Annotated in this window: 95 protein-coding genes and 3 tRNA genes (2 of these 98 cut by a window edge); 54 read left to right on the top strand and 44 right to left on the bottom strand. The window is 51.3% G+C overall.

Annotated elements, in window-relative coordinates; translation table 11 throughout:
• The 8 genes from ACMGDE_RS17290 to ACMGDE_RS17255 all read left to right on the top strand — a co-directional run.
• Positions 1–118, top strand: partial view of a tetratricopeptide repeat protein gene (locus ACMGDE_RS17290; RefSeq protein ID WP_436834076.1) — the end only. The gene continues 2918 nt to the left of window position 1, outside the view; the window shows 118 of its 3036 coding nt (coding positions 2919–3036); its start codon lies beyond the left edge, outside the window; the stop codon is at positions 116–118.
• Between the two features lie 15 nt (positions 119–133).
• Positions 134–2677, top strand: coding sequence for a tetratricopeptide repeat protein (locus ACMGDE_RS17285; RefSeq protein ID WP_436834075.1), 2544 nt, complete (start codon positions 134–136; stop codon positions 2675–2677).
• A 38-nt stretch (positions 2678–2715) separates the two neighbouring features.
• Positions 2716–4431: a hypothetical protein gene (locus ACMGDE_RS17280; RefSeq protein ID WP_436834074.1), complete on the top strand. Its 1716-nt coding sequence runs from the start codon at positions 2716–2718 to the stop codon at positions 4429–4431.
• Positions 4432–4495: 64 nt separating this feature from the next.
• Positions 4496–5524: an HU domain-containing protein gene (locus tag ACMGDE_RS17275; protein WP_436834073.1), complete on the top strand. Its 1029-nt coding sequence runs from the start codon at positions 4496–4498 to the stop codon at positions 5522–5524.
• A gap of 55 nt (positions 5525–5579) precedes the next feature.
• Positions 5580–6278, top strand: a complete 699-nt coding sequence (locus ACMGDE_RS17270; protein ID WP_436834072.1) for a MotA/TolQ/ExbB proton channel family protein — start codon at positions 5580–5582, stop codon at positions 6276–6278.
• Between the two features lie 14 nt (positions 6279–6292).
• Positions 6293–6700, top strand: coding sequence for an ExbD/TolR family protein (locus ACMGDE_RS17265; RefSeq protein WP_436834071.1), 408 nt, complete (start codon positions 6293–6295; stop codon positions 6698–6700).
• Between the two features lie 31 nt (positions 6701–6731).
• Entirely contained in the window at positions 6732–7553 is an 822-nt protein-coding gene (locus ACMGDE_RS17260; protein ID WP_436834070.1) for an energy transducer TonB, read from the top strand.
• Positions 7554–7578: 25 nt separating this feature from the next.
• The gene (locus ACMGDE_RS17255; RefSeq protein ID WP_436834069.1) at positions 7579–8889 is read left to right on the top strand and encodes a bifunctional folylpolyglutamate synthase/dihydrofolate synthase; all 1311 of its coding nucleotides are present in this window, start codon (positions 7579–7581) and stop codon (positions 8887–8889) included.
• A gap of 9 nt (positions 8890–8898) precedes the next feature.
• Here ACMGDE_RS17255 and ACMGDE_RS17250 read toward each other — a convergent pair whose 3' ends face one another.
• The 4 genes from ACMGDE_RS17250 to ACMGDE_RS17235 are packed head-to-tail and all read right to left on the bottom strand — an operon-like array spanning position 8899 to position 12770.
• Positions 8899–9915, bottom strand: coding sequence for an asparaginase (locus ACMGDE_RS17250; protein ID WP_436834068.1), 1017 nt, complete (start codon positions 9913–9915; stop codon positions 8899–8901).
• 32 nt (positions 9916–9947) lie between these two features.
• Entirely contained in the window at positions 9948–10715 is a 768-nt protein-coding gene (locus ACMGDE_RS17245) for a TatD family hydrolase (protein ID WP_436834067.1), read from the bottom strand.
• 57 nt (positions 10716–10772) lie between these two features.
• Positions 10773–11741 (bottom strand): FKBP-type peptidyl-prolyl cis-trans isomerase, encoded by a 969-nt coding sequence (locus tag ACMGDE_RS17240; protein ID WP_436834066.1) that lies wholly within the window; start codon positions 11739–11741, stop codon positions 10773–10775.
• An 18-nt stretch (positions 11742–11759) separates the two neighbouring features.
• On the bottom strand, positions 11760–12770 hold the full coding sequence (locus tag ACMGDE_RS17235) for a DHH family phosphoesterase (RefSeq protein ID WP_436834065.1): 1011 nt from the start codon (positions 12768–12770) through the stop codon (positions 11760–11762).
• Between the two features lie 178 nt (positions 12771–12948).
• On the opposite strand from ACMGDE_RS17235, the gene ACMGDE_RS17230 reads away from it, so the two are divergent.
• The 13 genes from ACMGDE_RS17230 (at position 12949) to ACMGDE_RS17170 (ending at position 32549) form a co-directional block, all read left to right on the top strand.
• The gene (locus ACMGDE_RS17230; protein WP_436834064.1) at positions 12949–14661 is read left to right on the top strand and encodes an IlvD/Edd family dehydratase; all 1713 of its coding nucleotides are present in this window, start codon (positions 12949–12951) and stop codon (positions 14659–14661) included.
• 18 nt (positions 14662–14679) lie between these two features.
• Positions 14680–15447: an SDR family NAD(P)-dependent oxidoreductase gene (locus ACMGDE_RS17225; RefSeq protein ID WP_436834063.1), complete on the top strand. Its 768-nt coding sequence runs from the start codon at positions 14680–14682 to the stop codon at positions 15445–15447.
• A 104-nt stretch (positions 15448–15551) separates the two neighbouring features.
• Positions 15552–16256: a FadR/GntR family transcriptional regulator gene (locus tag ACMGDE_RS17220; protein WP_436834062.1), complete on the top strand. Its 705-nt coding sequence runs from the start codon at positions 15552–15554 to the stop codon at positions 16254–16256.
• A gap of 181 nt (positions 16257–16437) precedes the next feature.
• A complete protein-coding gene (locus ACMGDE_RS17215) occupies positions 16438–19446 on the top strand; it encodes a sulfatase-like hydrolase/transferase (RefSeq protein WP_436834061.1) in 3009 nt (1002 codons plus the stop codon).
• 15 nt (positions 19447–19461) lie between these two features.
• Positions 19462–20622: a sialidase family protein gene (locus ACMGDE_RS17210; RefSeq protein WP_436834060.1), complete on the top strand. Its 1161-nt coding sequence runs from the start codon at positions 19462–19464 to the stop codon at positions 20620–20622.
• 97 nt (positions 20623–20719) lie between these two features.
• Positions 20720–23896, top strand: a complete 3177-nt coding sequence (locus ACMGDE_RS17205) for a SusC/RagA family TonB-linked outer membrane protein (RefSeq protein ID WP_436834059.1) — start codon at positions 20720–20722, stop codon at positions 23894–23896.
• Between the two features lie 11 nt (positions 23897–23907).
• Positions 23908–25362, top strand: coding sequence for a RagB/SusD family nutrient uptake outer membrane protein (locus ACMGDE_RS17200; RefSeq protein ID WP_436834058.1), 1455 nt, complete (start codon positions 23908–23910; stop codon positions 25360–25362).
• Between the two features lie 11 nt (positions 25363–25373).
• Entirely contained in the window at positions 25374–26828 is a 1455-nt protein-coding gene (locus ACMGDE_RS17195; RefSeq protein WP_436834057.1) for a sulfatase, read from the top strand.
• 5 nt (positions 26829–26833) lie between these two features.
• Positions 26834–28252 (top strand): sialate O-acetylesterase, encoded by a 1419-nt coding sequence (locus ACMGDE_RS17190; RefSeq protein ID WP_436834056.1) that lies wholly within the window; start codon positions 26834–26836, stop codon positions 28250–28252.
• Positions 28253–28308: 56 nt separating this feature from the next.
• A complete protein-coding gene (locus ACMGDE_RS17185) occupies positions 28309–29244 on the top strand; it encodes a dihydrodipicolinate synthase family protein (RefSeq protein WP_436834055.1) in 936 nt (311 codons plus the stop codon).
• Positions 29245–29264: 20 nt separating this feature from the next.
• Positions 29265–30368, top strand: a complete 1104-nt coding sequence (locus tag ACMGDE_RS17180; protein ID WP_436834054.1) for a galactose oxidase — start codon at positions 29265–29267, stop codon at positions 30366–30368.
• 4 nt (positions 30369–30372) lie between these two features.
• On the top strand, positions 30373–31611 hold the full coding sequence (locus tag ACMGDE_RS17175; RefSeq protein WP_436834053.1) for an MFS transporter: 1239 nt from the start codon (positions 30373–30375) through the stop codon (positions 31609–31611).
• The gene (locus tag ACMGDE_RS17170; protein WP_436834052.1) at positions 31605–32549 is read left to right on the top strand and encodes a dihydrodipicolinate synthase family protein; all 945 of its coding nucleotides are present in this window, start codon (positions 31605–31607) and stop codon (positions 32547–32549) included. Before ACMGDE_RS17175 ends, ACMGDE_RS17170 begins: the two co-directional genes overlap by 7 nt.
• A gap of 16 nt (positions 32550–32565) precedes the next feature.
• On the opposite strand, the gene panD is transcribed toward ACMGDE_RS17170, so the two are convergent.
• Positions 32566–32934 carry an aspartate 1-decarboxylase gene (gene panD / locus ACMGDE_RS17165; RefSeq protein WP_436834051.1) on the bottom strand — a complete coding sequence of 123 codons (369 nt, stop codon included), beginning with the start codon at positions 32932–32934 and terminating at the stop codon, positions 32566–32568.
• Positions 32935–32964: 30 nt separating this feature from the next.
• Complete coding sequence (locus ACMGDE_RS17160) at positions 32965–34014, bottom strand: DUF6695 family protein (RefSeq protein ID WP_436834050.1); 1050 nt, start codon at positions 34012–34014, stop codon at positions 32965–32967.
• Positions 34015–34330: 316 nt separating this feature from the next.
• Between ACMGDE_RS17160 and ACMGDE_RS17155 the strand changes: the two genes are divergently transcribed.
• Both ACMGDE_RS17155 and ACMGDE_RS17150 read left to right on the top strand, forming a co-directional pair.
• Positions 34331–37246: a ThuA domain-containing protein gene (locus tag ACMGDE_RS17155; protein ID WP_436834111.1), complete on the top strand. Its 2916-nt coding sequence runs from the start codon at positions 34331–34333 to the stop codon at positions 37244–37246.
• A 28-nt stretch (positions 37247–37274) separates the two neighbouring features.
• Positions 37275–38429, top strand: coding sequence for an acyltransferase family protein (locus tag ACMGDE_RS17150; RefSeq protein ID WP_436834049.1), 1155 nt, complete (start codon positions 37275–37277; stop codon positions 38427–38429).
• On the opposite strand, the gene ACMGDE_RS17145 is transcribed toward ACMGDE_RS17150, so the two are convergent.
• Positions 38414–40636, bottom strand: coding sequence for a hypothetical protein (locus ACMGDE_RS17145; protein WP_436834048.1), 2223 nt, complete (start codon positions 40634–40636; stop codon positions 38414–38416). The genes ACMGDE_RS17150 and ACMGDE_RS17145 overlap by 16 nt on opposite strands.
• Positions 40637–40756: 120 nt before the next feature.
• On the opposite strand from ACMGDE_RS17145, the gene ACMGDE_RS17140 reads away from it, so the two are divergent.
• Together ACMGDE_RS17140 and priA are read left to right on the top strand one after the other, a co-directional pair.
• Positions 40757–41146 carry a DUF423 domain-containing protein gene (locus tag ACMGDE_RS17140; protein WP_436834047.1) on the top strand — a complete coding sequence of 130 codons (390 nt, stop codon included), beginning with the start codon at positions 40757–40759 and terminating at the stop codon, positions 41144–41146.
• 24 nt (positions 41147–41170) lie between these two features.
• Positions 41171–43654 (top strand): replication restart helicase PriA, encoded by a 2484-nt coding sequence (gene priA, locus ACMGDE_RS17135; protein WP_436834046.1) that lies wholly within the window; start codon positions 41171–41173, stop codon positions 43652–43654.
• On the opposite strand, the gene ACMGDE_RS17130 is transcribed toward priA, so the two are convergent.
• Positions 43648–44385 (bottom strand): hypothetical protein, encoded by a 738-nt coding sequence (locus ACMGDE_RS17130; protein ID WP_436834045.1) that lies wholly within the window; start codon positions 44383–44385, stop codon positions 43648–43650. The genes priA and ACMGDE_RS17130 overlap by 7 nt on opposite strands.
• Positions 44386–44487: 102 nt before the next feature.
• Here ACMGDE_RS17130 and ACMGDE_RS17125 point away from each other — a divergent pair, with 102 nt between their 5' ends.
• Positions 44488–45144 carry a protein-L-isoaspartate(D-aspartate) O-methyltransferase gene (locus ACMGDE_RS17125; RefSeq protein WP_436834044.1) on the top strand — a complete coding sequence of 219 codons (657 nt, stop codon included), beginning with the start codon at positions 44488–44490 and terminating at the stop codon, positions 45142–45144.
• Positions 45145–45166: 22 nt separating this feature from the next.
• Entirely contained in the window at positions 45167–46969 is a 1803-nt protein-coding gene (locus ACMGDE_RS17120) for a MutS-related protein (RefSeq protein WP_436834043.1), read from the top strand.
• 1 nt (position 46970) lies between these two features.
• Here the strand turns inward: ACMGDE_RS17120 and smpB are convergent, their stop codons facing one another.
• From smpB to ACMGDE_RS17100, 4 genes are all read right to left on the bottom strand, one after another.
• A complete protein-coding gene (gene smpB, locus ACMGDE_RS17115; protein WP_436834042.1) occupies positions 46971–47426 on the bottom strand; it encodes an SsrA-binding protein SmpB in 456 nt (151 codons plus the stop codon).
• 18 nt (positions 47427–47444) lie between these two features.
• Positions 47445–48158, bottom strand: coding sequence for a metal-dependent transcriptional regulator (locus ACMGDE_RS17110; RefSeq protein ID WP_436834041.1), 714 nt, complete (start codon positions 48156–48158; stop codon positions 47445–47447).
• 86 nt (positions 48159–48244) lie between these two features.
• On the bottom strand, positions 48245–49123 hold the full coding sequence (gene sucD / locus ACMGDE_RS17105) for a succinate--CoA ligase subunit alpha (protein ID WP_436834040.1): 879 nt from the start codon (positions 49121–49123) through the stop codon (positions 48245–48247).
• 142 nt (positions 49124–49265) lie between these two features.
• Positions 49266–49817, bottom strand: a complete 552-nt coding sequence (locus ACMGDE_RS17100; protein ID WP_436834039.1) for an RNA methyltransferase — start codon at positions 49815–49817, stop codon at positions 49266–49268.
• A gap of 114 nt (positions 49818–49931) precedes the next feature.
• Here ACMGDE_RS17100 and rpsT point away from each other — a divergent pair, with 114 nt between their 5' ends.
• Entirely contained in the window at positions 49932–50186 is a 255-nt protein-coding gene (rpsT, locus tag ACMGDE_RS17095) for a 30S ribosomal protein S20 (protein ID WP_436834038.1), read from the top strand.
• A gap of 107 nt (positions 50187–50293) precedes the next feature.
• Here rpsT and ACMGDE_RS17090 read toward each other — a convergent pair whose 3' ends face one another.
• The 10 genes from ACMGDE_RS17090 to ACMGDE_RS17045 form a co-directional block, all read right to left on the bottom strand.
• Positions 50294–51136 (bottom strand): 3-keto-disaccharide hydrolase, encoded by an 843-nt coding sequence (locus tag ACMGDE_RS17090; RefSeq protein WP_436834037.1) that lies wholly within the window; start codon positions 51134–51136, stop codon positions 50294–50296.
• A 46-nt stretch (positions 51137–51182) separates the two neighbouring features.
• A complete protein-coding gene (locus tag ACMGDE_RS17085; RefSeq protein ID WP_436834036.1) occupies positions 51183–51995 on the bottom strand; it encodes a helix-turn-helix transcriptional regulator in 813 nt (270 codons plus the stop codon).
• Between the two features lie 100 nt (positions 51996–52095).
• Positions 52096–54510 (bottom strand): gliding motility-associated ABC transporter substrate-binding protein GldG, encoded by a 2415-nt coding sequence (gene gldG, locus ACMGDE_RS17080; RefSeq protein WP_436834035.1) that lies wholly within the window; start codon positions 54508–54510, stop codon positions 52096–52098.
• 107 nt (positions 54511–54617) lie between these two features.
• A complete protein-coding gene (locus tag ACMGDE_RS17075) occupies positions 54618–55502 on the bottom strand; it encodes an Rpn family recombination-promoting nuclease/putative transposase (RefSeq protein ID WP_436834034.1) in 885 nt (294 codons plus the stop codon).
• A 287-nt stretch (positions 55503–55789) separates the two neighbouring features.
• Positions 55790–56365, bottom strand: coding sequence for a hypothetical protein (locus ACMGDE_RS17070; RefSeq protein ID WP_436834033.1), 576 nt, complete (start codon positions 56363–56365; stop codon positions 55790–55792).
• Positions 56366–56459: 94 nt separating this feature from the next.
• Positions 56460–57173: an ATP-binding cassette domain-containing protein gene (locus tag ACMGDE_RS17065; RefSeq protein ID WP_436834032.1), complete on the bottom strand. Its 714-nt coding sequence runs from the start codon at positions 57171–57173 to the stop codon at positions 56460–56462.
• A gap of 7 nt (positions 57174–57180) precedes the next feature.
• Positions 57181–58125: a glycerophosphodiester phosphodiesterase family protein gene (locus ACMGDE_RS17060; RefSeq protein ID WP_436834031.1), complete on the bottom strand. Its 945-nt coding sequence runs from the start codon at positions 58123–58125 to the stop codon at positions 57181–57183.
• A 59-nt stretch (positions 58126–58184) separates the two neighbouring features.
• A complete protein-coding gene (locus ACMGDE_RS17055) occupies positions 58185–58697 on the bottom strand; it encodes a shikimate kinase (protein ID WP_436834030.1) in 513 nt (170 codons plus the stop codon).
• Between the two features lie 27 nt (positions 58698–58724).
• Complete coding sequence (locus ACMGDE_RS17050; protein WP_436834029.1) at positions 58725–59906, bottom strand: BT_3928 family protein; 1182 nt, start codon at positions 59904–59906, stop codon at positions 58725–58727.
• A 6-nt stretch (positions 59907–59912) separates the two neighbouring features.
• Positions 59913–60461 (bottom strand): DUF1599 domain-containing protein, encoded by a 549-nt coding sequence (locus tag ACMGDE_RS17045; RefSeq protein ID WP_436834028.1) that lies wholly within the window; start codon positions 60459–60461, stop codon positions 59913–59915.
• Positions 60462–60592: 131 nt separating this feature from the next.
• Between ACMGDE_RS17045 and ACMGDE_RS17040 the strand changes: the two genes are divergently transcribed.
• The 4 genes from ACMGDE_RS17040 to cysM all read left to right on the top strand — a co-directional run bounded on the left by ACMGDE_RS17040 (position 60593) and on the right by cysM (position 63519).
• Positions 60593–61387, top strand: coding sequence for a HipA family kinase (locus ACMGDE_RS17040; protein ID WP_436834027.1), 795 nt, complete (start codon positions 60593–60595; stop codon positions 61385–61387).
• On the top strand, positions 61365–61748 hold the full coding sequence (locus ACMGDE_RS17035) for a DUF3037 domain-containing protein (protein ID WP_436834026.1): 384 nt from the start codon (positions 61365–61367) through the stop codon (positions 61746–61748). Before ACMGDE_RS17040 ends, ACMGDE_RS17035 begins: the two co-directional genes overlap by 23 nt.
• An 82-nt stretch (positions 61749–61830) precedes the next feature.
• On the top strand, positions 61831–62643 hold the full coding sequence (locus tag ACMGDE_RS17030) for a serine O-acetyltransferase (protein ID WP_436834025.1): 813 nt from the start codon (positions 61831–61833) through the stop codon (positions 62641–62643).
• 3 nt (positions 62644–62646) lie between these two features.
• Positions 62647–63519 (top strand): cysteine synthase CysM, encoded by an 873-nt coding sequence (gene cysM, locus ACMGDE_RS17025; protein WP_436834024.1) that lies wholly within the window; start codon positions 62647–62649, stop codon positions 63517–63519.
• Here the strand turns inward: cysM and ACMGDE_RS17020 are convergent, their stop codons facing one another.
• From ACMGDE_RS17020 to ACMGDE_RS16980, 9 genes are all read right to left on the bottom strand, one after another.
• Positions 63520–65757: a Tex family protein gene (locus ACMGDE_RS17020; protein WP_436834023.1), complete on the bottom strand. Its 2238-nt coding sequence runs from the start codon at positions 65755–65757 to the stop codon at positions 63520–63522. It abuts the gene before it with no gap.
• A gap of 28 nt (positions 65758–65785) precedes the next feature.
• A complete protein-coding gene (locus ACMGDE_RS17015; protein WP_436834022.1) occupies positions 65786–66247 on the bottom strand; it encodes a Sec-independent protein translocase subunit TatA/TatB in 462 nt (153 codons plus the stop codon).
• 103 nt (positions 66248–66350) lie between these two features.
• Complete coding sequence (locus tag ACMGDE_RS17010) at positions 66351–66905, bottom strand: RNA polymerase sigma factor (protein WP_436834021.1); 555 nt, start codon at positions 66903–66905, stop codon at positions 66351–66353.
• 197 nt (positions 66906–67102) lie between these two features.
• Entirely contained in the window at positions 67103–69853 is a 2751-nt protein-coding gene (locus ACMGDE_RS17005) for a M14 family metallopeptidase (RefSeq protein ID WP_436834020.1), read from the bottom strand.
• Between the two features lie 28 nt (positions 69854–69881).
• Positions 69882–72635 carry a M14 family metallopeptidase gene (locus ACMGDE_RS17000; RefSeq protein ID WP_436834019.1) on the bottom strand — a complete coding sequence of 918 codons (2754 nt, stop codon included), beginning with the start codon at positions 72633–72635 and terminating at the stop codon, positions 69882–69884.
• A gap of 38 nt (positions 72636–72673) precedes the next feature.
• Positions 72674–73303: a hypothetical protein gene (locus ACMGDE_RS16995; RefSeq protein ID WP_436834018.1), complete on the bottom strand. Its 630-nt coding sequence runs from the start codon at positions 73301–73303 to the stop codon at positions 72674–72676.
• Between the two features lie 20 nt (positions 73304–73323).
• Complete coding sequence (locus ACMGDE_RS16990; RefSeq protein WP_436834017.1) at positions 73324–74943, bottom strand: SusD/RagB family nutrient-binding outer membrane lipoprotein; 1620 nt, start codon at positions 74941–74943, stop codon at positions 73324–73326.
• A gap of 31 nt (positions 74944–74974) precedes the next feature.
• A complete protein-coding gene (locus ACMGDE_RS16985; RefSeq protein WP_436834016.1) occupies positions 74975–78472 on the bottom strand; it encodes a SusC/RagA family TonB-linked outer membrane protein in 3498 nt (1165 codons plus the stop codon).
• 148 nt (positions 78473–78620) lie between these two features.
• Positions 78621–79589 (bottom strand): FecR family protein, encoded by a 969-nt coding sequence (locus ACMGDE_RS16980; protein WP_436834015.1) that lies wholly within the window; start codon positions 79587–79589, stop codon positions 78621–78623.
• A gap of 141 nt (positions 79590–79730) precedes the next feature.
• Between ACMGDE_RS16980 and ACMGDE_RS16975 the strand changes: the two genes are divergently transcribed.
• Positions 79731–81125 (top strand): MATE family efflux transporter, encoded by a 1395-nt coding sequence (locus ACMGDE_RS16975; protein WP_436834014.1) that lies wholly within the window; start codon positions 79731–79733, stop codon positions 81123–81125.
• On the opposite strand, the gene ACMGDE_RS16970 is transcribed toward ACMGDE_RS16975, so the two are convergent.
• From ACMGDE_RS16970 to ACMGDE_RS16960, 3 genes are all read right to left on the bottom strand, one after another.
• Positions 81089–82465, bottom strand: coding sequence for a dihydrolipoamide acetyltransferase family protein (locus tag ACMGDE_RS16970; protein ID WP_436834013.1), 1377 nt, complete (start codon positions 82463–82465; stop codon positions 81089–81091). The two genes, ACMGDE_RS16975 and ACMGDE_RS16970, sit on opposite strands and share 37 nt — an antisense overlap.
• 138 nt (positions 82466–82603) lie before the next feature.
• Positions 82604–83878 (bottom strand): competence/damage-inducible protein A, encoded by a 1275-nt coding sequence (locus ACMGDE_RS16965; RefSeq protein WP_436834012.1) that lies wholly within the window; start codon positions 83876–83878, stop codon positions 82604–82606.
• Positions 83856–86531, bottom strand: coding sequence for a putative LPS assembly protein LptD (locus ACMGDE_RS16960; protein ID WP_436834011.1), 2676 nt, complete (start codon positions 86529–86531; stop codon positions 83856–83858). The genes ACMGDE_RS16965 and ACMGDE_RS16960 overlap by 23 nt, the downstream gene beginning before the upstream one ends.
• Before the next feature lie 128 nt (positions 86532–86659).
• Between ACMGDE_RS16960 and ACMGDE_RS16955 the strand changes: the two genes are divergently transcribed.
• The 4 genes from ACMGDE_RS16955 to tig all read left to right on the top strand — a co-directional run bounded on the left by ACMGDE_RS16955 (position 86660) and on the right by tig (position 90130).
• The gene (locus tag ACMGDE_RS16955; RefSeq protein WP_436834010.1) at positions 86660–87508 is read left to right on the top strand and encodes an N-acetylmuramoyl-L-alanine amidase family protein; all 849 of its coding nucleotides are present in this window, start codon (positions 86660–86662) and stop codon (positions 87506–87508) included.
• Positions 87509–87592: 84 nt separating this feature from the next.
• Complete coding sequence (locus ACMGDE_RS16950) at positions 87593–88552, top strand: MlaD family protein (RefSeq protein ID WP_436834009.1); 960 nt, start codon at positions 87593–87595, stop codon at positions 88550–88552.
• An 81-nt stretch (positions 88553–88633) separates the two neighbouring features.
• Positions 88634–88715: transfer RNA gene (locus tag ACMGDE_RS16945), tRNA-Leu, on the top strand.
• Positions 88716–88780: 65 nt separating this feature from the next.
• The gene (gene tig / locus ACMGDE_RS16940) at positions 88781–90130 is read left to right on the top strand and encodes a trigger factor (RefSeq protein WP_436834008.1); all 1350 of its coding nucleotides are present in this window, start codon (positions 88781–88783) and stop codon (positions 90128–90130) included.
• Between the two features lie 70 nt (positions 90131–90200).
• Here tig and ACMGDE_RS16935 read toward each other — a convergent pair whose 3' ends face one another.
• A complete protein-coding gene (locus ACMGDE_RS16935) occupies positions 90201–90980 on the bottom strand; it encodes a copper resistance protein NlpE N-terminal domain-containing protein (protein ID WP_436834007.1) in 780 nt (259 codons plus the stop codon).
• A gap of 48 nt (positions 90981–91028) precedes the next feature.
• Positions 91029–93596: a cation-translocating P-type ATPase gene (locus ACMGDE_RS16930; RefSeq protein WP_436834006.1), complete on the bottom strand. Its 2568-nt coding sequence runs from the start codon at positions 93594–93596 to the stop codon at positions 91029–91031.
• Positions 93597–93653: 57 nt separating this feature from the next.
• Between ACMGDE_RS16930 and nfi the strand changes: the two genes are divergently transcribed.
• The 4 genes from nfi to ACMGDE_RS16910 all read left to right on the top strand — a co-directional run bounded on the left by nfi (position 93654) and on the right by ACMGDE_RS16910 (position 96812).
• On the top strand, positions 93654–94385 hold the full coding sequence (gene nfi, locus ACMGDE_RS16925; protein ID WP_436834005.1) for a deoxyribonuclease V: 732 nt from the start codon (positions 93654–93656) through the stop codon (positions 94383–94385).
• A 325-nt stretch (positions 94386–94710) separates the two neighbouring features.
• A complete protein-coding gene (locus ACMGDE_RS16920; RefSeq protein WP_436834004.1) occupies positions 94711–95580 on the top strand; it encodes an aldose 1-epimerase family protein in 870 nt (289 codons plus the stop codon).
• 11 nt (positions 95581–95591) lie between these two features.
• Positions 95592–96134 carry an NUDIX domain-containing protein gene (locus tag ACMGDE_RS16915; RefSeq protein WP_436834003.1) on the top strand — a complete coding sequence of 181 codons (543 nt, stop codon included), beginning with the start codon at positions 95592–95594 and terminating at the stop codon, positions 96132–96134.
• Between the two features lie 96 nt (positions 96135–96230).
• Positions 96231–96812 carry an LOG family protein gene (locus tag ACMGDE_RS16910; protein ID WP_436834002.1) on the top strand — a complete coding sequence of 194 codons (582 nt, stop codon included), beginning with the start codon at positions 96231–96233 and terminating at the stop codon, positions 96810–96812.
• Between the two features lie 15 nt (positions 96813–96827).
• Here ACMGDE_RS16910 and ACMGDE_RS16905 read toward each other — a convergent pair whose 3' ends face one another.
• Positions 96828–98090, bottom strand: a complete 1263-nt coding sequence (locus tag ACMGDE_RS16905; protein ID WP_436834110.1) for an MFS transporter — start codon at positions 98088–98090, stop codon at positions 96828–96830.
• A gap of 295 nt (positions 98091–98385) precedes the next feature.
• Here ACMGDE_RS16905 and ACMGDE_RS16900 point away from each other — a divergent pair, with 295 nt between their 5' ends.
• Both ACMGDE_RS16900 and ACMGDE_RS16895 read left to right on the top strand, forming a co-directional pair.
• Positions 98386–100392, top strand: coding sequence for a M13 family metallopeptidase (locus ACMGDE_RS16900; RefSeq protein WP_436834001.1), 2007 nt, complete (start codon positions 98386–98388; stop codon positions 100390–100392).
• Positions 100393–100491: 99 nt separating this feature from the next.
• Positions 100492–100866 carry a DMT family protein gene (locus ACMGDE_RS16895; RefSeq protein ID WP_436834000.1) on the top strand — a complete coding sequence of 125 codons (375 nt, stop codon included), beginning with the start codon at positions 100492–100494 and terminating at the stop codon, positions 100864–100866.
• A gap of 11 nt (positions 100867–100877) precedes the next feature.
• Here the strand turns inward: ACMGDE_RS16895 and ACMGDE_RS16890 are convergent, their stop codons facing one another.
• Positions 100878–101402, bottom strand: a complete 525-nt coding sequence (locus ACMGDE_RS16890; RefSeq protein WP_436833999.1) for a DNA-3-methyladenine glycosylase I — start codon at positions 101400–101402, stop codon at positions 100878–100880.
• A gap of 177 nt (positions 101403–101579) precedes the next feature.
• On the opposite strand from ACMGDE_RS16890, the gene ACMGDE_RS16885 reads away from it, so the two are divergent.
• The 7 genes from ACMGDE_RS16885 (at position 101580) to ACMGDE_RS16855 (ending at position 107097) form a co-directional block, all read left to right on the top strand.
• Positions 101580–101879 carry an ArsR/SmtB family transcription factor gene (locus tag ACMGDE_RS16885; protein WP_436833998.1) on the top strand — a complete coding sequence of 100 codons (300 nt, stop codon included), beginning with the start codon at positions 101580–101582 and terminating at the stop codon, positions 101877–101879.
• Positions 101880–101897: 18 nt separating this feature from the next.
• Entirely contained in the window at positions 101898–102998 is a 1101-nt protein-coding gene (locus tag ACMGDE_RS16880; protein WP_436833997.1) for an NADH:flavin oxidoreductase, read from the top strand.
• A gap of 85 nt (positions 102999–103083) precedes the next feature.
• Entirely contained in the window at positions 103084–103920 is an 837-nt protein-coding gene (gene thiD / locus ACMGDE_RS16875) for a bifunctional hydroxymethylpyrimidine kinase/phosphomethylpyrimidine kinase (RefSeq protein ID WP_436833996.1), read from the top strand.
• A 127-nt stretch (positions 103921–104047) separates the two neighbouring features.
• Positions 104048–104560, top strand: a complete 513-nt coding sequence (locus ACMGDE_RS16870) for a DinB family protein (RefSeq protein WP_436833995.1) — start codon at positions 104048–104050, stop codon at positions 104558–104560.
• Positions 104557–104997, top strand: a complete 441-nt coding sequence (locus tag ACMGDE_RS16865) for a DUF1579 family protein (RefSeq protein WP_436833994.1) — start codon at positions 104557–104559, stop codon at positions 104995–104997. The genes ACMGDE_RS16870 and ACMGDE_RS16865 overlap by 4 nt, the downstream gene beginning before the upstream one ends.
• Before the next feature lie 100 nt (positions 104998–105097).
• Entirely contained in the window at positions 105098–105511 is a 414-nt protein-coding gene (locus ACMGDE_RS16860) for a DUF6157 family protein (RefSeq protein WP_436833993.1), read from the top strand.
• A 23-nt stretch (positions 105512–105534) separates the two neighbouring features.
• Positions 105535–107097 (top strand): M61 family metallopeptidase, encoded by a 1563-nt coding sequence (locus ACMGDE_RS16855; RefSeq protein ID WP_436833992.1) that lies wholly within the window; start codon positions 105535–105537, stop codon positions 107095–107097.
• Between the two features lie 50 nt (positions 107098–107147).
• Here the strand turns inward: ACMGDE_RS16855 and ACMGDE_RS16850 are convergent, their stop codons facing one another.
• A complete protein-coding gene (locus ACMGDE_RS16850) occupies positions 107148–107981 on the bottom strand; it encodes a dienelactone hydrolase family protein (protein WP_436833991.1) in 834 nt (277 codons plus the stop codon).
• A 145-nt stretch (positions 107982–108126) separates the two neighbouring features.
• Between ACMGDE_RS16850 and ACMGDE_RS16845 the strand changes: the two genes are divergently transcribed.
• Positions 108127–109764 (top strand): alpha/beta hydrolase-fold protein, encoded by a 1638-nt coding sequence (locus ACMGDE_RS16845; protein WP_436833990.1) that lies wholly within the window; start codon positions 108127–108129, stop codon positions 109762–109764.
• A gap of 18 nt (positions 109765–109782) precedes the next feature.
• Here the strand turns inward: ACMGDE_RS16845 and gloA2 are convergent, their stop codons facing one another.
• On the bottom strand, positions 109783–110202 hold the full coding sequence (gene gloA2 / locus ACMGDE_RS16840; protein WP_436833989.1) for an SMU1112c/YaeR family gloxylase I-like metalloprotein: 420 nt from the start codon (positions 110200–110202) through the stop codon (positions 109783–109785).
• 97 nt (positions 110203–110299) lie between these two features.
• Here gloA2 and ACMGDE_RS16835 point away from each other — a divergent pair, with 97 nt between their 5' ends.
• Entirely contained in the window at positions 110300–110908 is a 609-nt protein-coding gene (locus ACMGDE_RS16835) for a Pr6Pr family membrane protein (protein ID WP_436833988.1), read from the top strand.
• Positions 110909–110924: 16 nt separating this feature from the next.
• Here ACMGDE_RS16835 and xth read toward each other — a convergent pair whose 3' ends face one another.
• Both xth and ACMGDE_RS16825 read right to left on the bottom strand, forming a co-directional pair.
• A complete protein-coding gene (gene xth / locus ACMGDE_RS16830) occupies positions 110925–111698 on the bottom strand; it encodes an exodeoxyribonuclease III (protein ID WP_436833987.1) in 774 nt (257 codons plus the stop codon).
• A 95-nt stretch (positions 111699–111793) separates the two neighbouring features.
• Positions 111794–112723, bottom strand: a complete 930-nt coding sequence (locus ACMGDE_RS16825) for an alpha/beta fold hydrolase (protein WP_436833986.1) — start codon at positions 112721–112723, stop codon at positions 111794–111796.
• A gap of 181 nt (positions 112724–112904) precedes the next feature.
• Here ACMGDE_RS16825 and ACMGDE_RS16820 point away from each other — a divergent pair.
• Positions 112905–112980 (top strand) — tRNA-Lys (locus ACMGDE_RS16820).
• Positions 112932–113249 (top strand): HigA family addiction module antitoxin, encoded by a 318-nt coding sequence (locus tag ACMGDE_RS16815; RefSeq protein WP_436834109.1) that lies wholly within the window; start codon positions 112932–112934, stop codon positions 113247–113249. Before ACMGDE_RS16820 ends, ACMGDE_RS16815 begins: the two co-directional genes overlap by 49 nt.
• Positions 113250–113591: 342 nt before the next feature.
• Here the strand turns inward: ACMGDE_RS16815 and ACMGDE_RS16810 are convergent.
• A tRNA-Ser gene (locus tag ACMGDE_RS16810) sits at positions 113592–113681 on the bottom strand.
• 78 nt (positions 113682–113759) lie between these two features.
• Positions 113760–115343, bottom strand: partial view of an HD family phosphohydrolase gene (locus tag ACMGDE_RS16805; RefSeq protein WP_436833985.1) — the 3' portion only. Its footprint extends 558 nt past the window's final position; only the last 1584 of its 2142 coding nucleotides appear in the window; its start codon lies beyond the right edge, outside the window; its stop codon occupies positions 113760–113762.

The following is a 115343-nucleotide window of genomic DNA, read 5'->3' as shown; positions in this document are numbered from 1 at the left end:
TGATGATTTTCAGGCAAAGAGCACGCTGGAGAGCATCATCGAAAACTATGAGGGGGATGAGGATGACATCATCATCTCCGCGAAGGAGCGTCTGCAAAAGCTCAATAATAAGGAATAGGAATTTAAACGAACGATGATAACGCAAGAATCGATCGGCTATAAATACCTGCTTACCGGGATTTTTTCGGTCTTACTCGCTGTAGGTTATGCGCAGGAAGAAGAAAAACAGCTGGAACCGAAGCAGCAGGAAGAACAACGGCCAAGTGAAGGGGACAGAGAACCCGTCACGTTCGATTCGATCGATGTCGTACGCGACTACCGGCCTATATTGGCGGATGCCGTAAAGATTCGCCGAAGCCCGGATATGGGTATCGACCGGCAAGCGCTTGAGACCGAGCTGCGCCGGATTGCCGCTACCACTTATTTTGCAAAGAACGAATTCAGAAAACCTTATTACGGTAAATTGCAAGAACGGCACCAGGACGCAACACGTAGTAATATAGATAACTACCGCATCGGCCACTTGGCCTACCAGAATGGCGAATACGAAAGAGCGAAAGCCATCTTAGAGCGACTGGAGACTTCGGATGCCTTTTACCAGAGCTCGATGATTGCTTTGGGTAATATTTTCCTGGAAACCGGCGATAAACAACGCGCGCGGAATGCGTTTGTCAAAGCATCCGAACTGGATTTTGACCAAGCGTTGAAAATGGATGGGCTGTTTAATTATGCCAAAATCTTATATGAATTGGACTCCGCCCAGGTTGCCCTGGAAGTCGCCCGGGAATATGTTGCCCAATATGCGAATACCGCTCCGGATGCTGAAAAAACGGAGACTCCCGAACTCCTGTTGGCTGAGATCCTATCGGGTACGAGCAATTTTCAGGCAGCCGTAAATATGCTGGAATCGTTCAGCAATAGGGACAGGGAAACCGACATGATCTACCAAAAGGTGACATATTACCGCGGATTGGAGTTTTACAACGAGCGGGCATTTGAAAACAGCATCTCCCTGTTCATGCGGTCAGAGAAATATCCGATTGATCCTGAGATCGCTGCGTTGGCCACCTATTGGAAGGCTGAAGCCATGTACGAGGTGCGCAAGTACGGAGAGGCCGTGCAGAATTTCTCTCGTTTTCTGCGTCTCCCCGCTGCCCGCAACACCGATGTGTACAGTTATGCCAACTATGCACTGGCGTATGCGGCATTCCGCAATAACAGTTTCAATACAGCGGCCAGCTATTTTGAACTTTTTTTGTCTACCGATGGAAGTTCGATGGAAGAAAATGTACGAAATGATATCATCGCCCGTCTCGGCGATTCGTATTTATCCATGCGCAATTATGGCCAGGCCAACCAGTATTATGACCAGCTGATCAACAGTAAGGCTCCCAATCAGGAGGACTATGCACTGTTCCAGCGTGGGATCATCCAGGGATTGCAGGGCGATAATGAGATGAAACTCGCCACCCTGCACTCGGTTATCGAACAGTTCCCCAACTCAAACTATGCAGATGACGTGGCCTTCGAAGTGCCCTATACGTATTTCACCATGGGTGATTACGATACGGCCATTGAGGGACTACAACAGATGATCGAGAAATATCCGCGCAGCAGCTATGTCCCCAGGGCACTGATGACGATCGGTCTCGTTCAATACAATGCGGACAATACGGAGGCGGCCATGGCCACCTTCCGGAAGGTGGTGGAGGAGCACGCCACCACGGATGAAGCCGGCCAGGCGCTGCGCTCGATCGAAAACATTTATCTGGACAGCGGCGACGCATCGGGATATGTCAACTACGCCACCGGCACCAATATCAGTAATCTTTCGACAGCGGAGCAGGATAACCTGGCCTTCCAGGCGGCGCATACACTGTTTGCTAGGGGCGAGTATCAAGGCGCGGTGGAGGCCATCAACGCTTATTTTGACAAATTTCCGAAGCCTATACAGGAGAAGCATGCGCGGTACATACGGGGGGTAAGCTTGTACAAAACAGGCCATCCGAAAGAGGCCTTGCATGACCTGAACATCATTCTGAACGATTGGACCAGCCAGTACACGGAAAACACCTTGCTGACGGTAGCCGAACTGTATCTGGGGCTCAAAGAATACAATGAAGCGATCGTGCACCTGAAGAAGCTGGAGCTCACTTCCGAAGCCAACTATGGCTATGCGGTAACTAATCTCATGAGGTGCTATTCTGAGGTCGGCGACCAGGAAATGGTGGTGATGTACGCCAGACTCATCAAGGAAAGTGACCGTTTGTCAGAGGAGGACATCGCCAGGGCGAACCTGTATACGGCGCATGCGCTGCTGAAACAGAAAGACACGAAGACTGCCATGAAAGAGCTGAACCTGGCTGCATTGAAGAGCCAGACTGCGGTGGGTGCCGAGGCACGGTATCTGGTTGGCCAGTTGCAATATGAAGGGAAGGAATATGATAAGGCGATCGAATCGGCGTTCGATGTGATCAATAACATGGCTTCGCATGACTACTGGGTGGCCAAGAGCTTTATCTTGCTCGCCGACGCTTATGCTGGAAAAGGTGATGATTTTCAGGCAAAGAGCACGCTGGAGAGCATCATCGAAAACTATGAAGCGGATGAGGATGGCATCATCATTTCCGCGAAGGAGCGGTTGCAAAAGCTGAATGCTACAAAAGTTGAACAATAAGTAACAGGAATAAATAACTTATGATCTTTCAAACATCAATGCGCTACAGGTATTTGTTTACAGGGGTTTTTTCGGGCATGCTCATGATGGGCTATGCACAGGAAGAACAGAAGGACGAGAAGCCTGCTACTATTGATTCCATCGAGGTGGTACGTGATTACCGTCCCGTATTGGCTGATGCGGTAAAGATACGGCGTAGCCCAGATATGAGCAACAAGCGCCAGTACCAGCCCAAATTGACATATAGCATCCTGGACAAGAAGCTGGATATCAATACCGGGACCAAACAGCTGACCATTCAAGAGATGCCGTTTACCCGTGCGGAAACGCTGACGAACAACTATGTGAAAATCGGGGCCGGTAATCTGGGAACCGTGCTCGGGGAGGTATACTTGAGTTCGGATTATTGGGTGGATACACGACTGGGTGGATATGTGAAGCATTTGAACCAACAGGGGACGATTGAGCAGCAGCGATTTTCGTCACAGCAAATCGGGGTGTTTGGCCGCACCATCTTGGGACCGGTCACGCTGGATGGTGAGGTGGGGTATAGCCGGTATGGAACCCGATTCTATGGCTTGGTGAGTGACACGACCGGAGCCAGCCTGAATGCAGACCCTGCCAAGCAAACATTTAACGATATTTATTTTACGGGCGAACTGACCAGCAACCATGATGAGCAAGCCACCGATGCCTTTAGCTATTCATTAAAGGCCGACGCGTATGCCTACAGCAACGCTTATGAAACGAAGGAAAATTCGTTCGCCTTATCCGGTTACCTGAATAAGCAGATCAACGTGTTCAATGTCGGGGCTAACATTTCAGGCGACTTTACGTCGGTGAATGATGCTTCTTATGAACTTGCTAACCATATTGCCCGGGTCAATCCGTACATACGGTTTCAAGGACCGAACTATAACATTACGCTGGGAGCCAACTTTGTCGCCGAATTCGGCGACTCATCGCGGACAAACATCTTTCCTTCGGCCGAAATCGATTTTGCATTGGTTCCGCAATTCTTCCATATTTTCGGGGGGATCACCGGTGATGTGAATAAAACATCCGTACGGGAGCTGACCAGGGAGAATCCCTGGTTGGGCACATTGGGCGGGGAGAGCCCCATCCGCAATTCCGTCGATCGCATGCATGTGTTTGGAGGAATTAAAGGTAATGCGGGAGCTACTTTTGGCTATAAGGTGAAAGCCTTTTACAGGCGTATTGAAAGCATGCCGTTCTATGCGATCGCTCCGGGTACGCCCTATGCGTTTAACCTGATCTATGAGGATGGTGAAAACGCGAGTACCGTCGTCGGATTGGAAGGTGAGCTGAATGTGCGCGTTTCGGAAGTGGTGACGATCGGAGGGAAGGTAAATTTTAACGAATTTGACCTGCAACGTGAAGAAGAAGCCTGGTATACGCCGAAGATGAGGTTGTCTGCCAATGCGCGTTTTAACATCAGTGATAAGCTGTATATCGATGGGGAACTCCTGTTTCAGGGGCAAACCTATGGATTGGTTCGCGACGAGAATGTGGACCTTGGAACGTATGCGATCACGGAAATGGGCGATACGGGCGCACGCAAGACCACCATTCCATCATTCGCCGACCTGAGTGCCGGCGCGGAATATCGTGCGACTGACCGTATCGGGATTTATGTGCGATTGAATAATATGCTGGGCACCAATTACGAACGTTACCTGTTTTATCCGAGATTGGGCCTAAACGTCATTGGTGGCGTTAATTTTTCATTCTAACGGTTTTCATTCTAACGTTTAAGGTATTAATTTTATTTTTGTACCCGATTGGGAAGGCAGATTGATGAATTTAGGGTTGTGCATAGCGAATTTGTTGAGGAGATACCCAGCTGTAGCGGTACCGGGCATCGGCGTGTTCGCCAAAAGACATATCCCGGCCTCATACCACCAGGATACCTCGGCTTTTTTACCGCCGGCGACGCACATTGAATTAACGGACGGGCAACAAGAGGCCTTTTCCCTCATCACGTATCTGCAAGTCCAGCGTCAGGTAGATGAGGACACGGCTAAGCAACTGCTGGAACGTGCGGTGGATGAAGTCATGGAGACGATCAGCCGCCGTGGACAAGCGTTGTTGGATGGGTTAGGTTACCTGCTGGCGGACGGAGCATCGTTTGTGCTGAAGCCGTTCGAGACGGGTGGCTTCGGATGGAAGCCTGTAAAGGAACAAGCAGCACCGGAAAGGGAGACACCGGGCGAAGAGGTGACAGCGACGCCCGAACGGGCAACGGAGCAAGTGGAGCCGGCTGCTGTCCTATCGGATGAAGTATATGTAACGAAAAGCCGCAAGGCGTGGTGGATCGCAGCTGCGGCATTGTTGGTGCTGATAAGCGCTGTTGGTGTTGCCTGGTATTACAAAGCAGGAAAGTCTGCGCAAACAGGCGTAGCCCAAGAACAGCAAGGCGGAGTGGCGGATCCAAAAAACCGTGATAGCGGCGACGGACCAACCGGACAGGGGCTTCCGACAGCGACCGATTCTATCGCCGTCGATTCGGCTGTCGTCGATTCGCTGGCGGGCGGCCGGGTGTTGGCAGACAGTGCGACCGTTGCACCGGCCGCGAAGCCGAAGCCCTCCGTTACCTACGAAATTATTGTGGGCTCATTTAACACGATGGCTGAAGCGAAGCAGTATGTGAAAACAATGAACGCCAAAGGATATGATCTTGAGGCCCTCGAGAGCCGGATGCCGGGCAACCGGAAAAAGGTAAGCTGGGCATCATTCACAACGGAGGAAGAGGCCTATCGGGAATTGAAACGGGTGCAGAAGAATTTCGAACCGACTGCCTGGATCGCCAAAATAGAGCACAACTAAATCGATCGAAGAAAATACGGATTAAAAACAATTAGAAAAATCATACCATTCATTTATGTCACTATTACAAGATACTATTTTTCCGCTTGATACGCTCGGAGGCGCTGCGCAGCAAACCGTAGCACTTGCAGATGAACGAATAAGCTTAATCGGGCTGTTATTTAAGGCCGGGTGGATCATGATTCCGCTGGCGCTGTTGCTGTTTGCCACATTGGTGATCTTTGTTGAGCGCTATCTGACCATCAAAAAGGCCTCTAAATACGATCCGAGCCTGATGTCACACGTCAAGCAAAGTGTGCTTTCGGGGCGGCTGGACTCTGCGTTATCGATTTGCCGGGCCAGTAACAGCGGATTGGGACGGATGCTGGAAAAGGGATTGCTACGGATCGGCAGGCCCATCAAGGATATCGAAGGGGCCATCGAAAACGTGGGCAAACTGGAAGTGGCCCGGCTGGAGAAGAACCTCAACTTATTGAGCATCATTTCGGCCATTGCGCCCATGTTGGGTTTCGTCGGTACGATCTTCGGGGTAATCATCATCTTCCGGGATGTGGAAGCTGCGGGTGGCATCGATATTGCGAGTGTATCGGGCGGGTTGTATGTGAAGATGATCGCATCGGCAGCCGGGTTGACCATCGGAATCTTGGCATTTGCGGGCTATCATGTGTTGAATACGATGCTCGAGCGCTTGATTCTTCGCATCGAAACCAATGCAATAGAGTTTGTTGACCTGCTGGATGAGCCCGGCTCGTAATTAGTTATCGTGCCATGAATTTAAGAGCAAAACGAGGTAAATCGGAAATCCGGGTCTTTACGGATTCGTTGAATGACATCATGTTTTTCCTGATGTTGTTTTTTCTGCTGGCGTCCGCCGTTTCCAATCCCCAGGTAGTGAAATTGCTGCTGCCGCGGTCGAGCGCCGGAGAGCAGTCGGTGGCTAAAAAGACATTGACCGTGTCGGTCACCGAGGATTTGAAGTACTACCTCGATAAACAGGAAGTGCCTTATGATAACCTGCTGAGCGCGATACAAGCGCAAGTGCAGCCGGGTGAGGAACTGACCATCATGCTTTATGCAGACAGTACGGTGCCCATTCAGAACGTGATTTCGGTCATGGATGTGGCCAATAAATTAAAAATACGACTCGTATTGGCTACGGAACCAATACGAGAATAAACGGTATATTTCGTATATTTGTGTTGATACCATGAGTTATTATCACATACAGGAAGACAATAATTATCCCAAGGCGCTGTGGATCTCGAGCGCTGTGATGGGGGCATTGGTGCTGATCAGTTTCCTGATCATGATTGGATCGGCGTTTCCGGAAATCGGGACGGGCGGAATTATTGTCAATTATGGTACGGACCCAACCGGGATGGGCGACGACTACATGACGGTGGATGAGGCATCGAAGGATGAAAACGCCAATAACGTTCCTCCGGACCGGATCGACCCGGAACAAGAGACGCAGCCCACCCCGTCTGAACAGGTCACCGAGCGCAGCGTGGTTACCCAGGACCTAGAGGATGCACCCGCCGTGGTGGCCAAGGAGAATAAGAAAGCCAATGCCGAAGAAGCGACCGTGGAAAAGAAGGATAGCAAACCGGCCATCAACCCAAATGCCTTATATTCGGGTAAGCGTAATAATGCACCGGGCAGGGGTGATGGTACGGGAACCGAAGGCGGCAATCAAGGCAGTGAACAAGGAGATCCGCTTGCATCCAACTACGGCGAAGGGGGCTCCGGCTTCGGTAACGAGGGACTTACCGTCGCCAATAGGCGATGGGTGGTGCCGCCCCGGATCGACGATAACGGTCAACAGGCGGGCGTAGTAGCCGTGGAAGTGCATGTTGCGCCGAATGGCACGGTGACGTATGCCCGAGCCGGCGTAAAAGGAACGACCTTGCCGGACCGGGTGTTGTGGGAAAAATGCGAGCAAGCGCTGCGCGGCGCCCGGCTCAACGAGCTGGAGCGGGCACCCACCGTGCAGAAGGCGGTGGTGCACGTGCGATTTAAACTCAAATAGATACTTATTTCTTGTTATCAGGCGCATGAACTATCCGGATGCGGTCGAATACCTGTACGCGCGTTTGCCTATGTTTACGCGCGATGGCGCATCGGCGTTCAAGAAAGACCTCGTCAACACCTTGCGCCTTTGCGGCGCATTAGGTAACCCCCAAGAGCGCTTTAAAGCCGTCCATATCGCGGGCACCAATGGCAAGGGGTCTACCTCCCACATGCTGGCCGCTATTTTACAGGCCGCGGGCTACAAAACGGGCCTGTATACGTCACCTCATTTGTTGGATTTCCGGGAACGGATCCGGGTAAACGGCGTCATGATATCCCAGCGCTCGGTTACCGATTTTGTCAAGCAGCATCAGTCCCTGATCGAGGCGATCCAGCCTTCTTTTTTTGAGGTGACCGTGGCGATGGCATTTGATTACTTCGTGAAGGAAGAAGTGGATATTGCCGTTGTCGAAACGGGGTTGGGTGGCCGGATCGATTCAACCAACGTGATCACGCCGTTGCTTTCGATCATCACCAACATCGGCCTTGACCATACCCAAATGCTGGGCGATACCTTGCCGGAGATTGCCGCCGAAAAGGCAGGCATCATCAAATCCGGTGTGCCTGTGATCATAGGCGAATGGCAGGCCGAGGTCGCGGGTGTTTTTGAGCGTGCGGCTCGGGAACGGGGGAGCATACTCACGTATGCTCCGCATCGCTGGCAGGTGACGGCGGCCACGCGGTCGGCAGATCTGCTCCAGCTGAGAGCTGCCCGACAGCAGGCGCCCGAAGAACAGGCTTACGCGCTGGACCTAAAAGGAAGTTATCAAGCCAAAAACCTTCCTACGGTGCTGAGTGCCGTGGATGAACTGCGGGAGATGGGTTTCGTCATCGGCGATAAACACGTCAAAAGCGCCCTGAAGCAGGTGCAACGGCTTACGGGACTCATGGGGCGCTGGCAGACGCTATCAACTGATCCGTTGATCATTTGCGACACGGGGCATAATGTAGACGGTTGGCGGGAGGTACTGGCCAATATCGAGGCAACGGATCATCGGGTGCTCCATATGGTGATCGGCGTGATGCGCGATAAGGATCTGACCACTATGCTTCCGATGCTGCCGAATACGGCCCGATATTACTTTTGTGCGGTGGATATGCCGCGGGCGTTGCCGGCAGTTGAGCTGCGCGCGGCGGCGGCGCGTTCCGGATTAGACGGAGAAGCCTTTGGTCATGTGGCGGGGGCTATTCAGGCGGCCCAACAGCAGGCATTGAACGAAGATCTTATCTTCATCGGCGGAAGTACGTTTGTCGTGGCTGATGCACTGGCCAGCATGGGTTTTACAACGGCTTAAGCAAGGCCGCTAAGCCGTCAACTCCCCCCGTATGTTCCGCTCGGCCCAATAAGCCACATCACGTTGGCTCTCGAATTCTCCCTGTAGGTACATGAGTTTGGTGACAGCCGCTTCGAAGGTCATGTCGTATCCACTCAGTACGCCCATTTCTTTGAGGTATGTGCTGGTTTCATAGCGTCCTAACTCTACACTGCCCACCTTACATTGGGAGATATCGAGGATATTTTTGCCGCTTCGGATCGCTGAGCGCAAGAGGTCGAGAAACCATTGATCGGTCGTGGTATTGCCCGAGCCGAAGGTCTCCATGATCACCGACCGTGCATCGGATTCCAAGATCGTTTTGACCACCTGCGGACTGATACCCGGATATAACTTGAGTACGGATATGGCGTTATCTAGTCGCGTATGCAGCGTAAACTCCTTATCGCTATTGTCCAGCAGCGCCTCCCGGTTGTATTTGAGGTACACGCCGGCTTCTACCAGTACCGGATAGTTAGGGGACCGGAATGCTTCAAACTTGGCCGAGTTATATTTGAACGAACGATTGCCCCGGAAGAGTTTGTTATCAAAGAAGATACAGACCTCGTGGATGAGTGACTTTCCCTTTTTTTTAGCCGAGGCCAGCTCCAGGGCCGTAATGAGATTCTCGCGGGCATCGGTGCGTATTTCTCCGATGGGCAGCTGCGATCCGGAAAGGATCACCGGCTTCTGTAATCCTTCGAGCATGAAGCTCAATGCCGATGCCGAGAATGCCATGGTATCCGAACCATGAAGGATCACGAACCCATCATACGCATCGTAGTTTTCATTGATGATGTTGGCCATTTCAACCCATATGGCGGGTTGCATGTTAGATGAGTCGATGATGGGCGTAAACGAGTGCACGCTCAGGTTGTAGTTCAGACGGCCCAGTTCAGGAATATTTTTGGCAATCAGGTCGAAATCAAACGGCATAAATGTGCCATTTTGATCATCTTTGACCATTCCAATGGTGCCGCCTGTATAAATGACAAAAATATTGTTCATCCCCTTGGTATTATGCGTTCATTGGTGCAGGTCTATATTCCAAAAATACGTTTGGCATTTTCCGTGGTGGTCGCGGCCACAGTGGCTACGGCTACGCCCCGCAAATCTGCGATTTTTTGCGCAATAAGCAAGAGGTAACTGCTTTCATTCTTCTTACCCCGATGCGGCACTGGCGCTAAGTACGGCGCATCGGTTTCCAAGACCATGTGATCGAGGTCGAGTGTTGCCACCACGGCATCCAGTCCGGCGTTTTTGTAGGTGACCACACCGCCTATACCCAAGTGGAGTCCCAATGAGATTGCACGCTTGGCCTGTTCGGTACTTCCGGTGAAGCAATGCAGCACCCCCGTCAACCGGCCATCCTGCACCTCCTCCAGCAACAGGAAGAGCTCATCAAAGGCATCCCGACAATGGATCGAAACAGGTAGACCGAGTTCCTTGGCCCATCGGGTTTGTATACGGAAGGCTTCTTGCTGCAACGCCAAAGTCGTTTTGTCCCAGTGGAGGTCAATGCCGATTTCGCCGATGCCGTGGATACCGTTTTCCGGTATCGTCTTTTCGATGACGGCCAGCTCCTCCAGGTAGTTTGCTTTTACATCACAAGGATGTAGCCCCATCATCGCGTAGCAATTGTCCGGATACTGCGCGGCCGTACCCAGTACCTTAGCGATGGATGCGCTGTCTACATTGGGCAGGAGCAGCTGCTGCACACCGTTGGCAAAGCAGCGCTCTAGTTGGGCGTTTAGCTCGGGGGTACCGTATAGGTAATAAATGTGGGTATGCGTATCGACCAGTCTCATGGACCAAATATACATAAAACAAGAACGCCCTCCGCAAGGGGAAGGCGTTCTCGAAGATTACTGCGCGGTAGTGTCCTGCGCAGTAGTATCCTGCGCGACCGGCTTCAGGATGTCGACAAGCTCGACTTCGAACACCAACGGTGCGAAGGGCGGTATGACACCGCGTGGGTCGCCACGCTCGCCATAGCCCAATGCAGAAGGAATGATGAACTTGGCCTTGCTGCCTTTGGGCAACAGCAACAGTCCTTCGTCCCAACCCGGGATGACCTGCCGTACGCCAATCGCGAATTTAGCCGGTTCGTAAGGCCGCATTGCGTTGTATATCTTGTTCTTTTCAGCTACTTCCTTCACAGATGTATCGAACACCTTGCCGGTGCTGATCATTGTACCGGTATAATTGACCGCTACCGTATCGCCTGCCACCGGTTTTTCGCCCTTGCCTTCTTCCGTGATGATGTATTGCAATCCAGAGGCCGTTTTCATAGGCTCCAAGTTGTTCTTTTTGACATAGCTGCTGATCTTGCCTTCTTCAGCAGTTTTCAGCTTTTCAATTTCGGCGTCGAAATAGGTGTTTACTTCCGCATATAATGCGCTATCTGTCAATTCGCCTTTCTTGAAATGCTTATTTACCTTGATGTTGAACGTTACATAATGATCGGCAAAGTCCGGCTTGGGTTGCATGGTCTTTGCTGCCATCGTATCGAGGTTGAGTTTGAAGATGGCGCTATCGCCTTCACCAAGCATCTTGAACATCGAGTTGTAATCGCCGGGATACAATCCTGGGAGTGAATCAGCCGCGATGTTGACGATCTGAGGCAACCCGATATCGTAGGTGCTCGAAAGCAGCGAGTCCCGATCGGTCGTTACGATCAGGTTTACGGAAAGCATGTCGCCGGTTTGTGCTTTCGGCTGTCCGTTATCGTCTACGATCCTGTATTGCAAGCCCCCTTCACCCGTCTTGAACTGCTGGCAGGCACTCGCCAACACAGCTGCTGCAAGACCTAAACTAAAAATTGATTTCTTCATTTTTTCTTGTCTAATTAATTATGTTGTTAAAAGTGTTTTATACTCCGGTAATATCGATTTGAATGTAGCGATCACCTTGTCCAGCGGATCGTGGGAATTCCCACCCGCAGCGTTACGGTGTCCGCCTCCGTTGAAATATTTTTTGCAGACTTCATTGCAGGGAAACTCACCGATAGACCGCAGCGACAGTTTGACCTGCTCAGTACGATCTACAATTAACGCGGCAAGCTTCATGCCACTAATGGCTAATGCGTAATTAACCAATCCCTCGGTATCACCTGTGGTGATCTGAAAACGGTTGAGATCCTGACGGGAAATGCTGAACAGTGCCGTTCGGTACTCGTGCAGCACTTCGAGCCGGTTCAGTAAGCAAAATCCGAGGAATTTCAATCGATTTTCGCTATAACTATTGTAAACCGCTTCATGTATTAACCAGTTTTTGGCGCCCAACGTGATCAGGTCAGCTATAATGAGATGCACCGATGGGGTGGTGGTCTGGAACCGGAAGGAACCGGTGTCGGTCATGATACCCGTATACAGGCAGGTAGCGATATCAGACGTAATGGCCGCGTGATCACTCATCACATTGACGATAAAGTCATAGACCAGCTGTGCGGATGCCGCTGCCTGACTATCCCAATGCCGATAGTCGTCAAAACCTTCGGGTTCCAGATGGTGGTCAATCATGACTTTAATACCGGTCGCCTGCTTGACAGCCTCCTCCATGGCATGGATGCGTGGAAGTCCATTGAAATCAAGGCAGAAAATCAACTCAGCTCCGCCGATCAGCGCGTCATTGGCCGCTTTGTCTTCGGTATATATCCGGATGTCCGAACGCCCCGGCATCCAGTCCAGAAAAGCCGGGAAATCTGACGGCACAATCACGTGTACGCAGTGACCTTTGGTCTTCAACCAATGATATATGGCCAATGAAGATCCCAACGCATCTCCATCGGGTTTGTGGTGGGTGGTGACAACGATATGCTTTGGTTTGGCCAGTTCCCCCTTAAGCGCTTCCGGTGTAAACATTCAACTGTTAAAAGTGTGCAAACCTACTAATAAAAAAATCGATTAAGGAATTTTTGGGAAGTGAAATCGAAAAAAATCAACTGTGTGTTGGAGTTTCTCAATAAAACAAATTTTTATAGCTTTGGACACGTATCCGGCTAAAGGCGGTACGACTGATGATAAACTTAGTACATTCCAAATGTCAACACCATTAAGAAGTCAGGAATGGTTTGGTAGAACCGGCAAAGACGGTTTTATCTACCGAGCGTGGATGAAGAACCAAGGGATACCCGACGACGAATTCAGGGGAAAACCCATCATAGGCATCTGCAACACGTGGTCTGAACTGACCCCTTGCAACGGGCACTTCAGGGAATTGGCCGAATCCGTCAAACGCGGCGTGCTGGAAGCCGGGGGTTATCCGGTGGAATTTCCGGTCATGTCATTGGGTGAGACGTTGGTGAAACCTACAGCCATGCTATTCCGCAACTTGGTCAGTATGGATGTAGAAGAATCCATCAGGGCCAATCCCATTGACGGGGTGGTATTGCTATGCGGCTGCGATAAAACCACCCCTTCGTTGGTGATGGGTGCCTGCAGTGTAGACCTGCCCACATTGGTGGTCTCGGGCGGACCCATGCTTACGGGTAAATACAATGGCCGGGACATCGGCACGAGCGATGTATGGCGGTTTTCTGACGATGTACGCTCCGGTATCATGACCGAAGAAGAGCTGAATCTGGCGGAAGCAGGCATGTGCAGGAGCAAGGGGCATTGCGCCGTTATGGGCACCGCATCTTCAATGGCCTGCATGGTCGAGTCATTAGGGCTCTCCCTGCCGGGCAACGCGGCCATACCCGCAGCGGATGCGAACCGGAAAGTGCTTGCCCAGCTATCCGGCAGGCGCATCGTGCAGATGGTGCGTGATGACCTCCGATTGTCGGCCATACTGACACGCCAGGCCTTTGAAAATTCGATCAGGGTCAATGCTGCGATAGGTGGCTCGACGAATTTCGTCATCCACCTGCTGGCAATCGCCGGCAGGATCGGCGTGCCGCTGTTGATCGACGATTTTGACAGGTTCTCACGCGACATACCCCTTGTAGCCAACTTGCAGCCGTCTGGACAATATTTCATGGAAGACCTGTACTACGCGGGCGGTCTGCCGGTAGTGATGAATACCATCAGCAAACACCTGCATCTCGACTGCCTGACGGTGAACGGCAAGACCCTAGGTGAGAACATTGCCAATAGGCGGAGTTTCAATAACGCCGTGATCTCGGATATCGAGCAGCCGTTTAATCACGTATCGGGGGTGGTGATTTTGCGGGGCAACCTTTGCGAAGGAGGATCCGTGCTGAAGCCTTCGGCCGCGAGCGCACAATTGATGCAACATACCGGCAAGGCAGTGGTGTTTGAAGATATTGAAGATTATAAAAGGAAAATCGACGATCCCGACCTGGATGTGGACGAAAACAGCGTATTGGTTTTGAAAAATGTGGGTCCAAAAGGCTATCCGGGCATGCCTGAAGTGGGCAATATTGGATTGCCGAAGAAGTTGCTTGCAAAGGGCATCACCGATATGGTGCGGATCTCCGATGGGCGGATGAGTGGAACGGGATTCGGTACAGTCGTACTCCATGTCTCGCCGGAAACTGCCGAACAAGGAACAATTGCATTGGTGGCGAATGGTGATCTTATCCGGTTGGATGTCCCTAATCGTCAACTCGATCTGCTGGTGGATGATGCGGAATTGGAACGGCGGCGCGTGTCATTGACTTATCCTACGCAACCGTTTACCAGGGGGTACGCCAAACTATATGTAGACCATGTGGAGCAAGCCCATCTCGGGGCGGATTTTGACTTTTTGAAGGGCAGTTCCGGAAGCGAAGTTTCGCGCGATTCGCATTGATATTAAGCAGGATAAATAATGGTTTCAGCAACATACAGCGGTAAGACCGCCATCGTGACGGGAGCAGGACAGGGGATCGGCTTTGAAATATGCCGGCAATTGGCATCGGGAGGGGCGACCGTATTATTAAACGACATTGACAAGTCGCTGGCAGAAAATGCCCAGCGCCGCATCGAAGCCATCGGCCGTTGCATCGCCTGTCCCGGTGATTCGGGCGATCTGGCGTTCATTAAGCAATTGGTCAATTCGGCAGTAACCGAGACCGGAACCTTGGATATTGTCGTCGCCAATGCAGGGATCACGTTATTCGGCGATTTTCTGGATTATTCACCCGAGTCGTTTAACCGCGTGATGCAGGTCAACCTCGGGGGAACTTTTTTTTTAGCGCAGGAAGCCGCAAAACGAATGATCCAACAAGGAACCGGTGGATCACTGTTATTTATGTCGTCCGTGACCGGCCGCCAAGCCCACAAAAACCTGGCGGCCTACGGCATGTCAAAAGCGGCATTGGAGTTGCTGGCCAAACACCTGGTGCTGGAATTGGCACCCTATGGGATCAATGTCAATACTGTCGCGCCAGGAGCTACGCTGACCGAGCGAACAGCGGAAGACGATTCCTACGCCGCCACTTGGGCTGAAATTACGCCGATGGGCAGGGCCGGCACGCCAGCGGATGTCGCAGCAGCGGTATCATTTTTGGTCAGCGATCAGGCCAGACACATTACCGGTCAGACACTTGTCATCGATGGGGGGTGGAGTTCGGTGAGCCCATCACCGTATGAATAGCGGCATTTCAACGTTTTAATAAATGCGATACAGGTCCTGAATTTTATTTTGTCCTACATAATCACAAAAAAATAGTGCATTTTTGTTTGCACACATTTCCAAAGATGCCGAGTAAAAGTTTAAGCAAAGATATAGCGAAGATTGCATCGACCACCATGGCCGACGTGGTAGAAATACGGTTACGCGAGTATTTGAAAAAAAAGGCATTCAAACCGGGTGATGCATTGCCCAAGGAGCTCGAACTGGCCGAAGCTCTGGATGTAAGCCGCAACGTGGTCCGCGAAGCGCTTAGCAGGCTGCGGATGCTCGGCATGATCGAAACCAAGAAAAAGCGGGGCATGGTGCTCGCAGAACCCGATATCCTCGGGGGATTTGAACGCGTAATGGACCCGCTGATATTGGATCAGAAGACCTTAAAAGACCTGTTCGAGTTACGGTTAGTGCTCGAAATGGGGTTAGCAGATGTACTATACGCCCGAATGACCGAACAGGACCTGAAAGAGCTTGAGCAGATTGTCAATAAAGAGGTGAATAAAGTGCAGAAACCTTTCAAGGTCAAATACGAAATTGCTTTCCACGGCAAACTTTACCAGATGACCGGAAATGATACCTTCAGGCGATTTCAGAATATGTTGCTGCCCGTATTTGAATATGTAGTCAGTGAGGAAGCCAAAATCAACGGCGAAGCCAAAGTGGGCAAAGTGACGCACCGGGATCTGCTTGAATTATTAAAGACCGGTGGCCCCGAAGATTTCCGGCAGGGGATGAAAGAACATCTCGGTCCGCATTTTGAGCGCGTTGGCAAATAAAACGCGCTAAACCAAACACCCCCATTTTATCGGTTTAAGGTTATAGTCCCAACGGGTTATTGCACTCGTTAGCAAAGAATTTTTTTTTGAAAATAATTTGGAAATATAAAAGCAAAGCACGTATGTTTGTTGTTATGTTCTACATAATAATGTAGAACCAATTCATAAACTCTATAACACGATGCGGTTAGCGCTGTTGATTTTATGCCTATTCCATGGCGCGTGCTTTTCAGCCTGCGCTGTTGCACAAAATACCCAGTCCCCGCGAAGACCGAATATCATCGTCTTTCTTGTCGATGACTTAGGATACAGCGATGTCAGCTGTTACGGCAGTGATTATTACGAAACACCACACATTGACCGATTAGCGAAATCGGGCATGCGGTTTACACATGCTTATGCGAGCAGTACGCTCTGCTCGCCAACCCGAGCCAGTTTGCTTACCGGCAAAAATCCCGCCCGTTTGCATATTACCCATGCTATTCCGATCCAGGGTTATAAACGCATCGACGAAGGCAAGGGTACACCGCTGAAAGATGCGGACTATGTAATGAATCTTCCGTTGGAAGAAGAGACGATCGCAGAGGCCTTAAAGGCAGATGGCTATACTACGGCGAGTATCGGCAAGTGGCATGTCTGCGATGATCCGGCCTACTACCCCGAATACCAGGGCTTTGACGTCAGCATCGGGGGCAATCACCACGGGCATACGGGCGAACATTTCTATCCATACCACGCCCGGTGGCGGATGGCAGAAGGGCAGCCTTGGGTAGAATGGAACACACTTCCCGATGGTAAGCCTGGGGAATACCTGACCGATCGGTTGACCGCAGAAGCAGTGGATTTTATAGAAAGCAACCGTGATAAGCCCTTTTTTCTGTATTTGTCTCACTACGCCGTGCATACACCTATTCAGGCAAAGAAGGACATTCAGGCACGTTATGAAAGGAAGACTCCGGATTCGCTGAAAGGACACGTGAAGCCCGCTTATGCCGCCATGATTGAAAGCGTGGATGCCAGCATGGGGACCGTCATGGGAAAATTGGCGGCGTCCGGGCTGGCCGAAAACACCATCATTATCTTTACCTCTGATAACGGCGGATTCGGCAGGCAGACATCGAACTATCCATTCAGGGGCAATAAGGGTAATTTCTACGAAGGTGGGATCCGCGTGCCGTTGATCATCCGCTGGCCGGGGGTCACGGACAAGGCATCGGTTTCGGAAGTGCCGGTGATTACGACCGACCTCTACCCGAGTATATTGGAGATGGCAGGATTGCCCCTGCTGCCTGATCAACATAAGGATGGCATCAGTATCCTCCCTGTACTTAAACAAAAGGGGACGCTGGCACGGGACGCGCTTTATTGGCATTTTCCGAACTACGTCGGAACCGGCCATCCCAACCCGTCTGCCCCGCTCAGTGCGATCCGGTATGGCGACTGGAAGCTGATTGAATCGCTCGAAGACGGCATGCTGGAATTGTACGACCTGAAGTCAGACATCACCGAATCGCGCAATTTGGCATCGGTCAACAAAGACACGGCAGCGGCGCTCTTGAGCATGCTGGAAACCTGGCGCAAGGAAACCGGCGTGCAAATGCCGCCGATCAATCCAGCATATGTACTACCTCCTGCGGCACAAAGCCAATGGCAGGTACCTGTATTAATTAATAAGAACAACAATCCGGTATTGCAGATTAAGGTAGCAGTGCCGGAAGAGGTTGAGGACGCTTGGCTGGAGGAAATCCAACTTACGACAGAAGGAACTACCCAATTGAGCGATATATCGGCAGTACGGGTCTATTATTATGGAACCGATTCAGTCGCTGGAAACATGAACGAGATCCAGAAACCGCTTTTCGGTGAGTCTAAGCTCAGTGAGCAGGCAGTACAAATGACCGGTCGCCAACTGTTGCAGCCGGGGGATAATTACCTGTGGGTATCGTATGAGCTGTCGCCGTCGACGAACCTGGACCATTTGGTTGCGGCCCGCTGCGTATCGCTGCGCGTGGGTGGAAAAACGATTGAGGTAAGTCCGCCTGCACAACCGATCCGGCAGCGGGTGGGGGTGGCCGTGCGGAAGCATATGCAAGATGGTGTGCATACGGCGCGGATTCCTGGTTTGGCGAGAACCAATGATGGGACGTTGTTGGCAATCTTTGATGCCCGATATGAAAGTGCCCGGGATTTGCAGGGGCATATGGATATCGGATTGCATCGAAGTAGCGACAATGGCCAATCTTGGGAACCCCTTCAGATCGTTCTCGACATGGACGAATGGGACGGCCTGCCTCAAAAATTCAACGGCGTGTCCGATGCGTGTGTTTTAGTAGATAAAAACACGAATACGATCTATATCGCCGGCCTCTGGATGCATGGCGTGATCAACGAAGCAGGCAAGTGGATAGAAGGGCTGACCGAGAAGAGTGACGATTGGAATCACCAGTGGCGCAACAAAGGTTCACAGCCGGGCTTCGGCGAGCGGCAGACCGCACAGTTCCTGATCGTAAAGAGTACCGATGGCGGAAAAAGCTGGAGCAAGCCGACTAACCTGACGCGGATGTGCAAGAAAGCGGAATGGTGGCTGTGGGCGCCCGCCCCGGGCAATGGCATTACGATGGCTGATGGTACGCTGGTATTTCCTACCCAAGGGCGGAATAAAAACGGCGAATCCTTTTCAAACATTACCTACAGTACGGATGGGGGGATCACCTGGAAAACAAGTAATCCGGCATATTCGGGCACAACGGAGTGTGCTGTTGCTCAACTGACGGACAACAGCTTGATGTTGAACATGCGGTTCAGTGCAAACAAGGGAAAATCGGGTGACGACAACGGACGGGCCGTTGCGATAACCAACGATCTTGGAAACTCGTGGACGATGCATTCATCATCGTTTCATGCACTGCCGGAGCCTGTATGCATGGCGAGCTTGTACAACCATGGAGCAATTTTATTATTTTCCAATCCGAACTCGAAACAATTCCGTGAGGACATGACCATTAAAATCAGTCACGACCGTGGGAAGACCTGGCCAGCGCAACATTGGATTTTGTTGGACGAAGGCCGAAGTAGGGGATACTCATGCCTGACAGCCGTGGATGAAGGACATGTAGGCATCCTGTATGAGAGCAGCCAAGCGGATTTGGTGTTCCAGCGGGTTGACATCGATCAGATTTCCAATAATTGAATAATTGAATAACTCATGTTGAAAATAACGACGTATAAGATCGGATGGATGGTAGTAGCGGTTTTGATAATGTGCATCCTGCATGTGCCTGTTGCGAGTGCCCAAATTAGGCAAAGTGCACAAGCTGTACAAAATGAGGTGGTTGTATTTGAACCCACGGCCGGAGCGTATTCATCTACCCGTATTCCAGCGTTGGTGCTTACCAAAAAGGGAACGCTTCTGGCGTTTGCGGCGGGTCGAATTGAAAGCGCGAGTGACTGGGCGGATATGGATTTATTGCTGCGGAGGAGTGAGGATGGGGGTAGTACCTGGAGCCCTATACAGGTCGTTGCCGAACGAGCTGGAAATAAACCAACAGACAATCCAACCCCGATAGTGGGAGATGACGGAACCATCCACTTGCTTTATCAGCGCGACTATGCCTATGCATACTATACCCAGTCAACGGATGATGGTCTTACCTGGGCACCACCGTTGAACATTACGCCAACCTTTGAGGCTTTTAAAACAGATTACGATTGGAAAGTCTTAGCTCCAGGTCCCGGTCATAGCATCCAGCTTAAAAGTGGACGACTCTTGGTGCCTGTCTGGCTTGCCAACTCCGATAAATTAGCGCCGCATCGGAGCCATCGGCCTTCGCGTATTGCGACCATTTATAGTGATGATAGCGGGAAGACCTGGCAGCGGGGGGCAATGGTGCCTGAAGTTGAAGGCTTCAAAAACCCCAGTGAGACGATGGCTGTTCAGTTGCCGGACGGGACGGTAATGTTGAGCATCCGAAACGAATCGGAAAAGAGGCGTAAGGGCGTCAGCTTCAGTAAAGACGGAATTTCGGGATGGACTACTCCAGCATACGATGAAGCGTTATTTGAGCCGATTTGCATGTCGAGTATTTTGGGGGTTGATTATCAAGGAACGGATTATTTGATCTTTTTGAACCCGGATAGTGAACACCTGCCGAAACACCCCCGTCAAAACCTAACATTAAAGGCCAGTGAGGACAGTGGCAAGGCATGGGGAACTGAACGGGTGATTTATGACGGTATTTCTGGTTACTCCGATATGGCCGTGGGGCCGGATGGCACCATATATTGCTTATTTGAAAAAAAGGAATCTCCGGACGATGATTGGTCGCTTGTCTTAAGGCGGACGACTATGGATGCGCTAAAAGAGTGATTTCTGCATAAATATTTGGAACTGTCGCGTTGCAAGTTTTATATTTGTTGATATGTTCTACATAATAACCAATTTCCTATATTTAATTAACTGAGTTATGAGGTCTATTTTTTTATTTTTTATTTTTCTGTGCGGCATCGTGTTTTCGAGTCACGTCTCCGCACAGGACAGGAGGGTCGCAGGCACCGTCAGCGGAGCTGACGGAAAGCCGCTGGAAGGGGTGACGGTTTCGCTGAAAGATTCGGAGGTGAAGACCACTACCGATGAAAACGGTGCGTTTCAGGTCCGTGTTCCATCCTCGGGAGGAGTTCTTGTTTTTTCAACCGTCGGGTTTGAAGTAACGGAAGCGGCTATACCGTCGTCAAACGAGGTCAACATTACGCTAGCTGAGGCAAACGAGAGTTTGGAAGAAGTCGTCGTGGTGGGATACGGAACGCAGTCGCGCCGAACCATTACATCGGCCATTACCAAGATCGGCGGAGAGGCACTGCGGGACATACCCATCAGTACGGTGGGTGAGGGACTAAAAGGTAAAATCGCCGGTGCGCGGGTGTATCAGGCAAACAGCACACCGGGGGCGGATGCCATTTTCCGAATACGGGGTGGGTCGTCTATCAATAAATCCAATGATCCGTTGGTACTGGTAGATGGTGTGGAGCGGGCTTTTTCCGGCATCAACCCCAACGACGTGGAATCGATTGAAGTACTGAAAGATGCTGCTTCTACCGCCATTTACGGCTCGCGCGCATCCAACGGGGTAGTGTTGATCACGACAAAGAAAGGTTCGGCTTCGCAGGCGCCCCGGATCACCTTCGATGTAAGCCTTGCGCATCAGGAGCCGGAAACCCTGATCGATTTCATGAATGCGCGGGACTATATCAATACAGTGAGGCCAGCTGTTGCGTTGAGTCCCAATCCGCAATACAATAATTCCTCCGGCTATTCCGCCAGTTCCGCGAACGATGAAAATTCCATTTATTCGACGCGTTACCTGAACGAAGGCGAATCCGTACCGGCTGGTTATGGTTCGATGCCGGATCCGCTGGACCCGAGCAGAACGCTGATCTATCAAGATAACGATTATCAATCACTGATGTACCGCGATGTGCTCTGGCAGAATTATTACTTGGGCATCGATGGGGGCAATGAATATCTTCGGTATGCCGCGAGTGGTGGTTATACGGACGACGCGGGTGTAGCCTTAGGTACCGGTTATTCCCGGTATAGCGCGCGCGCCAGAACGGATGTAAAAATTTCGGAGAGACTAAACGTGAACACGGCCATCGACTTTTCCTCAACGGGATCAAGCCAGTTCGAAAACCAGATGAACGTGATCGCCCGGGGGCTGGCTACTCCGGCTACCCAGAAAATATACTACGCAGATGGGAGGCCAACACCAGGCTATAATGCGTCTTCTCCTAATCCCGTTTGGTGGGATTATACAAGAGACCAAGCAAATAAGGACAGGCGGCTTTCATTGATAGGCGGGTTGGACTACCGTATCTTGGACCAGTTGAAAGCGAATGTCCAGGTTTCGAATTATAATCATGTGACGCAATTTGATTATTTCGAAAAAGCGCATGAATTCAGCGGGCTTAGGACCACCGAATCTGAGTTTGGTGAATTGGGAAGAACCAAAATAGATGCATACCTCTCATACGATGAGACCTTTGGCACCCAGCATGCGCTATCCGGGATGGCCGGATATTCCTATCAGGTAACTGACAATAAGACCTTTTCAGCCAGTGCGACAGGGGCCAGCTCGGATAAGGTGCCGACGCTCACAGCAGGACCTAATAAAACCGGAGCGGACAGCAACTTCGAGGAGCAGGTATTGATTGGCTACTTCGGTCGCCTTTCTTATGACTACCTCAAAAAATACCTCCTGATGGCTACTTTCCGGTACGACGGTTCTTCGTTGTTTGCAGAAGAAAATCGCTGGGGCTTTTTCCCCGGTGTTTCTGCGGGATGGGTGGTTTCGGATGAGCATTTCTTGGAGAATAGCAATGTCGTCGATTATTTGAAATTGAGAGCGAGCTATGGACAGACCGGTAATAATTCGATCGGCTTATATGATGCATTAGGCAGGTATGCCACTGACGCGCGATACAACGGAAATGCGGGTATCGTGCCTGGGAACGTGGGCAGTGCAACTTCCTCTATGCCGAATAGGGACCTTACCTGGGAAACCTCAACGCAACTCGATGCCGGTTTCGATCTGAATATTGTCAATAACCGGATTTCAATCAGTGCGGACTATTTTAACAAAATCACGGAAGATCTGCTATTCAGCATGGAGTTGCCGAATACTGCTGGATTCAACAATGTGCAGACCAACATCGGCAAAGTCCGGTTCCATGGATATGATCTTGAACTCACCTCCAGGAATATCGAAACGAGCGCATTTTCTTGGGAATCCAAACTGACGTGGAGTTTTGTCAAAAACAAGGTATTGGAACTGCCTGATAATGGCCGCGACCGGAATCGTATCGGTGGGATCACTTTAGCCGATGGAACGGCTTTCGGCGGTACCGCTGAAGGGGAGCCGCTGTATCGGTATACGGGTTACCGGGTAGATCACATCCTGCAAAATGCAGAAGAGGCTGCCAATGCGCGGTACGACGAGAGTGCAAAAGGATGGGATCCAACGGATGGTCAAAGCATCCGGGGACGTAAGCTGCCGGGCGATTACGAATGGATGGATCGAAACGGTGATGGACGAATTAACAGCATGGACCAATTCGAACTCGGTGTGACCGTACCACACACCACAGGCGGGTTGAATAACTCCTTTTCGTATAAAAACTTCAGCCTGAATGTGTTTGTAGACTGGGCATTAGGTCATTCCATCAATCATAATGCGTACATGCGGTACTTCATGAATACCTTTGCCAATAACTATACCTTAGTGGATGAAGTGATGAAGGGTTGGAAGCAGGAGGGTGACGATACGAAGTATGCCCGGTTTACGGCCAATGATCCCGATGCTGGAAACTCGAATTTTTCCAGGACATCCGATGTCTTTAATTATAAAGGCGATTACCTTTGCATCAGGGAAGTGACGCTCCAATACCGTATGCCCGAAAAAGTTTTCAGCAAGCTCGGAGTGAAGGATTTAACACTGACATTATCTGGGAACAACCTGCATTATTTCTCTGCCGTGCAGGGAAAGGGGATTTCACCGGAAGTGGGGGCTTCGACCACCTACAATGCATCGTACTACAATTATCCTCCGATCAGAAGATTCTCATTTGGAGCTAAAATCACATTATAAGATTCTGAATTATGAAAACCAAGTTATATTTCTTTATCGGCGTGTTTGCTTGTTCATTGGTGTCTCATGGGTGTCATGATAAGTTGAACGTCGATCTGGAGAGTGCCATTACGGCAAACTCCATGTGGGCGGATGAAAGCGATGCTACTGCAGCGATGTATGGTGTCTACAACGAGATGCGTTTCGCGTTTTCGGATGCCTATATCTTCTGGGGAGAGTATCGCTCCGGCTTATGGGGTCGGGGTCTGGCTACTAATGCAACTTACAGCGACCCGTTTACCAACCAGTTGAACAGTACGCATGCCCATTCCAATTGGCAAAACCTGTATACGACGATCAACGATTGCAATCTTATCCTGAAATATACGCCGAACATCTCGTTTGTCAATGAAGCTGATAAAAATAAGGTATTAGCGAATGCACTGTTTGTCCGTGCTTTCTGCTATTATTGGATCGGCCGCATTTGGGGCGACGCCCCGGTATTACTGAACGGTTTTGAGTCCGGGCAACAGGAAGATCTGTACCCTTCGCGTGACCCGGCTGATCTGGTATTTGAGCAGGTGCGAGCCGACCTGGAGGCCGCAAACTCCCTGATGCCCGAGGAGGTGACCGATCGCGATCTGGCATCCAAGGCGGCAATCAATTTGTTGCAGGCCGATTATTATCTGTGGATGGCTAAGGTAAGGGGAGGGGGCGATGCTGCTTTAAATTCAGCGAAGCAGGCGGTCGACGCGGTACTGGACAATCCAAATTATGCGTTGATGTCAGACTTTTCGAGTGTGTTTAGCAGCGAACTCAATCAGGAAATCGTATTTGCTTGGAGCTATGTGATGGATGAGTATACCGGCGGATATCCGGCAGATCACTTGGTGCCGCTCCAGTACATATCGACCGAATACGTGGAAAATCCGATCAAGGTAGGCAGCCACCAACAGTGGATTTTTCTGACGGATGATTACAAGGCGTTTTTGTCGGAAAACGAAGATGATCAGCGGACAAACGTCAGTTTTGAAACCTTTTTCGATGCGCCAAAGGATGCCACCTTTCAATGGATCAACAAATATGCGGGCAGCTGGCAGAACCAAACACGCGTTTTCGACGCAGACATTGTCGTCTACCGGTATGCGGATGCATTGCTGATGAGTGCTGAGATTGAAAATGCACTGGGTAATTCGCCCTTGGCTTTGGAGCGGTTGAATATCGTCGCTGAGCGGGCTTATGGCACCGCAAATTTCTATTCTACAGGCCGCTCATCAGAGCAGATCGATCACGATATTTTGAACGAACGCAAGAAAGAGTTTGTATCGGAAGGGAAGATCTGGTGGGATTTGATCCGGTTCGGTGTCGTGTTTGATGAGGTGTCGAGTTTGGCGGGTCGCGAAAGCGAGCAAAATATCTTGCTTTGGCCAGTACATAACAACTCGATCAATACGAATCCCAACATTATTCAAACACCCGGGTATTGATGGGCACGGATATGAGCCTATTTAAAATCAAATATGGCTGGTTACTGGCGGTATTCACGGTCATGGTGAGCCACTCACGAGCCGCCGTGGGTGCGCCCCCTCGGCGACCCAATGTACTGTTCATTGTGGTGGATGATCTCCGGCCTCAGCTCGGCTGCTATGGCGACTCCGTAGCAATCACCCCGAACATCGATCGATTGGCGGATCGGGCAGTGGTGTTTGATCGCGCGTATTGCCAGCAGGCGGTTTGTGCCCCATCCAGGGCCTCTATGTTGACAGGCAGGCGGCCTGACGCCACCAAGGTATGGGATTTACAAACGCATTTCCGGAAGGCGCTTCCAAATGTGGTGACACTGCCGCAGCATTTCAAAGCGAATGGATATGATGCGCGTGCCATTGGAAAAATCTACCACGATCCGGCGGATGCACAAGATCCGGTTTCTTGGTCGGTTTCTCCAGTGTTGTCCGTGACCGATGACGCCGGTGGCAAATATGTACTCCGCGAAAACCTGATGTCAAAGGGCTCGTGGAAAGCCGCGGCCACTGAGTGTGCCGATGTGCCGGATAGTGCATATGTAGACGGCAGGGTTTGCAACGCAGCAATAACGGCGATTCGGGAACTGAAAGACACCAGTTTTTTCCTTGCGGTTGGGTTCAGACGGCCACATTTGCCATTTTCGGCACCCAAGAAATATTGGGATTTGTATAAATCTGCGGATATCCCCATGCCTTCACAGCCTATCCCCCCAAAGGATGTACCTGGGATTGCATTGCACAATGGTGTAGAACTGCGCGGATATACCGACATGCCGGACATGGGACCGTTATCAAGTGAGCAAATCCGACAATTGCGCCACGGTTATTATGCCAGCATCAGCTTTATCGATGCGCAGATAGGCCGGGTGCTGGATGAACTGGAACGGCAGGGGGTGCTCGATGAAACCATCATCGTACTGTTGAGCGACCATGGTTTTCATTTGGGCGAACTGGGTCTTTGGTGTAAAACCACCAACTTTGAATTGGATACACGAGTGCCGCTGATTATCGCAGCGCCCAGCCGGTCTGTCAAAGGGATGCATACGGATGCTGTTGTGGAGCTGGTTGATCTTTATCCAACCCTCGCCGATTTAGCTGGCTTACCGGATCCGGAAGCGGTGGATGGTGTCAGTTTAAAGCCCTTGTTGACACATCCCAATAGGCCATGGAAAAGCCAGGCATTCAGTCAATTCCCTCGCCCCTGGATGTACAAAGGTGCTCCTGAAGTCATGGGATATAGCGTACGCACGGTAGATTTTCGGTATACCGAATGGCGGCAGTTGAGCGATGCGTCGGTGGTCGGCACCGAACTATACCGTTATGACGGTACGGGAGCGGAGACCGAAAACCTTGCTAATCAAACCCAATATACGAAGAAACGGCAAGAGATGCATGCGTTGCTAAATAGGGACAGTGACACGATGAAATGAACAACATGAAAACATTTAGTAGCAGTACAACCAGTTATAGGAGGCTGATAGCGTTGTTGTTGGCAGGTATGCTTTTCGGTTCGGTCTATGCCGATATCAAGCTGCCTGCGGTATTTAGCGATGGCATGGTGCTGCAGCAACAGACGACTGTGCCGCTTTGGGGCACCTCCGGCGGTGAATCCGTTAACGTCACCACCTCCTGGAATGGAAAGCAGTACCATGCCAAGGTAAACGGTGACAGCACTTGGCGGTTGTTGGTGGAAACGCCCAAAGCGGGAGGACCCTATGAGATTCACCTAAATGACGGAACCGAATCTGTATTAACGGATGTGCTGATCGGCGAGGTGTGGCTGGCTTCGGGTCAATCCAATATGGGAATGCGAGTGGGAAACCCGCCTAAAGATACCATCTTGCACGCCGCTAAACTCATGGCAGAAGCAGGTAACCCGCTTATCCGTCTGTTTAGATTACCGGTAAAGCAGGCGGTACATCCATTGGATGACTGTGATGCTACGTGGGCGCAGCCCGACTCGGCCTCGGTGTCGGCCTTTAGCGCGGTGGCTTATCAGTTTGCCTTAAAATTGCAAGAGGAACTTGATGTGCCCGTCGGTATCCTCCAATCCGCTTATGGCGGCACACAGGTCCAAGCGTGGATGGATTCGACCACGCTAAACTCCTTTCCGGAACTCGCAGGTCAACCAGTGCCCGAAAAGGTCACTAAAAACACTCCAACAGTGCTGTTTAATGCCATGATCAATCCGATTTTGGGTTATGGGATAAAAGGCGCGATATGGTATCAGGGTGAGGGAAACCGCGGCACAGCCGATCGGTACGCGGATTGGTTTGCCGGTATGGTACGCGGCTGGCGGCAACGGTGGGAACAAGGCGAGTTCCCATTCTATTACATGCAGATTGCGCCGTTTAAATACGATGGCAGCCTTCAGTCCGCCTACCTGCGTGAAGCGCAATCGGACGCAGCGGATGAAATCCCGAATGCGGGGATGGTGGTCACCATGGATGTCGGTTTGGAAAGCACCATACATCCGCCGGATAAAACGACTGTTGCCAATCGGTTATCCAACCTCGTGTTGGCAGAAACGTATAAAAAGAAGCACGGAGAAGTATTCAGTCCCGAGCTGAAACGTACAACGGTTGATGGAGAGACCATGCGGCTTTATTTTGATCATGTGGCTGAGGGCTTGACGGCGTCCGGCCAGGTATTGCTGCATTTTGAGATGGCTGGCGCGGACCGGGTATTTTACCCGGCTGAAGCACAGATTGTAGCGAAGGACGAAATCGTGGTGACTTGCGAGCGGATTGCCAAACCGGTAAGCGTGCGCTATGCATTTAAAGATTGGGTGGTCGGCGATTTATACAATTCAGTAGGGCTGCCGGCGTCATCGTTTAAGACCGATGACTGGTAAGATCAGACTGGTGTTAACTAATAGTGGAGAGAAACGTTTCGTAAATTTATAATAACATGGTAAAAATTAATGGGCTTATAGCAGCCACGTTTTCAACTTTTCATGCCGATGGCTCACTCAACCTCGAAGGCATTCCGCCCTTGGTTGATAAGCTCGTAGCGGATGGCCTAAAAGGAATCTTTATCTGCGGCACCAACGGCGAGGGACCGAATCTGACGATTGAGGAACGGATGACGGTGGCCGAAGAATATGTGCGGGTGGCAAAGGGGCGGCTGCTGGTCTTGGTGCACGTAGGACATGCTGCGATCGCCGAATCGCGCAAATTAGCAGCCCATGCCGAGAAAATAGGCGCGGACGCGATTTCAGCGGTGGCTGGATTTTATTTTAAGCCCACCTCGGTAGCCAATCTGGTGGCTTGTATGGCCGACATCGCATCGGCAGCACCCCATACACCGTTCTATTACTACCACATCCCGACCCTTACGGGTGTTGGGATGGATATGGTGGAGTTCTTGCAGTTGGGTGAAGCGCAGATTCCTAATCTGGCGGGCATCAAATACACGGCGTCGACGCTTCATGAATACCAAGCTTGTCTGGATTACTCAAATGGAAAATTTGATATCTTGTTCGGCTATGATGAGCTGTTGCTCAGTGCGCTGGCCGTAGGTGCTAAAGGGGCGATAGGCAGTACATACACCTTCGCAGCACCAATGTATCTGCAGGTGATCAAGGCCTTCAATACGGGTGATATGTCGGCAGCCCAATCCTTGCAGCTCCGGCTGGTCAAGATGATCAGGGCAATGGTGAAGTATCCACCTATACCTTCTCAGCGCGCCATCATGAAGATGCTGGGATATGATCTGGGGACATGCCGTCTACCGCTCACGCCGCTTACGGGGCATGAAGCAGCGGCACTACAGCAGGAATTGGATGACCTTTCTTTTTTTGAAGCGCTAGAAAGTGCTCAGGCTTCCATCACCTATGATTCATGATGACCAGTAATTATAAGTATATGTTGATTTTCTCAATGGCGGTTGCTCAGGCCTGCCACGATTCGGAACGGACGGATCTCGCCTGGCGACAATTGCCGCAGGTGCCGGATGAAGTCGGGTTTGCTGGGGCATTTGCAGGTATAAGCCAAGGACAGCTGCTGGTGGCGGGCGGCGCTAATTTCCCAAAAGGTACCCGTCCATGGACAGGGGGCACGAAATACTGGAACGATGGCATCTATGTATTGCGAAAGGATGCGGACCATTGGGAGGAGGTCGGCAAGCTGCCGCGGCCGATGGGTTATGGGGTGTCGATCACCTGGAAAGACCGGGTGCTGATCTTTGGCGGTGCAGACCAGGAACGGCATTACGAGGATGCCTATATGCTGCATTATGCCGATGGCCAAGTCAACATCGATACGCTGCCATCCCTGCCGGAACCGAATGCAAATGCCTGTGGTGCCCTGATTGGCGACGTGGTTTATATCGCTGGCGGACTTGCTTCGCCCACTGCCAAAGCGGCGAAGAGTACGTTTTGGAGGCTGGATATGGGCGTGCCGCCGGACGAAAGGCACTGGCAGGCATTGGAAACTTGGCCAGGGGAGCCCCGGATGCTTAGCGTAGCCGGTGCAATGGACGGCGCGTTTTACCTATTCAGCGGCGTGTCGTTAGCGCCGGACGAAAGCGGCACGTCTGCCGAACGGAAGTACCTGACCGACGGATTCCGATATATGCCCAACAAAGGATGGGAAAAAATCAGCGATTTGCCACATCCGGTGGCTGCTGCGCCAAGTCCTGCTTATGTGCACACAACAGGTCAGCAACTGCTGGTGTTTGGAGGAGATGACGGGAGCAAGGCCGGACAAAATGAGGCGCTGAAAGACAAACACCCAGGATTTAATACTGCAGTTTTGGTGTATGACAACCGGCGCAATGCGTGGCGAATCAGCGGCGCAATGCCAACGGATCAGCAGCCTGATCCGGAAAACAATCCCAACGCCAGTACATGGGCTCCGGTGACCACGCCGCTTGTCGAGTGGGATGGTGAAGTGATCTTGCCAATGGGCGAGGTAAGACCCGGTGTGCGCACCAATAGGGTGTTGGTCGGGAAACTGCTAAATGACTGAAAAAATGAAAAAGGGACTGACAGCACGCACCTGGTATCCATGGGTGATCGTAGGAGTACTATGGATCGTAGCGTTTTTGAACTACCTGGATAGGATACTGATCACGTCTATGCGTGATCCCATTGTGTCCGAATTTACGTTGGATGATGCCCAGTTTGGTTTGCTGACGTCCGTATTTTTGTGGTCTTACGGGATACTCAGTCCTTTCGGTGGCTTCCTCGCGGATAAGTATAGCCGTAAGAACGTCATCATATTTAGTGTCACGGTGTGGTCGCTGGCCACCGTCTGGACCGGGCTGGTTTCATCTTTTGAAGAGATGATCGCCGCCCGGATCGTGATGGGTGTCAGTGAAGCGTTTTACATACCGGCTGGATTGGCGTTGATCACCGATTATCATCGGGGGAAGACCCGCTCCTTGGCTACCGGATTGCATTTCAGTGGATTGTACGCCGGACTGGCCCTTGGAGGCGTCGGGGGCTATATCGCGGAAATTTGGGGATGGCGCTATGGCTTCCAGGTATTCGGGGCGTTTGGTTGCATTTATGCTATTTTTCTCTTGTTTCTTCTGCGGGACAAGGGTAGGGATGCGGACGCATCGGTAGCTGAAAATGATATTCAGGTGAAAGAACCGGTTCAGCTGGTTGCGGCGATTAAATCGTTGCTGACCGAGCGATCTTATCTCATACTGCTGTTTTATTTTGTGGTGTTGGGAATTGCTAACTGGTTGATATATGCTTGGCTGCCTACTTTTTTGAAGGATCAGTTTGCACTTGGACTGGGAGAAGCGGGCATATCGGCCACCCTTTATCCGCAGATCGGTTCATTCATTGGCGTATTGCTGGGGGGGCTCTGGGCAGACCGGTGGTTTCGGACAAATCCCCGGGCACGCATTTTGGTCATTCTGATCGGGTTTACGGTGGGGGCACCCTTTTTGATGCTGATGTCATGGACACCGGTTTTTCTAATAGCGATCGTTGCCATGTTTATCTTCGGAATGGCACGTGGATTCAACGACGCCAATCTCATGCCGGTGGTCAGGCAGGTGGCGGATAGCCGCTATGCTGCCACAGCTTATGGGGTGTTGAATTTCCTGAGTACCATTGCAGGCGGATTGATGGTCTATGTAGGCGGTGCATTAAAAGATGCCCAGATAAACCTGTCCATTATATACCTCATCGCGGCCGGTTTGCTGTTGTTGGCCACGTGGTCGTTGTTTTTCATCAAGATCAAGAAAGAATGGTGACGACCCTGACTGCCGAAAAATGCCGTGGAAATTGGGGTACGCTGCTATTGCCTATCAATACGGATGATTCGATTGATTTCTACCGGCTATCCGAAGAGATTGACCGGTTGATCGCTGCTAAGGTGGATGGTATCTATTCCAATGGAACGGCAGGAGAGTTTCACACGCAGACAGAAGACGAATTTGACTGCGTCAACCAGCTGTTGGCCGAAAAATGCAGCGCCAAAGGCATGCTATTCCAGGTGGGGGCATCACATTCGGTACCCATAACCGCAGTTGACCGTATCCGGCGCAGCAAGAAGCTAAATCCTGCGGCTTATCAGGTCATTTTGCCCGATTGGGTGGCCGTCAATTTAGAAGAAGCGCTGATTTTCTTGAATCGAATTGCTGCCGTGGCCGATCCGATTCCGCTGGTGCTCTACAACCCACGCCACGCCAAGAAAGTGCTGTCACCCGAAGATCTTTTAACGCTATCCGAAAAAATCCCCTCCCTGATCAGCATCAAATTGCTGGACGGAGATGAGGCATGGTATGAACGCATGAAACCCGTGGCGGGTAAGGTGGCCGTCTTTGTGCCCGGCCATCATTTGGCAACGGGGGTGCATAGGGGAGTAGCCAGCGGCGCGTATTCCAATGTGGCTTGCATCAACCCATGGGCGGCACAACATTGGTGGCACATGATGCAAACGGCCATCGGCGAAGCGCTTCAAGTGGAGCAATGCATCCACGCTTTTTTTTCGAGCTACATCGTTCCTTTCGCCCAAAAAGGGTATAGCAATCCTGCTTTGGACAAATTATTGGCCACCGTAGGCGGTTGGGCCGATATTGGCACCCGTCTGCGGTGGCCATACCGATCGATACCGATGACGGAAGTCGCCGATGTCAAACGGGGAGCTACCAAAATATTACCTAGCTGGTTTTTTGAGGTGCGTGACTAAGACGATATCGCGCGGGTTAATACGTATATCGCTCCACGGAGGCAATCTGATTGTCGTCTTTGGTAAATACCAGTACGGGTTGATAGGTTTCTGCTTCTTCTTCACTTACATTGCAGAAGCTCAGTATGTGGACTGTATCACCCACTTTGGCGTGTAGTGCGGCACCACCATTCATGCAGACTTCGCCACTTCCGCGCCTGCCCGGGAGGACGTAGGTCATGATCCGGCTTCCGCTTACCGCATTGTTGATGTATACTTGCTCGTATTTTTTTATCTGGGCGGCATCCAGCAGGTCGGCATCTACCGTGATGGAGCCGTTATATTCAACATTAGCTTCGGTTACTTTTACAGTGTGAATCTTCGATTTTAAAATAGTTAACTCCATGGTTTTATTCGTGTGTTTTTTAGTCGTTATTTACGCGATACGGATATTCCAGTCTTGGTCGTCAATAGTGTCCAGCCTGATTTGCTTTTCGTGTTGTACGATCTGATGACATTGATAATGGCAATGGTAGGTAAATCGGTATGGTTTATCCAAATTTATCTGTTGATTAGCCATACAGCTTGCGCGATAGTCTTCATTTCCGTCAACGGCATATTTTACAACCAATAGCAAACCCCGTTCCAAATCCCGATCAAGGAAATACCAGGCTCCCTCACCAATGCCTCCCAGCCATTGCGCGGATTTTGGTATACTCGATGGTCTTTCGGGTTCGGCCATGTTGCCGGGTTCCCGGTCACATGGCAATGCTTTGGCTTTGGTAGTGGATAAGTTGTGCAGCAATAGGTCTACTTGAAAATGCAAGGATTGCCAGCGATTCATCTTGAAGGAGGCCAATGAGCCTTCATGGTAACGGTAGATGATCTTATTTGGTGAGGCATTGACCACATTGCTCATCGGGCTTGCCTTGAGACTCTCTGGGAGGCCGACCCGCCGCCGGGCGGGGTGACGAGCTGTTAGGCCAGCTAACAATACTTGGGCGACAAAACGCGAGCAACTGTTATTGTCTTTGGCTATCGCCCCATATTTGACCGGACCGCTTTCTACAATACGCCGTGCAAATCGGGTGGATTTTGCATAGGAAATGCCTTTTGCAAGTGAAAAAAACAGCCTACCGCCTCCATGTGTGGCATACTCCATTTGATGAAGTTCGGCTGTGATCGCTTGGAGATTCTGTATGGTTCCGGTGTTGTCAAACTGTGCCTGTGTATTCAGCGCAAGTCTCGGGTCAGATTCGGATGACCGGGCCCGTCCATATCCCCGCGGTGTCACGTAACGCCCGAAATCATAATAGGATAGCGTACCGCTTTGGCGATTGATCAATATAATAGCGGCATGACCCACTCTAAAATTTAGGTTTTTGACGACGCCAAGCTGCTTAAGTAACGCCATCCAACGCTCATCGCCGCGCGCAGTTTTATCTGGCCAAGCGATGACAAGCGCTAAGTCCTGGTGTTTTTCCACATTTCCTCCATTCACAGATGTTGATCCTCGGCGGTGAAATAACCGCCTAAATCTGTAAAGAGTTGGGAATTTAGGTCAATGAATGCTGTTAAGGCCAATGTACCAGAAAACTTACCGAATGAAGTTTAAAATTTATCGCGGAAATGTGGCAGAAATTATCATTTTTGTAACCCAGATATTGCTGACGTGATAAAACCGTAATATGAAAGAGTTTCTTAAAACAGTTAACGGCAGATTGCCTTTTATTTTAATCGTTATCTTTGCCATCGTTGGCATTAGCTCCTGCAACAAGCGCAGCGGCAAACCAAGAATTTTGGTGTTTAGTAAAACCGCCGCGTTTTACCACGAATCTATCCCGACAGGGAATGAAGCATTGATCAAACTGGCGAATGAAAATGGTTTTGATATTGATACCACTACCAACGCCGAATGGTTCACTGAAGATAGCTTGGCCAAGTACTCCGCAGTGGTATTTCTCAGTACCACGGGTGATGTGCTCAACCACTATCAGGAGGCTGCATTTGAACGGTATATCCAAGCCGGGGGTGGCTTTGTAGGCATCCATGCGGCGTCCGACACCGAATACGACTGGGGCTGGTTCGGTCGCCTGGTTGGGGGTTATTTTCTAAGCCATCCCCATCAGCAAGAGGCCACCTTCCACGTGGTAGACTCGCTTCATCCGGTTACGAAAGGACTGCCTACAACCTTCAAATACCACGATGAATGGTATAATTTCAAGAAACTCAACCCCGATAACAATGTGTTGATAACGATCGACGAGAGCAGTTATGAAGGCGGTAAAAATGGCGACGATCACCCCATGATCTGGTATCATGAGTACGATGGGGGGCGTTCGTTTTATACTGCCTTGGGCCATTCTTCGGAATCTTTCAGTGATTCCCTTCATCTGAACCTGATACTTGGAGGTATCAGATACGCCATTGGCGAAAACCATAAGCTCAACTATAGCAAAGCGAAAACGCAGCTTCCACCGGAGCGGCAACGTTTTGTAAAGACGCAATTGCAGCAAGGAGAACTCTTCGAACCAACGGAGATGGCCATACTGCCCAATTTGGATATTTTGGTAGCGCAGCGTCGCGGCGAACTCATGCTTTATAAGCAGGATACCGACTCGTTGATGCAGGTAGGACTATTGGATGTTTATCATCGGACCGACGTGCCAAATGTAAATGCCGAGGAAGGGTTCATGGGATTGGCCCTAGACCCCGATTATGAGAAAAACAAGTTCATCTATGCCTTCTATAGTCCATCGGACACCTCAGTAAACCGTTTGTCTCGCTTCGTTTACGATAATAACAAGCTCGATCTTTCGTCCGAGAAAGTAGTCTTACAGTTTTATTCCCAACGGGATATTTGCTGCCATACCGGAGGATCGATCGCCTTTGGCGGGGATGGATTACTATATCTCTCTACCGGTGATAACTCCACGCCATTTGATCAACCTGACCCGTCGTATAAGAATCATGGGTTTGCACCGTTGGATAGCCGTCCCGGGTTCGAGCAGTATGATGTACGCCGTTCCTCAGGCAATACAAACGACCTGCGCGGAAAGATCCTCCGCATAAAACTACGTCCTGATGGCAGCTATGAGGTGCCCGAGGGCAATCTTTTCGCCAAAGGTACGGAAAAGACCAAGCCCGAAATTTATGCGATGGGCCTTCGGAATCCATATCGTATCTCGGTTGACCAAAAAACAGGTTACCTTTATTGGGGAGAGGTGGGACCCGATGCCAATAATGACAGTTTGGATACCCGCGGTCCACGGGGTTACGATGAGGTAAACCAAGCCCGGCAGGCTGGATTCTTCGGCTGGCCCTTATTCATTGGCAATAGCTATCCATACCGCGCATATGATTACAAGACAGGGCAGTCCGGCGAGCCGTTTGACCCGAAGCGTCCGCTGAATAACTCGCCGAACAACACCGGTTTACAGGTACTGCCTCCGGTGCAACCGGCATTTATCTGGTATCCGTATGCGGCTTCCCCGGACTTTCCGCAGCTCGGTACCGGCGGCCGCAACGCCATGGCCGGTCCCGTTTATTATACGGACATGTTTCCCAAAGAGACCCGGTACCCCGACTACTATAATGGCAAGCTGATCATCTATGATTGGATACGTGGCTGGATCAAGGCGGTCACCATGCTGCCAAACGGCGATTATGACAAAATGGAGCCGTTTATGGAAGGCGAATCATTTGCCAACCCCATTGACATGGAAGTAGGTAAGGATGGTAAGTTATATATATTGGAGTATGGCAAGGGCTGGTTTGCCAAGAATGCCGATGCAGGCATTGTGCGAATCGATTATATTGCAGGCAACCTCCCTCCGCAAGTAGGAGAAATTGCCGTCGATAAACACAACGGCAAGGTTCCTTTTACCGTCAATGCCACGGTAGAAGCAACCGATCATGAAAATGATAAGCTGTCGTATACTTGGAAAATAGGAGCGATTACCCAGAAAACCGAGGGTCCCTCGCTATCTTATACGTTTGATCAATCGGGTGAACACGAGATCAGTGTTGTCGTGAGCGATGCATCAAACAACAGTGCGGAGTCAAACCCGGTAGCGGTGTATGCGGGCAATGAAGAGCCGGTGGTGGATATCGTACTGTCCAATACCAGTGGTTTTTATACACCTGGCGAACGCATCGAATACGAGGTGAAGGTAACCGACGATGGCCGTGAAATTGATCCCGCCAATTTGGTGGTATCGGTTGATTATGTAAAAGGCACCGACCTAGCGGGGACTTCCCTCGGTCACCAGCAGGTATCCGAACTTGTTCTGGGTCGCAGTCTCATGATGGCATCCGATTGTCAGTCTTGCCATAAAATTGCCGAAAAGAGTGTCGGTCCGTCCTTTATGCAGGTCGCCCAAAAATACAAAGGGCAGGATGATGCTGCGACTTATCTCGCAGATAAGGTACTCAACGGTGGGGGCGGGGTATGGGGCGAAGTGGCCATGGCGGCACATCCGGATATGAAGGAGGCTGAGGCCAGGCAAATGGTGCAGTGGGTTATGTCTTTGGCAGATGACCAATCGGCCAAACGAAAATCGCTTCCGGTCAAAGGAAGCATCGTATCCAAGCCGGCCGCAGCCGAAGAGACCGTGCTGCGTTTCAGCGCGCAGTATACGAATGCTCCCGGTATGGGAATACGCCCATTGACAGGATCTAAAACGGTGGACTTGAAGCTGAAACCAGCGGCCAACTAGCGTTTGGTAAACGCTATCGCGAACGAACGTGAAAAGGTATTGGAACCGGCTGTTTGACACGGATCACCAGCATTTGGCAGGCTTGGATCACCTCCGGGCATTGGCCATCATTTTGGTATTCTTGTGTCATTACCGGGCCTATGACCGACCGGATTGGGTGAATGAGATCGGGCTGTTTGGCTGGAGCGGAGTTGACTTGTTTTTCGTACTGAGTGGGTACCTGATCAGTGACCAGCTGATGCGCCAACTGATTAGCAAGCACACCATCGGTTTCACCGAATTTTATACGCATCGGGCGTTACGTATTTTCCCTGCATACTTTTTTGTGGTGGCGCTATATTTTGCCTTTCCGTTCATTCGGGAACGGGAAGGCATTGCCCCGTTGTGGCAGTTTTTGACATTTACGCAGAATTTTGATCTCGATTTTGGCAATGAAGGAACGTTTTCCCATGCGTGGTCACTGGCCATAGAGGAGCAATTTTACCTCTTGCTGCCCGTTTCACTTTGGTTGATCGCGCGTACAGCCGCTTGGAGACAAGGGGTGTGGGTCTTTGCCGGTATACTGGTCTTTGGTTTGCTCATCAGGGGGATCAATTGGCTGTATTTCATGCAGCCCTTTTATGAAAACGGTATTACCGCCGATCGTTTTGTGACCTATAACAAATGGATTTATTATCCGACATATAATCGCTTGGATGGATTGGTAGTGGGGGTCGCGATTGCGGCAATCATGAATTATCGCCCGCGGTGGCGTGCATGGCATGCGTCCCGGGGTAATCAGTTGTTAGTCATCGGATTGCTACTGCTGGCAGGCGCTTATTTTTTGATGAGGGGCGACCGGCTGGATCTTTGGCCAACGTTAGTTGGGTACCCCTTACTATCTGTAGCCTATGGCTTCATGGTGTTCGGGGCGCTATCTCCTTCCTGTATCTTATACCGGGTCAGGTGGAGAGTGAGTACGATGATTGCGGCATTGTCATACGGCATATATCTTTGCCATAAGTTTCTGAATCATATCATGCAAGCACCATTGGATGACTGGGGATTGGTCAGTGATGGCAGCTTACGCGTACTAATTTGTGCCGCGGTTTCGGTAATCGGCGCGTTGTTGTTGAATTTCGTGGTGGAATACCCGTTTTTGAGATGGCGGTCGCGCTTGAAAAAACGTCAATCATACCGATAACAATGCAGTCTTCCATCGTTTTTGCTGCATAGCAAGTAGGTGGGATTATTGCCGCGCAGGGGACCCATGTAGAAAAGTGGACCGCAATCGGATGGAAGGTCGACGGGCGGGTTAGCGCTGTTTAGATCTTGGACCGTGTCTTGCTGACGGATGCGCTCTGCGGCTGTGTTGTGGGTTTTGCTTCGTAACGATCTTCCTCGGCCATCATAAGAAAGGATGCGGTTTTTAACCGGTACGGTTATGTGTATCTCTTCTTTCTCATCCGATGTGATGGCACCTTCGGTGGCTTTTAGCGGTAGCTGCAATGAAAAGCCGGGCAGGGGATCACCCTCGTTGTCGATGCGATAAAGTCTATCGGCAGTAGTGAATACCAACGTGCGATCGGCCAGTTGCTGAACGCTGCCCAGAATGGGTCCGGGCAATTGAGCATTCCATAGTTTTCGGCCATCAACGGATACTGCGTGCAGGATATGGCTGCGATCCTGTACCAAGATATAGTTTGCCGTATCGTTGTATTGGCACACCACAGGCTTAGTGATCAGCTGGCCGTTTAGTGTAAAGGTCCATTCGGATATTGGGGTAGCTGTTTCTTGGACAGTGGTTTCTTGAGTAGCTGTTTCCTGCGGAGCGCTGACCGGTGTGCGATTATCGGGATATGCGGCATAGACATTCGTGAAAAAACCTTCCGAATTGCCCGAGAGCTGCACCGACCAACCGTAAAACCGCTGGTAGCCGAAATTCGTGGTATCCATATAAGCCGTTTCAAACGGCGGTTTCAGTCCCCTTGCAATCGTGTTTCCTGCGTTTTCATTGTGGACAAAGAGCGATACATTGGCTTTGTTCGCCTGCAGCGCATTAAAATTGATATAACCTATCGTGGATGCCAATGTTTTCCCAGTGCTGTATGCCGCCTCAAACTGCCGTAATGTGCTGGCGTGATTGGCACAAATCATATAGGCATCTATCAATAAGAAATAGGGGCGGGTAAAAGGTTTCAACGGATCTCCAAAGCTGTAATACAGCAAATTGGAGTGGTTGAGCCGATGCATGTTTTCAGGATAGCGCGTACTGATCCGCTGAATAACACTCGAAAATGAACGCGAATCCTTCACCTTGATCACCGCGACGTTCTCCCTGTTGGCCAGTTCAACCACCGCAAACTCGTCGTCCCATTCAGGCAGCAGATCTGCTGCTATGGATACCGTTGACGATTGGCGGATAAGCCGGTGCTGTTCATTGATCTGGCCGATTTCCTGCCGATCGGTAAATAATTCGACGAGGTTGTTGTGTAGCGACTTATAGTCGGTGATACCGAACCATAGGTAGCTGGCTGTACTGACGGGGAATACGGTAGCCAAGGTTTGTTCAACCGGTCGCTGCTGACGATATAGCGAAAGGTAGGCAGCGGAGTCGGTAGCTAACGTACTGCCGCCGCTGAATATGAAAGCATCATTTTTGAAATTCATGCGGAGGGTCGAATACCCCGTAAATCCTTGGAGCAACTGCGCGAAGTCGCCCGGCTCGCGGCGCATCAAATCCTCGGCTAAGTCAAAGAGTTGATCATGCCGTATGTACCAGGTCAGCGGAGCCTCGTCATCGGCTACCGAGCGGAAGTGTGCAGTGGCATCGGAGGGGAGTTTCGGTGTGTTGTCATCGATCGCACGGCTGATTAATTGCCTGCTAAAGCTTGCCAATAGTACACCTTGTTGTTCCATCACATACAAGGGTGGTGCCTGGTCTGTTGGTTGCAGGCTGAATATGTGCCTGGATGAGTCTGCCCATTGCACGGTGACATTACTGTCAATGTCCTGAATGGCCTCGAACAGTTCATCAACCGCCAGTCGCTCGTTGGTCGCTAATGCAATGAGGTAATCCAATCGGTTTTCCCCCGCGTGGAAAGAGAAGAAGACCTCTTGTCCGGCGATGTACGGCGCAAGCTGCTCCTGCCGTAGAATCGTGTCTTGAACGTAATTAAGCTGTTGTATACCCTCATGGCCAAGGACAGCGTGGAACAAATCGAACTGCGCAAATAAGTCATCCACCAGGGTGTCATTGGTAAAGGACAGCAGGAATGCTGCATCCCCTGGAACATGCGTTAGGGCCTTTCGCTTAGATGAGTTGCCCTCTTTAAGATCCGAAAAATAAAAAAAAGAGGCAACCACCACTGCAATGAATAATACTGACGTGATGATAATCGTGCTCCGCATCCCTTACAAACCTAACATAAAAAGTGCCACTTTCCAAGCCTTGCATATGACTTTGATATTGACTATGTTTGGAAAATATTACGTTCAAACGTTGACCTTATATAAATCATTGATACACTGATGAACAAACGGATTATACTCGCTGCTTCTTTCTTTGGGCTCGCTGCAGTGGTATTGGGTGCTTTTGGCGCGCACGGTTTGGAAGGTAAAATCAGCGACGACCAATTGAAAACCTGGGAAACTGCGGTAGACTATCAATTTTACCACACGGTAGCGCTATTGTTTCTGGCTACATTCTCCAGGGCTAAAAACACCTATATCAAATTTTCCTTCGTTACGTTTACCTTAGGCATACTGTTATTTTCGGGTTCATTGTATCTGTTGAGCATCCGCACGCTCACGGGTTTTGGAGATCCAGCGGTGTTAGGACCCGTTACGCCGATAGGAGGGATATGTTTCATACTGGGTTGGCTGGGACTGTTTGTGGCCACCATAAAAAATAAGGGATAGCACGATTCCCTGCTTACTGTGACCATGCTTGAATTTACTGAAGGCACCGCCGATATGCGGACCACACGTTTCGTGGAGGTGGTCTTGCCCTTGGCCATTTCTAAAACGTATACCTATCGGGTTCCGGCCGATTGGGATGCGATGGTCGACATAGGTAAACGGGTGATCGTCCAATTCGGGAAGAATAAGGTGTACTCTGCCGTTATCTACCGGGTGACCGACCAGGCTCCTGAACGATATGAAGCGAAATACATCCTCGATATATTAGATGACGTACCGATTGTTGGCGATACCCAGCTCAGGCTATGGGATTGGATTGCATCGTATTATCTATGCACATTGGGCGAAGTGATGCAGGCGGCACTGCCGGCGGCCCTGAAACTCGCAAGCGAAACGAGGATCATCGCTGCCGATCACGAGGGTGTGGACCGTTCGTCGTTAAGTGACAAGGAATTTCTTATTTTGGATGCACTGGATATTGCACCTGAACTGAAGGTAAGCGATATTGTAAAGTTATTGGGCCAGAAAACCGTATTTCCCATCTTAAAAAAACTGTTTGACAAAGGGCTGATTTTGATTTCGGAAGCGCTTGCCCCGAAGTACAAACCCAAAATGAAGACGTTTGTCCGGTTACAGACTGATTATGCCGACGATCAAGGGAGAAAGCTGCTGTTGGATTCCCTTAGCAAGGCACCTAAGCAACAGGATGCCGTGCTGGCCTATCTCCAGTTGATGCGCCGACAGTCTAAGGTGACCAAAGCTGAACTCATGGAGGCAAGCGGCTGCAGCGCAGCGGTGATCGCGGCGTTGGCGGAGAAGGAGGTGTTTGTGCTGGATGAGCGCGCTGTGAGCCGGCTGGATGGGGAAGATGTTGAAATCACGGGCGACTTCACTTTCAACGATGCGCAGCAGCAGGCTTTCGGCGAAGTCAAGCGTCTGTTTGAGAAAAAGGAGGTAGTGTTGCTGCACGGTGTCACTGCATCAGGCAAAACTCAACTGTATATCCGGCTGATGGAAGAAGCGGTGGCAAAAGGTACCCCAGTGTTATATCTGCTGCCTGAAATCGCGTTGACCACCCAGATTACGGAGCGCCTGAGGGTCCATTTCGGCAATAAGCTGGGGGTTTACCACTCGCGTTTCAACGATAATGAGCGGGCGGAAGTCTGGCACAAGGTGCTCAACAATGAGTATCAAGTGGTGGTAGGCGCACGATCGGCCGTTTTCTTGCCATTTCAATCGATGGGACTCATCATCGTCGACGAAGAGCACGAGACTTCTTATAAGCAATTTGATCCGGCACCGCGTTATCATGCGCGGGATACAGCTATTTATCTGGGGCATATCCACGGTGCTAACGTATTATTGGGATCTGCAACACCTTCTATAGAGAGTTATTATAATGCCCGCGCGGGCAAATACGGCTTGGTAGCGCTCAAGCAGCGTTTCGGCGATGCGAAGCTGCCCGAGATTGTCACCATAAGCATCAGCGAAGAAAGCCGTAAGGGGAACATGTTTTCCTATTTCAGCGATACCTTGCTTAAGGAGATGGAACAGGCATTGGTCCAACAGCGGCAGGTCATTCTATTTCAGAATAGGAGGGGGCATACGCCGCTCCTGCAATGCAAGACCTGCGGATACATTGCCAAATGCATCCATTGCGATGTCAGCCTTACGTATCATAAAAGCAGCGGCAAATTGCATTGCCATTATTGCGGATTTTCGGAAGATCCGATACAGGTATGTCCCGCTTGTGGCGCCACCCATATTGAAAACAAGGGCTTTGGCACGGAGCGGATCGAAGAAGAATTGGGGACCCTGCTGCCCAGCGCTCGGATCGGCCGCCTCGACCTGGATTCGACGCGCGGAAAACATGGCTTTGAAAGTGTGCTGACGGCTTTTGATGAACATCGGTATGACGTACTGGTGGGCACCCAGATGGTAGCCAAGGGACTGGATTTCGGTAAGGTGAGCGTCATCGGTATCATCCATGCAGACGGGTTGATCAATTATCCGGATTTCAGGGCGTATGAGCGGGCTTTTTCGTTACTCGCCCAGGTGAGTGGCCGAGCCGGACGACGCAATGATGGCGGCAAGGTGGTGGTGCAATCTTATACACCCAGCCATCGTGTCATTCAACAAGTGAAAGATAATGATTATGAAGGAATGTTTATGGCGGAAATTGCAGAACGGAAACAGTATGCGTACCCGCCATTTTATCGGCTGTTTAAAATCGATGTCAAACACAAGGAACAGCAAGCGGTACATGACGCAGCGCATCGTCTAGCGGCTACGTTGCAGGAAGGACTGGGACAGCGGGTATATGGACCGGAAGTCCCCTTGGTCGGCCGCGTGCGAAACCATTACATTTATAGCATCCTCCTCAAAATCGAACGCATCGGTGTTAGTGTGGTCAAGGTAAAGGAACTCATAAAAGCGGTGCTGCTGCGCTTCGAAGCGGATAAGCGCAATAAAGGGGTACGCGTGCAAGTTGACGTCGATCCTTATTGATTGATCAAACCAAAACTATATTGGAGCGTGAGCGCGGCTACGGGTGAGAAAAAATACTCCCAACGGTATCGTTTGGTCTGTACAGGGGCACCCGTAAAAGAATCGTCGCTGTAATTGTTTATCTTTTGATAGGTATAGGCAATGTTGAAGTTTGCCTCAGCAGCAACGGCCACGCGGGGAACGATATACAGTTTTGCACCGATGAACGGCGAAAATAACCCAGCATTTTTATGGTCTTCGGCGAATATCGTGGTGTTGCCATAACCCTTCGTGTTTAATTCTTGGATCATAAAGCCCACATCGGCTCCAAAATAGGGTTGGAACCGAGCGTAATTCACGCTTTTCTCCACACCAACTTTCAATGCGGTATTCCGAAATTTTCCGGTGACTTTGGGAAGACATCCGTCACACTCGTTATCAAACGTGATTTCGTTATTAAAATGAGCGGCCTGAAGGCGGTATCCTACCTGATTGTCGTTGATTTTGAATAGAATACCGTTTAAATAAGAGTTTTGAAAAGGCCCTCCCGCTGGTTGGTTGAGCACCTGCGGAAATTGTTCATGGGCGTATGCGCGTATGGCAACCGTATACCAGAAATCGGTGTTGAAATTGTATTGAGCTCGTTTGGGGATGACCGGAGTGGGGTATTTGACAGTATCGATTTTGGTCACTTGTGCGGACAGCTGATGGACCCCGAAACATAAAAACGCAAATAAAAGTAGATACCTCATTTGTAACAACGTTTATACGTGCGAAAATAGTAAATAAAATCATATATCAATGGAAGTGGATTAATTTGTATATCAAACCAAGTTTATCTAAGTTTGACGAGCATGGCATATAAGTTTATTGATAATTATCGCGAGCGGGGCGCGCGCAAACAGTTGGTGGAATTATTGAAGCAGCGGGGTATTGAAGATAAGCGCGTGCTGGCAGCCATTGGCAAGGTACCCCGGCACTTTTTTTTTGATGAGACGTTTTGGAATCAGGCATATAAGGACATTGCTTTTCCCATTGGCGATGGACAGACAATCTCTCAACCGTATACGGTAGCTTACCAAACGGAATTGCTGCACATCAGGCCGGGCGATAAGGTGCTGGAAATCGGTACCGGCTCCGGATACCAGACCTGTATCTTGCTTGAACTGGGAGCCGATGTATATACCATTGAGCGGCAGCATAATCTATATCATCGCACGATTCAAGTATTGCCACATATGGGATACAAACCCCACTTTTTCCTCGGTGATGGGTCTAAGGGCATCCCCGATCACGCCCCTTATGATAAGATTCTGGTGACTGCTGGAGCACCGTTTGTGCCCGAGGTGATGCTCAAGCAACTTCGCGTGGGGGGTGTTTTGGTCATTCCGGTTGGGAACGAAAAAACCCAAAAGATGGTAACCATTCTACGCGTAGGCGAGCAAGAATACGAACGGATCGAGCTGGATACCTTTCGGTTTGTTCCACTCGTGGGTGATCAGGCCTGGTAAACGAATCAGTTGAATAGAAGGTATGTTGGACACCTATCGTAAACATATAGCAGAAACCGATGGACAGCTCATTGCCCTTCGCACATCCATAAACCGCAACTCGCTGCTGCGCTTGGTGGCCATTATCGGCGGCGGAGCCGTGTTGTTCATGGCGGTGCAGTCCGAACGTGTGTGGATGGTTATGGCTTTTTTTCTAGCGGTCATTGTGCTTTTTGCCGGATTGGTCTGGCGGCAAAGCAAATTGGAGGCGCGGAAAGCTGCCTTGGAAGATTTTTTGGCTGTAAACCAGAATGAGCTTGATGTGTTCGACGGAAAGCCGAGTCGATACGACCATGGTGGAGGGTTCTCCAATAGCCGGCATCTCTACAGCGGCGATCTGGACATTTTCGGCGCCTCGTCACTATTCGCGTTGATCAATCGAAGCGCTACGGTACAGGGTAATCGGCTGTTGGCCGAATGGCTATCTTCGGCCGCCGATGCCGCGACCGTTGGGCTGCGGCAACAGGCGGTGAGCGAACTGGCTGGCGAGGTGGACTGGTGCCAACAGGTACAGGCGAAGCTGTGGTTTAATATCCATCGCAAGGATGATTTCAAACAACGATTTGCAGCCTTTCTGAACAAGGGAGAGGCAACCTTTGGCAATGCCCTGCTGCGCGGGTATGTAAAAGTGGCTCCTTGGTTGATGGTATTGGTGATCGGACTGGCCTTTTTCGTGCCGTTTTTTTCCGGCATCGCCATCGCATTGGCATTGATTCATTTGCTGACCGCGATGGGTTTCGGCTATCGGGTCAATCGCGTCGCAGGCCAGGTCGGCCGGGCGGGACAGCTGTTAGGTGCTTTCGCGGTTTCCTTTGCGCTGATCGAAAACCGTCCATGGCAAAGTCAATTGGGTAAGGCATTACAGGCATCATTATCCGCCGAAACGAACGCTAAATCCATTTCAGCCATTTTCGGGGAATTGGCAGCCCTCATCGACCGGCTTGATTACCGGTTGAATATGCTGATTGGAGCTGTGCTCAATATGCTGATGCTTTGGGATTTCAAACAGGTCTTCGCCATCCTGGATTGGCGCAGGCATCACGGTGCGGATATGCTGAAGGCGTTTGACGTCGTCGCCGAAGTGGAGGCACTGATCGGCCTGGCCACGTTGCGGCGCAACCATCCGGGATGGGCGTTTCCTGAGGTGGTCGAATCTGCGGAACCCATTTTACAGGCCAGGGCCATCGCCCATCCACTGATCCCCGCCACGGCTGCGGTAGCCAATGATTACAGCATGGAAAACCACCGTGTGGCCCTTATCACCGGTTCGAATATGGCGGGCAAGAGCACATTCCTTCGCACCGTAGGCAGCAATGCGGTATTGGCGTTTTGTGGGGCACCGGTGTGCGCGGAGGAACTGCGGCTGTCGGTGTTTCATTTGGTCACCTATATGCGCATTGCCGACTCGCTCAGCGAGAGTACTTCTACCTTCAAGGCCGAACTCAATCGGATACAATTGGTGCTACAGACGGTAACAAACCGGCCCAACACCTTTTTTCTGGTCGATGAGATGCTGCGCGGTACCAATTCCATGGATAAATATCTCGGCTCCAAAGCCATCATCAAGCAGTTGATTGCATATGGCGGTGTAGGCATGGTGGCTACGCATGATCTGCAATTGGCCAAGCTGGCTGAGGGGTACCCGGGAGTACTTGCCAACTACCATTTCGACATCCAGGTCACCGGCGGCGAGATGCTATTTGACTATCGGTTGAAGACAGGCGAGTGCACCATTTTCAATGCCTCGTTGCTGTTGAAAAACATCGGCATCGACATTGTAGACTGACTCATCGCTTCATGACGCGGTCCAGTTCACGTTTTGTATCCCTTTCCTTGATGGTCTCCCGTTTGTCGAAGTCTTTTTTGCCCTGCGCCAATGCGATTTCCACTTTGGCAAAGCCCCGCTTACTGATAAAGATGCGCAGGGGGATGATGGTGAAGCCCCGCTCTTCGCTCTTGCCCCTCAATTTTTTAAGCTCTTTTTTATTGAGCAGGAGCTGGCGGTCGCGCTTGGCTTCATGGTTATAAAACGAACCGTGCGAATATTCAGCAATGTGCATATTGCGGATGTAGAGGCCATCGTCAAAGAAGGAGCAGAATGAATCGTTGATATTGGCTTTGCCCTCCCGGATAGACTTGATTTCGGTGCCGAGCAAACCGATACCGGCGATGTAAGTGTCCAATATTTGGTATTCGAAGGACGCCTTTTTATTTTTGATGTTGATGTCTGAGGATAGTGCCATTGGTGGTATTCGTAATGCTTACAGCGATTGTTCGTCTGTTGACAATGGTTTGCAATAGATGTTTTGCGCCACCTTGTCTGATATGTTGATTTTGATGCCTTCTAACTCCAATGCCATGGAATGGTCAAACGCATATTTTGCCAATACAGCGATCTTGCTGTGGATGCCGATCCCGATTTGACTGACATATTGCAGGAATGACGGGGTATTGTCCTTCACTGCCACAATGGTGTATTGTTTGCCTTCATCGGCCTCGGATAGGATGACACGGGCTTCGCTTACGTAGGCACCGTCTGCAGTTGGAATGGCATCGCCATGCGGGTCGAATTGGGGGTAATCGAGGAATTTATCGAGCCGTTCCACCAATTTTTCGGATTTGATGTGCTCCAGCTGCTCGGCAACATCATGTACCTCATCCCAACTGAAGCCCAGCTTATCGAAAAGGAAAGTCTCCCAAAGCCGGTGTTTGCGTACGATGGCGACAGCCACGTCGCGCCCTTTGTCCGTAAGCGATATTTTTCCGTACCGTTCGTAGTTGACCAGCTGTTTTTCTTTCAATTTCTTGAGCATGTCCGTGGCCGTGGCCGGACGTACATTGAGTTTGCCCGCCAGCTGGTTGGTGCCGGCTTCACCGGCGCGGCCTTGCTCACCGGTAATACGAAGCAGTGCTTTCAAGTAATTCTCCTCGGTATCGGATACCATAACCGCAAACTTAGACAACTTGCAGTTCATATGCAAGCAAGTTGTCGTTCTCTCCTTAAACCCAAAAAGGCACCTGTTCGAGGTGCCTTTTTATCCATCAGTAAAAATGTGCTAATCTATGCTTTTACGGCCAACTCTTCCGCCATGGCTTTGCCGATTTCAGCCGGAGACTCGACTACGCGGATGCCGCATTCGCGCATGATTTTCATCTTAGCCGCTGCAGTGTCGTCTGCGCCGCCAACGATGGCTCCGGCATGACCCATGCGACGTCCCGGAGGCGCGGTCTGTCCAGCAATAAAGCCTACAACGGGTTTGGTGCCATGTTCCTTGATCCAATTGGCAGCCTCCGCTTCCATGCCTCCGCCGATCTCGCCGATGACAATGATGCCTTCCGTCTCGGGATCATTCATCAGCAATTCCACGGCTTCTTTGGTGGTAGTGCCGATAATCGGGTCGCCGCCGATACCGATGGCGGTGGTGATGCCCAATCCCGCTTTGACCGTTTGGTCCACCGCTTCATACGTGAGCGTGCCCGATTTGGATACAATGCCCACTGTGCCTTTTTTGAAAATAAAACCGGGCATGATCCCGATTTTGGCTTCATCGGCGGTGATGACGCCGGGACAGTTCGGTCCGATAAGCCGTGAGTTTTTGTCGCTTAGGTATGACTTCACCTGGATCATATCCTTGGTGGGGATCCCTTCGGTAATGCACACAATGACCCCGATACCAGCTGCTGCCGCTTCCATGATGGCGTCTGCGGCAAAGGCCGGCGGAACGAAAATGATGGAGACATTGGCCCCGGTTTTGTCAACGGCTTCCTGCACCGTATTGAATACCGGACGATCCAGGTGTGCCTGACCGCCCTTACCAGGTGTCACACCACCGACTACATTGGTGCCATATTCAATCATTTGCGATGCATGATAGGTGCCCTCGTTGCCGGTGAAGCCTTGTACGATTACTTTTGAATCCTTATTTACTAATACGCTCATTGTTCTGGTTTTTTGCACCGCAAACATAGATAAAATTGCATTTATATGCAAATTTATCGGTCTCTCATCAACCGCTAAAGGACAGCTGGTGCAGACGAAACTTAAGGCTTTGAGACGAAAAGTGAACGCATTTTGAACAAGACTAAACGCCTCGCGTATGGTGGAGGCGTAGCTTGGCGTAAATGTCCCACAGCACGATGCCCACGGACACTGCGATATTGAGGGAATGCTTGGTGCCTGATTGCGGAATTTCGATGCAGCCATCTACAACTTCCATGACCTTTTCGGCCACACCGTGTACTTCATTGCCGAATACAAGCGCGTATTTTTCGGTTAGAACCGGTGCAAATTGCTGGAGCGGGATGCTGCCCTTGGCCTGCTCTACCGCCAGGATGCGATAACCCGCCTCACGGAGCTGCTTGATGGCATGCAGGGTGTCGTTAGCATGGTCCCACGCTACGGACTGTGTGGCACCAAGGGCGGTCTTTTCGATTTCCCGGTGGGGTGGGGTGCCCGTGATGCCGCATAGGATCAGTCGCTCAAGGGCGAAGGCATCCGCCGTCCGGAAAGCGGAACCGACGTTATGCATGCTCCGTACATTGTCGAGCACCAACACCACCGGTAGTTTTTCCTGCGCTTTAAAATCTGCTACGGATGGCCGCTGCAGTTGCTCCATGGATAACTTTACGTGCATAGGACAAAGGTAGCGATCGCAATTTGAAATTTTGTGCGATTTGTTTTGAATATTGAAAAGAAGGTGGTAACTTTGCGGTCTGAAAAATATAGAAGGAAAAAATAGCTAAAGTAGATGGCAAATCATAAATCAGCATTAAAAAGAATTCGCTCCAACGCTGCGAAGCGTCTGAGGAACCGTTACCAAGCGAAAACAACGCGTAACGCAATTAAGAAATTAAGGACGACAACCAACGCAGAAGAGGCAAAAACCCTGTTGCCGCGGGTGATTTCCATGCTCGACCGTTTGGCTAAGAAAAGTGTCATCCATAAAAACAAAGCTTCTAACAACAAGTCGAAGCTGACCAAATTAGTGAATAGCTTGTCATAATACTACAGATACAATACATGAAAAAACCGCCTTGGCTCCAAGGCGGTTTTTTTGTATCTGGTCGATTACCAACCACCCGTCAGCAATCACCAATCACCAATCACCAATCACTCACCTCCGCTAACCTGCTCGAGCACCTGCCTCAATTTGGCTTGGTCATGCATGTACGGCTCCAGATCCAGCAACTCTACCTTTCGGAAATCAATGGGATGGCTTTCGCTCTGCAATGAAATGTATCCGCTTTTGAGCGGTTTCCCATCCTGTTTTACAGCAGGGTCGTAATTGGACACATTTCCACCGCCGATCTGCGGCTTATAATAGGTGAGTACCGTATCGCCTTCCAAGATATGGTGCACCACCGAGTCTGCCAGCACCAGAAATTCGGCCGTGACCCATTGATCCCCATGATACGTTTTCGAATTGGAGTTGATGCAGTGAGGCGTGAACAATTCACCGTCCACTTCCATGAACACATTGGTGCCTGGTGTACACAGGTTGCTGGTCGTCCGCTCGTTGGTGCCGTCCCCGCCAAGTAGCTGACCTTCGATGGAAATCGGGAAGTCCTGGTCCTTCAACATGGTTTTAGGGTCCTGCCCGTGCAGCATCGCCCCGCTGTTGCGCCATGCCCATCCTTCCCCGGCAGGTGCCTGCTCGCCGACAAAGCGATATTCTACCCGGAGGAGGTACGCCGAATAAGGCGTGTTGTAATGAATGTGGCCGTATTGGAAATCAAAGTCGGTATAACCGTCATACCGCACCTTTAACAGGCTATCCTCCACCCGGAAGGTATTGGCATAGTTTTCACCCACCTCGTGTTTAGCAATCTTTACGGTCCAGTCATTGAGGTCCTTTCCGTTAAAGAGCTGTATCCATTCCGGGCGGTCGGTCGTGTCGGTACACATGGCAATTGCAGAGGCCACTGTCGCCGCGATGATAAGGGTTGCTTTCATTTATTTATAGTTAACGTTCGTTCGAGGTGATGAAGATAATCATAATTTACTTGTCCCACAATCCGCGGTGCTTGATATATTCACTGGGTCTTACGCCCACTATTTTGGTGAAGGTGTTGCTGAATGTGGGCAAGCTGCTGTATCCTACTTTTGAAGCCACTTCGTTTATACTGAGTTTGTCATCAAGCAGCAGTTTCAGGCCTTTCAACATCCGCAGAATGGTAAAGTACTGGATAAAAGACATGTCAAGCTCTTTTTGGAAGAGACGGGCCAAGGTACGTTCGCTGATCCCGAAATGGTCGGCCACCTGCTTAAACCCGATATTATTCCCCACGCGTTTATCCAGATACTCGACGATTTTCACGAGCCGTGCATCGTCCGGATAGGGCAACGCTAGCGGCAGTGCTCCCCTGCTGAGTTCCGGTAATAACATTTTGAAGGCTTTAGCGATACTATACCGGTTTTCTTCCTCCGGCCGGATATTGCCGTTCCATCGATTGGTAAACATCATCAATTCCATCAGCAGGTCACTTACCGGATAGATTGCCGTTTGCGCGAAGAAGGGGTCGTCACATAACGTTACCGGAAAATACAGATTGCGCATGATCACTTCTGGCGAACTGGGATGGATGCTGTGCCGTACACCTGCCGGAATCCAGATATAATGCCGCGCAGGTAAGAAGTACGAGTGCTCCAGCGTATTGAGGTACACGACCCCGCCTTCCGTGTAGAGAAATTGGCCTTTCTTGTGCTCATGCTCTGGAATAAATTTTTCGCCCATCACCGCATGATGGCAATAAATGGTATCCGGATACCGGTCAACTTCTGTAATGTAATACCTATTTACGTAGCTTTGCATTCCGTTATGCACCGTTCATAATGGCGAAAATAAAAAGAAAAAGCAATTAGTTGTCTAAATTGAATAAATTAATGACCTGATGCAATAAGTGTCGACCTGCTTACTTCACCAGTGGGATACGGCCATATCTCCGTTTCCGGAGGTATTGCTGCGCCAATCCGAACGAAAGCAAGACGATAAGCGGAACGGCTACATTGAACAGTTGCCAATAGATGCGTTCCTCTTTCACCTTAATGGGATTCAGCAAGCGTAGTTTGACTTCTTTTTCGCGCAGTGCGATGATACCCGTATCATCCGCAAGGTAGTCTATGGCATTAAGCAGGAAGGATTTGTTTCCATATTGCTGCCCCGTATATCGGTCCCAGCCCAATGGATAAGGCGATCCGTCTGTGGGGTTGACTTCCCCTTTGAATACATCGCCGTCGGCGATGGCGATCATCTTAGCGGGTTTCCCCGATTCGGGCACGGCTACTGCGGCATCGACTCCCTGCGGTACCGGCCGATTGGCAAATACCGAGGTGAATTTACCTTCCAGCAAGGCCGCAACAGGATAGGGTTGGTTCTTAAATTGTGCCGGATCGGGTTCCTCTTCCACCAGCTGCAGGGAGATAGTAGCAGGGATATTGAGCAACCTGGAGAATGGTGATGAATGGAGGATGATCTCCTTGCGTACGCCAGGCGCCGCTACCGTATCCAGCGTGCCGGCAAATTCACTGCGGATGCCATCCAGGTTTTTGAGTATCGGATGGGCGGTCATGGGCACAAAAATCGGGTAAAAAAGCCAAGGTGCTAACTCGATCTGCGCCTGGTTACCCATGTTCCCCACCGTCAACGGAATTTGTCCGCAGTTCATATCGGCAATCAGCTTGTAGTTGAACCGTATGCCATAGGTAAATAGCATATCATCAAGGTTGAGCCGCCTTGCCACCACGGTTTGGTCGCCCGTGGCGCGTAAACTATCTAAGTCGGCATCGACCTGATCAATCGCCCACAATACGCTTCCGCCGTTCATCACGTATTGATTGATCTTATATTTTTCAGCTTCGGTAAACGGCTGGATCGGCTTAGCGATGACGAGCGCGTCCAGCTGGCTGAGCCCTTCGGGGTTGATGCTATCGAGGTTTACAAATCCGACCTGATAGCCGTTCATCAGGCTTTGCGTAGCGTCGTAGAGCTGCAGGTTGTCCAGTTCGCCATGACCTTCCGTAAAACCCACCAGCGGTCGGCCTCCGGATGTAACCTTACGAAGGGCCGATATCAGGGCATATTCTAGGTTTTGCACGGAGTTGTTCAATACGTCTTCAGGAGATGCTCCCATGCGGTTTTGCAAAAGGGTCACCGGTATCTCCTCTTCACCGAAGGTGACCAGCGCTGCCGGGAACACCAGTTGCTGGGTAAGTCCGGTCTCCGTGCGGACATTCAGATTGGTCGGGTGTACGCCCCGCTCGGCCAGCGCTTCGGTAGTTTCCTGTTGCTGTGAGGGATCGCCGTCCATCGGATTGATGACGCGGAAGGTCAACTTGCCGGCCGAATATGCCTTTAGGTCGCTTAAGAGATCGGTTGTTGCCCTTTTCAGCCGCGTGAAACCCGCCGGGAGTTTACCATCGAGCAGGACGGTGATGTGCACGCCCTCCGGGAGGGTGCTCATCGTGCGTTTCGCTAGAGGGGACAGTGTAAAGCGCTTTTCAGCCGTAAAATCAATTCGGCCAAAGTAGTAGGAAGCCAAGGAGTTCGCCAGTAGTATGACGATCATCCCACCCAGGCCTCGCCACCATAGCTGCCTGCTATTTTTTCGATACCTCGTCACCAACAGGCGGGCGGCACAGAGGAACAACGCTGTAATACTGAGGAAATAGAGGAGATCACGCGTATCCAACACCCCCCGGCTGACAGCCTCATAATGGGATTGCACGCCGAGTAAGGATACCGTATATGCATACGCCGAAATAAGCGACAAGCCGCTTAATGCATCAAACGCATAAAAAAGCAAGAAACACAGGAGCAGCGCGATCAGGAATGCCACGATGGGGTTTTTGCTTAGTGCCGAAGCAAATATGCCGACCGCGGTGAACGCCAATCCCAGTAGCAACAATCCTACATACGAGCCGATCACCGCTCCGGTATCCACGTTGCCTACAGGTTGGGCCAGGCAATACAGCGAATAGCTGTAGATCAGTGTCGGTAACAGCGCCAGTACAACAATGGTGACGCTACCCAGGTATTTGCCCAGTATGATGTGCCACATGGACAGCGGCCGGGTAAGCAACAGCTCCCAAGTGCCCTCGTTTTTTTCGCCCGCGATGCTCCGCATCGTAATGGCCGGAATGAGCAGCATGAAAAGGTACGGGCTGAGCTGAAAGAATGTTTCGAGCGATGCGTAACCGTTGGAGAGGATACTCGTGTCCGGAAATACCCACAGGAGCAGGCCGGTGACCGATAGAAACAAGCCAATGGCCAGATAGCCGGTCAGCGAATTGAAATATGCAGCGATTTCTTTTTTGTAGATGCTCAGCAATTGTTTGGTGCTTTAACGCTCCGAAAATAGCAAAACTTATTGGCATCTTTGGCAGGTCATTAAGCAAGTAACATTTTACGCTATCGCTGCCGGCGTCAAGCCGCAGGCTATTTCTTTTTCTCAGCTAAATCGGCGCGGACTTTCCGAATGAAGTCCAAAGAAACGGAAGCCAACTCCGCGATTTTGGCATCATTAAAATCAGTGTTGAACAGTAGGTTTTTTACAAAATGAAAACTGGCTTCTTCTTTTGCTTCTCTCCTTACGGAATCAAACGCATTCTGCGTATCCCATTTGGCTTTTAAACTTGCTTGGTATGCCATACGTTCCTCCTTCCTTAGTTTTGCTACTTCCGATATCTTGAAGATAAGCTGGAACACCCGCTTGTCCAAAAAGGTCGGAATCTTGTCAAGGGTGCTCATGTGCTTCAACAGATACATCCACTTATCCATATCGCTTAGCAAAGCCTCACCCGTCTTTACAAAATTAACGATTTCCAAAAACTTAAAGCCCAATTTATCATAGAATAATTTTCCAGAAGTCTTTTCCATCAACGCAATATCATGAAAATAACGCTCCTGCTCATCGGTATCCATACTGAATTCCAAGATGCCGATAAGGTAGACTTCCGGTAGTTGGTAATCATTTGACTCACGTCCCCTGTGCAGGAGTCGCTGGATGAGCCGTGATACGTAGAACAGCGCCCTGTCCTTGAAGAAATCCTGCCGGATACGTTGCATCTCCACAATGAAATACTCTCCGTTATCACCACGGCAATGCAAATCGAAAATGACACGTTTGTCTTCTCCGTTATCACCATCATATTGATTAGGTGCGTATTCAAGTTCGGTAATATGCTTTTCTCCCTGAAATAAGTCATTGAGAAACTCGATCAGGATGTCTTTGTTGGGCTCCTGCCCAAAGAGGTGGCGAAAGCCCCAATCGGTAAGAGGGTCTATGAATTTTCCCAGGGTAGGTTGCTGTAATTTGGTCATGAAGCAAATATAAGTTTTTGCCTACAAAAAAACTAAATAACTTAGTTTTTTTGTAGGCAAAAAAGGTGTAAACACAGGAAGGCGACTGGGCACCCGTTGCAGAGTGCCTATAGGCGCTGACAATTGGACCACAAAAAGTACTTAAAATCGGTAGCAGTTGTTTATGGAATTGCCAAAAATGTACGGGTAGGGTTTAGGGCACATTACTTTCATAAAAACACCTTTTTACAAAAAAACACCGGACCAATCTGGCCGGTGTTTTGATCCTTCGATAGGGTTTATGCGCACTAACGCTGCCCTGGCAAATACACCTGGAAGCCAAGCGCTACTCCTAAGCCGCTTTGTCCGGTCGATCCGGAAACGGTGGCTTTGCTGTAATTATAACCCGCGGTGACCTCCAGCGCTACACTACTGGTGACAAAATGCGCATAACCGACATTGGCACCCAGCGCCAGTGAAGCACCGGAACCTGGAGAACTGCCTGAAATGCCCACATCACCCTGGGCAAAAAATCGGCCGGTCGCACTTGAACCTTGGGGGAAGTAGTAGCGGACAAATGGTGAAACACCGTATCCCCAAACGTCGTCGTCATCAGGCACGGTCGCCAGCGAACCCACCAATCCGAGACCGATGGCCACGCCATCCGAAATAAAGTAGCCGGCGCGGGGATTTATACTGATATTGAAATTCTCACCCTCAAAACTGTAGCCCAAGCTACCCAAGCTGCCGCCGACGATCCAATTGCCCTTTTGCACGGGTGTGATCCCGACGCTTTCCGAGGTCTGGGGTTTATTGATATCCTGTGCGTTTGCAACGAAGATACCAGCTGAAAATAAGACAGAAAATAAAAATACGCTTTTCATGGTTTTTCGTTTAATTAATGATCAATTAATACAACTATTTATCTGATAAAACACAAAAGGTTTCATATTGTTTAAAAATAGCAATAAAGGGCACCTAACCGCTGGTGGTCAATCGGATAAATAGCGACTCCAAGGTTTTATCGGGATATCGGACAGGAAGCTCATTCAATGGAAAGTCAGCGACGATTTTACCTTTGTTGATCATGATCACGTCGTCGCAGATCGCTTCGACCTCTTGCATGATGTGGGTCGAGAACAACAGCGTCTTTTCCCTGCCCAGCTGTTTGATAAGGGCACGGATATCCTGCAGTTGATTGGGGTCTAAGCCGGATGTCGGTTCATCGAGGATCAGTATCGCCGGATCGTGTAAGATGGCTTGCGCCAAGCCGACACGCTGCCGGTAGCCCTTGGATAATTGGCTGATCTTTTTGTGTTGTTCGGCAGTCAGACCGGTTAGGGCAATGACTTCGGCTATCCGCTTATGCTTATTGGCTATGTGGTGTATCCCTGCAATAAAAGCCAGCGTTTCATGTACATACATATCCAAGTAAAGCGGGTTGTTTTCGGGCAGATAGCCGATGCGCCGCCGTGCCGCGAGGCTATCCTGCTTCACGTCGACGTTGAATATGGAAACCCTGCCGGCTGTGGGTTCGAGGCTGCCGCAGAGGATCTTCATGACGGTTGATTTACCCGCACCGTTCGGACCGAGAAAACCCAATATCCTTCCGGGTTTGGCCGAGAACGAAATGTCTCTCACCGCCGGTTGGGTGCCGTATGATTTGTGCAGATCAGCTACTTCGATGGACATGGTGCAGTTAATGGATGAACGCCGATGTTAATTTATGGGTATTGCGATATGCTGCCAATGCTTTTCCTGCCTCAACGGGTCGATCGGTGGACAGAATGTCCGCTCCGCGTTCGACCAATGCGGTGTACAGGGCTCCGCCTCTTGTGGCCGCTTGTTTATCCAAGTTGCCGATGGTGCCCAATATACACAGTATGCCATGGTCATGAAGCATTTCGTATACCTGTTTATTGGGTTCGCGCGTTCCCACGAAGGCAACCAGCCGATTGTCGGGAATGTTGCGGTCATTCAGCCTGAGCAGGTCGCTTGCCGATCCGATAGACGCCGATATCATCAGGCTCGGCGCCAATTGGTGTACTGCCGCCGCCTGATCGGCGCTATAGGTGATGATCACGCTGCAGGCATCAGCCTTATTGCGCCGGATGGCGCGCACCACGGCCGCGTACGGCACGCCGCGTTTAACGTCGATCGTGAAAATTACATTGCCTACTCCCCATTGCAGCGCTTCGTCGAGCGTCGGTATGCGGTAGGCCGTCACACGGCCTTCGGGGTCCTTCAGCCGTAGTTTTTTCAAGGCTGCAAGGTCAAACTCGTGGAGCCTCCCCGAGCCGTTAGTGGTGCGTTCAAGGGTCTCATCATGCATCAGCACCAGCACCGAGTCTTGAGTCATGCGAACATCGCACTCAATGATAATGGGTTGCTGGCGGAAGCTATTTTCAAACGTTTCAATCGCATTCTCCGGAAATCCTGTGGTGGGACCTCCGCGGTGTGCGCTGACCAGCGGGTAGCGTTTTTCGTCATAGGTCAGGAACCGGTATAAATCATCGACGGATGAAAGACTGATGTTATGGGATGAATAACGGAACTCGCCACCGCCGATGTTGGAAGGTAGGCAGGAGGCGAAGAGGATAGCAGTAACAATGAGTATAGCGAATGAGATAAAACGCTGATTCATAAAAGGATGTTAGCTAAATGGTAAACTTGGTATAAAGATAACGATTTTTATGTAAAATCCTATCCTAGGAGGTGTGCCAATTTGTTCAAATCCAATGTAAGCTGGTTGACGACGTGCTGAGCCTGCTGATAATACGGTTCCCGTTCGGCCAGTTTCGTGGTGATGTAATCCAACAGCTCTTCGCCGGATAGCCCCCTAAGCGCCGGCCGCGATGCGATATCGGTCTGCATCAGCCTGTCCCATAAGGCTTTTGGGGGGAGTTGGAAATAAATGGTCACGCCCGTTTTATTCATCCACGACATGTTGTCGACATAGCAGGGTGTGCCGCCTCCCGTCGAGACGACAGCAGGCCGGTCCAGCGGCAGTTGCTTCAACACCCGGCGCTCCAGTTTACGAAAAGACGCTTCACCATGTAGTCGAAAATAATCCGCAATGGAGGTGCCAGCCTCTTTCTCGATTTCTTCGTCTAAGTCGATAAATACCCGGTCGGTTTTGTTGGCCAGCTTCCGCCCCCATGTGGTCTTACCGCTTCCCATGAAACCGACCAAGAACGTGATTTTTGAATGGGTCATCTGATGGGTATTTACCATGCTGTCCAGCTATTGGGCGTTACTGAAATATTGGCTATCCAAGTCATCGAAGGTAGGCAGCGTATTGTAGTGCCACTTGTCGATGACCGTACCGTTTTGCATCAGCAAGACACCCGGATTGGCCCTCACCATGCTCTTCAGCGGTACGGCGTCGGCATAGTATATTTCCGTAAGCAGGTCCAGCTGGTCGCTGATGCGTTCGGCGTCCTGGGTGCTGCTCGCGGTGAGCAGTACTGTCCGGACATTATAGGCTTCTGCCGCATTCATCACCAGCGCGTTGATCCGCTGCAGGGCTTCAAGATCGGTTTTGGTGAGATCCCAGGCAACCACCACGATATTGTAATAAGGATTTTCGATGATCTCCTGTGTGAAGTCTTCGCCGTTGGCATCGGTGATCAGCAAATCCGGTATGGGTATTTGATATCCCTTTTTGACCAGTCTGCTTTCGGGGTCGCCGATGATTTCCCATTGCTCGTCTGTCCACAGTTCTTCTGCAAGATAGACACTGTCTGACACTTTTTTTTCCTCGCCCGATGTTTTATGTTTCAGGGTATAGATCACTTCATATTGATCACCTTCCGCACCTTCGGGCAGCGTCATCAACGCGGGGAGGCTATTCCCTTTCTTATACGGCAGGAAGTCAATGAAGGGCAGGAAATTGACGGTATACACGCCTATCCCCAACGACACGATGATGAGCGCCACGGTGATGATGGATTGGGTATAGCGGTCGGCAATAATCGGCGTAATGTACTTTCTGTTGATGAAAATAATCAGGATGAGCACCAGCAACACGAGGTCCTTGCCGAAGGATTGCCAAGGGGTAAGCGGTATCGCATCGCCGAAGCAACCGCAGGAGGTGACGACCTCAAAAAAGGCCGAATAAAAGGTGAGGAAGGTGAAAAATAGGATCAATAGCAAGAGTCCCCAAGCGACTTTCCTTCCCCAAAACCCGAGCAGTAGCAACGCTCCGAGCAGGATTTCAAGGCCGCATATTACCACCGCGATGGCTGTTGCATAATCATTGAGAAAATGCATGCCGAAAACATGGAAATATTCTTCCAGTTTGTAGCCGAACCCCACGGGGTCGTTTGCTTTGATCAATCCGGAGAAAATGAACAACAACCCGATGACGATGCGGGAAAACGCCAGGAGGTAGTGGGTACGGGGTTGATTAGTCGTGGTCTGCATAATGGTCTATATGTTATCGCTGCCGATGTCCAGTTTGATAAGCGCGAATACCGCGTAGTTGAGCATGTCCTGGTAATTGGCTTTCACTCCTTCCGAAACAAGGGTTTGGCCCCGGTTGTCCTCGATTTGTTTAACGCGATATATCTTCATCAGAATCAGGTCCGTCAACGAAGTCAGGCGCATATCCCGCCAGGCCTCGCCGTAGTCATGGTTTTTGGCAAACATCAGTTCTTTCGTTTCTCGGATGGCCTGCTCGTATTTTTCAATGATCGTTTCGGTCGATAGGTTTTCATGTCCGTGCGCGCCCAGTTCCAGTTGCATGATGCCCATCACGCAATAATTGACAATGGCCAGGTATTCGTCGCTGATTTCTTCGCCCACTTTGGACACTTTCTTTTCTTCGAGCGTTCGGATGCGCTGGGCTTTGATATACAGCTGGTCGGTGATGGAGGGCGGACGCATGATGCGCCACGCGGTGCCATAGTCGGCGTTTTTTTTGGTAAATAGCTGCTGGCAATGCTTGATGACGCGGTCGTATTGTGCTGATGTATCCATGGTAGGGCAAAGATAAGGATTAGATGTGAGACAGGAGACATTAGACATTAGACATTAGACACTAGACACTAGACACTAGACATCAGACATTAGACATCAGACAATAGACTATTTAAAAAATATATGGATATTTGGGGGTGGATCAATCAATAATACGGACGGTGCGGGTGACACGGTATGTGACGCCGCTGCGGGAGGGTGGGTCGTTGCCGGCGATCGCTGAGGCGGATGACGGATTTCTATATGCGCTCAAATTCCGCGGGGCAGGGCAGGGGAGCAAGGCCCTGATTGCCGAGCTCATCGGCGGGGAGATCGCCCGCGCGCTTGGCTTCAGGGTGCCCGAAATTGTGTTTGCCAGCCTCGACGAAGCCTTCGGGCGCACGGAGCCGGACGAGGAGATACAGGACCTGCTCCGCGCCAGTACGGGACTCAACCTGGCGTTGCATTACCTTTCAGGTGCTATTACGTTTGACCCAGTGGTTACCGCATTGGATGCGGCGTTGGCGTCCCGCATCGTGTGGTTGGATTGCCTGCTCACCAATGTAGACCGGACGGCTAAGAATACCAATATGCTCATGTGGCATAAGGAGCTCTGGCTGATCGACCATGGTGCTTCGCTTTATTTTCATCATTCCTGGGACAATTGGCAGGAGCAGGCCGTCAGGCCCTTCGTACAGGTGAAAGACCATGTATTGCTGCCTCGGGCGTCTCAGTTGGAGGAAGTCGGAGCCGAATTGAAAGCTAAACTCACGAAGCCGTTCATCCGGCACATTGTACAGTTGGTGCCGGATGAATGGTTGACCGACGGGGAGGGACGGAGCGCGGAAGAAGCGAGGGAAGTGTATACGCAGTTTTTGGAAATGCGGGTGGCCGCATCGGATAGTTTTGTTAACCAAGCGCAAGATGCAAGGAAACGAGTTGTTTGAATACGCGGTCATTCGTTTGGTGCCGAGGATGGAGCGCGAAGAGTTCCTCAATGTCGGTTTGGTGCTGTATTGCCGTGGACAACGCTTTTTGGCCATGCGGTTTACGTTGGATACACCTAAGTTGCAGGCGTTTTGCGCTTCATGTGAGTCTTCGGAGCTTGCGGCGTATCTCCACGCCTTCGAGTTGATTTGCAAGGGAGATCCGCGAGGCGGTCCCATTGCGCTGTTGCCGGTGGCCGAACGCTTTCGCTGGCTGACGGCCAAGCGAAGTACGGTGATACAGACCTCGGCCGTGCATCCGGGCTTATGTGCGGATGCGGAGGCTGCCTTGGATCGTTTACACGCGGAGTTGGTACTGTAGCGGTTTTGTAATAATTGAACGATATAGTTGGCTACCTGCAAATAATTTGCGTCCTTCGTTGTGTAAACGAAAATTGTCAGCAATGAATGAGGAGTTTTTCGAGCAGCTTCATGACAAACAAAAGGAAATAGCGGACGTACCCCCCAACGGTGCCGTCGCCGGCTGGGCACTGGATTTGTTGGATCTGCTGTTTCCCGAAAGGCAGACGCACCCCAACCGCACGGTGGAAGAACTGAAAACCCAATATGCCCAGTGCGAACGGGCACTCCTAAATATCCTCAACCGGACTACCGCTTGTGGCGACTGTAACCAAGCATCGGTAGCAAAGCAGTTTTTCCAGGCGCTTCCGGAGTTGCGCCGCATCATGTATACCGATGCCGCGGCCATTTACGAAGGAGACCCAGCGGCAACGAGCGAGTTTGAGGTGATACGCACATACCCTGGTTTTTTAGCGATCGTTTTATACCGGTTAGCCCATGCATTGATGCGCTTGGAGGTGCCCATATTGCCGCGGATTCTGACGGAGTACGGCCATTCGCAGACCGGTATCGACATCCATCCCGCGGCGGTGATCGGCGAGCATTTCTGCATCGACCACGGTACGGGTGTGGTGGTCGGCGAAACGGCGATCATCGGAAACCAGGTCAAGATCTACCAGGGAGTGACCTTGGGCGCGATGAGTGTGGAGAAGATCTTGGCCAATACCAAACGCCACCCCACCATCGAAGACCGTGTCATCATTTATGCCGGGGCGACGATTTTGGGAGGCGATACGGTCATCGGTCACGATAGCGTGATTGGGGGTAATGTGTGGCTGACATCAAGCATCCAGCCGTATTCGATGGTATACCACCAGTCCACCGTGAAAATCGTGGATTCCAAAGCAACACATTAGGTTATGCAGACACTGATTGATTGTGTGGGGAATACCCCATTGGTGGCCATTCAACGCCTGAATCCCAATCCGGCGGTTACGATTTATGCCAAGTTGGAAGGTAATAATCCAGGGGGCAGCGTGAAGGATAGGGCGGCGCTCAATATGATCCGCAGTGCCGTGGAGCGGGGCGATATCAAACCCGGCGTGCGGTTGATCGAGGCGACAAGCGGAAATACGGGGATTGCCTTAGCCATGATCGCCCGTATCTACGGGCTGGACATCGAATTGGTGATGCCCTCCAATTCAACCCGGGAGCGTACGCTGACCATGGAAGCGTACGGCGCGCAGGTGACCCTGTTGGAGTCCATCGAGGCTTGCCGTGATTATGCCGAGGAAAAAGGCAATCAACCCGGTTATTTTTTGCTCAACCAGTTCGCCAATCCGGATAATTACCTGGCGCATTATAAGACGACGGGACCGGAGATCTGGCGCGATACCCAAGGGCAGATCACGCACTTCCTCAGCGCCATGGGTACTACCGGCAGCATCATGGGAAATTCCATGTTTTTGAAGGAACAAAATCCGGCTATACAGGTCATTGGATGCCAGCCTACGGAGGAGTCGTCCATCCCGGGTATCCGGCGGTGGCCCGAGGCGTACCTGCCTAAGATCTATGATCCGGCCAGGGTAGATCAGGTAATGGACGTTTCGCAGGCGGAAGCCACGGATATGGCCCGGCGATTGGCCAAGGTAGAGGGAGTATTTGCAGGCATGAGCACCGGCGGTGCCATGGCGTGCGCCGCGCGCTTGGCAAAGAAGTTGGATAAAGGCACCATTGTATTTATTGCCTGTGATCGGGGTGACCGCTACCTGTCGAGCGATTTATTTGGGTAGTCAGGAGCCGAACTTGTTTTTCAGCGCGGCCAGCATGGAGGTCATGTCCGCTTCTTTTCTTTTGGGCTTTTCGGCATTCGTTGCCGGATCCTTTCGCCGCTGTGGGGTGGGCTGTTCGGCTGTTTTCATCGAGAGGCTGATCCGGTTGCGCTTTGGGTCTACCTCGGTCACCGTTACCATTACTTTTTGCTGTACTTTTACCACTTCATTCGGATCGTTGATGTACCGGTTGGCCAGCTGGCTTAGGTGCACCAGGCCATCCTGATGTACACCGATGTCTACAAATGCTCCGAAATTGGTGATGTTGGTCACGATACCGGGTAGGCGCATGCCCACCCGTAAGTCGGCAACGCTGTTGACACCTTCGGCAAACGAAAATTGTTCGAATTGTTCGCGTGGATCGCGCCCCGGCTTAGCCAATTCGGCAAGAATGTCCTGCAGGGTGGGCATTCCCACGGCACTGCTCACATATTGTTTCAGGTCGATGCGTTTGCGCAACTGCTCATCGCGCAGCAGGTCGGCCACGCCGCAACCGAGGTCGGCGGCCATCTGTTCGACCAAGGCATAGCGTTCGGGATGTACCGCACTGGCATCGAGTGGATGATCGGCGTTTCGTATCCGCAGGAATCCAGCCGCCTGTTCGAATGCTTTTTCGCCCAAACGGGGTACCCTTTTCAGCGACTCGCGATTGCGGAAAGCGCCCTGCGTATTGCGGTAATTGACAATTTGTTGGGCCAGCGACGGCCCCAATCCCGAAATATAGGATAAGATTTGCTTCGATGCGGTATTCAGTTCTACACCCACCGCATTGACGCAGCTGATGACGGTGTCATCCAATGCTGTTTGGAGTTTGGTTTGATCCACGTCATGCTGGTATTGACCGACGCCAATGGATTTGGGATCGAGCTTCACCAATTCGGCCAGCGGATCCATCAGTCGGCGCCCGATGGATACTGCACCCCTTACGGTCACGTCATGATCAGGAAATTCCTCACGAGCCGCTTCTGAGGCCGAATAGATGGAGGCCCCGCTTTCATTGACCATAACAATGCTCACGTCGGGAAGTGATAGTTTGCGTACGAAATCTTCCGTTTCCCTTCCTGCGGTGCCGTTGCCGATGGCGATCGCCTGTACCCGGTGCTTGTCTGCCAAAAGGCGGAGGGCTATGGCCGCTTCTGCTGCCTTGGCCGCACCGGTATGGGGGAATATCGCCGTATTTTCCAGCAGTGTTCCCTGTTCATCGAGGCATACGGTCTTGCAGCCGGTGCGGAAACCGGGATCGATGGCCATCACCCGTTGTTGGCCGAGCGGTGCGGCGAGCAGCAGCTGACGGGCGTTTTCTGCAAAGACCCGTATGGCTTCCTCGTCGGCACGCTGCCGGGTAAGCATCCGGAGTTCGGTTTCCATAGAAGGCTTCAGCAGCCGTTTATAGCCATCGAGCATCGCCATGCGTACCTGCGTACTGGCTTCGTCGGCACCCTTCACGTATGCGTGGTCCAATAAGGGCAAGACCTCGCCTTCAGGCACGTCGATATCCAGGTACAGCAGTTCTTCTTTTTCGCCGCGGCGCATGGCCAGTACACGGTGGGAGGGAGCTGTCTTCAAAGGCTCCGACCACTCGTAGTAGTCTTGGTATTTGAGTGCCGCCTCTTCCTTGCCGGGAATCACCCGGGATACGAAGGTCCCCTTTTCCAAAAATACTTGGCGGGTTTTCGCCCGCACGGAGGCGTCTTCTGCGATGATTTCCGCAATGATGTCGCGTGCGCCGGCGAGGGCTTCCTCCACATCAGTGATGCCGTTATCCGCACCTACAAAGGTTTGTGCAGCGCTGTGTACGTCTGTGCCGTCTTGAGCCAGGATCAATTCAGCAAGCGGTTCGAGTCCCTTCTCGCGGGCTGCGCTCGCGCGGGTTTTACGCTTGGGCTTGTACGGGAGGTATAGGTCTTCGAGGTAGGCCATGGTCTCGGCGGCATGTACCTGCTGCGCTAATTCAGGACTCAATTTCCCCTGGTCGGCCAGCGATTTGAGGATGGCCTCCCTGCGTTTATCCAATTCGCGCAACTGCTGAAGGCGGTCACGTACCTGCGTCAGTTGTACCTCATCGAGGCTACCGGTCATTTCTTTGCGGTACCGGGAAATAAAGGGGATGGTAGCACCTTCGTTGAGGAGCGCAACGGCCGTGCCGACCTGCCTTTCGGACAAAGCAAGCTCCTTGGAAATGCGGATTTCGTGCGTCATGTGTACGAATGAATGGTTTTGCTTGCGTTTACGCGTTTTTTTCCGCTTGTTGCGCTGTAGACGGGATTACCGGTTCGCTTCCATCGGTTGGTTCGTGATCTGCGCTGTCGCTGTCAGCAGCCTCGTTTGCGGCCGTGGGCTGATAGCCATCGTTGTAATAAGGACCCTTGCTGCCGTAATAATCCGGCTCACGGCCGGGATCATGTTGGTAAGTGCCAGCCGGTGCAGCGGCATTGTGCTCGTTAAGCTTTTTGGGTTCGTCGTCAACGATCACGTCCTTCACTTCAATATCCTTCTCGAAATTATTGATTTGTTGGCTGATATCGCGTTTTATGCTTTCTGAAGCGTCTTTAAACTCCCGGATGCCCCGACCCAGTCCCCTTGCTAATTCGGGCAATTTCTTGCCCCCGAATAGCAGTAGCGCCGCAAATACGATGAGCATCATCTCACCTGTCCCAATGTTCAGGAATGCCAATACTGTACTCAACATAACAATACCTCTATTTTGTTAGCGCTAAGGTAGGGCTAAATTTTGTCATATCCATAAAATGCTGGTAAAAATTTGATGGAACAGCCGCTTGCCGACGGCCTATTTATCGATGATTAAATTGTTTCAGCCGTCTTCGGATGTGTTTTAGGGCCTTCATCATGTGCTTTTCTACCGTACTGATCGATATGTGCAGGGCATTGGCGATTTCAGCATAGCTGAGTCCATCTCCTTGGCGGAGCTCGTATACGCGCCGGGGTTGTGTAGGCAGCATTTGCAATGCGGTATGGAGCGCTACTTGTAATTCAGCGTAATTGATGGCTTCTTCTACCGGACTGTGCGAGACGAATTTGTGCTGTTTGACCGTGGTTGCGTATTTTTCCCTGACTACGGTTGCTTTCATGTAGTTGAACACCTTGAATTTCAGCGCCGATTGCAAATAACCGCTCAACGAAGTATGAATATCAAGCGTATGGCGCCGCTGCCAAAACTCGGCGAACAGATCCTGGATGAGCTCTTTGGTGTCGTTTTCGTCACGAAGGTGGTTATACGCCTGATTGAACAACCGCTCCCAATATCGCCTATAAATCGCTTCGAAAGCCTGGCTGTCGTCCTGCTTCAACCGGTTTAAAATAGCTTCCTCATCAAATTTAATATCCATTGTTTTATGTTCATGCGGGTACACAAAAAACAACCGACAATTTAATATGAGGAATAATTCGTTAGGTACTGACAAATATAATCAATCGAACCAAAAAAGCAACAGTTACATCATGGAAAATTAATACTTATTTAATGAAAAAAGGGTATTGCGGATGATGTCCGCAATACCCTCCATGTTCATCGGCTAGGCAACGATTACAGCGTTTTGTAGAGCGCGTTGAACAGCAGCTTGAACGTGCCATGTGGCTGCGCGCGATAGGTGATATGAGGGCCATAAGCGTAGAGGTACCCTTTTCCGACCGGCGCTTTGAATGCAGCCACCCCGTCCTGGAGGTAATTTTGGCCCCATGCCCATCCGCTTCTCAGGGGCTTATCGGTATCAAACCAGGCGACCGCTTCGATACCCATCAACTTGGCCTCGGGTTTGAGGTCAAAGACGGGACTGTTATTGAAGATGGCATCGGCATAGGGAGCCATGCCCCAGGCGGCGTCTACTTCGGGATTGACTTTCATGCGCAACACGCTTCCCGGCACGTAAAATTTCTCTCCGCTAAGCGGGATCTCCTTGCCGTCTACCACTTCTACAAGCGCGTTCTTTACGGGCAGTCCCAGGTGATAGCTCAAGCTGGTGCTGCTGCCGGTGGTCAGGATGGTGCCGCCGTTTTCGAGAAATTCCTTTAATTGGGGGATTGATTTTTCCGCAGTCAGGCTCCCCACCATGTGGCGGTATTCTTCGGGTAAGTCCGCCGCATCTGGTCCCCGGCGACCGCCATATCCGCGCCCCTCCACACTCCTTCCGAATGACGGGATGCCGCTTTCGATAAATAGGATAGCATCATATTTGGCATTGAGGTTTCCGCCGTCAATTTCTTGCGGAAAAATAAGGCTGAACGCAAAATGGTATTGTTCGAGTATCCACCGCGTCCATCCGGAGGGCATTGAGCCACCGTAACTGTCGAACAACGCAATGCGCGAAGGCTTGATCTGCACCTTGTTGGCTGGCACACGTGACGTGGCCACGGCCTCAACACCCAATTCCACTCCGGCTTGCTTGAGGACTGTTGCTCCTTTGGCTGGGATATAGAATGAGCCACTGGGTAGATCACCCTCCGGCTGCTGGACCCGATAGACATCGATGCCCGCCTTCAATAGGTCATTTACGGCAATAAAGGCATTGTTTACGTTGGTACTGAGCAAGTATCCGCTGTTCGAATTCGGCACAGCAGCTGTGGGCGGCACTTCAAGAACGCCGTGGGGCAGCCGCTCGAATGGACCTTCAAATCCTTCGAGCACCCGATCAAATGCAATGCCCATCTGATAGGCCAATGTCCATCCGGCGACATCGTATGGCCGGGTAGGCGGACCGCCGGGATACGCGAAGTCATTCGGATAATCCTGGGGTTCGAACATATCAATAATATGGGGTCTGAATGCCTGGTCGGTCTTGACAATGTAGGAGCCCGCCGGATATGACTTGCCATTGACGGTGAACTGGGCGGTTGCCTTGTGGATGAAGATACCGGATTTGATCAGCGCGTTGACGAACTTTACGGCTGTCGGAAAATCGGGTTGGTCGGCGGATATAACGTATCCGCGGGCATCGCGTTTTTCCGGATTGGCAAAGACACCTTCGTAATAGGACGCGGGGAGACTGCTTCCGGGCATGCGTCCGCCAAAAGTCTCGGCGGATGCTTCCGCTTTTCCGCTGGCTTTGTCCGCTTCGTAATTGGCCTTGATCAGGTCGATATTCCGGGGAGTCAGCTGCCAGAAATCCTTGCTGCCTTTGTCGATGGAGTTTCTGCCCATCTTGTAAATGTTGTAGAGCACCTGCTCCCGATGGCGGGAGGCATAGTCGAGTATCGCATAGTTTAACGAAATGGAATAATCGATCGATTGCTTGAAGTGCCACTCTTGTGGGGTGACCGGATTGGGGGTGTTTCCATTTGGCACCAGCCGCTCGGGTACCAGCGGAACGCTCATGGGTGTCGGGTTGCCGATGATTTCGGTGAGCAACCCCACCACATTGTGAAAATAGGTCGTCGTGCGGAGGCCGCCATTGTACCACGTGCTGAACGGCGAACCTTTCAATCGGGTGAAGCCGGGTTTGTCTTCCACATTGAGGCGATTGATCATGCTTGCGCCAACGGCATCAATGCCGGTCATCAACAGCGGATCGATGTTGTAGTTGAACGGATCGGTATAAGGCGGACCTGCCACCACGGCGCCTTCTGGCGCGCTTTGGTGATGGTTGTACATGATCTGGGGCATCCATTCGAGGAAAAGCTGCCGGCTCATGTTTTCCGACTCTTTCATGTTGGCGATGTAGAAATCGCGGTTATTATCATGGCCAATGTATTTTTGATATAGGCGCGGGATGTCCATTGCCCGCTTTTTTGGATCGTTACGCTGCATATACCAATTGGCGACCAATTCGTGCCCATCCGGATTGGCGTGGGTGAGCAGGATGATGACATCGTCCAGGATGCGGAGGGTTTCCTCATCGGTATTGTTGGTCAGCTGATAGGCCATTTCGATCAGTTGATGGGTACCTACCATTTCTGTTGAATGCAGGGCACCGTCAATCCACACCACGGCTTTGCCTGTAGCGGCGAGTGATTTAGCCGTGGCATCGTCGATGCCTTCTGCGTAAGCCAGCTTCGTCGAGATCTCCTTGTATTCTGCCAGTTTTTTCATGTTCTCCGGAGAGGAGATGATGAGCATGTATTGCGTACGGCCTTCTTCGGTGTCACCAATATCCACCAGCTGAACGCGATCCGACTGGTCCAGCTTCTTGAAATAGGCTTCCGTCTGCGTATAATTGGTCAGGCTGTAATCTGTTCCCATGGCGAATCCAAAATGATCCGCCGGAGATGGTACAGACTGCGCGAAGCCGGCGATAGCCCATGCATTCAAACACAGCAGGGCAAGATATTTGATTCTTTTCATAATTTGTTCAGTTCAATGATGAGCACATTTATTCGGATTCATACAATTGGTTAAATAGCCATTTAAAGGTGCCATGCGGCTGGGCACGGAAGGTGATTTCCGGACCGAAGGCGTAGAGCTTGCCCTTGCCGATTGGGGCCGAGAAGGCTACCACACCATTCTTGAGGTAATCCGCCCCCCAGATCCATCCGCTTCGTAGGGGATTTTCCTCGCCATACCAAGCCAGTTTCACGATCCCCGCAGATGCGGCACCCGATCCCAGTTTGAATACGGGACTATTGCTGGACATGACGTCTACTTCCCCCGGCATGCCCCATGCCGCTGCATCGGCCGTATCTGCTGCTACCCGGTGGATACTACCGGGTGCGTAGAACTGTTCACCGCGCAGGGGGCGCTCATTTCCGCTCGAGTCAGGCGCAACAAGGGCATTTTCAACCGGGAGTTCCAGGTGATAGGCCAGCGCGGTGCTGCTGCCTACGGTCAGGATCTCGCCTCCCGCTTCCATGAAGGCCTTGAGCTGGGCAATCGATGTATCCTTCGTCACGCTGCCCAGCATGTGTTGATATTCGGCAGGAATGTCCTCCGGATTGGGTCCACGGCCGCCACGACCGCCTCCTCCACCACTTCCGCTTCCACCGGCAGGGGGTATGCCACTGCCGATAAACAGGATGATATCATATTTTGCATTCAGGTTACCGGCGTTGATCTCTTGGGGGTATACCACGGTCACATCTGCAAAATGATATTGCTCCATCATCCATCTTACCCAACCGGAAGGCATAGAACCCCCGTATTGATCGAATAGCGCAATGCGCTTCGGCTTGATCTCGACGATCGCTTTGGGTTTGCTGGATGCGGGTACGGGACGGATACCCAGCGAATCTGCCGCCTTTTGTATCGTGGCGAGACCCTTGGCCGGCACATAAAAGGCGCCAGCCGGCAAGCCGTCAACCGGTTCGGTCACCCGGTAAACCTTAGTGCCACCCGCCATCAGGTCGTTGGCCGCGATGAATGCGTTATTCACGCGCCCATCGATCAGGTATCCGTTGGAGGACTTGGTTACGGACTGGCTGGGCGGCGTTTGCAGCTGGCCGTAGGGAACGGCTTCGAGGGGACCGTCAACGGTTTCCATGATGCGGTCGAAATCAATACCGAATTGATAGGCAAGTGTCCAGCCTGCTGCATCATAAGGGCGTACCGGCGGACCACCTGGGTACAGGAAATCGTTGGGGTGATCCTGGGGTTCAAACATATCGATCACGTGCGGCCGGAATGCCTGCGCGGTCTTGACGACGTATGACCCCGCTGGGTACGATTTGCCTGCTACGGTGAAGGCGTCAGTGGCCTTGTGGATCTGGATACCCGACTTGATCAGCGCGTTAATGAATTGGACAGCCCGTGGAAAATCAATCTGGTCTGCCGGAATGACAAATCCGCGCGGGTCGCGCAACTCGGGATTCTTGAATACGCCGTCGTAATAACTGCTGGGAATATCGTTGCGGCTCCCATAGTAGCCTTCATCGGCCTGACTGCGTTCCTTGCCTTTTTGATCTGCCGCAAATTTGGTCTCTATTTGATGGATATAGCTCGGTTTGGCTGTCCAGTAATCCCGGTTGCCGCGCTCGATGGAGTTTTGGCCCATCTTAAACATGTTAAACAGCAATTCATCGCCGAAGCGGCTGGCATAATCCAGGATGGCATAGTTCAGTGAAACAGAATAATCGATCGCCTCCCGGAAATGCCATGCTCTTGGCGTAACCGGATTTGGGGTAGCATTATTCGGAATAAGCCTTTCCGGTACCAGTGGGATGGTCATCGGTGTCGGATCGCCTACGATTTCGGTCAGGATACCGATACTGTTATGGTAATAAGGGGCCGTCCGCAGTCCGCCATTCCACCACGTGGAGAATACCGAACCGCTGAGCCGGGTATAGCCGGGGCGGCCTTCTTTATTGACCCGATTGATCATGGCCGCCGCAACTCCGTCGATCCCGGTGATCAGCATGGGGTCCAGCACATAGTTAAACGGATCGCGGTAAGGCGGCCCGGCAACGATGCTTCCCGGAGGGCCTGATTGGTGGTGGTTATAAATGATCTGCGGCGTCCACTCAATGTATTGCAAACGGGATATCGTGGTGGTTTCGATCAGGTTGTTCATGTAGAAATCCCGGTTGTTATCGTGGCCGACATACTTGTGGTACAATACCGGAATGTCTTTCGCCCGTTTGGCGGTGTCCTCGCGCTGCATATACCAATTGGAAACCAATTCCTGTCCATCCGGATTACAATGGAAAAGCAGGATGACCACGTTGTCCAGTATACGCTGGTTTTCCGCATCATTGCGGCTGACGAGTTGATAGAATGTCTCGGTAAGCTGTTGGGCCGCGACGGTTTCGGTAGAATGGAGGCCGCCGTCTATCCATACCACGGGTTTACCGGCGAGTGATAGCTCCTGTGCTTCCTCCGGCGTCATGTCGGCACGGGCAAGCTTTTGCGAGATTTCCTGGTAGTCATCGATCTTGGCGAGGTTCTGCGGCGAAGAGACAATAATTAGGTACTGATTGCGGCCTTCGGAGGTTTTGCCCGCTACCTCCATTTTGACCCGATCGGAAGCCGCGGCCAGCTTTTTAAAATAGGCTTCCGTTTGGGTGTAATTGGCCAGCATGTAATCGTCTCCGATGTTGAAGCCAAAGTGTTCTTTTGGGGTCGGGATCTGCTGTGCCAGCGCCTGTGTCACAAACAGGACGAAAGCCAGCAAGATGGAAGTAGGACGTGTAAGCATGTGCATTTCCAGTTTGATTGGGTTAGTTAAAACAATAGTTATAGATTTTTGAAACGAACGCCGGTACGGCAATCACAAGGCTCACCCCTTGACTCATCGCAGGCATTGTCTTGGAATTGTACAATCCGGGTACCATCTGTCATGGTAATGGCAAACTTAAATAAAAAGTAATCATTCGGTTCCACTGTATCTAAATCGATACCAACAAGTTCGGCCAGTTCAGCGGGGGTGTGCGAAAAGGTCTTTGGGAACTCGGTGACCACCTCGTAAAGCATGTCGCTGCTCCGGATGGTACTGGGCAACGGGAATTGCCGTATGTTGGGCCATACGCCCGCCAGCGACAGGGTGATGGGGTATGCCGGCGGACTTGATTCGCGTCTATTGAAGCTCACATATACTTCGATCGATTCGGCCTGTACACGGCCATCGGCATTATAGTAGTCAAGCGTCCATTCAAATTCCTGGTTCGTCGCATAGTCGGGGTCGGCCATGTTGAAAAACGAAACGTTGGCTGTTTGGTAGGTCGGAAGTGCCGATTTTTCGATGTTGATGGTCACTTTCGGCGTGGCGGCGATCTTGAAGTTCTCCCAATCATACTCCACGTCTTTGCAGGAATTTACCAAGAAGGCGGCAGCAATCGCGAGTAAGCTGATGTGTAATCTTTTCATATTCGTTTGCTTTATACTGATTAATTGACATCCCAGAACACCGGCGTGAATTGCTGTGCCCGCTGGATGGCGTCACGGTCGGCGATAACGGTTTCATTGGAGGTAAGCTCGGTTTCCGAATAGTAGAACCGCATGGGATATTCATCCAACGGCGCCAGCAGATCTTCCAGCTCGGGCAGTCCCGTGCGGCGATAGTCGTTGTATGCCTCCACGCCGTTGCCATACAAGGCGATCCATTTTTGCATCATGACCAAGGCCAGTTTGCCTTCGGCATCGGCGGCGTCAAATTGTTGGCCGATGCGATCTGCAAAGCCGGTGACGGACGCGTTTGGGATGGCTTGTCCGCCATTGCTGGTCGACACGGTATTGACCAGGTTGAGGTGGGCGGTTACACCGTCGATCAACAGCTGTTTGGCGTCCTCACCGGTGCCCGACGTCAGGGCGGCTTCGGCACGGATAAACTTCACCATGAAATTCGTGATCAGCGGCAAAATTCCCGCACCGGTACCGTCTCCGTTGGTGAAGAGGGCGATTTTGAATGAATTGTTGGTGGTACCCGTGACCGCCCCATCATTGTTGAGGTACGTATTGTCTGTACCCAGGGACGGGATCATCCCATTGTCGTATAACCCCGCAGCGGGATAAATACCTACGATGGCCTTCGTATTCAGGTCAGCCGGCGAGGCGGTGCCGTCCCCCGGATACCGACCGTAATAGCCCTCGCCATTCATGGAGTTGGCCAGACCCACCCGTTCGTTTTGCCGGAAGATGTAATACCGCAGGCGCGGATCGTCCTGCGCTTTCAGGCGTTCGATCAGGGGCATGCTCACGTAGCCGCCCCGCCCGGTGTTATACCAACTGGTAAACCACGGATGGCGCGCATTCGGCGAAACGGTGGTGCCGTATTGGAAGGTAAAATCCTGACTGTTGTCTTCAATAAGCGGAGCCTCGCTGCTGATGAGGCCCGCTATGCCGGTGGCAGCCCTTTCGGGATCTACCAAACGGATTTGATTGTATAATTTCAGTTTCAACGAATTGCCCAGCCGTTCCCAGGAGTCTCTCGACCCTTGGTAGAAAATGTCGGCAGAAGCGGCCACATCGAACCCTTGGTTCATGTCATTCAACGCTTCGTCTATCAGTACGAACAGGCTGTCGTAAGTATCTTTTCCGAGGTCAAACTTCGGGTTGGGAACCTCACCGCCCGCTTCCGAATAGGGGATGTCGCCCCACAGGTCTACCATGATGCTGTACAGGTAGGCCTTCTCGAGCTTTGCGATGGCTACGTACCCCCATTGACCGGCTTCCGTTCCCTCCCGGATGACAGTCTCCAGATCGGGGATGGTAGCCGTGTAAAACCCTTCCCAGGCACTCGAAAAGGTGCCTCCCGTTTGGTTCCAGCGGTTGAGATCTCCTGACCCAAAATGCTGGGACACGGTAGCGCCTCCGCCATTGATGTCATTGAAATACCCGGCAAGCGAAATTTGGGTTGCCGGCAACAGGAGGTTCAACGTCGGTACGGTCGGGTTATTCGGGTCATCGTTGATGTCCACGAAATCGCTGCAGCTTGCCATGATGAGGGCGACTAACATCATCGCGACGCTCATCCGGGTAGTGGTGAAATTTTTGGTCTGTTGTTTCATGTCCTTTATGTATGCTAAATGACTGACCTTGTTAAAAACTAAATCGCAGGTTGACCCCGTAGCGGCGGCTGGTCGGCACGGCGAGGTCTTCTTGACCGGCGTTGTTGGCGCTGCCCGTGCTCACCTCGGGGTCGTAATTCATATATTTCGGAAAGTTCGGCGCATAGTACCAGAGATTCCGCGCACTCACCGAGATAAATGCCGATCCGAAGGGGGTCTTGCCAAGCAGCTTTTGAGGGATGGAATAGCCAAGGGATATTTCGCGCAAGCGGAATACCGTGGCATCGAAAACGCCGCCTTCTGCAATTCCGCCCGGACCGAATCCGCCGGAAAAGTAGTAGTCGATCACCGGGATGGCCGTGTTGTTGGGGATCTTGTTGCCATTTTCATCCAGCAGGGGCTGCAGCGTGTTCACATCGCCCAGCACCCCCGGTGCAACGTACAGCAGGTCACGGTCTTCGGTATCACGTGTGACACCCCGGGCCATGGCCTCACCGATGTTATCGGCCATGATAGCCCCACCTTCCTTCCAGTCGAACAGCACGTCCAGCGTGATGCCCTTGTAAGACAGCGTGTTGCTCAATCCCGCCATGAACCGCGGGTTGGGATTGCCGATGGGTCCGCTCGTCCCGGCCGAAATGGGTTTTCCGGTCTGCGGATTCACGAGGATGTTGCCTTCATCATCGCGGGCGTAGCGACCGGCATAGATTTGCCCATACGGTTGCCCGGGGATGTGCACATTGCTCCCAAATACCAGCTGCGCGTATTCACCCAGGTCATCCACCATATTTTCATTATGCGTAAAGTTTGCATTGATGTCCCAGTTGAATCCAGAGGCGGCCCGGAAGGGCGTGGCCGACAGCATGACTTCCACTCCTTTATTGGAGGTTTGTCCAAGATTGATGATGCGGCGCACATAGCCCGTGGAGGGCGGGGAGTCTACCGTGAAGATCTGCGACGTACTCTTCTTGTGGTAATAGGTCACGTCGAGCGACAGCCGCCTATCGAAAAATTGCAATTCGGTACCTGCTTCAAACTCGGTGATGAATTCAGGTTTCAGTCCGGCGTTGGTCAGGTCGTTGGATAGCGTAAGCGTACTCACGTTCGATACCAAGCCGTTTGAAAAAGGGGCCTCTAGTGCGCCGGTGCCGGTGCCCGCTGATTGGTTGGTGTTATACACGTTCATCGTGAGGTAGGGCGACGCCTCATTGCCAACGCGGGTATACCCTAACCGCACGGTGCCCGATGAAAACCAGTTGTTGGCGATGTCGAAGGCGTTGGTGAAATTGAAAGAGCCGTTGGCTCCTCCGTAGAAGTAACTCCGATTTTCTTTGGGCAGGGTAGAGGATACGTCATTACGCCCCACCAGGTTGAGTGATAAGTAATCTTTGTAATCCACCGTAATGTCGCCGAAGAACGCGTAGTAGCGTTGCTTAATCCGCGCCCGGTTATTGGGCAAACTGCCGAGCGTGATGGTAGAGGTATTGCTGATGTCGTTGATGCCGCGGGTGATGATGTTGTCGCCATTGAATACCGACCGCTGGGTCATCCGTTGGTTGACGTTATTGCCAAAGATTGCACGCACGGAATAATCGGTCGCAAACTCCTTGGTGACCGTTACCAATAAGGTGTTGTCCAATTCCTGGCGGTAAATGTTGTCAGCGGTCATCGAGCCATTGGCGTATACCGAAGAACCCCGACCAAGGACGCTCAATCGCCTATCCGTATATCCGTTGAAACCCATGGAATTTTGGATGTTGAGCCATTCAAGCGGATCGAAACCCAGCACGAAGTTGCCATAGTAGCGGTCGACGTTGCTGGTCGACGGACTGTGTTCGATGGACCAATAGGGGTTGTCCAGCCCGGCGCGTGCGTACACATTGTCGCCCTCGGGGGTCTCGTAGGGCAATCCCGTAAGGTCATAGCTGGTGGGCAGGTAATAGAGGTTGCTCATGATGTCACCTTCACCGCCGATGGGAGGCGAGGTCTGGTCGGTCATCACATAGTTGATGGTGCCGCTGGCGTAGAACTTATTGTCCATGCGCACGTTTCCGCCCACATTGAGGGAGGTACGGGTGATGCTATTACCCGGTACGATACCGTCATTGTCGGTGCGGCTCACGCCTACCGTGAAGTTGCCCTTTTCGCTGCCGCTGTTGATGCTGAGTGCAGTTTCGAGTACGCCGCCCGTCCGGAAAAAATCGTCTTGGGCGGTCCCGGCGTACGACCGGTAGGGGACCTGTGCAGGGGTTACCCCATCGGCCTCAAAAAACTCCGGAAAATCATCGGCCGAGTACATGTTCGCCAGGGGATGGGGGATGGTGGCCCTGGTGTTATAGGCCGACCCAGATGAACCGTATACCCCATCCCGGTAGTCGAAGTTGGTACCCTGACCATACAGTTGCTGGTAGTCGGGCAGTCCGGCGATCTCTTCCATGGAGTAGGAGGTGTTCAGTGTGATTTCCGTCCCTTTGCGGCTGCGCTTGGCCGATGCCTTCGTGGTGATGATGATGGCCCCGTTGGCCGCACGTGAGCCATACAAGGCCGCAGCTGCGGCCCCTTTCAGTACGGTCATGCTCTGGATGTTGTTCGGGTCGAGGTCGAATGCCCGATTGGCGGTCGATTGGTTGCCTTGCGTATTGCGGTCGCCTGCAGGTCCGAAGCTTGAGTTATCGAACGGGATCCCATCCACTACATACAGGGGCTGATTATTATTACCCAAGGAGGAATTGCCACGGATGGTAATATTGGTGGAACCGCCAGCGACACCCCCGCCGCTTTGGATGTTTACGCCCGCTACCTTGCCCGTGAGTGCACGGACCGGATCGGGTTCGTTTTTCTGGGCCAGGTTATCGGCGGTAATGGTCGAAACCGAATAACCCAGGGTATTGGATTTCCGTTCGATGCCCGCGGCGGTGACCACCACCTCGCTGAGTTCAAGTTCGTCAGCGGCAAGCTGCACATCGATCACGTTCCTGGCGCCAACGGCTTGTATGGCATCGACGTAACCGACGAAATGGAAAACCAATGTGTCCGACGAAGCGGGCACCGTAATCCGATATTGCCCCTCATTGTCCGTGCCAACGCTTATTTCGCTGCCTTTGGCCGATACGCTTACCCCTGCAATGGGGGCGTTATTTTGATCGGTCACCTTGCCTGTGACCGTTTTCTGCTGCACCTCGTCTTGGTAGATGATGTAAAAATTGTTTCCGTTGTGCTTATACTTGAGGCCCGTCGGTGCCAGCAAGGCGGCCATCACTTCTTCAGCATGTTTACCCGCCCATTTGCCCACCGCCTGTGCCGGCACGTTGTATCCATTCAGCAAGCCGCTCCGGTAGGCCACGGAGATGCTGTGGCTGGCCTCGAGCGATTTCAGTGCTTCTTGCATTTCAACCGTCGCTGCTGGTTTGCGTGGACGCCCGTCAAGTGATTCGAATTTTGCGTTGTTCGCCATCAGTTGCGCCTGTAGCGGTACGGCTGCAAGCAGGAGTAACAGCAGTCCGCATGTCGTTGTAAAAAATCTGTGCATCGTTCCTGTTGGTTTGTTAGTGAATGAGTTGTCAAGTTCATTTTGGAGATGGCCGTGCCATTGACGCATAAACCATTCCTGCGCCTCATTGATGAGGTGAATACCTGATGTGTTGCTTGCTTACGAATTGCAGCCCCGTTGCGGAATGCTATTGGGCCGTAAGAACAAAGTGCCGTTCATTTTTGGTATCGGCAATGACCAATCCATATAGCGTGACTATGTGGTTCACAAACTGCTTGCTGTCTGCAACAACGGGTACAGAACCGGAAGCTTTCCTGCTGAGGACGCTATCTTGCAACACAGAAGTTTTGATGTTATAGGTTTCATCCAACAGTTCAAGCACTTCTGCTAACGTCGTGTGATCAAGGGATAGTTTGTTTTGCTGCCATGCGAGGTAGCTGTCTAAGTTTTCGGCGGCTGATTTCTCAAAGCCGCCATCGGTGTATTTGCCGATGCAGATAACATCATTGGGAGCCATTTCAATCTGTTTCGCAGTTGCGTTTGCACCGTCATAATGAAGCCTGATCTTCCCGCTTTGAAGAGCGATCTGGGTGCCGGATGGTCGTTTGAGTACATTGAATTCCGTTCCCACCACTTCAATGGAAAGGGAGTCTGCCAGGTGAACGATAAACCGTTGCTTATCCGGCTTGGGACGTACGCTGAAGAAAGCTTCGCCTTCCAGCCACACTTCCCGATCGTGGTCCCCTTGATAGGTTAGGGTTGAGTTTCCATTGAGCATGACTTCCGAGTCGTCGGGCAGCACGACGGATTTGATCTCTCCGAATGCCGTATGGACCGATAGCGGCTTGGAAAACCACCAGCGGGATAGGGGAACTGCTATGGCCACTAAGGCGATGGAAGCAGCGACAAAATACCAGGCGGGTCTGGTCAAGCCGGATACCCGCCTAGGCGTTGAAGGAATAAGTCCGGACGCTCGTTTGATGGCCGTCAGCAGCTCGTTTTCCAAGGCTTCCTTTTGTTCACTATCCAAGGTGTCGGTATACCGGAACGCTTCGTCAGTTGCCTCGTACCACTCCATGAGCGCTTTCGTCTCCTCTGGAGTGCATGTCCCGTTGCTATACTTGTCGATCAATCTTACTAACGTTTCGCGATTCATATTCCTATTTGTCGCTTATTAAGTCAACCGAATCGGAAAAATCCTCCATATAAATTTTCATTTTTTTATTGCTGACGGACTGGAATCAACGTGCTTGCTGTTGGCATTTTGATAGGTGGTAGACCGTAAATTCTCGTACCTTTGCGGCTTCCTGTATTAAATGGAGGCAAGGTGCGCAACCGGTTCAACGCATACAAACCATATTATTTTAGTACCCTGGCCTTGGCTGGCCCGGTGGTGATCTCCCAATTGGGCCATATGCTGGTGCAAACGGCAGACAGCATTGTCGTCGGACATTTTGCGGGGACCATTCCCCTTGCGGCCGTCTCATTGGTACATAGCGTTTTCATGATCGTCATGGTCGTCGGCTTGGGTATCGCCTATGGTGTCACCCCACTGATCGCTCAGGAACATGGGCGCAAAAACGATCGCGAATGTGGCGCTTTGTTATCCAACAGTTTGTGGATCAATAGTCTGGCTGGTATGGCGCTGTTCTGCTTGGTGTATTTCGGGTCGATGGCCGTCATCGATCACCTCGACCAGGATCCGGCGGTAGTGCGCGAAGCAAAGCCTTATCTGTTTATCCTGGGCTTATCCATTATGCCCCTGATGGTCTTCAATGCCTTCAAGCAGTTTGCCGAGGGACTGGGATTTACCAGGCAGGCGATGAGCATCACGATATGGGGGAATGTGCTGAACATTGTGCTGGCGATTGTTTTCGTGAAAGGAATGTTCGGCATTGCGCCGATGGGCGTGCGTGGGGTAGGGTATGCGACCTTGATCGACCGCTGCCTGATGGCGTTGGTCATGGGGTTTTATGTGTTCCGCTCCAGGCATTTCAAGCGATATCTGCTCGGATTTGATGTCTTGCGCGTGAATATAACCCGGTGCCTTTCCATCCTGAAAATAGGGGCGCCGGTGGCGATGCAGTATGTGTTTGAAGTGGGCGCATTCGCGGCGGCGGCGGTGATGGCCGGTACGATAGGAGCTAATGAGCAGGCGGCGCACCAGGTAGCCATTACCCTTGCCGCCACCACGTACATGATGGCGAGCGGCATAGCCGCCGCGGCCACGATCAAGACAGGCAACAGCTATGGAAAACGGAATGTCGTCCGGCTGAGGCGGTTTGCGGCCTCCAGTTACCTGATTGTGCTGGGATTCATGGGATTCACGGCCTTCGTATTCATGGTATTCAACCAGTACCTCCCTTGGATGTTTACCAAAGATACGCTCGTGATCGGCATTGCTGCTCAATTGCTGGTGATCGCGGGATTATTTCAGCTGTTTGATGGCACACAGGTCGTGGGCTTGGGCATCCTGCGGGGCATGGGCGATGTAAACGTACCGACGGTCATTACCTTTGTGGCCTATTGGGTGATCGGATTGCCCAGTGCATACCTGCTGGGTATCCCGCTCGGTTTCGGGGTGCAAGGGATCTGGTACGGGCTTACACTCGGACTGCTCACCTCCTCGTTGCTGCTGTATGTGCGCTATCGGATTTACACTTCCCGGTTGACGTCCCAATTTTCCAGGTAGTCCGCTACACGCTTGACAAACTGCCCGCCTAAGGCGCCATCTACCACGCGGTGGTCGTAAGACAGAGACAGGTACATCATGTGCCGGATTCCGATCATGTCGCCGTATTCCGTCTCGATGACCGCCGGTTTTTTGGTGATCGCGCCGACGGCCAGTATCGCTACCTGGGGTTGGTTGATGATGGGGGTACCCATGATGTTGCCGAACGCGCCGATGTTGGTCAACGTAAACGTGCCATCCTGCGTATCGTCGGGTTTTAGCTTATTGGCACGGGCACGGTTGGCCAGGTCGTTTACGGCCTTGCTCAATCCCACGAGACTCAGTTGATCGGCACGCTTGATGACCGGTACGATCAGGTTGCCCGAAGGCAGGGCGGTCGCCATGCCGATATTGATGCTGCGCTTTTTGATGATCTGCGTCCCGTTTACGGAGATGTTGACCATGGGAAAATCCCGTAATGCCTTGCTGACCGCTTCGATAAATATGGGTGTGAGGGTTATTTTTTCGCCTTCTCGTTTTTCATATGCCGTCTTTACCTTGTTCCGCCAATTGACTAGGTTGGTGACGTCCGCTTCCACGAACGAACAGACATGCGGGGCGGTTTGTACGCTTTTGACCATGTGGTCTGCAATCAGTCGGCGCATGCGGTCCATTTCGATGATTTCATCGCCGGGTGATGCTACGGCTATGGGGGTCGGTTCCGCAGCAGGCTGGGTGTTTGCTGGTTGGGCTAGGGGCGGCGGTTCGGAAAAAACGATTTCTGTAGACCGCGTAATGTCTCCATACGTGTTCGCTCCGTTGGGATCTTTTTTCCACGCCAGGTAATCTAGTATGTCTTGTTTGGTCACCCGCCCGTCGCTGCCCGTACCGGGAATGGCATCCAGTTCTTCATTGGCAATGCCTTCTTCCGCGGCAATGCTTTTGACCAATGGGGAGTAGAAGCGCGCATCCGGATTTTTCGTCGGTTGTTCCTGCTCAGGATCTTCCAATTGCTCGATACCGGGAATGTCCGTGGTATCCGGCTCCGTGGCAACCTCCGTTTCCACTGCGGTTTCCACTACTTGCCCATCAGGTTCGGAGACAACCTCAGCATCTTCACCCGCTACCTCAATTAGGGCGATGACGTCGCCTACTTGCACGATGGAATTTTCATCAAAAAGCTGCTCTTTGAGTATACCAGACACTGGAGAAGGCACATCCGAGTCTACTTTGTCCGTTGCAACCTCCAATATGGGCTCATCTTCCTCAATGGGGTCACCGGGCTGTTTCAGCCATTTTATTACCGTCGCTTCCGATACACTTTCCCCCATGCGGGGCAGTTGTAAGTTGTATGTCGCCATAACAAATTTCTTTGTATTTCTTGTCAGCCTAAGCAGGCGCATTGAATTTGGCCCAAGTTACATAAATAATTGACTAAAAATAAAACAACAATACTTTATATTGAAAACATGTGTATAAACCAAATAAAATATCGAATATCACGATTGCTCGGCATGCATCAGCTGCCACAGCATGAGGAGTGCCGCCATGGATGACCGTTCGATGTTGATGGCCCGATCCTGACCAAACAGGTGTCGGCGGGCCACGACAGTACGGCTGGAGGCTGCCGCGATCCATACCAAGCCCACCGGTTTTTCGGGTGTCCCGCCTTCCGGTCCGGCGATGCCGCTGACGGCAAGTGCATAGTCTACACCGAATATTGACCGGGCGTTCAACGCCATTTCGCGCACGGTTTCTTCGCTTACCGCGCCGTGTTGATCAAGCGTTTCCTGCCTGACGCCGAGCAATGCCACTTTCATGGCATTGGAATAGGTGACCGCTCCGCCTTCAAACATGGTGCTGCTTCCTGGCAGCGCCGTGATCAGGCGGGCAATGTTGCCACCGGTGCAGCTTTCGGCGGTGGCTAACCGCAGGTTCCGTTGCTGCATCTCGTCCCGGATCAACATTTCCAGTGAGGTATCCGCACCGGCGAGAAAATGTTCGCCGATCCGTTCCTTCAACCGGCGCGCCACGGCCTGGGTTTCCGATTGCAGGGTCTCCAGGTTTTCTCCCGTAGCTGTAAGCCGTAGCCGCACGATGCCCGGTTTGGGCAGGTATGCGAGGCGGATGTGCGGCGGTAGGGCTGCTTCGATGTCTGCGATCTTTTCGGCAAGGAAGGATTCGCCGATGCCTCCGGTCAATAAGGTCTGGTGCCACAGGGGTACTCTGTCCTCCAGCTGCACGAGGCGGGGTAGTACCCGTTCCTGCATGATGTGCTTCATCTCAAACGGTACGCCCGGCATGATGATGTAGGGCTTGCCGTGGTGCATCATCCACATGCCCGGTGCAGTGCCCATTTCGTTAAATAGCACATCGCATCCGTCCAGTACATCTGCTTGCCTGCGGTTGATCTCCAGCATGGGCCGGTTGCTGCGGTTGAAAATGGACTCCACATGCGCCAGTACCTGCTCATCGCGGCGAATACCGCAATCGAAATATGCCGAAAGCGTTTGCTTGGTCACATCGTCTTTGGTGGGTCCCAGCCCTCCGGTGATCAATACCAGGTCGGCCCGGCCAGACGCCAGGGCCAGCGCGGTGCTGATATCGGCCGGATCATCGGCAACCGAACTGACCTGTTTGACACGGATACCGATGGCGTTCAGCTGGCGCGCCATCCACGCCGAATTGGTATCCACGATCTGCCCAATGAGGATTTCGTCGCCGATGGTGATGATTTCCGCCTGCATACCGTTAATAAGCACCAAACGAGTCATTTCGTTTGGTCAATTTTAGATCCTGTAAAATGGAGGCCTTGGCCTTGATCGTGACATTGTAACTCTGGAACCGCCCGAAAGGCACCCAACCGAACGACATGTCCCAGCAATGCAGATCGCGGTAGATGCTGAACCGGGTAAGCGAAATCTCCTGCTGCCTGAAATCATAGCCCGAATTGAACTGGACCTTCCACTTGGGCGTGAGGCTGAAATCGCCGTGGATGTTTAGCGTGGCCGTGATGTTGGTGCGGTTTCCCGGATTGGAATATTGAAAACTGAACGAACCGGCGAGGTTCCAGGGGATCTTGAAATCGACGAACGCGTTGGGGTCGGAACTGATGCGCGCCAGCGCTTGCTGCTGTTCGGGCGTCATATTGGGCTGTTGATTGTTCAGCGAGTCGAGTCCCTCTTGCCGGCTCTCATTCGCCTCCGGGTTGAAGCTGTAGTCAAACGATAGCCCGAAGTTGGTAAGGCGGGCCAGTTGTCCGTCTCTGATCGCATAGCGGTTGACCCGCCTGCCCTGTGCCTGATCAAAATGATAGGGATCGAACGTGCCGTTGAAATTGATGTTGATTTTTTCGTTGAACAGTGCGGTCCGACCCGAAAAATTGATATTGGATAGCTTGAACGAGTCCGCCACGAAATTATAGTTGCCGCTGAAGGTGAGCCCCCGTAGGATGGGGATCTTCTTGACGCCCCCATCCGTGGTGTCCTTTTTGCTCAGGATCTTGGCTTCCAAATTGTTGTCGATGGAGAAGCCGATGCCCATCGAACGACCACCCCCCGGCGAGCCGAACATCCCGCCTTCGAAAATCGAATACGTGGTCTCCCGGCCCTGGGCATCCATGTATGAGCGGTAAAACCCGTACATCGGATCGGAAAAATCGGGACGGTAGTTCAAATTGACCGAAGGTGTAATGACGTGTCGCATGGCCTGTATTTTGCCTATTTTGGGGTACATGCCATAGATTTTGGTAGACAGGCCCGTAGACATGGAGTAATCGTACGCTCGGTTAAATCCCCGGAGGGTGTCCCGTACCTCTTCAAATCCATTGATCGTGTTCTCCAGTCCGCGCCGGTAGCTTTGTAGGTACCAGCGCTCTGTGTAAGACACGCTGCTGTTAAACTGAAAGAATTTCAGGATATTCAGCGAAAGGTTGACCGGGATCTGATGCTGGAAGCCGTTTTGGAATTGATTCAGGGTTTCCCTGCTGAAGAGGCCTGCTTCCTGGCTGGTCACCGAATTGCGACCTTGCAGGGAGTAGCCCATGGTGATGCGCTGGTACCATTTCTGCTCGCCAACACGGTCTTTGGAATCGAACGGGTTGAATGACGATACATTGAGTGAAAACGTAGGAAGTTCCAGAAACACCTCGCCCTTAGACATGTCCTGCCGGTGGCTCAGGCTCGATGTGAAGTTGACCTTCCCATCGGCAAACATTTTTCCATAGCTGATGCTGGAAGACATGTTGTTGCGGGTGAGTTGCTCATAGTCATAGGTAGCCCCCGCTGCCGTGTTTTGGTAATAGGAACTGGTTCCGAAATTGACATTCGCGCTGAACGTCGTCCCGGGGTTGGCCTCTTGCCGTTGGCTGTGGTTCCACGTGACATTAAAATCCTTGATGGAGCGGTACTGGTCGGTGCCCTCCACGCCACTTTTGGTATCCGCGAATCGGATGTTGAAGCCGCCGTCAAATTTGTAGTTTACACGGTACCGGGATAGGATAGAAGCTTCATAAGACCCCTTGGAATATAGCGTGCCGCGAATCTCACTGTCCCAATAATCGTTGAACGCCAGGTACCAGCCAATGTCGCGCATAAAAAATCCCCTGTTCAGTTCCTCGCCAAAGGAGGGGAACAGGAAACCCGAGGAGCGTTTGTTCGGCTTTGGAAAAAAGCCAAACGGAATCGTGATGAACTTCAGGGGCACACCTTCCATCACCAGGTAGGCGGGTCCGGAAATGATCTGATTTTCGGTGACGATACCCCGGCTGATCTGGATGCCGAAGTGGGTGTGCGGCTGCGGCAGGTTACAGGTGCTGTACATGCCGTGGTACAGGGACATCTCGTTGTATTGGTTCTTGCGCACCCTGCTCGCCTGGATGAACCCGCCTTCCACCTCCGTGAAAATGCCATAACTATCGCCCTTTTCCGTTTCAAAGTTATAACGCAGTGAATCGACTGTTTTCGGGGTTTCATTCGGGAAAATGACTACCGGGCGACCGATATACTTGTTATTGTGGTCATTTCGTCCGCTGGCAAATACTTCATTGGTCGTTTGATTTACCCGGATATAGTCGGCCGAAAGTTCAAAATTTTCGTATTTTACCTTGGCATCCCCGTAGAGGTAGAGGGTGTTGGTTTTCAGGTCGGTGTACTGCGAATCCCGCGCCACCCAGCTGACAATGGCTTTCAGGCCGTCGGAGGAGTCCTGCTGGACACTGTCTTGCGGATTGCCGGGGAGGTTCAGCGTGAGCGAATCGGCAAAGGGATTCTTGGTGGTGTCAACCGGTGAAGTTACCTGTTTTAACGAATCGAGTCGGGTACTATCCGGCCTGGATTTTTCCTGACCGTATACCGATACGCTCAGAAATACCGTTAAGGATAGGGAAATACACGAAAAAAAAACAGCAATAGCCTTCAAATTTGACAATGAATATTATTTTTGCAATAAATCGCAATGGTGCACAAAATTAATTAAATTAGTTAAATTGTTGACGTTTTCAAAACTATTCACGCTACAATCTTTTTTTGGAGAAAACAGCAACTCATAACATCGATATGATCAAACGTTTCACTACCCATATTTTATATTCCGTTCTTTTAGCAGTTGTTATACAAACGATCTCTTTCGCGAATGCCGATCAAGATACGATTTATACCGTCAGGACCATCGTGCTGGACGCGGGGCACGGCGGAGAAATCCCCGGCGCCCAAGGAGCATCATCCCTCGAAAAAAACATTGCCCTGCAAGTGGCTCTGAAACTGGGTAAAGCTATCGAGACCCAGATCCCCGGCACGAAGGTATATTTCACCCGGACTACCGACGTCAATGTGGAGCTGTATAAGCGCATTGAGTTTGCCAATGCAAAGAAAGCCGACCTGTTCATCTCCATCCACTGCAACGCGACGCCCCTCAGGCGGGTACGCAACAGCAAGGGTAAATACTATACTACTCAGAACAAAAGCATCCGGGGTACCGAGACCTTTGTATCGCTTTTCGGTAGATTGGACGAGCAGGATGCCAGCCTGCGCGAAAAGGCCGAACGTGAAAATAAGGATATTCTGCTGGAAGAAAACTACGAAGAGAATTATCAGGGCTTTGATCCCAATGACCCGGCCAGCTCGATCATGTTGTCGTTGATGAAAAATCAATTCCGCGACCAAAGCATCCGGTTTGCGTCGTTTATCCAGGAACAGTATGTCAAATCGGGCAGGGAAGACCGCGGGGTACAGGAATTGAGCCTGGCGGTACTGGCCCGTGCAGGTATGCCAGCGGTGCTGACCGAAATCGGCTTCATCAGCAACCCCGATGAAGAAACCTACATGAAGTCGGAAAGCGGGCAAGCGGAAATCGTGAAAAACCTGGTGGATGCTATCAAAGCATACAAACGGCAGGTGGAACGCTGACCGCATACCTATTGATAAACAATATCAGCGCCTGGGTTGTTTAAAATGAGTATCTTTGAAGATAGACAACTAAAGTAGGAAATCTTGAAAATATCAAACGAAACCAAGGTTGGCGTATTAGCCATAGGCGCTATCGCTATTTTGATATTGGGATACAGTTTTCTGAAAGGAAACGATGTGTTCAGCAGCGATAAAACGTTCTATGCGATATACGATCGGGTAGATGGGCTTACCGAATCCAAACCGATACTGGTAAACGGGTACCAGATCGGCCGGGTGTCGGATATGAAGCTGCAGCGCGATGGCCGTATCCGAACTGAATTCAAAATAAAGGGCAACTATACCATCCCCGCCAACACCGTTGCGCGCCTCGCCAGCACGGACCTGCTGGGGGGCAAAGCCATTATTTTCGAGCTGGGCGACAGCCCCACTTATGCCAAGGATGGGGATGAACTGGAGGCTGGCCTGCAAAAAAACATCATGGAACAAGTGGAGCCTATTCAGAAGAAAGCCCAGGATATTGCCGCCGTATTGGATTCGGTGTTGAGTTCCATCAACAACACCATCAATAAAGATTTTCAACGCGATTTTAACCGGAGCATCAACAGCATTGCCAATTCCCTTCAAAACCTGGAGGGCATCACCCAGCAACTGGATGGGCTGGTGGTCTCCGAGCGCAATCGCATCAGCCATATCGTGTCTAACGTCGAATCGATCACGTCCAATCTGAAGGACAATAATGAGCGCATCGGACAAGTCCTGGTCAACCTGGACAGCATCACCGACCAGGTTGCCAAAGCCAATTTCGCGCAGACCATCACCAGTGCCAATAAAGCGATGGGCGATTTCCAATCAATCACCGATCGCATCAATCAGGGGCAAGGCTCCATCGGTTTGTTGTTGAAGGATGAGCAATTGTACCAAAACCTGAATCAGGCCTCCCAGAACCTCGAAGAGCTGATCGCAGACATGAAGGCTCGGCCTTGGCGGTATGTTCATTTCTCGGTATTCGGCCGCAAAACCGATGAGACGAAAAACCCGTAAAAGGCTGTTTTTTTGGAGCAAAAAAGTTTGCTGTTTTAAGGAATAAACTTTACCTTTGCAGTCCAAAATAAGAAATCCTATGCGGAAGTGGCGTAATTGGTAGCCGCACCAGACTTAGGATCTGGCGCCGCAAGGCGTGGGGGTTCGAGTCCCTTCTTCCGCACTTGAGTCCTCCCGAAACTTCGGGAGGATTTTTTATATGAACGCGATAAACGCTTAAAATTGAGTATGAACATTTCACACGAGAATATCGACGAAATCAATGCCGTCATTACGGTGGCCCTCACCCCGGAGGACTACAATCCCCAAGTAGACAAAGCGATTAAGGAACAGGCCAAAAAAGCCAAACTGCCAGGATTCCGTCCGGGTATGGTGCCGATTTCCCATATCAGGCGTACCTACGGCAAGGCCGTGTTATTCGATGAGGTGAATCGGTTAGTCAGTGATCAAATCAATCAATATATCAGCGACAATAAATTGGAGATCCTCGGGCAGCCCTTGCCCAAGGAAGATGACCAAAACGACTACAACTGGGATTTTCAGGATACATTTTCGTTCCAATATGAAATTGGGCTGGCACCGCAGTTCGAGGTTCCGTTCGACGAAAAATCCAAGTTCACCGAGTATGTCATCAAGGCTGACGAAGAAACATTGGAATCGCGCATCAAAAACCTGCGCCGCAGCTACGGCAAGATGACCAATCCGGAGGTGTCCGAGGACGGGGACGTGCTGTATGCCGAGCTGAAACAAGTGGATGCGGATGGACAGGAGGTCGAAGGCGGCATTGCGAATACAGCCTCTGTACGTATCGATCTGGTCGACGATAAAAAGATCAAGAAGACCCTTATCGGACTGAAAAAAGATGATGAGGCAACCATCGATGTCAAGAAGGCGTTCAGCACACCCGCGGACATCGCCCGTATCCTGGGCATCCAGGAAGACGGGGTGGAAGCATTGGAGAACGCAACGTTTAAGCTGACCGTCAAAAATGTGAACCGTCTCGAAGAAGCGGAATTGACCGAGGATTTTTATACAAAGCTGTTCGGCGAAGGTGTTGTCACCTCCGAGGAAGCGTTCCGCGACAAAGTGCGGGAAGAGGTCGAAAGCATGTTGGTGCAGAACGCCACCCAAAAATTGCAAAATGACCTGTACCTGAAAGGACTGGAAGCGGTAAAGGTGGACTTTCCCGAGGCCTTTTTGAAACGGTGGTTGAAAACCACCAATCCCGAGATCAAGGATGACGAGTTGGAGGAAGGTTTTGCTGACTTCCTGAAAAACCTGAAATGGACGCTGATCGAAAATCGTATCATCACCCAAAACAGTCTGGAAGTCAAATACGAAGAAGTGTTGGCTTTGGCCAAGGAGCGGATCGCAGCGCAGATCAAAATGTATGGCGGGGGACAAGAGCCTAACGATCAGCAGTTGGCACAATACGCGGTACAATTGCTTGGTGACAAAGAACAAGCTAACCGTCTATTTGATGAAGTGAAAGCCCAGAAAGTGTTTGATTACCTCAAGGGACTGGTCAAATTGGAAAAGAAAGATATCGAATACGACAAGTTTTTGGAATTGAAGTAATCGACGGCAGTCGGTTATGAACATAAAAAAAGAGGCTTCTGAATAGGAGTCTCTTTTTTTATACCGTATCTTATTTGGCTACAGCAATGAATTTGGCCAAGGGCGCCATCCGCGCGCGGAACAATTGCAAGGTGTCTCCTTGTACGTGATAACTATCAGCAGATTCCAATGCCCGTTTCAATCCGTTCTCCACCTCCATGTTCTCGCAGGCCATCATCGTACCGATCAGCTGGGAAAATTTGACGCGGTTAGGCTCCTGCAATTCATAGGTGCCGCCCAATCCATTGCATCCGCCGGTGGCTTCCAGCCGGTTCTCCGCACTGTTCAGCCGGATAAAGGGTTCTTTTTGTGTAGACCCGGCTTCCACTGCTTTTCCGCCCACTTCAATGAGTTTCCAGTACCGTCCGGTGATGGTTTCCGTGACCTTGTTTAGGACATACTGCTCGGCAAGTTCTCCGGTGATCCGTTTGCCTTCCATGTCCAGGTGAAGTAGCCTGCCTTCACCAACCTGGAATTTCTCGTCGCGTTCGGGCAGCGTAATCTGGCTTCCAGCATCATTCCACGTGAATGTGCCCGAATCGGTAAACACCGAATCGCCTTTATCCAGGTATTGCGTCTGCAATTGGTAAGAACTGTCTTCGTTCAACGTGAGGTTGTAGCGGATACCCGGACAATCGGCGCAAGGCAATGTACCTTGGTAGGTGCCGGACCAATCGACCGAGTTGCGGCTATTGTGTGCGGCATCTATCGCTCGGTCCGACGTTGTTTTTTTGGTTTGGCATGCGCTGGCGAGAAACATGATGGCCAGCAGGCCGCTAACCGTTCCTTTTACACTTGAAGAGGTTTTCATGGCGATTATTTTTTAACAGATAAAGGAGCATAAAGCGTACCAAAAATGTTACTTTCCTGATATTTTAGCGACTACCAGTTTCGTCACCTCAATACACACCACGCAGGCCACGGATATGGCCGCTGTCAACTCTATGGCTTCGGTCGGTAGCGCTTCCGTTTTAAACACCGGTTGCAAAAAAGGAGTATAGACCAGCAATAACTGTAGTCCGATCGAGGTGATAACGGTGGCGATTAATAGCGGATTTCGAAAGAGCGGGATGCGGATCGCCGATGTGTCCAGGCTTCTGACGACCAACGCATTCCCCAGCTGGACGAAACTCAGCAGGGAGAACACCATGGTTTGTTGAAGCGGTATCCCATAACCCCTGCGCATCGCAATATATTGCAATACAAATGCGCCCAACGCCATCAGGGTTCCCGTCAACGCGATCCGTGGGATGAGTCCACCTGCAAAAAGGCTTTCCTCAGGCGGACGGGGAGGGCGTTCCATCGTGTTTTTTTCCGCCGGCTCCCCAGCCAGTGCCAGTCCCGGGAGACCATCGGTTACCAGGTTGATCCACAGGATATGGATGGGCAGCAGCGGAATAGCCAACCCGAAGATAGGAGCAAAGAAGATCACCAATAGTTCACCCAGGTTACACGACAGCACATAGAGCATGAATTTACGGATGTTGTCATAGATGCGGCGCCCCTCCCGGATGGCTTTGACAATGGTCGCGAAGTTATCGTCCAGCAAGATCATGTGAGCCGTTTCCTTGGCCACATCCGAACCTGTGATGCCCATGGCCACCCCGATGTCAGCCTGCTTCAATGAGGGGGCATCATTCACCCCGTCGCCCGTCATCGCCACAAACTCGCCATTCTGCTGCAATGCTTGCACGATGTTCAGCTTCTGTTCCGGCGATACACGCGCATAGACTGTGATTTCCTTCACCTTTTTGCGCAATTCGTCGGGTTCCAGTTTCTGGAGGTCAGCACCGGTCAGGGCACTTCCGTCGGTCGCTTCGGTCAGGTGAAGCCGCTTGGCGATGGCCAGGGCGGTCAGCGGCTGATCACCAGTGATCATCACGGGCTTGATACCGGCCGTTTTGCACTGCCGGATGGCGTCTATCACCGCCTCACGGGGCGGATCGATCATCCCTACGATGCCCAGGAAATCTAGCTCCCGCTCCAGCGTTTCGTCCAGTTTGTCCGGCTTGTTATCCAGGTGCTTATACGCCAAAAAGAGCACCCGCAGGCCCTCGCTCGCCCATTTGCGGTTAATGTCCAGCCATTCCTGTTTTTTATCCTGATGGCGGGCGGACAGCACTTCGGCGATCTTAGCCGGCGCGCCCTTGACCAATAGGATGTAGCCATCCTGATGCCGGTGCAGCGTGCTCATGCGCATCCGCTCCGAGTCGAATGGGATCTTGTCTATCGGCGGATATTCTTTTTCCGCTTCGGCTACCGTCAGGCCCTTTTGCAGAGCATGAGCGACCAAGGCCGTCTCGGTGGAGTCGCCCATGGGCTTGCCGTCTTCGTCGTACCGGACCTCGTTGTTCAGCAGCAGGGCGTGCATCAGCAAGGATTCGTCATGATCATCCGGCTGCCACAGTTCCTCCAAGGTCATTTTATTTTCGGTCAGGGTGCCGGTCTTATCGCTGCAGATGTAGGTCACGGATCCCAGTGTCTCCACCGCGGGAAGGCGCCTGATGAGCGCCTGTTGCTTGACCATCCGGGCAGCGCCATTGGCTAGCGCGATGGTGATCACGGCCGGAAGCGCTTCCGGCAGGGCGGCAACCGCCAGGGACAGGGCGGTGAGAAAGAGGTTCAGCATCGGCTCACCGCGGTAGAGGCCGTAGGCAAATATCACCGCACAGATGGCCAGCACGATGAAGACCAATTGCTTGCTGAATCGCTGGAGCCTGCGCTGCAAGGGCGTCCGCTGTACATCACGCTCCAGCATCGACGCGATTTTGCCCATCTCGGTCTTCATGCCGGTATCGGTCACGATCATTTTGGCCGAGCCATTGCTCACCACCGTGCCTTTGAACGCCATGTTGAGCTGATCGCCAGGCAGCAGATCCGAGCCGTCGATGGGAGCGGTCTGTTTTTCGATGGAATGGCTTTCGCCAGTCAGCACCGCCTCCTCCGTTTTAAGGGCGCTGATGTCCAATAGACGGCCATCTGCCGGTACGATATCACCCGCTTCGAGCAACACCACATCACCGGGAACCAGCTGGGCGGCTTCGATTTTCATGGAGGTGCCGCTCCGCATGACTACCGTGTGCTGCGCCGCCATTTGCTGGAGTTTCCGGATCGCTTGTTCCGCCCGGTTTTCTTGAAAATAGCCGATCAGTGCATTGCCGAAGATGATGCCCAGTATGACGTAAGCGTCCGTATGCTCTCCGACTAAAAAAGAGATCAGCACCGCCGCGCCGAGAATGGCGATCATGACATCTTTGAACTGTGCAATGAAGATGGCAAGCTTGGATTTCTGCTTTCCGGCTTCGAGCTGATTCAAACCATACCGGTCGTGCAACGCTGCAATGCTGTCTTTTTCAAGGCCTTTTGGCGAGGAGCCTAGGTTTTCCAATACTTGTTCTGTGGTTTGTTGATACCAAGCTGTAGCCATAGCATGTGATTATCCATTCAGCGAAAGCCTTTTGTGTACAACTATATCGGGAAAAATATGTTTGATATCAGGGAGGATATTTACATGTTGAAAGATTACGATACGTTAAGCATACCCGAAGCGACCGTTTTGCAGCATGAATTGCGCCAGCACCTGGACATTGCCGAGCGGGAGTTGCCCATCCGTCTTATCGGAGGCGCTGATATTTCCTTGAATTTGTATAGCGCGACCATCTATGCGGGCATTATTGTCCTTTCTTTCCCCGAACTGCGACCGGTAGGGTGGTCGCTCGTCAAGGGCGAGACCCATTTTCCCTATGTTCCGGGGTACCTTGCCTTCCGTGAGGTGCCTGCGTTAACCACCGCATGGGAGCAGCTCACGATGAAGCCCGATGTGCTGGTGGTCGATGGACACGGCATCGCCCATCCGCGAAGGCTGGGCATTGCGGCGCATTTCGGCGTCGAAACCGGACAACCCAGTATCGGCTGCGCCAAAAAACTGCTGACGGGCAAGTACGAAGAGCCCGGTATATTGGTGGGCGACCATACCCCGATCATGGCCAACGCTGAGCAGATCGGGTACGCTTTCCGAAGCAAAAGCAAAACAGCTCCGGTCTACATCTCACCGGGCCATTTGGTGGGGATGCAAAACTGTCTGCACATCATGCAGCAATGCGTGGGCAAATACCGGATACCGGAACCGACCAGGCTGGCCCATGAATTGGTCAATCGTTTTCGGCGCGGGGAACTACCAGCTGGCATCCATCATGTGCTCCCCGTGGATTACTGACCGTTGCTATCTACATCGTTTTCAATTTGTTGTCCTAATGGCCGGTGACAGACTCTTAATTGAATTTTAAATAATGTTTAATTAATTTTTATATTAACTTTACTAATAATCGATTATTTAATGTATTTGTATCGTATTTTTATCGTATCAAATACGATACAAATACGATGATGATACGATGAAAATACGATAAAATGTAAAACTAAAGTAGAATACAATTCGTATTCATATTGATGTAATATGCCAATCAGTGTGTAAACAATTAGAAAACGGTAGTGTCACGAAGAGGGAGATTTTGTATGTTTGCTAGGCATATCGCACCCATATGATCACAATAGCAAACGAATGGCTTCAAGCCACTATCGCCGATCACGGCGCTGAACTAAAAAGCCTGAAGTCGATGGCGGACAATCACGAATACCTGTGGGATGCCAATCCGCAGTATTGGGGCAAAACCAGTCCGGTGCTGTTTCCCATCGTGGGGGCATTGAAAGACGATACCTATTATTACCGGGACAAAACATACCGCCTGCCTCGTCATGGGTTTGCCCGCGATATGACATTTGAGGGTGTACGCGTATCGGATCGCGAAGCGGTCTTTACGCTATCGGATACTGATGACACCCGCTCGGTTTATCCGTTTGCGTTTCACCTGTCGTTGCGCTACCGGGTGGTCAACCGCTCCCTTATTTGCTCATATGAAGTGTATAATCCGTCGGATAGCGATGCCTTGCTGTTCTCCATCGGCGGACATCCCGCATTCGCGACGCCGACCGAAGCCGGCCTTGGCTATGACGATTATTTTTTGGTGTTTCCGGATGACGAGGCGTTGGTGTGCCATAAGCTTGATGGCAACCTGATTTCGCGGCACGTGGAAACGATTCCGTTGCAGGACCATCGTTTGTCCTTGCGGCATGAACTGTTTTATAGGGATGCATTGGTGTTGAAGACCTTGCGCAGCAATACCATTACCTTGCGGAACCGGATCAACGCGCGAGCTATTCAGTTTACCTGCGAAGGATTCCCTTATTTCGGCATTTGGGCAGCCAAAGATGCTGATTTTGTTTGCCTGGAGCCCTGGTGTGGCATTGCCGATTCGGTCGGTCACCATCAGCAGCTGCATGAAAAGGAAGGTATCCAACGGCTGGAAGCCGGTAAGGGATGGGTGCGCAGTTGGGAAGTGGCAATCAATTAAATAGCGCCAACATGGATACCAACAATTGGGAGACCATCCACAATGATCCTGTTTACGAAAACCCTTGGATACGGGTAGAACACCGTGATGTCATTACGCCTGCCGGCACCCCCGGCATTTATGGTGTTGTGAAATTCAAAAACAAAGCAATCGGCATTATTCCGGTGGATGACGAAGGTTTTGTCTACCTGGTGGGCCAGTACCGCTATGCGTTGGATGAATACTCGTGGGAAATTCCCGAAGGCGGCGGTCCGTTGCAGGAAGACCCCTTGGAGACCGCTAAACGGGAATTGAAAGAAGAGACGGGACTGACAGCTGAAACCTGGCAGCGCATCGGCCGTATCCATACCTCCAATTCGGTGACGGACGAAGAAGGGTTTATCTTTCTTGCACAGGGCTTGCAGCAGGGCGTTGCTGAGCCGGAGGAAACGGAAGAGCTGCGGGTCAGGCGTATCCCATTACATGAGGCCGTCGATCTGGTGATGCGTTCGGAAATCACCGATTCGATCTCGGTGTGTGCCATACTCATGGCCGCGCGGATGATGGGCGTGTAGCGTGGATGGGATATTCAGATTAAATTATCTTTTTGTTAACCCATTGAGGTTTACGAGAAGGTGTCGTAATTTTATAATTGCATTAACACATCGCGAATGAAAAACATCGTTGTCTTCTGCGGTTCGAGTATGGGAACCGACAGCATTTATGAAGAACAGGCCCACCTGCTCGGCAAGACCCTGGCAGAATCGGGTATCGGCGTGGTGTATGGCGGCACCAAAATCGGACTCATGGGCGCACTGGCCGATGGCGCACTCCAGAATGGTGGAAGGGTCGTAGGCGTATTGCCGTATTTCTTGCAGACCAAGGAAATCGCGCATGATGGGCTGAGCGAACTCATATTGGTGGATACCATGCATGAACGGAAGACGAAGATGAACCAACTGTGCGATGGCGTGATCGCCTTGGCAGGCGGTTTCGGTACGATGGAAGAGTTTTTCGAGATGCTCACCTGGGGGCAGCTGGGCTTGCATACGAAGCCGATGGGACTGCTCAATACCGATGGGTTCTACGATGATTTAATTACACTCGCACAGCGCATGGTAGATAAAGGTTTTCTTAAGAAGATCAACCAAAAGATGCTGTTACACAGCGAAAATATTGATGATCTACTCAACAAGATGCGGAATTACCAACCACCAGTCGTGGGCAAGTGGATCACCAAGGAAACTACCTGAAAATCGCTGTGCGCACTAGGTAGCTGTCGCTTCCTGTTCTTCCATCATGGTATTGTCTTGCTTCGCGCCCAGTTTCATCATTAAGGGTACAAAAAACGAGGCAATGCCGACAATACCCAGCGCGCTGCCCAGCATGACGAACGTAAGGGTGACGCCAATGTTGTCGGCAATGAAACCGGTACTCAGCAATCCGATCATGGAAGGCAGCAGCGCAATGCTGAAATACATGGAGAATACCCTGCCGAGCATGGCTGGATCTATCTTTTCCTGTAACACCGTGGTAAAGCTGGCATTATTGATGGCAGCCGAAAGACCGCCTAAAACGGTCGCTGCGACAAAAAAGATAAATCCGTTTGCCGGCAGCAAGCCCGATACCGCAAGACTGAAACCCAATACCACATACGTGCCGTTGATGATGCCGACCTTATTCATCGTAGGCTTGAAAATGCCCAGTAGTCCACCGCCAACCAGCATGCCGATGCCCCAGACGACTTCGATAAGGCTCATTTCGAACTTCCCGCCCTGGAAATGCTGCAAGGTGAGCAGCGGGAACAGCACCGCTACCGGCATAATGCAAAACATGGCTAATACCGAGAACAAAAAGAGCCAGGAAATCCCCTTGCTGGAGGTCACGGCGTCGATACCCAGGCGGAGGTCGCGCAACACCTGTTTTACGCCGGGACCATGCGCATGCTTTTTTTCGGGGTTGGGGATGTGCACCAGCAGGAGCGACGTGATGGCGAAAATGGCTCCAGCGATATCCAGCAGCAGGACGTATCCGATGTCCATCAAGCCGATGGCCAGCGCCCCCAGTGCCGGACCGGCAATTTGAGAGATCGATTGGATCATTTGGTTGAAGCCGCCAATACGAAGCAATTCGGACTCGGGGGCGAGCAACGGCACCGATGCCTGCATGGCCGGCATGTGGAAGGCCGAACCCAATGAGCGCAGGGCCAGCAGGAGGTAAATAAAAATCAGCTCGGAATAACCCAGGTAAAAGAGCGCAGACATGACCAGGGTACACAGCGCGATGAATCCATCAGCGGCTATCATGGTGCGTTTGCGGTCCCAACGATCGATAAACACACCAGCAAACGGTCCGATGAGCGTTTGCGGGAGCAGGGCGGCAATAGCGGCATACGCCAATACCTCGGCTGAGCCGGTCTCCAGGCTCAGCCAGATGATGATCGCAAAATTGACGGCCGAGCTGCTTAATAGTGATATAAATTGGCCACTCCAAATGATGGCAAATGTTCGCTTCCACGAGTGCTGCATGATAAATAAACTATAGTTATTCCTTCTAAAAAGGAAAATGGTTAATTTAAAGACGTAAAGAATGAATGAAATGTTTCAGGTGACTACCTGAAAGTTGAATAAAGCCAGACGATGTGCCGCCTGATCTTAGGCCCTGTCCCGATAGACAAAGGCGATGCAGGAATCGATGAGTCTCATTGGTTTGACGCGTTTGTTACGGGACAAATGTAAATCTTTTTTGTGACATTGCTAATGCAGTAGATTAATATTAGTTAATCTTTTCTAAGTTTGCCATGATTTTGATAATGGAGCGTAATACATGAATAAGCAGTATTTAACATTGGCTGTGCTGGCAATCGCCGCCACAGCGACCATCGCGCAAGAGCGCCACGCGATCAACCTAGAGTTTATGGATACATCGGTGCGGGCCCAAGATGATTTCTACAACTACGTAAATGGCAATTGGATGAAGACCGTGGAGATCCCCTCAGATCAATCCCGTTGGGGAAGTTTCAACGAGCTGGCCGAAAACACCAATGAGGCCACATTGAAAATTCTGAAGGAATCCCTGGAGCAAAGCTATCCGAAAGGGTCCGACGGACAGAAGATTGCCGATTTGTACCGGAGCTACACCGATTTCGATGCGCGGGATCAAGTAGGCATTGAGCCGATCAAGCCGTTTCTTCAGAAAGTGGATGCCATAAAAGATTTTGATGACCTGTACCAATACCTCGTGGAGATGGCCCCGATAGGAGGCAATCCGTTTTTCGGAGCGAATGTATCGGCTCACATGAAAAACAGCAGCGTGAACGCCGTGTACCTCGGCGCAGCAAGTCTAGGCTTGGGGAGGGCATACTATCAAAAAGAAGATGAGGCTAATGCCAAAACACTGGCGAATTACCAGGATTATATCAACATCCTAATGCCCAAAACAGGGCAACTGACCCGCGACTTAAAAGGTCCCAAAATCGTCGCTTTCGAGAAAGAGCTGGCCAGCCATATGCTTACCGTGGAGCAGGTGCGCAACGCGTCACTTCGTTATAATCCGATGGCGGTAGCCGATTTGAAAAACTTGGTGAAGCATATTGACCTTGCGCAATACCTCGCTGACTTGGGATTCAAGGCCGATACGGTTATCATCGGCGAACTGAAATACTATCAGGACCTGGATCAGGTGCTGAAACCTGAAAACCTGGAGCTCATCAAGGATTTCCTGCGGTTTAAGATCGCGGATGATGCCGCCACGAGCCTGACGAGTGAGCTGGACCAGGTCAGCTTCGATTTCTGGGGGAAGACACTGAATGGGCAAAAAGAACAACGGTCGTTGGATAAGCGGGGATTGCAATTTGTGAATGGTATGGCTGGCGAATTGCTTGGCAAGCTGTATGTGGAAGCCCATTTCCCCGCAGAGGCCAAGACCGCGGCCGAAGAATTGGTGTCCTACCTGCGGAAGTCCTTCGAGCACCGCATCGGACAGTTGGCATGGATGTCTCCGGCCACAAAAGAAAAGGCGTTGGATAAGCTCCGGAAATTCACCGTGAAGATCGGTTATCCCGATAAATGGAAGGATTACTCCAAACTGGAAGTCGGATCATCCCTGTTTGAAAACGTGCTGAATGCCCGCAGGTGGCGATTTACTGAAAACTTAGCCAAGCAGGACAAGCCGGTGGATAAGACCGAGTGGGGGATGACACCACAGACCGTCAATGCGTATTACAGCCCGTTGAATAATGAGATTGTCTTTCCGGCGGCAATCTTGCAGCCACCATTTTATGACTACCAAGCGGATGCAGGGGTCAACTTTGGCGGTATCGGTGCGGTCATCGGCCATGAATTGTCGCACGGGTTTGACGATAGCGGATCGCAGTATGACGGCAATGGCAACCTGAACAACTGGTGGACAGACGAAGACAAATCAAAATTCGAGGTAGCTACATCGGCGCTCGCCGCACAGTTTGAGGCGTATGAGCCCGTACCGGGCGTGTTTGTGAACGGACGGTTTACCCTGGGTGAAAATATCGGTGACCTGGGGGGAGTATCAGTAGCGTACGAAGCCCTCCAGCTGTATCTGAAGGATAAAGGCGATCCCGGCAAGATTGACGGATTTACCCAGCAGCAGCGTTTCTTCCTTTCGTGGGCGACCATCTGGCGTGCAAAAACCACCGAGCAGTTTGTAGTAAACCAAGTGAAGACCGATCCGCACTCACCGGCACAGTACCGTGCGGTAGGGCCGCTGGTCAATGTGGATGGCTTTTATGAGGCATTCGGTATCCAAGAAGGGGATAAGCTCTACCTGCCAAAAGAAAAACGCATCGTGATCTGGTAACCGAGTGGGCATGACATTCATCGGTGTCGGTCCCAATAGAAATCTTCCGGATGAGATGACGAAAATTCATCTTACCTTCGTGCGTCATTTTGAAATTATATGGTAAAAAAGGCCATCCTGACCATTGGACTGCTGGTGCTGTCCAACGCATTTATGACGCTCGCTTGGTACGGGCACCTAAAGTTCAAGGAGATGAACTGGTTTAATAACATTGGGTTGGTCGGGATAATTCTCATCAGCTGGGGGATTGCCTTGTTTGAGTATTCCCTCCAGGTGCCGGCTAACCGGATCGGTTTCACTGAAAACGGCGGACCCTTTAACCTGTGGCAATTGAAGGTCATCCAAGAGGTTATTACGCTCACGGTGTTTTCCGTATTTGCTATCGTTTTCTTCAAAAATGAAGTGTTTCGCATCAACCACCTCATCGGGTTTGGCTTTTTGGTGCTTGCAGTGTATTTTATTTTTAAGAAATAGGGGTGGTCACTTCATTTCTCAGCCCACATGGGCTTTGTTTTCAATATTTCCGCATGTACGGGGCAATCGATGGCATGCGCGCCGGGCAGGTAGCCCGTGCTCATCAGAAATTCATTGACTATCTCACCACCTGTGAATTTGAAGGTTTTTTTGAATAGCTTCATCCACTCGGGGAGCGCCATGGGATGGTGGTGCTCCAGCCATTTTTCAAACGAGCCATATGTTTCTTGCAATTGAAGTATCACTTTTGCATTTTCAATTGCCGCGTTGACTTTGAGCCGGTTGCGAATGATTCCTGCATCGGCTAATAGCCGCTCGCGGTCGACCTCAGTATATGCTGCCACTTTGGCGATGTCAAAGTGATCATAAGCTTTCCGAAACGCATCTTCCTTGCGCAGGATCGTCTCCCAACTTAATCCCGCCTGGTTGATTTCCATGATGAGCCGGCCGAACAGTTCGTTATCATCGTGGATAGGGAAGCCATAGTGGTTGTCGTGATAATTTTTGTGCAATTCCCGGCGTGCTTCGGGCTGCATGCTTGGTATATAGTCGCAATAAGACATATGTGCAATTAAATTTAGCGATTGTTTAATTGGAACAAACTTACATAAACTGTTGCGATTTGCCATGGATGTTAATGGCGCTTTATCAGTCTATCGTCATACTTGATGTATTAATTGGTATATCGGGAAAAACCGATATATATTTGTGTCATGAGCGAACTGGAAATTTTCAAGGCCCTCTCCAATCAGACGCGTTTGCAAATTCTGCACTGGCTTAAAGAGCCGGAGCGGCATTTTCCGCCGCAGGATCACTCCTTTACGGAAGTTGGCGTTTGTGTCGGGCAAATCCAACAGAAGTGCGGACTGACACAGTCGACGGTGTCGGAGTATCTGGCGGTGCTGTTGAGAGCGGGATTGGTACAAGCCACCCGGATCGGTCAGTGGACGTATTACAAGCGCAATGAGGGGGCATTCGAGTCATTAAGCCATTTCGTTCAATCAACGCTTTAACGATTAATAAAAAAATCAATGGACACTACAAATCTTTTTAAACCCTTTCAATTGAAATCGCTGAACCTGAAAAACCGGATCGTCATGGCACCGATGACGCGTTCGTTTTCGCCGAATGGAGTACCGACACCGGAGGTGGCACAGTACTACGCCAAACGGGCCGCCGGGGAAGTTGGACTGATTTTGTCTGAAGGAACCGTTATTGACCGGGTTTCGTCGTCGAATGACCCCAATATCCCGCATTTTTATGGCGAACACTCATTGGCTGGCTGGCAGCACGTGATTAACCAAGTACATGCAGCTGGCGGCCGCATGGCTCCCCAGATTTGGCACATGGGTATCATGGAAAACCACCATTCGGGATGGTTGCCTGCAGCACCCTTCGAAGGGCCTTCAGCATTGAACAGGCCTGACTTTGCCAATGGTCGGGCGATGACGGTGGCCGATATCCAGGATACTATCCTTGCTTTTGGCCGCGCGGCGGCGGATGCCAAGCGATTGGGATTCGACTGTGTCGAAATTCATGGTGCCCATGGCTACTTGATTGATCAATTTTTCTGGGAAGGTACCAACAACCGTATAGATGGCTATGGTGGAAAAACATTGGCCGAAAGAAGCCGTTTTGCCATCGACGTGGTGAAGGAGGTACGGAAGCAGGTCGGGGAAGATTTTACGATCATCTTGCGATTATCGCAATGGAAACCTGCTGATTACACCAATAAACTGGCGAAGACACCCCAGGAGATGGAGGCTTGGCTGCAACCGCTGGCTGACGCGGGAGTAGATGTTTTCCATTGTTCACAACGGCGTTTTTGGGAGGCTGAATTTGAGGGTTCGGACCTTAACTTTGCCGGATGGGCCAAAAAGCTGACCGGGAAAGCCACCATCACCGTAGGGTCCGTTGGACTTTCAGGCGAATTTCTGGCCGCTTTCCGCGGGGAAAATTCCGCTCCCAGCTCGTTGGATGAATTGGTGCGCCGCTTGGACCGGGGCGACTTTGATCTGGTGGGTGTCGGCAGGGCGTTATTGGCTGACCCGAATTGGGTGCTTAAGATAAAACTGAACCGCACGGAAGAATTGAAAGGTTTTACCAGGGAAGCGTTGGCAGAACTGGTGTGATGAATAAGCGCCCTTAATCGGTGCTGATAATAAACCGTTCGGTTTGTTATGCTTATCTTTGTAGTGGGATTTACACGAATACTGCATGACGAATACACAGCAATACCGGTACCCCTCGGTGCTGACGATTGCCGGGTTCGATGGCAGCGGCGGTGCCGGTATCCAGGCGGATATCAAGACGATCTCGGCACTGGGGTGCTATGCCACCTCCGTACTGACCGCATTGCCGGTGCAGAACACACAAGGGGTACGCTCCATCTATTCCATTCCTGACCACGCTGTCGGGAAACAGCTTGACGCTATTCTCGACGACATCTTTCCGGACGCCATCAAAATCGGCATGGTGCATACCGGTGAGCTGGTGGATACCATTGTGAATGCCTTGACGCAGTATCCCAGGGTGCCGATTGTGTTCGATCCGGTGATGGTAGCGACCAGCGGACATGGGCTTATGGAAGATAAGACGCTAGTCACGCTGATCGATCGGCTGTTTCCCATCGTGACCGTGCTCACACCCAATTTGGACGAGGCGGCTGTCTTGGCTGGTATGCCCGTACGGACAGTGGACGACATGTATGTAGCGGGAGAAAAGATACGCAAAATGGGTTGCCGCTCCGTGCTGCTGAAAGGAGGGCATCTCGATGCACCACGGCTTACCTCGCTTTATTTTGATGAAGAGGGCACCGTGCATGAATTCAGTTTTGAGCGATTGGAGACAAACAACACCCATGGTTCGGGGTGCACGCTTTCTGCCGCTATTGCCAGCCGCATCGCGTTGGGGAAGCCCTTATTGGACGCCGTACAAGAGGGACAGGAATATGTGCATCAGGCCATCCTGAGCGGCCGCGATGTATTGGTCGGCAAGGGTAGGGGTCCGCTGAACCACTTTTTCAATCCGCAAAAACTGACAAAGCATAGGTAGTCTGAACGTTCATGGCTAAGCATCTATGCGCGATATTGTCCCGATTGTCCCCCTTAATTGTCGCAATCGGCCGCCGCAAATGTGCGATGTTGTCCGTACGTTTGTAAAGGTATACTTCGGATAAATCATGACACAACACAGGTTATCAAACGCATTAGAAAGCGCCTTTGGCGAATTGCTGGCCACGTTATCTGCCTTGGGTGAACGGGAGTTAAATGCTGTCCCGTTTAGCGGCAGTTGGACGGCAGGGCAAGTGGGCGATCATCTCCGCCAATCCTATGGTGTCATGGAGTGCCTGACTGGCCGGGTGGAATCCACCCGACGAGATCCGGGCGTCTATATCGCCCCGTTGAGCGAGCAATTCCTGAATTTTGAAGTAAAAATGAAATCGCCGGATTTCATTTTGCCAAGCGAAGAGCCGATCGAAAAAGACAGGCTGATCAATGGTCTTAGCAAGCGGACTTCATCCATCATTGATTTTGCGGCCAGCGATGCCGATATGACGCTGACTTGTCTCGATTTTGAACTGCCTGGCCTAGGTACACTCACGCGCAAGGAATGGCTGAATTTTGTGTTGGTGCATACGCTGCGGCACAACCATCAGTTGGCTAATATCATTCAACAATTAAACGGAATATGACAAGCAAAGGTATAGCATACGAACGATTAAGCAAGTTTGTCGGTCGCTGGAATACCGTTGGAAAAATCCTAGCAACAGACACTGCTCCGGAGATCGCCATTTCCGGCACAGATACCTATGAATGGTTACCCGGGGGATTCTTTTTATTGCATCGAGTGGATGTTTTCGTGGGGGACGATGAGAACAAAACCGTCGAAATAGTGGGTTATGACCATGAGCAGGATAACTACACAATGCGCCACTATGACAATAAGGGGAATTCTGGCTTAATGAACGCTACATACGACGACGGACATTGGACATTTCTGGGAGATACATTGAGGTTTACCGGTGGATTTAAAAGAAATGACATGGAATTTTCAGGAATTTGGGAACAGACAGCTGATGGCAGGACCTGGACACATTTTATGGACATCAAACTGACTAAACCTAACTGAGATAAAGCGACGGACCACTAGCAGATAAAACCGAACACCCTGCCATAGGGTTGTCAGTGGCGATGTGTATTTTTGTGGTGTGTAACCCAATCACAAAAAGATGAAACTACATACCACAAACTACGAGAATACCTTTATCGCAGTGGCGGATGATTGTCCGGCTGCAACAGGTGAGGTCCCGCCCGTAAAGGGAGACAAGAAATCTGTAGCCAATATCGCGTTTGATATGGTCATCAACCATCCCTACCGATACACTTCGGATGATGTGTTGTTTCAGCTATACGCGGAGCGGAATGACTTGACAGAAGATGAACATGAAGAAGCCAGAGCGATGTTCTTTTCCAAAGGCCAGCCTTGTTTCCGGGCCTCCCCATTGACCAAACGGTACGGCTGGGGCGTGCACAGCGATGGGGACGGAAGAATTGCCTTGTATGGACGTGAGACGCCGGAATATGAACGGTTTGTCAACGACAATCACATAAAAGTGGTGAAGGCAATGAAGTCCAGTCGCTGAAATACGCTATCTTTGCCGCTATTATGAATAATACGAAAAAGGCGTTGCTTTTACTTTTTTCATTGATCGCTTCTATACCCATGCTATGGGCGCAGCGCTATCAATATACGGTTGACTTGACCAACCTGCAGGATGACAAATTCAGGGTGACGTTGATCACGCCCGAGGTGACGGGCAAAAAGGTGGTATTCGCGTTGCCGAAGATCATTCCAGGTACGTACGCGATCAGCGACTACGGGGCGTTTACGAGTAATGTAGTGGCGGAAGACCGTGGCGGGCGCCGCCTGCCGGTGAAGCAGCTGAATACAAACCAGTGGGAGATCGGTAACGCAAAAAAGCTGCACCGCATTACCTATGAGGTGGAGGATATCTACGATACCGATAAGCAGCACAACATCTATCCGATGGCGGCGACCAACATCGAAGCGAAGAATGTAGTGGTGCATACGCCGGGGATTTTCGGATACCTGGAGGGTCAGCACAAGTTGCCCATTGAATTGACGTTTGAAAAGCCGGCGGACTTCTACGGGTCATCGGCGAAGGTACCCGTGGAAAGCAACGCTACCCGCGACGTGTTTCACATGGAGCGTTTGGATGACCTCTATGATACGCCCATCATGTACGGCGTGCCTGATACGACCACGGTAAAGGTGGGCAACTGCGAGGTGTTGGTATCGGTATATTCACCTAATAAAACGATCAATTCCGGAGAGATCGCCGGCTGGTTGAACGGGTTGCTGCAAGGGGCACGCGTATACCTGGGCGGCAAGCTACCGGCCGACCGCTATGCGTTCCTTTACTATTTCAAGGACATGAAGTTGCAGCAATCCTTCCAGCAGGGCATGGCCGGAGCATTAGAACATACCACGTCTTCTTTTTATTATATTCCTGAGCTGCCGGCGGATGTGCTGAAAAACATGCTGGTTGATGTGTCTTCGCACGAGTTTTTCCATATCATTACGCCGCTCACCATCGCGTCGAGGGAAGTGAAGGAATTTAACTATGATACGCCCATTCTGTCCAAGCACTTATGGCTTTATGAGGGTACGACCGAGTACACGGCGCATCATGTGCAGGTGCAAAGCGGTATCAATACCCCCGAGCAGTTTTTGGACAAACTTGGGGAGAAGATTGTGGACTCGCGCGAAAACTACAATGACACATTGGCCTTCACCCAGCTGAGTAAATATGCGGCCTCTACGTATGCCGACCAATATGGGAATGTCTACCAGAAAGGTGCGTTGATCGGGGCATGCCTGGATATTTACCTGCTGCACCTGTCAGAAGGGGGATATGGGCTAAAGGATCTGACACATGACCTGGGTATTCGCTACGGAAAGGACAGCTACTTTGAAGACGACGAACTTTTCGATGAGATTGCGCGGTTGAGCTATCCGGAGGCAAAGGATTTTCTCTTGAAGTATACACAAGGAAATACGCCGATCCCCTATGACGATTTCTTTCGCCTGGTGGGTGTCCGTTATCAACCCGATGGCACGAAAAAGCTGGTAGTCGATGAGCACGCGAGCGCAGAAGCCACGCGGCTCAGGGCCATATGGCTGACCGGTACGGTTCCCTGTAATTAGGGAACCGTACCCGCGCTTACTTCGATTACAGTAGCTATTTGTCGTTGCTTTTATTCCAGGTGCTTATCAAAAAACGCTTTCATATCGTTCCATGAAGCGGTATCTGCCGCTGCGTTGTACGCAATAGGGATATTGAATTTCTTCCCTTTTTCGGTGGCCTCCGGATTGGTAAATGCATGCGTCGCACCGGGGTATTCCTTGAATAGATAGTCGGCGTTGATGCTGTCCATTTCGGACTTGAACGCAGCGACCTCGGTATCGGGCACATTGACATCTTCGGCACCGTGGCAGATGAGGATAGGCGTTTTCACTCTGTTCTTATCCGCCGGCACCCCTTTCAGTCCGCCGTGGAAACTCACCGCCGCTTGGAGGTTGTCCCCTAATTTGACGGCATTCAGCACCATTGAGCCCCCGAAGCAATAGCCGATGGCTGCGATGCGCGTAGTATCCACTTCGGGGAGCGCTTTCAACTGGGCTAGGGCCGCATCGAAACGCTGTTTTGCCGCCTTCGGATCCTGATAATTGGGACCAGCCAGTGCCATGGCACCTTCGGGGTTATCGGCTGTTTTGCCCTGCCCGTACATATCCACTGCAAAAGCGACATAACCCAGATCAGCCAATTCACGTGTACGGCGTTTGGTATAATCGTCGAGCCCCCACCATTCATGAACGACCAGTATGCCGGGCTTTTTTACTGTATCTTCGCAAAAAGCGACGTAACCGACCATGGTGTCTCCCAAGGCCTGGTAGTTGACGGCTTTGGCAACCACAGAATCGGTAAGATTCAACTTTTGTGCAGCCTCGGTGGATTGGTTTTCTGTCGCGCCACCGCATCCCACTGCCAGGAACGCTGCGGAAGCTGCTAGTATGCCTATTGTCTTCATGAGCTTGTGTATTTCTTACGAAAATACAGAAATCTAGCTTGCCGAGCAATATGTTATTTCGCTGGGTGGTCCGAGGTTCAGGTGAGCAGAAGTTAAACTTTGTTAAAAAGCAGCAATGCGTTGCCAAAAAGATGATTTTTGCTTCATGAGAAGAATCATCGTCCCCCTATTTTTGGTGCTGGTCATCTTGGAGATCCCAGCAATCGGATGGTCACAGCTCCGACTGTCGGGCCAGGTACTCGACGCGGATAGCGGTGCGCCCCTGGCGTATGTCAATATCGGAATTAAGGATAAGAATATTGGGACGGTATCGATGGACGGGGGCGCTTTCACCCTGCACATCCCGGAAGGACATGAGCACGATACATTGACGTTCTCGCTGGTCGGCTATCAACTTTATCATATTCCGGTCAACGAGGCGAGGGGAGGGGAGCCGGTAATCGCCAAGCTGGCAGCTAAAAATACCCTATTGAATGAAGTGGTGGTCTCCGGCAGGAAGCCGGTGGAACGAAGGTACGGAATCAAAACACGTAACCTGTTGCTGCACTTTACGGATGGCATGTTTGAGCCAGACGATAGTTTCGAAATCGGCCAGCTCATCAAACTGGGAGAAACACCCGCAAAAATCACGTCCCTGAATCTTTACGTCTTCGATACGCGAGAGGACAGCGCAACATTCCGGATAAATTTTTACCGTTATGCGGACGGCCGCCCAGCTGAACGGCTGGTGGAGGAAAGCATCTTGCAGCGGCATGCGCTCAACAAGGGCTGGCTTCGGTTTGACTTGACCGAATACGATATCCGGCTGACCGGAGCATTTGTGGCTTGCCTGGAGTTTATGCCCGAAACCGGTGAGCAAACCGAACCCATCGCCTATGAAGTGAAATTGGGCGGTACGTCCAAAAGTTTTTATCGGAGAAGCAGCTTAGGCACTTGGAATACACCTCCTCATCATTATTGCCTGTATGTGACCGCATTGGTGGACCGTGATATGCCGGAGGAAGTTGAGGATATCGCATCCGCACCAACGCTGGTACTCCCTTCATCCGTAGTCAATGATGAGTTCAGCCTCTTCATCCAATTGCCTCCGGACTACGGCGAAGACACCAGCAGGCGCTATCCCGTGCTCTATCACTTGGATGGCAATGCTTATTTTGATCATGTGGGGCAAGCGGTACACCGACAGACCAAGGATGCGGTGGAGCCGATCGTTATAGGGATCGGATATGAAAATGCATACGTGATGGACTCCCTGCGGGTGCGTGATTATACCTTCCCAGCGGCGTCCCCGCATGAGGGCTTTGCAACAAGTGGCGGCGCAGACCGGTTTTACGATTTTTTACAGTCCGAATTGATCCCTTATGTAGACCAAACCTATCGCACTGACACCACATCGCGCGCAATCATGGGGCATTCCTTCGGTGGATACTTTGTGCTGTATGCACTGTGGCGTGATCGGACGGCGGAAGATGGTCACGCCCCGGTATTTGACCATTATGTGGCCGCCAGTCCGTCCATCGGCTATCAAGACAACTACATCATCCAGCAATTGACGGCGCTACCGGTTGCCAAGCACGGGCGGGATATGGAGCGATCCAAACTCTTGCTGACCATGGGAGAACGGGAAATGGGGGAGGGTATGGCCGCCAACTTCCAGAAACTGATCCATTCACTGTCTGAAAAGCCAGGCATCACGGTCCGCGCTAAGGTGTACCAAGATATGGAGCATATGGGCACCGCGGTGCCATCCTTTGAGGCGGGAATCGGATTTATTTGCCAATAGTAGTCTGCCAGACGCCTCTCATGATTCGTAAAGCTCCAGCGGCAAACCATCCGGATCCGAAAAAAACGTGAAGCGCTTGCCTGTGTGTTCGTCGACACGAATGGGTTCCGTTTGGACTCCCCTTTGCAGCAGGTGGGCTACGGCAGTATCGATATCCTGCACGGCAAAGGCCAAATGCCGGAGTCCACATGCTTCGGGCTTGGACGGTCTGGCCGGAGGGTCGGGAAACGAAAACAGCTCGATCACATACTGATTGCCCAGTGCCAGATCCAACTTGTAAGATTGCCGCGCTTCACGATACACTTCTTGCATGATACGCAGCTGCAGTATTTCGGTATAAAAGTGCTTCGAACGCAGATAGTCCGAACAGATGATGGCAATGTGATGGATAGCCCGGAGCGGCGGTTCTTGAACGCTGTTTTGTTGTTTTTCGTACATGGTGATTTATTAGCTTACCAAACTTCGATAACCTTGGACTAATTTGCAAGTTTCCGTAAACATAGCCATATCTTTGTGTCTGTCAAATCCACCGACGATGAGAAAGAAACTGGCCTTTATTTTTGCCGCACTCGGATGGTTCGCCGTGATTGCCCAATACTACCTGACGCTGGAGAATAGGGTTGTCGATATCATCGAGACCAATATCAGGTTTTTTAGTTTTTTCACCATCCTCACCAATATCCTGGTGGCGCTATACTTTAGTTTCGAGGTGTTGTGGCCACCGCCGGCCAAGCCGCTTAGCAGCCGTAGTGGGGCATTGACTGCCCTGACGGTTTACATCACTGTCGTCGGACTAGGTTACCAGATCCTGCTCCGGCATATTTGGGATCCTACCGGTCTGCAGATGGTAGTCGATGAGCTGTTGCACTCCATCATCCCGGTGCTGGTCATGTTGTATTGGTATTTATATGCGCCTAAATCTACCCTTCGCTATCAGCAACTATTTGTTTGGCTGTTGTATCCGCTTGCGTATCTGATCTACGTCTTATTACGGGGAAGTTTTTCGGATTTCTACCCCTATCCGTTTATCAATGTCCAGGCGCTTGGACTGACCGCTGTGTTGATGAACTCACTGGGCTTTGCGATGGCATTCATCCTGCTTTCGGCCTTGTTTATAAGCCTTGGTAAGAAGATTCAACGATAGCGGATTTGAAAGCGTGTTATGATGACAATTCGATCCATACCGGCGCGTGGTCACTTGATTTCTCCCATCCCCGAACGTGGCGATCCACTCCGGCAGCCTGTAGCCGCGGTAGGAGGGAAGGGCTAAGCAGAAAATGATCGATGCGTAACCCCGCATCACGACCGTACGCATTGCGAAAATAATCCCAAAACGTATAGATGGTTTCTGCCGGAAATAAGCGCCTGACGGCATCGGTCCACCCTTGGGCGACCAGTCTACGGAAGGCATCGCGGGTTTCCGGTCGGAAGAGCGCATCGTCTACCCAACGCTCCGGTTTATACACATCGATTTCTGTAGGGATCACATTGAAGTCGCCAGTGAGTATCACGGGAACCTGTTGGTCCAGTAATTCCTGGCTGTGCGCGATCAGCCGATCGAGCCAACGAAGCTTATAATCGAATTTCGGTCCGGGTGCGGGATTACCGTTTGGAAGGTATAAACAGCCAATAATAACTTCATTGACCTTTGCTTCAATATAACGGCTGTGGGTGTCTTCCGGATCGCCGGGAAGTGCACGGCAGATTTCCTCCGGTTGGCCGATACGCGATAAGATTGCCACGCCATTCCAGCTTTTTTGGCCATGCCAGATGGCTTGATAGCCGGCATCCAGCAGCGCCTGGACTGGGAAATTATCCTGGATGGCCTTCAGTTCCTGTAGACATACGACGTCTGGTTTGGTCTCCTGCAGCCACCTCAACACTACCGGTAGCCGGGCGTTGATGCTATTGACATTGTAGGTCGCTATTCTCATGCGATTCGTTTTTGTGTGGTACGTTAATCAAGTACAATAATACTCAATTATCCGGATGGTATGCAAATGGACCACACAACGAAACGCTAGCTATTCTAAAATGTGGGAGGCGCCGCATGGAGGTCAGCATCCAGGAAATCATTGATCATGGGGATCAGCCAATCCGTACGCTGCATCATACCGATATGCGTTGTACCCGGTACGATGGCCAGACGAGACTTCGGCAGCCCATGTATATCGCCCATTTTTCCACCGCCTTTGGCACGAAACAGCTCCAGGGCATGCTCATAGCGCACGCCGTCGGCATCGCCAATGGCCATGAATAGCGGAGCTTGTATATTTTTTACTTCCTTGGACCAATCATAAGGCTTCAAGTCAATGCTGATCACCTTCTTCACAAATTCCGGAAAATGAGCGGGGTCGTTTCCAAGGCTATCGTATTGTTTTTGAATCGGGGTTCCCTTGAACATCTCTGGGGTGATGGTAGCAAAACTGGCCTCCACATCGGCCCACCACCCGTCATGCGCATAGGTGCCAGACAATACCACGAGCCTGCGTACCTGCTCAGGATGGCGCACGGCCATCTGAAAGGCTATGCCGCCGCCCATGCTATATCCTAAAATGTCTGCACTGTCGATGTTAAGGTGCTTAAGCAGGCCGGACACATCGTCTGCCATATTTTCGTAACTAAATTCGCGGGAGATATCCCTTGTGCGGCCATGGCCCTGCATTTCCGTTACGATGACTTTGCGGTCTTTGGCCAGCAGCGGTATGATATGCGACCAATTTAAGGGGATGTTCATGTAGGAGCCATGCAGCAGTACGATGGGTTTACCGTTGCCGTAAACCTCATAGTACAGTTGCAGCCCGTTTACGGCGGCATAGCCGCTATCCGTCGGGCGTACAGACTGGCCCGAAACGGTGTCTTGGAGTGCAGCTGAGGCGCTTTGTCCATCCTCTGGGCGCGGTTGGCAGGATGCCACGATAATAGCAACCGAGAGACTGATGATCATATGCTTATTCATATCATTGCGGTTTTGTTACCATACAAAGCTCGGCAATAATACCGTGCCATGTGCAGTAGGTATGCGACAATCATGGTGGCCGAAAGCGACAGCCCTATTCAGGATTGTTTGATATTTTGGTGCTGGATAAGACATATTTTTATATATTTGCACCGGATTTATCAATATCCACCATCTGTCAGACTCCGTAGCTCAGCTGGTAGAGCAACTGACTCTTAATCAGTGGGTCGACAGTTCGAACCTGTCCGGGGTCACCAAAGCCTCAGCGAAAGCTGGGGCTTTCGTCGTTAAGATAGAAACACGCTCCTATCGTTTGGCTAAGGATACCGGCATACCTCAAACCCGCGTGTCCCAAATTATAAAGGGTCAACGCCGTATTACTGCGGATACAGCAATACGGCTAAGCCGCTTTTTTGGTAACTCCGTGAAATTCTGGCTCGGCATCCAGGATGATTACGATATCCGTACCACGCTGGACGAAAAGGAAGAAGAGTTCGAGAATATTAAACAAGTGGTGTTTGTATAAGGATTACCTCGCTACGCTCGGTGATCCCATAGGGGGAGTTTCACTCCTTTTTCCAAGGGATTACCTACGGCTCCTCCGTCGCCTCCGGTTTTCCTTTGGGGGAGGCTTCAACGCAACAGCAAACCAACGTGCTGCGCACGCTGTTTGTTGTTTAATCCGACTCGCTCAAGCAAGCTTGGGATTACCTCGCTACGCTCGGTGATCCCATAGGGGGAGGCTTCAACGCAACAGCAAGCCAACGTGCTGCGCACGCTGTTTGTTGTTTAATCCGACTCGCGCAAGCAAGCTTGGCTCGCCGTATTAAACAACAAAACCCCGCTATTGCGGGGCTTGCTGTTGCGTTGGCGGTGAGGGAGGGATTCGAACCCTCGGTACCGTTTCCAGTACGACAGTTTAGCAAACTGTTCCTTTCGGCCACTCAGGCACCTCACCGTTTTGCGAGTGCAAACGTACTACAAAAAAACGAATTTTGAAAAACCTCTAGATGAAAAAAAACATTTCTGAGCCTGATTAGCCCATGTGCTGTGCGCTCTCGATATCTGCTTTTTGTGCAACATTGCTCTTTTTGCTGGTGTCATAGTCAATCCGCACGTGGTAGATGCTTTTGAGCATGTCTTTGAAGATTTCGCTGATCATCGTGATGTCTTTGAGGGTGATGTTGCTGTTGATCAATTGCTTTTGGCTCAGTTTGGATTCGACGATTTTATCCACCAGGTCATTGAGGCTCTGTGAAGTCGGTTCTTTCAGGCTTCTGGAAGCGGCCTCGACCGAGTCGGCCATCATGAGTACGGCGGTCTCCCGCGAAAAAGGGATGGGGCCGGGATAGTGGAATACGTCTTCATCCACGAATTTCTCCGGAAAGGATTTGATATAGGACTGGTAGAAATAGTCTACCCGCGTGGTGCCATGGTGGGTACGGATAAAATCAATGATGACTTCGGGCAACTGGTGCTTTTTCGCCAACTCCACACCCTTGACCACATGCGAAATGATGATCTGTGCGCTTTGCTCGAAGGAGAGTCCGTCATGTGGGTTGTACCCTTTGGTCTGGTTTTCGATAAAGTATTGGGGGTTTGACATCTTGCCGATGTCGTGATACAGGGCACCGGCCCGTACGAGCAGGGTATTGCCGCCGATTTTGTAGATGGCGGCCTCCGCCAGGTTGGCCACCTGCATGGAATGCTGGAAGGTGCCGGGTGCTTTGTAGGAGAGTTCGCGCAGCAGCTTTGAATTGCTGTTGGTGAGTTCCATCAACGTCACATCTGAAATGATGCCGAATAGCCGCTCGAATGCGTAGATAAGCGGATAGGCCAGCAGGGTCAGCAATACGCTGAATACAAAGGGTGCGATATCTGCCCAATAGAGGTTGGTAAACGATCCGTCTCGCATAAGGCCCATCCCGATGTAGGCAACCAAATAGGTGCCCAAAATAATGGCCGATGAGATGAGGAACTGTTCTCGCTTGACAAGGGTTTTGATGCTGTATATGGCTACCATACCTGCGGAAAATTGCAGGAAAACAAACTCAAAGCTGTTGGGCACGAAAAACGCGGCGAGCAAAACCATCAGCAAATGGATGTTGAGCGCCAGGCGGGTATCGAAAAGTATCCGGATAATGATCGGGACGATGCAATAGGGGATGTAATATAGGCTTGGAAGTCCAATTTTAAGCGCCCAAGACAATACGAGCAACATGCCTGTGATGACGATTAAGATGAGGAAGATCAACCGGTTGTTGTGATAAATGTCTTTGCGGAAAAGGAAAATGAACACGAACAGCAGCGACACGATCAGCGCAACGATGAAAAACTGCCCGAGCATGACCAGCAGGCGGTTGCCTCCGAGACGGGCCTCTTCTTCATAGGCTTTCCGCAGGGACTCGATTTTTTGATATACTTCGTTATTGATGGTGGTTCCGTTTGCCACGATGAGCTCCCCGCGTTGCACCATGCCCCGGGTGGTCGAAATGCTGGCTAACGCGTCTTCTTCTAATTTGGCGGTAAGCGATTCGTTAAACAGATAATTGACGGTGATGTAGTTGTTCAATACATCAATAAACCATTCGGGCTGCTTAATCGCCGACCGGTTGCCGAT

Source organism: Parapedobacter brassicae (assembly GCF_051400755.1).
Lineage (GTDB): Bacteria > Bacteroidota > Bacteroidia > Sphingobacteriales > Sphingobacteriaceae > Parapedobacter.
The sequence above is the reverse complement of the archived record's forward strand: the minus strand, read 5'-3'. Positions and strand labels throughout refer to the sequence as shown.

Bases quoted from the DNA above. Each gene is read 5' to 3' on its own strand.
- ACMGDE_RS16935 (WP_436834007.1), bottom strand. From the start codon at position 90,980: ATGAAAACCTCTTCAAGTGTAAAAGGAACGGTTAGCGGCCTGCTGGCC.
- ACMGDE_RS17200 (WP_436834058.1), top strand. From the start codon at position 23,908: ATGAAAACCAAGTTATATTTCTTTATCGGCGTGTTTGCTTGTTCATTG.
- ACMGDE_RS16855 (WP_436833992.1), top strand. From the start codon at position 105,535: ATGAATAATACGAAAAAGGCGTTGCTTTTACTTTTTTCATTGATCGCT.
- ACMGDE_RS16825 (WP_436833986.1), bottom strand. From the start codon at position 112,723: ATGAATAAGCATATGATCATCAGTCTCTCGGTTGCTATTATCGTGGCA.
- ACMGDE_RS17265 (WP_436834071.1), top strand. From the start codon at position 6,293: ATGAATTTAAGAGCAAAACGAGGTAAATCGGAAATCCGGGTCTTTACG.
- ACMGDE_RS16965 (WP_436834012.1), bottom strand. From the start codon at position 83,878: ATGACTCGTTTGGTGCTTATTAACGGTATGCAGGCGGAAATCATCACC.
- ACMGDE_RS17275 (WP_436834073.1), top strand. From the start codon at position 4,496: ATGAATTTAGGGTTGTGCATAGCGAATTTGTTGAGGAGATACCCAGCT.
- ACMGDE_RS16870 (WP_436833995.1), top strand. From the start codon at position 104,048: ATGACACAACACAGGTTATCAAACGCATTAGAAAGCGCCTTTGGCGAA.
- ACMGDE_RS17235 (WP_436834065.1), bottom strand. From the start codon at position 12,770: ATGTTTACACCGGAAGCGCTTAAGGGGGAACTGGCCAAACCAAAGCAT.
- ACMGDE_RS16895 (WP_436834000.1), top strand. From the start codon at position 100,492: ATGGTAAAAAAGGCCATCCTGACCATTGGACTGCTGGTGCTGTCCAAC.
- tig (WP_436834008.1), top strand. From the start codon at position 88,781: ATGAACATTTCACACGAGAATATCGACGAAATCAATGCCGTCATTACG.
- ACMGDE_RS17175 (WP_436834053.1), top strand. From the start codon at position 30,373: ATGAAAAAGGGACTGACAGCACGCACCTGGTATCCATGGGTGATCGTA.
- gloA2 (WP_436833989.1), bottom strand. From the start codon at position 110,202: ATGTACGAAAAACAACAAAACAGCGTTCAAGAACCGCCGCTCCGGGCT.
- ACMGDE_RS17210 (WP_436834060.1), top strand. From the start codon at position 19,462: ATGTTGAAAATAACGACGTATAAGATCGGATGGATGGTAGTAGCGGTT.
- ACMGDE_RS17120 (WP_436834043.1), top strand. From the start codon at position 45,167: ATGTTGGACACCTATCGTAAACATATAGCAGAAACCGATGGACAGCTC.
- ACMGDE_RS16910 (WP_436834002.1), top strand. From the start codon at position 96,231: ATGAAAAACATCGTTGTCTTCTGCGGTTCGAGTATGGGAACCGACAGC.
- sucD (WP_436834040.1), bottom strand. From the start codon at position 49,123: ATGAGCGTATTAGTAAATAAGGATTCAAAAGTAATCGTACAAGGCTTC.
- ACMGDE_RS16990 (WP_436834017.1), bottom strand. From the start codon at position 74,943: ATGAAACAACAGACCAAAAATTTCACCACTACCCGGATGAGCGTCGCG.
- ACMGDE_RS17260 (WP_436834070.1), top strand. From the start codon at position 6,732: ATGAGTTATTATCACATACAGGAAGACAATAATTATCCCAAGGCGCTG.
- ACMGDE_RS17130 (WP_436834045.1), bottom strand. From the start codon at position 44,385: ATGAGGTATCTACTTTTATTTGCGTTTTTATGTTTCGGGGTCCATCAG.
- xth (WP_436833987.1), bottom strand. From the start codon at position 111,698: ATGAGAATAGCGACCTACAATGTCAATAGCATCAACGCCCGGCTACCG.
- ACMGDE_RS16845 (WP_436833990.1), top strand. From the start codon at position 108,127: ATGAGAAGAATCATCGTCCCCCTATTTTTGGTGCTGGTCATCTTGGAG.
- panD (WP_436834051.1), bottom strand. From the start codon at position 32,934: ATGGAGTTAACTATTTTAAAATCGAAGATTCACACTGTAAAAGTAACC.
- ACMGDE_RS17035 (WP_436834026.1), top strand. From the start codon at position 61,365: ATGCAAGGAAACGAGTTGTTTGAATACGCGGTCATTCGTTTGGTGCCG.
- ACMGDE_RS16890 (WP_436833999.1), bottom strand. From the start codon at position 101,402: ATGCAGCCCGAAGCACGCCGGGAATTGCACAAAAATTATCACGACAAC.
- ACMGDE_RS17225 (WP_436834063.1), top strand. From the start codon at position 14,680: ATGGTTTCAGCAACATACAGCGGTAAGACCGCCATCGTGACGGGAGCA.
- ACMGDE_RS17240 (WP_436834066.1), bottom strand. From the start codon at position 11,741: ATGAAGAAATCAATTTTTAGTTTAGGTCTTGCAGCAGCTGTGTTGGCG.
- ACMGDE_RS16980 (WP_436834015.1), bottom strand. From the start codon at position 79,589: ATGAATCGCGAAACGTTAGTAAGATTGATCGACAAGTATAGCAACGGG.
- ACMGDE_RS17075 (WP_436834034.1), bottom strand. From the start codon at position 55,502: ATGACCAAATTACAGCAACCTACCCTGGGAAAATTCATAGACCCTCTT.
- ACMGDE_RS17020 (WP_436834023.1), bottom strand. From the start codon at position 65,757: ATGACGCACGAAATCCGCATTTCCAAGGAGCTTGCTTTGTCCGAAAGG.
- ACMGDE_RS17045 (WP_436834028.1), bottom strand. From the start codon at position 60,461: ATGGATACATCAGCACAATACGACCGCGTCATCAAGCATTGCCAGCAG.
- ACMGDE_RS16860 (WP_436833993.1), top strand. From the start codon at position 105,098: ATGAAACTACATACCACAAACTACGAGAATACCTTTATCGCAGTGGCG.
- ACMGDE_RS17125 (WP_436834044.1), top strand. From the start codon at position 44,488: ATGGCATATAAGTTTATTGATAATTATCGCGAGCGGGGCGCGCGCAAA.
- ACMGDE_RS17060 (WP_436834031.1), bottom strand. From the start codon at position 58,125: ATGAATCAGCGTTTTATCTCATTCGCTATACTCATTGTTACTGCTATC.
- ACMGDE_RS16850 (WP_436833991.1), bottom strand. From the start codon at position 107,981: ATGAAGACAATAGGCATACTAGCAGCTTCCGCAGCGTTCCTGGCAGTG.
- rpsT (WP_436834038.1), top strand. From the start codon at position 49,932: ATGGCAAATCATAAATCAGCATTAAAAAGAATTCGCTCCAACGCTGCG.
- ACMGDE_RS17180 (WP_436834054.1), top strand. From the start codon at position 29,265: ATGTTGATTTTCTCAATGGCGGTTGCTCAGGCCTGCCACGATTCGGAA.
- ACMGDE_RS17140 (WP_436834047.1), top strand. From the start codon at position 40,757: ATGAACAAACGGATTATACTCGCTGCTTCTTTCTTTGGGCTCGCTGCA.
- ACMGDE_RS16995 (WP_436834018.1), bottom strand. From the start codon at position 73,303: ATGAAAAGATTACACATCAGCTTACTCGCGATTGCTGCCGCCTTCTTG.
- ACMGDE_RS17090 (WP_436834037.1), bottom strand. From the start codon at position 51,136: ATGAAAGCAACCCTTATCATCGCGGCGACAGTGGCCTCTGCAATTGCC.
- ACMGDE_RS17185 (WP_436834055.1), top strand. From the start codon at position 28,309: ATGGTAAAAATTAATGGGCTTATAGCAGCCACGTTTTCAACTTTTCAT.
- ACMGDE_RS17255 (WP_436834069.1), top strand. From the start codon at position 7,579: ATGAACTATCCGGATGCGGTCGAATACCTGTACGCGCGTTTGCCTATG.
- ACMGDE_RS16880 (WP_436833997.1), top strand. From the start codon at position 101,898: ATGGACACTACAAATCTTTTTAAACCCTTTCAATTGAAATCGCTGAAC.
- ACMGDE_RS17085 (WP_436834036.1), bottom strand. From the start codon at position 51,995: ATGCAAAGCTACGTAAATAGGTATTACATTACAGAAGTTGACCGGTAT.
- ACMGDE_RS17030 (WP_436834025.1), top strand. From the start codon at position 61,831: ATGAATGAGGAGTTTTTCGAGCAGCTTCATGACAAACAAAAGGAAATA.
- ACMGDE_RS17005 (WP_436834020.1), bottom strand. From the start codon at position 69,853: ATGAAAAGAATCAAATATCTTGCCCTGCTGTGTTTGAATGCATGGGCT.
- ACMGDE_RS17015 (WP_436834022.1), bottom strand. From the start codon at position 66,247: ATGTTGAGTACAGTATTGGCATTCCTGAACATTGGGACAGGTGAGATG.
- ACMGDE_RS17285 (WP_436834075.1), top strand. From the start codon at position 134: ATGATAACGCAAGAATCGATCGGCTATAAATACCTGCTTACCGGGATT.
- ACMGDE_RS16985 (WP_436834016.1), bottom strand. From the start codon at position 78,472: ATGCACAGATTTTTTACAACGACATGCGGACTGCTGTTACTCCTGCTT.
- ACMGDE_RS17195 (WP_436834057.1), top strand. From the start codon at position 25,374: ATGAGCCTATTTAAAATCAAATATGGCTGGTTACTGGCGGTATTCACG.
- ACMGDE_RS17270 (WP_436834072.1), top strand. From the start codon at position 5,580: ATGTCACTATTACAAGATACTATTTTTCCGCTTGATACGCTCGGAGGC.
- ACMGDE_RS17205 (WP_436834059.1), top strand. From the start codon at position 20,720: ATGAGGTCTATTTTTTTATTTTTTATTTTTCTGTGCGGCATCGTGTTT.
- ACMGDE_RS17190 (WP_436834056.1), top strand. From the start codon at position 26,834: ATGAAAACATTTAGTAGCAGTACAACCAGTTATAGGAGGCTGATAGCG.
- ACMGDE_RS17145 (WP_436834048.1), bottom strand. From the start codon at position 40,636: ATGCGGAGCACGATTATCATCACGTCAGTATTATTCATTGCAGTGGTG.
- thiD (WP_436833996.1), top strand. From the start codon at position 103,084: ATGACGAATACACAGCAATACCGGTACCCCTCGGTGCTGACGATTGCC.
- ACMGDE_RS17170 (WP_436834052.1), top strand. From the start codon at position 31,605: ATGGTGACGACCCTGACTGCCGAAAAATGCCGTGGAAATTGGGGTACG.
- ACMGDE_RS16865 (WP_436833994.1), top strand. From the start codon at position 104,557: ATGACAAGCAAAGGTATAGCATACGAACGATTAAGCAAGTTTGTCGGT.
- smpB (WP_436834042.1), bottom strand. From the start codon at position 47,426: ATGGCACTATCCTCAGACATCAACATCAAAAATAAAAAGGCGTCCTTC.
- ACMGDE_RS17230 (WP_436834064.1), top strand. From the start codon at position 12,949: ATGTCAACACCATTAAGAAGTCAGGAATGGTTTGGTAGAACCGGCAAA.
- ACMGDE_RS16930 (WP_436834006.1), bottom strand. From the start codon at position 93,596: ATGGCTACAGCTTGGTATCAACAAACCACAGAACAAGTATTGGAAAAC.
- ACMGDE_RS17070 (WP_436834033.1), bottom strand. From the start codon at position 56,365: ATGAAAAGCGTATTTTTATTTTCTGTCTTATTTTCAGCTGGTATCTTC.
- ACMGDE_RS17110 (WP_436834041.1), bottom strand. From the start codon at position 48,158: ATGAACTGCAAGTTGTCTAAGTTTGCGGTTATGGTATCCGATACCGAG.
- ACMGDE_RS16885 (WP_436833998.1), top strand. From the start codon at position 101,580: ATGAGCGAACTGGAAATTTTCAAGGCCCTCTCCAATCAGACGCGTTTG.
- ACMGDE_RS16920 (WP_436834004.1), top strand. From the start codon at position 94,711: ATGATCACAATAGCAAACGAATGGCTTCAAGCCACTATCGCCGATCAC.
- ACMGDE_RS17100 (WP_436834039.1), bottom strand. From the start codon at position 49,817: ATGCACGTAAAGTTATCCATGGAGCAACTGCAGCGGCCATCCGTAGCA.
- ACMGDE_RS17280 (WP_436834074.1), top strand. From the start codon at position 2,716: ATGCGCTACAGGTATTTGTTTACAGGGGTTTTTTCGGGCATGCTCATG.
- nfi (WP_436834005.1), top strand. From the start codon at position 93,654: ATGTTTGATATCAGGGAGGATATTTACATGTTGAAAGATTACGATACG.
- ACMGDE_RS17215 (WP_436834061.1), top strand. From the start codon at position 16,438: ATGCGGTTAGCGCTGTTGATTTTATGCCTATTCCATGGCGCGTGCTTT.
- cysM (WP_436834024.1), top strand. From the start codon at position 62,647: ATGCAGACACTGATTGATTGTGTGGGGAATACCCCATTGGTGGCCATT.
- ACMGDE_RS17010 (WP_436834021.1), bottom strand. From the start codon at position 66,905: ATGGATATTAAATTTGATGAGGAAGCTATTTTAAACCGGTTGAAGCAG.
- ACMGDE_RS17245 (WP_436834067.1), bottom strand. From the start codon at position 10,715: ATGAGACTGGTCGATACGCATACCCACATTTATTACCTATACGGTACC.
- ACMGDE_RS16835 (WP_436833988.1), top strand. From the start codon at position 110,300: ATGAGAAAGAAACTGGCCTTTATTTTTGCCGCACTCGGATGGTTCGCC.
- ACMGDE_RS16900 (WP_436834001.1), top strand. From the start codon at position 98,386: ATGAATAAGCAGTATTTAACATTGGCTGTGCTGGCAATCGCCGCCACA.
- ACMGDE_RS17055 (WP_436834030.1), bottom strand. From the start codon at position 58,697: ATGACCCATTCAAAAATCACGTTCTTGGTCGGTTTCATGGGAAGCGGT.
- ACMGDE_RS17050 (WP_436834029.1), bottom strand. From the start codon at position 59,906: ATGCAGACCACGACTAATCAACCCCGTACCCACTACCTCCTGGCGTTT.
- ACMGDE_RS17220 (WP_436834062.1), top strand. From the start codon at position 15,552: ATGCCGAGTAAAAGTTTAAGCAAAGATATAGCGAAGATTGCATCGACC.
- priA (WP_436834046.1), top strand. From the start codon at position 41,171: ATGCTTGAATTTACTGAAGGCACCGCCGATATGCGGACCACACGTTTC.
- ACMGDE_RS17065 (WP_436834032.1), bottom strand. From the start codon at position 57,173: ATGTCCATCGAAGTAGCTGATCTGCACAAATCATACGGCACCCAACCG.
- ACMGDE_RS16970 (WP_436834013.1), bottom strand. From the start codon at position 82,465: ATGGCGACATACAACTTACAACTGCCCCGCATGGGGGAAAGTGTATCG.
- ACMGDE_RS16915 (WP_436834003.1), top strand. From the start codon at position 95,592: ATGGATACCAACAATTGGGAGACCATCCACAATGATCCTGTTTACGAA.
- ACMGDE_RS16955 (WP_436834010.1), top strand. From the start codon at position 86,660: ATGATCAAACGTTTCACTACCCATATTTTATATTCCGTTCTTTTAGCA.
- ACMGDE_RS17250 (WP_436834068.1), bottom strand. From the start codon at position 9,915: ATGAACAATATTTTTGTCATTTATACAGGCGGCACCATTGGAATGGTC.
- ACMGDE_RS17000 (WP_436834019.1), bottom strand. From the start codon at position 72,635: ATGCTTACACGTCCTACTTCCATCTTGCTGGCTTTCGTCCTGTTTGTG.